At 48.7% G+C, this 114,163-nt stretch carries 113 protein-coding genes and 2 pseudogenes (1 of these 115 cut by a window edge); 48 read left to right on the top strand and 67 right to left on the bottom strand.

What is annotated here, in order from left to right; all coding sequences use genetic code 11:
• Positions 1-391 (top strand): DUF4879 domain-containing protein (locus tag Q3O60_RS17700; RefSeq protein ID WP_369812640.1); only part of this gene is annotated, 391 nt, incomplete at its 5' end.
• Positions 392-450: 59 nt separating this feature from the next.
• Here Q3O60_RS17700 and Q3O60_RS06030 read toward each other — a convergent pair.
• The gene (locus Q3O60_RS06030; RefSeq protein ID WP_305893006.1) at positions 451-867 is read right to left on the bottom strand and encodes a hypothetical protein; all 417 of its coding nucleotides are present in this window, start codon (positions 865-867) and stop codon (positions 451-453) included.
• Between the two features lie 211 nt (positions 868-1,078).
• Between Q3O60_RS06030 and Q3O60_RS06035 the strand changes: the two are divergent.
• Positions 1,079-1,150: pseudogene (locus Q3O60_RS06035) on the top strand (signal peptidase II); the annotation flags it as partial.
• Between the two features lie 21 nt (positions 1,151-1,171).
• Entirely contained in the window at positions 1,172-2,422 is a 1,251-nt protein-coding gene (locus tag Q3O60_RS06040; protein ID WP_305893007.1) for an ISL3 family transposase, read from the top strand.
• A 35-nt stretch (positions 2,423-2,457) separates the two neighbouring features.
• Here the strand turns inward: Q3O60_RS06040 and Q3O60_RS06045 are convergent, their stop codons facing one another.
• Positions 2,458-2,829 carry a hypothetical protein gene (locus Q3O60_RS06045; protein ID WP_305893008.1) on the bottom strand — a complete coding sequence of 124 codons (372 nt, stop codon included), beginning with the start codon at positions 2,827-2,829 and terminating at the stop codon, positions 2,458-2,460.
• A gap of 299 nt (positions 2,830-3,128) precedes the next feature.
• Positions 3,129-3,749: a DUF4136 domain-containing protein gene (locus Q3O60_RS06050; RefSeq protein ID WP_305893009.1), complete on the bottom strand. Its 621-nt coding sequence runs from the start codon at positions 3,747-3,749 to the stop codon at positions 3,129-3,131.
• 338 nt (positions 3,750-4,087) lie between these two features.
• Between Q3O60_RS06050 and Q3O60_RS06055 the strand changes: the two genes are divergently transcribed.
• Entirely contained in the window at positions 4,088-4,648 is a 561-nt protein-coding gene (locus Q3O60_RS06055; protein ID WP_305893010.1) for a TMEM165/GDT1 family protein, read from the top strand.
• 7 nt (positions 4,649-4,655) lie between these two features.
• Complete coding sequence (locus tag Q3O60_RS06060) at positions 4,656-5,135, top strand: GNAT family N-acetyltransferase (protein ID WP_305893011.1); 480 nt, start codon at positions 4,656-4,658, stop codon at positions 5,133-5,135.
• A 21-nt stretch (positions 5,136-5,156) separates the two neighbouring features.
• Here Q3O60_RS06060 and Q3O60_RS06065 read toward each other — a convergent pair whose 3' ends face one another.
• Positions 5,157-5,585, bottom strand: a complete 429-nt coding sequence (locus tag Q3O60_RS06065) for an Lrp/AsnC family transcriptional regulator (RefSeq protein WP_305893012.1) — start codon at positions 5,583-5,585, stop codon at positions 5,157-5,159.
• A gap of 139 nt (positions 5,586-5,724) precedes the next feature.
• Here Q3O60_RS06065 and Q3O60_RS06070 point away from each other — a divergent pair, with 139 nt between their 5' ends.
• From Q3O60_RS06070 to Q3O60_RS06090, 5 genes are all read left to right on the top strand, one after another.
• The gene (locus Q3O60_RS06070) at positions 5,725-6,933 is read left to right on the top strand and encodes an aspartate aminotransferase family protein (protein WP_305893013.1); all 1,209 of its coding nucleotides are present in this window, start codon (positions 5,725-5,727) and stop codon (positions 6,931-6,933) included.
• Between the two features lie 17 nt (positions 6,934-6,950).
• Complete coding sequence (astA, locus tag Q3O60_RS06075) at positions 6,951-7,988, top strand: arginine N-succinyltransferase (protein WP_305893014.1); 1,038 nt, start codon at positions 6,951-6,953, stop codon at positions 7,986-7,988.
• A gap of 166 nt (positions 7,989-8,154) precedes the next feature.
• Positions 8,155-8,958 carry a DUF1338 domain-containing protein gene (locus Q3O60_RS06080; RefSeq protein WP_305893015.1) on the top strand — a complete coding sequence of 268 codons (804 nt, stop codon included), beginning with the start codon at positions 8,155-8,157 and terminating at the stop codon, positions 8,956-8,958.
• Positions 8,959-9,103: 145 nt separating this feature from the next.
• Complete coding sequence (locus tag Q3O60_RS06085) at positions 9,104-10,558, top strand: VCBS repeat-containing protein (RefSeq protein ID WP_305893016.1); 1,455 nt, start codon at positions 9,104-9,106, stop codon at positions 10,556-10,558.
• 14 nt (positions 10,559-10,572) lie between these two features.
• The gene (locus tag Q3O60_RS06090) at positions 10,573-11,076 is read left to right on the top strand and encodes an LURP-one-related/scramblase family protein (RefSeq protein WP_305893017.1); all 504 of its coding nucleotides are present in this window, start codon (positions 10,573-10,575) and stop codon (positions 11,074-11,076) included.
• A gap of 32 nt (positions 11,077-11,108) precedes the next feature.
• Here the strand turns inward: Q3O60_RS06090 and Q3O60_RS06095 are convergent, their stop codons facing one another.
• From Q3O60_RS06095 to Q3O60_RS06125, 7 genes are all read right to left on the bottom strand, one after another.
• On the bottom strand, positions 11,109-11,972 hold the full coding sequence (locus Q3O60_RS06095) for an aminotransferase class IV (protein ID WP_305893018.1): 864 nt from the start codon (positions 11,970-11,972) through the stop codon (positions 11,109-11,111).
• A gap of 8 nt (positions 11,973-11,980) precedes the next feature.
• Positions 11,981-12,820 carry a DUF4392 domain-containing protein gene (locus Q3O60_RS06100; protein ID WP_305893019.1) on the bottom strand — a complete coding sequence of 280 codons (840 nt, stop codon included), beginning with the start codon at positions 12,818-12,820 and terminating at the stop codon, positions 11,981-11,983.
• A 13-nt stretch (positions 12,821-12,833) separates the two neighbouring features.
• Entirely contained in the window at positions 12,834-13,778 is a 945-nt protein-coding gene (locus Q3O60_RS06105) for a 5-oxoprolinase subunit C family protein (RefSeq protein WP_305893020.1), read from the bottom strand.
• Positions 13,775-14,467, bottom strand: coding sequence for a 5-oxoprolinase subunit PxpB (gene pxpB, locus Q3O60_RS06110; RefSeq protein ID WP_305893021.1), 693 nt, complete (start codon positions 14,465-14,467; stop codon positions 13,775-13,777). The genes Q3O60_RS06105 and pxpB overlap by 4 nt, the downstream gene beginning before the upstream one ends.
• The gene (locus Q3O60_RS06115; protein WP_305893022.1) at positions 14,464-15,195 is read right to left on the bottom strand and encodes a 5-oxoprolinase subunit PxpA; all 732 of its coding nucleotides are present in this window, start codon (positions 15,193-15,195) and stop codon (positions 14,464-14,466) included. Before Q3O60_RS06115 ends, pxpB begins: the two co-directional genes overlap by 4 nt.
• A gap of 33 nt (positions 15,196-15,228) precedes the next feature.
• Positions 15,229-16,020: a putative hydro-lyase gene (locus tag Q3O60_RS06120; protein WP_305893023.1), complete on the bottom strand. Its 792-nt coding sequence runs from the start codon at positions 16,018-16,020 to the stop codon at positions 15,229-15,231.
• A 125-nt stretch (positions 16,021-16,145) separates the two neighbouring features.
• Positions 16,146-17,030 carry a DMT family transporter gene (locus Q3O60_RS06125; RefSeq protein WP_369812641.1) on the bottom strand — a complete coding sequence of 295 codons (885 nt, stop codon included), beginning with the start codon at positions 17,028-17,030 and terminating at the stop codon, positions 16,146-16,148.
• A gap of 188 nt (positions 17,031-17,218) precedes the next feature.
• On the opposite strand from Q3O60_RS06125, the gene Q3O60_RS06130 reads away from it, so the two are divergent.
• The gene (locus tag Q3O60_RS06130; protein WP_305893024.1) at positions 17,219-18,742 is read left to right on the top strand and encodes an amidase family protein; all 1,524 of its coding nucleotides are present in this window, start codon (positions 17,219-17,221) and stop codon (positions 18,740-18,742) included.
• 19 nt (positions 18,743-18,761) lie between these two features.
• Here Q3O60_RS06130 and Q3O60_RS06135 read toward each other — a convergent pair whose 3' ends face one another.
• The 3 genes and pseudogenes from Q3O60_RS06135 to zntR form a co-directional block, all read right to left on the bottom strand.
• Positions 18,762-19,505 carry a substrate-binding periplasmic protein gene (locus tag Q3O60_RS06135; protein WP_305893025.1) on the bottom strand — a complete coding sequence of 248 codons (744 nt, stop codon included), beginning with the start codon at positions 19,503-19,505 and terminating at the stop codon, positions 18,762-18,764.
• Positions 19,506-19,622: 117 nt separating this feature from the next.
• Positions 19,623-20,712: pseudogene (locus Q3O60_RS06140) on the bottom strand (SO_0444 family Cu/Zn efflux transporter).
• A complete protein-coding gene (gene zntR, locus Q3O60_RS06145) occupies positions 20,706-21,149 on the bottom strand; it encodes a Zn(2+)-responsive transcriptional regulator (protein ID WP_305893026.1) in 444 nt (147 codons plus the stop codon). Before zntR ends, Q3O60_RS06140 begins: the two are co-directional and overlap by 7 nt.
• Before the next feature lie 186 nt (positions 21,150-21,335).
• Between zntR and Q3O60_RS06150 the strand changes: the two genes are divergently transcribed.
• Entirely contained in the window at positions 21,336-22,367 is a 1,032-nt protein-coding gene (locus Q3O60_RS06150) for a hypothetical protein (RefSeq protein ID WP_305893027.1), read from the top strand.
• Between the two features lie 70 nt (positions 22,368-22,437).
• Here the strand turns inward: Q3O60_RS06150 and Q3O60_RS06155 are convergent, their stop codons facing one another.
• The 3 genes from Q3O60_RS06155 to Q3O60_RS06165 form a co-directional block, all read right to left on the bottom strand.
• Positions 22,438-23,295, bottom strand: a complete 858-nt coding sequence (locus tag Q3O60_RS06155; protein ID WP_305893028.1) for a CopD family protein — start codon at positions 23,293-23,295, stop codon at positions 22,438-22,440.
• Positions 23,296-23,739 (bottom strand): copper resistance CopC family protein, encoded by a 444-nt coding sequence (locus tag Q3O60_RS06160; protein WP_305893029.1) that lies wholly within the window; start codon positions 23,737-23,739, stop codon positions 23,296-23,298.
• Positions 23,740-23,834: 95 nt separating this feature from the next.
• Positions 23,835-24,209, bottom strand: a complete 375-nt coding sequence (locus tag Q3O60_RS06165; protein ID WP_305893030.1) for a hypothetical protein — start codon at positions 24,207-24,209, stop codon at positions 23,835-23,837.
• 131 nt (positions 24,210-24,340) lie between these two features.
• Between Q3O60_RS06165 and Q3O60_RS06170 the strand changes: the two genes are divergently transcribed.
• The 3 genes from Q3O60_RS06170 to Q3O60_RS06180 all read left to right on the top strand — a co-directional run bounded on the left by Q3O60_RS06170 (position 24,341) and on the right by Q3O60_RS06180 (position 31,169).
• Entirely contained in the window at positions 24,341-24,727 is a 387-nt protein-coding gene (locus Q3O60_RS06170; RefSeq protein WP_305893031.1) for a hypothetical protein, read from the top strand.
• Positions 24,728-24,805: 78 nt separating this feature from the next.
• Entirely contained in the window at positions 24,806-27,136 is a 2,331-nt protein-coding gene (locus Q3O60_RS06175; protein ID WP_305893032.1) for an efflux RND transporter periplasmic adaptor subunit, read from the top strand.
• The gene (locus Q3O60_RS06180; RefSeq protein WP_369812642.1) at positions 27,126-31,169 is read left to right on the top strand and encodes an efflux RND transporter permease subunit; all 4,044 of its coding nucleotides are present in this window, start codon (positions 27,126-27,128) and stop codon (positions 31,167-31,169) included. Before Q3O60_RS06175 ends, Q3O60_RS06180 begins: the two co-directional genes overlap by 11 nt.
• 125 nt (positions 31,170-31,294) lie before the next feature.
• Here Q3O60_RS06180 and Q3O60_RS06185 read toward each other — a convergent pair whose 3' ends face one another.
• The gene (locus tag Q3O60_RS06185) at positions 31,295-32,194 is read right to left on the bottom strand and encodes a LytR/AlgR family response regulator transcription factor (protein WP_305893034.1); all 900 of its coding nucleotides are present in this window, start codon (positions 32,192-32,194) and stop codon (positions 31,295-31,297) included.
• A 121-nt stretch (positions 32,195-32,315) separates the two neighbouring features.
• Between Q3O60_RS06185 and Q3O60_RS06190 the strand changes: the two genes are divergently transcribed.
• Positions 32,316-33,572 carry an acyltransferase family protein gene (locus tag Q3O60_RS06190; RefSeq protein ID WP_305893035.1) on the top strand — a complete coding sequence of 419 codons (1,257 nt, stop codon included), beginning with the start codon at positions 32,316-32,318 and terminating at the stop codon, positions 33,570-33,572.
• A gap of 190 nt (positions 33,573-33,762) precedes the next feature.
• On the opposite strand, the gene Q3O60_RS06195 is transcribed toward Q3O60_RS06190, so the two are convergent.
• Together Q3O60_RS06195 and Q3O60_RS06200 are read right to left on the bottom strand one after the other, a co-directional pair.
• Entirely contained in the window at positions 33,763-34,059 is a 297-nt protein-coding gene (locus Q3O60_RS06195; protein ID WP_305893036.1) for a HigA family addiction module antitoxin, read from the bottom strand.
• 10 nt (positions 34,060-34,069) lie between these two features.
• Positions 34,070-34,348, bottom strand: a complete 279-nt coding sequence (locus tag Q3O60_RS06200; protein WP_305893037.1) for a type II toxin-antitoxin system RelE/ParE family toxin — start codon at positions 34,346-34,348, stop codon at positions 34,070-34,072.
• Between the two features lie 214 nt (positions 34,349-34,562).
• Between Q3O60_RS06200 and Q3O60_RS06205 the strand changes: the two genes are divergently transcribed.
• From Q3O60_RS06205 to Q3O60_RS06215, 3 genes are read left to right on the top strand one after another with little or no spacing between them, the layout of a single operon-like run.
• Complete coding sequence (locus Q3O60_RS06205; protein ID WP_305893038.1) at positions 34,563-35,099, top strand: hypothetical protein; 537 nt, start codon at positions 34,563-34,565, stop codon at positions 35,097-35,099.
• A gap of 8 nt (positions 35,100-35,107) precedes the next feature.
• A complete protein-coding gene (locus Q3O60_RS06210) occupies positions 35,108-35,323 on the top strand; it encodes a helix-turn-helix domain-containing protein (RefSeq protein WP_091341697.1) in 216 nt (71 codons plus the stop codon).
• 11 nt (positions 35,324-35,334) lie between these two features.
• Complete coding sequence (locus Q3O60_RS06215) at positions 35,335-36,066, top strand: DUF4386 domain-containing protein (RefSeq protein WP_305893039.1); 732 nt, start codon at positions 35,335-35,337, stop codon at positions 36,064-36,066.
• Between the two features lies 1 nt (position 36,067).
• Here the strand turns inward: Q3O60_RS06215 and Q3O60_RS06220 are convergent, their stop codons facing one another.
• The 5 genes from Q3O60_RS06220 to Q3O60_RS06240 form a co-directional block, all read right to left on the bottom strand.
• Positions 36,068-36,421 carry a VOC family protein gene (locus Q3O60_RS06220; protein ID WP_305893040.1) on the bottom strand — a complete coding sequence of 118 codons (354 nt, stop codon included), beginning with the start codon at positions 36,419-36,421 and terminating at the stop codon, positions 36,068-36,070.
• A 26-nt stretch (positions 36,422-36,447) separates the two neighbouring features.
• Positions 36,448-37,896 carry a S41 family peptidase gene (locus Q3O60_RS06225; RefSeq protein WP_305893041.1) on the bottom strand — a complete coding sequence of 483 codons (1,449 nt, stop codon included), beginning with the start codon at positions 37,894-37,896 and terminating at the stop codon, positions 36,448-36,450.
• 185 nt (positions 37,897-38,081) lie between these two features.
• Positions 38,082-38,690 carry a GGDEF domain-containing protein gene (locus Q3O60_RS06230; protein WP_305893042.1) on the bottom strand — a complete coding sequence of 203 codons (609 nt, stop codon included), beginning with the start codon at positions 38,688-38,690 and terminating at the stop codon, positions 38,082-38,084.
• Positions 38,691-38,725: 35 nt separating this feature from the next.
• Complete coding sequence (locus tag Q3O60_RS06235; RefSeq protein WP_305893043.1) at positions 38,726-38,872, bottom strand: lmo0937 family membrane protein; 147 nt, start codon at positions 38,870-38,872, stop codon at positions 38,726-38,728.
• Between the two features lie 140 nt (positions 38,873-39,012).
• Positions 39,013-39,417 (bottom strand): PRC-barrel domain-containing protein, encoded by a 405-nt coding sequence (locus tag Q3O60_RS06240; RefSeq protein WP_305893044.1) that lies wholly within the window; start codon positions 39,415-39,417, stop codon positions 39,013-39,015.
• Between the two features lie 195 nt (positions 39,418-39,612).
• On the opposite strand from Q3O60_RS06240, the gene Q3O60_RS06245 reads away from it, so the two are divergent.
• The 4 genes from Q3O60_RS06245 (at position 39,613) to Q3O60_RS06260 (ending at position 42,060) form a co-directional block, all read left to right on the top strand.
• Positions 39,613-39,972: a BON domain-containing protein gene (locus Q3O60_RS06245; protein ID WP_305893045.1), complete on the top strand. Its 360-nt coding sequence runs from the start codon at positions 39,613-39,615 to the stop codon at positions 39,970-39,972.
• Between the two features lie 27 nt (positions 39,973-39,999).
• Positions 40,000-40,311: a BON domain-containing protein gene (locus tag Q3O60_RS06250; protein WP_305893046.1), complete on the top strand. Its 312-nt coding sequence runs from the start codon at positions 40,000-40,002 to the stop codon at positions 40,309-40,311.
• A 95-nt stretch (positions 40,312-40,406) separates the two neighbouring features.
• Positions 40,407-41,162 carry a Crp/Fnr family transcriptional regulator gene (locus Q3O60_RS06255; RefSeq protein WP_305893047.1) on the top strand — a complete coding sequence of 252 codons (756 nt, stop codon included), beginning with the start codon at positions 40,407-40,409 and terminating at the stop codon, positions 41,160-41,162.
• A 139-nt stretch (positions 41,163-41,301) separates the two neighbouring features.
• Entirely contained in the window at positions 41,302-42,060 is a 759-nt protein-coding gene (locus Q3O60_RS06260) for a Crp/Fnr family transcriptional regulator (protein ID WP_305893048.1), read from the top strand.
• Here Q3O60_RS06260 and Q3O60_RS06265 read toward each other — a convergent pair.
• The 5 genes from Q3O60_RS06265 to Q3O60_RS06285 form a co-directional block, all read right to left on the bottom strand.
• Positions 42,037-42,336 (bottom strand): hypothetical protein, encoded by a 300-nt coding sequence (locus Q3O60_RS06265; RefSeq protein WP_305893049.1) that lies wholly within the window; start codon positions 42,334-42,336, stop codon positions 42,037-42,039. The genes Q3O60_RS06260 and Q3O60_RS06265 overlap by 24 nt on opposite strands.
• A gap of 1 nt (position 42,337) precedes the next feature.
• Positions 42,338-42,769, bottom strand: a complete 432-nt coding sequence (locus tag Q3O60_RS06270; protein WP_305893050.1) for a hypothetical protein — start codon at positions 42,767-42,769, stop codon at positions 42,338-42,340.
• The gene (locus tag Q3O60_RS06275; RefSeq protein ID WP_305893051.1) at positions 42,759-43,118 is read right to left on the bottom strand and encodes a hypothetical protein; all 360 of its coding nucleotides are present in this window, start codon (positions 43,116-43,118) and stop codon (positions 42,759-42,761) included. Before Q3O60_RS06275 ends, Q3O60_RS06270 begins: the two co-directional genes overlap by 11 nt.
• A 124-nt stretch (positions 43,119-43,242) precedes the next feature.
• Positions 43,243-43,968: a GGDEF domain-containing protein gene (locus Q3O60_RS06280; RefSeq protein ID WP_305893052.1), complete on the bottom strand. Its 726-nt coding sequence runs from the start codon at positions 43,966-43,968 to the stop codon at positions 43,243-43,245.
• A gap of 172 nt (positions 43,969-44,140) precedes the next feature.
• Complete coding sequence (locus Q3O60_RS06285) at positions 44,141-44,371, bottom strand: hypothetical protein (RefSeq protein WP_305893053.1); 231 nt, start codon at positions 44,369-44,371, stop codon at positions 44,141-44,143.
• 190 nt (positions 44,372-44,561) lie between these two features.
• Between Q3O60_RS06285 and hemN the strand changes: the two genes are divergently transcribed.
• Positions 44,562-45,920, top strand: a complete 1,359-nt coding sequence (gene hemN / locus Q3O60_RS06290) for an oxygen-independent coproporphyrinogen III oxidase (protein WP_305893054.1) — start codon at positions 44,562-44,564, stop codon at positions 45,918-45,920.
• Positions 45,921-45,982: 62 nt separating this feature from the next.
• Here the strand turns inward: hemN and Q3O60_RS06295 are convergent, their stop codons facing one another.
• The 4 genes from Q3O60_RS06295 to Q3O60_RS06310 all read right to left on the bottom strand — a co-directional run bounded on the left by Q3O60_RS06295 (position 45,983) and on the right by Q3O60_RS06310 (position 49,789).
• Complete coding sequence (locus Q3O60_RS06295; protein ID WP_305893055.1) at positions 45,983-47,080, bottom strand: DUF3083 family protein; 1,098 nt, start codon at positions 47,078-47,080, stop codon at positions 45,983-45,985.
• A 128-nt stretch (positions 47,081-47,208) separates the two neighbouring features.
• Positions 47,209-48,426, bottom strand: a complete 1,218-nt coding sequence (locus Q3O60_RS06300) for a methyl-accepting chemotaxis protein (protein ID WP_305893056.1) — start codon at positions 48,424-48,426, stop codon at positions 47,209-47,211.
• Positions 48,427-48,529: 103 nt separating this feature from the next.
• A complete protein-coding gene (locus tag Q3O60_RS06305) occupies positions 48,530-49,315 on the bottom strand; it encodes a transporter substrate-binding domain-containing protein (RefSeq protein ID WP_305893057.1) in 786 nt (261 codons plus the stop codon).
• Between the two features lie 30 nt (positions 49,316-49,345).
• Positions 49,346-49,789 (bottom strand): nucleoside deaminase, encoded by a 444-nt coding sequence (locus Q3O60_RS06310; RefSeq protein WP_305893058.1) that lies wholly within the window; start codon positions 49,787-49,789, stop codon positions 49,346-49,348.
• Positions 49,790-49,907: 118 nt separating this feature from the next.
• Here Q3O60_RS06310 and Q3O60_RS06315 point away from each other — a divergent pair, with 118 nt between their 5' ends.
• Positions 49,908-50,486, top strand: a complete 579-nt coding sequence (locus Q3O60_RS06315; RefSeq protein ID WP_305893059.1) for a hypothetical protein — start codon at positions 49,908-49,910, stop codon at positions 50,484-50,486.
• Positions 50,487-50,691: 205 nt separating this feature from the next.
• On the top strand, positions 50,692-51,492 hold the full coding sequence (locus Q3O60_RS06320; RefSeq protein ID WP_305893060.1) for an undecaprenyl-diphosphate phosphatase: 801 nt from the start codon (positions 50,692-50,694) through the stop codon (positions 51,490-51,492).
• A 6-nt stretch (positions 51,493-51,498) separates the two neighbouring features.
• Here the strand turns inward: Q3O60_RS06320 and Q3O60_RS06325 are convergent, their stop codons facing one another.
• From Q3O60_RS06325 to Q3O60_RS06365, 9 genes are all read right to left on the bottom strand, one after another.
• Positions 51,499-52,215 (bottom strand): MgtC/SapB family protein, encoded by a 717-nt coding sequence (locus tag Q3O60_RS06325; protein ID WP_305893061.1) that lies wholly within the window; start codon positions 52,213-52,215, stop codon positions 51,499-51,501.
• An 85-nt stretch (positions 52,216-52,300) separates the two neighbouring features.
• Positions 52,301-53,656 carry a magnesium transporter gene (gene mgtE, locus Q3O60_RS06330; RefSeq protein WP_305893062.1) on the bottom strand — a complete coding sequence of 452 codons (1,356 nt, stop codon included), beginning with the start codon at positions 53,654-53,656 and terminating at the stop codon, positions 52,301-52,303.
• A 15-nt stretch (positions 53,657-53,671) separates the two neighbouring features.
• The gene (locus tag Q3O60_RS06335) at positions 53,672-54,388 is read right to left on the bottom strand and encodes a PA4824 family protein (protein ID WP_305893063.1); all 717 of its coding nucleotides are present in this window, start codon (positions 54,386-54,388) and stop codon (positions 53,672-53,674) included.
• Positions 54,389-54,795: 407 nt separating this feature from the next.
• Complete coding sequence (locus Q3O60_RS06340; protein WP_305893064.1) at positions 54,796-55,830, bottom strand: porin; 1,035 nt, start codon at positions 55,828-55,830, stop codon at positions 54,796-54,798.
• Between the two features lie 70 nt (positions 55,831-55,900).
• A complete protein-coding gene (locus Q3O60_RS06345; protein WP_305893065.1) occupies positions 55,901-57,070 on the bottom strand; it encodes a cation diffusion facilitator family transporter in 1,170 nt (389 codons plus the stop codon).
• Positions 57,071-57,146: 76 nt separating this feature from the next.
• Positions 57,147-57,560 carry a DUF6691 family protein gene (locus tag Q3O60_RS06350; RefSeq protein ID WP_305893066.1) on the bottom strand — a complete coding sequence of 138 codons (414 nt, stop codon included), beginning with the start codon at positions 57,558-57,560 and terminating at the stop codon, positions 57,147-57,149.
• Positions 57,561-57,571: 11 nt separating this feature from the next.
• Positions 57,572-57,973, bottom strand: coding sequence for a YeeE/YedE family protein (locus Q3O60_RS06355; protein WP_305893067.1), 402 nt, complete (start codon positions 57,971-57,973; stop codon positions 57,572-57,574).
• 9 nt (positions 57,974-57,982) lie between these two features.
• The gene (locus tag Q3O60_RS06360; protein ID WP_305893068.1) at positions 57,983-58,384 is read right to left on the bottom strand and encodes a rhodanese-like domain-containing protein; all 402 of its coding nucleotides are present in this window, start codon (positions 58,382-58,384) and stop codon (positions 57,983-57,985) included.
• A gap of 13 nt (positions 58,385-58,397) precedes the next feature.
• Entirely contained in the window at positions 58,398-59,147 is a 750-nt protein-coding gene (locus Q3O60_RS06365) for a sulfite exporter TauE/SafE family protein (protein ID WP_305893069.1), read from the bottom strand.
• A 110-nt stretch (positions 59,148-59,257) separates the two neighbouring features.
• Here Q3O60_RS06365 and Q3O60_RS06370 point away from each other — a divergent pair, with 110 nt between their 5' ends.
• Positions 59,258-60,145 carry an MBL fold metallo-hydrolase gene (locus Q3O60_RS06370; RefSeq protein WP_305893070.1) on the top strand — a complete coding sequence of 296 codons (888 nt, stop codon included), beginning with the start codon at positions 59,258-59,260 and terminating at the stop codon, positions 60,143-60,145.
• A 434-nt stretch (positions 60,146-60,579) separates the two neighbouring features.
• Here Q3O60_RS06370 and Q3O60_RS06375 read toward each other — a convergent pair whose 3' ends face one another.
• The 3 genes from Q3O60_RS06375 to Q3O60_RS06385 all read right to left on the bottom strand — a co-directional run bounded on the left by Q3O60_RS06375 (position 60,580) and on the right by Q3O60_RS06385 (position 64,468).
• Positions 60,580-61,014 (bottom strand): hypothetical protein, encoded by a 435-nt coding sequence (locus tag Q3O60_RS06375; RefSeq protein WP_305893071.1) that lies wholly within the window; start codon positions 61,012-61,014, stop codon positions 60,580-60,582.
• Positions 61,015-61,148: 134 nt separating this feature from the next.
• Positions 61,149-61,472, bottom strand: coding sequence for a TraR/DksA family transcriptional regulator (locus Q3O60_RS06380; RefSeq protein ID WP_305893072.1), 324 nt, complete (start codon positions 61,470-61,472; stop codon positions 61,149-61,151).
• Between the two features lie 194 nt (positions 61,473-61,666).
• The gene (locus tag Q3O60_RS06385; RefSeq protein ID WP_305893073.1) at positions 61,667-64,468 is read right to left on the bottom strand and encodes a TonB-dependent receptor; all 2,802 of its coding nucleotides are present in this window, start codon (positions 64,466-64,468) and stop codon (positions 61,667-61,669) included.
• 330 nt (positions 64,469-64,798) lie between these two features.
• Between Q3O60_RS06385 and agaR the strand changes: the two genes are divergently transcribed.
• The 8 genes from agaR to Q3O60_RS06425 all read left to right on the top strand — a co-directional run bounded on the left by agaR (position 64,799) and on the right by Q3O60_RS06425 (position 76,125).
• Positions 64,799-65,581: a transcriptional repressor AgaR gene (gene agaR, locus Q3O60_RS06390; RefSeq protein ID WP_305893074.1), complete on the top strand. Its 783-nt coding sequence runs from the start codon at positions 64,799-64,801 to the stop codon at positions 65,579-65,581.
• 13 nt (positions 65,582-65,594) lie between these two features.
• On the top strand, positions 65,595-66,965 hold the full coding sequence (locus tag Q3O60_RS06395; RefSeq protein ID WP_305893075.1) for a Gfo/Idh/MocA family oxidoreductase: 1,371 nt from the start codon (positions 65,595-65,597) through the stop codon (positions 66,963-66,965).
• Between the two features lie 100 nt (positions 66,966-67,065).
• Complete coding sequence (locus Q3O60_RS06400) at positions 67,066-68,367, top strand: D-tagatose-bisphosphate aldolase, class II, non-catalytic subunit (RefSeq protein WP_305893076.1); 1,302 nt, start codon at positions 67,066-67,068, stop codon at positions 68,365-68,367.
• Position 68,368: 1 nt separating this feature from the next.
• On the top strand, positions 68,369-69,523 hold the full coding sequence (locus Q3O60_RS06405; RefSeq protein ID WP_305893077.1) for an SIS domain-containing protein: 1,155 nt from the start codon (positions 68,369-68,371) through the stop codon (positions 69,521-69,523).
• A 10-nt stretch (positions 69,524-69,533) separates the two neighbouring features.
• Positions 69,534-70,469, top strand: a complete 936-nt coding sequence (locus Q3O60_RS06410) for an ROK family protein (RefSeq protein WP_305893078.1) — start codon at positions 69,534-69,536, stop codon at positions 70,467-70,469.
• Positions 70,459-71,625 (top strand): N-acetylglucosamine-6-phosphate deacetylase, encoded by a 1,167-nt coding sequence (nagA, locus tag Q3O60_RS06415; RefSeq protein WP_305893079.1) that lies wholly within the window; start codon positions 70,459-70,461, stop codon positions 71,623-71,625. Before Q3O60_RS06410 ends, nagA begins: the two co-directional genes overlap by 11 nt.
• Positions 71,622-72,947: a sugar MFS transporter gene (locus tag Q3O60_RS06420; protein WP_305893080.1), complete on the top strand. Its 1,326-nt coding sequence runs from the start codon at positions 71,622-71,624 to the stop codon at positions 72,945-72,947. Before nagA ends, Q3O60_RS06420 begins: the two co-directional genes overlap by 4 nt.
• An 85-nt stretch (positions 72,948-73,032) precedes the next feature.
• Positions 73,033-76,125 (top strand): ATP-binding protein, encoded by a 3,093-nt coding sequence (locus Q3O60_RS06425; protein ID WP_305893081.1) that lies wholly within the window; start codon positions 73,033-73,035, stop codon positions 76,123-76,125.
• Positions 76,126-76,198: 73 nt separating this feature from the next.
• On the opposite strand, the gene Q3O60_RS06430 is transcribed toward Q3O60_RS06425, so the two are convergent.
• Positions 76,199-79,369 carry an ExeM/NucH family extracellular endonuclease gene (locus Q3O60_RS06430; RefSeq protein WP_305893082.1) on the bottom strand — a complete coding sequence of 1,057 codons (3,171 nt, stop codon included), beginning with the start codon at positions 79,367-79,369 and terminating at the stop codon, positions 76,199-76,201.
• A 331-nt stretch (positions 79,370-79,700) separates the two neighbouring features.
• On the bottom strand, positions 79,701-82,169 hold the full coding sequence (gene fadE, locus Q3O60_RS06435; RefSeq protein WP_305893083.1) for an acyl-CoA dehydrogenase FadE: 2,469 nt from the start codon (positions 82,167-82,169) through the stop codon (positions 79,701-79,703).
• Positions 82,170-82,372: 203 nt separating this feature from the next.
• Here fadE and Q3O60_RS06440 point away from each other — a divergent pair, with 203 nt between their 5' ends.
• Positions 82,373-83,137, top strand: coding sequence for a class II glutamine amidotransferase (locus tag Q3O60_RS06440; protein WP_305893084.1), 765 nt, complete (start codon positions 82,373-82,375; stop codon positions 83,135-83,137).
• Here Q3O60_RS06440 and Q3O60_RS06445 read toward each other — a convergent pair.
• The 12 genes from Q3O60_RS06445 to Q3O60_RS06500 all read right to left on the bottom strand — a co-directional run bounded on the left by Q3O60_RS06445 (position 83,134) and on the right by Q3O60_RS06500 (position 93,767).
• Positions 83,134-83,916: a DUF3108 domain-containing protein gene (locus Q3O60_RS06445; RefSeq protein WP_305893085.1), complete on the bottom strand. Its 783-nt coding sequence runs from the start codon at positions 83,914-83,916 to the stop codon at positions 83,134-83,136. The two genes, Q3O60_RS06440 and Q3O60_RS06445, sit on opposite strands and share 4 nt — an antisense overlap.
• Positions 83,891-84,547 (bottom strand): phosphoribosylglycinamide formyltransferase, encoded by a 657-nt coding sequence (gene purN / locus Q3O60_RS06450; protein WP_305893086.1) that lies wholly within the window; start codon positions 84,545-84,547, stop codon positions 83,891-83,893. Before purN ends, Q3O60_RS06445 begins: the two co-directional genes overlap by 26 nt.
• Before the next feature lie 8 nt (positions 84,548-84,555).
• The gene (gene purM, locus Q3O60_RS06455) at positions 84,556-85,596 is read right to left on the bottom strand and encodes a phosphoribosylformylglycinamidine cyclo-ligase (protein WP_305893087.1); all 1,041 of its coding nucleotides are present in this window, start codon (positions 85,594-85,596) and stop codon (positions 84,556-84,558) included.
• 69 nt (positions 85,597-85,665) lie between these two features.
• The gene (locus tag Q3O60_RS06460; protein ID WP_305893088.1) at positions 85,666-86,073 is read right to left on the bottom strand and encodes a hypothetical protein; all 408 of its coding nucleotides are present in this window, start codon (positions 86,071-86,073) and stop codon (positions 85,666-85,668) included.
• Positions 86,046-86,975, bottom strand: a complete 930-nt coding sequence (locus Q3O60_RS06465; protein WP_305893089.1) for a LysR family transcriptional regulator — start codon at positions 86,973-86,975, stop codon at positions 86,046-86,048. The genes Q3O60_RS06460 and Q3O60_RS06465 overlap by 28 nt, the downstream gene beginning before the upstream one ends.
• Before the next feature lie 34 nt (positions 86,976-87,009).
• Positions 87,010-87,978 carry a tRNA 5-methoxyuridine(34)/uridine 5-oxyacetic acid(34) synthase CmoB gene (gene cmoB / locus Q3O60_RS06470; protein WP_305893090.1) on the bottom strand — a complete coding sequence of 323 codons (969 nt, stop codon included), beginning with the start codon at positions 87,976-87,978 and terminating at the stop codon, positions 87,010-87,012.
• A complete protein-coding gene (gene cmoA, locus Q3O60_RS06475; protein WP_305893091.1) occupies positions 87,975-88,703 on the bottom strand; it encodes a carboxy-S-adenosyl-L-methionine synthase CmoA in 729 nt (242 codons plus the stop codon). Before cmoA ends, cmoB begins: the two co-directional genes overlap by 4 nt.
• Before the next feature lie 76 nt (positions 88,704-88,779).
• Complete coding sequence (locus tag Q3O60_RS06480) at positions 88,780-89,151, bottom strand: hypothetical protein (RefSeq protein ID WP_305893092.1); 372 nt, start codon at positions 89,149-89,151, stop codon at positions 88,780-88,782.
• Positions 89,148-90,692, bottom strand: a complete 1,545-nt coding sequence (locus tag Q3O60_RS06485; protein WP_305893093.1) for a GNAT family N-acetyltransferase — start codon at positions 90,690-90,692, stop codon at positions 89,148-89,150. Before Q3O60_RS06485 ends, Q3O60_RS06480 begins: the two co-directional genes overlap by 4 nt.
• Positions 90,693-90,810: 118 nt before the next feature.
• Positions 90,811-92,829, bottom strand: a complete 2,019-nt coding sequence (locus Q3O60_RS06490; protein WP_305893094.1) for a GGDEF domain-containing protein — start codon at positions 92,827-92,829, stop codon at positions 90,811-90,813.
• A 189-nt stretch (positions 92,830-93,018) separates the two neighbouring features.
• Positions 93,019-93,396 (bottom strand): hypothetical protein, encoded by a 378-nt coding sequence (locus Q3O60_RS06495; protein WP_305893095.1) that lies wholly within the window; start codon positions 93,394-93,396, stop codon positions 93,019-93,021.
• A complete protein-coding gene (locus tag Q3O60_RS06500) occupies positions 93,393-93,767 on the bottom strand; it encodes a thiol-disulfide oxidoreductase DCC family protein (RefSeq protein WP_305893096.1) in 375 nt (124 codons plus the stop codon). The genes Q3O60_RS06495 and Q3O60_RS06500 overlap by 4 nt, the downstream gene beginning before the upstream one ends.
• Before the next feature lie 152 nt (positions 93,768-93,919).
• On the opposite strand from Q3O60_RS06500, the gene Q3O60_RS06505 reads away from it, so the two are divergent.
• Positions 93,920-95,155, top strand: a complete 1,236-nt coding sequence (locus tag Q3O60_RS06505) for an Nramp family divalent metal transporter (RefSeq protein WP_305893177.1) — start codon at positions 93,920-93,922, stop codon at positions 95,153-95,155.
• Positions 95,156-95,180: 25 nt separating this feature from the next.
• Positions 95,181-95,459 carry a hypothetical protein gene (locus Q3O60_RS06510; protein WP_305893097.1) on the top strand — a complete coding sequence of 93 codons (279 nt, stop codon included), beginning with the start codon at positions 95,181-95,183 and terminating at the stop codon, positions 95,457-95,459.
• On the opposite strand, the gene Q3O60_RS06515 is transcribed toward Q3O60_RS06510, so the two are convergent.
• Complete coding sequence (locus Q3O60_RS06515; RefSeq protein ID WP_305893098.1) at positions 95,456-95,797, bottom strand: ribonuclease E inhibitor RraB; 342 nt, start codon at positions 95,795-95,797, stop codon at positions 95,456-95,458. The two genes, Q3O60_RS06510 and Q3O60_RS06515, sit on opposite strands and share 4 nt — an antisense overlap.
• A gap of 116 nt (positions 95,798-95,913) precedes the next feature.
• Between Q3O60_RS06515 and Q3O60_RS06520 the strand changes: the two genes are divergently transcribed.
• Entirely contained in the window at positions 95,914-96,318 is a 405-nt protein-coding gene (locus Q3O60_RS06520; RefSeq protein ID WP_305893099.1) for a cytochrome b562, read from the top strand.
• 35 nt (positions 96,319-96,353) lie between these two features.
• Here the strand turns inward: Q3O60_RS06520 and Q3O60_RS06525 are convergent, their stop codons facing one another.
• Positions 96,354-96,767, bottom strand: a complete 414-nt coding sequence (locus tag Q3O60_RS06525; RefSeq protein WP_305893100.1) for a YccF domain-containing protein — start codon at positions 96,765-96,767, stop codon at positions 96,354-96,356.
• 143 nt (positions 96,768-96,910) lie between these two features.
• Here Q3O60_RS06525 and Q3O60_RS06530 point away from each other — a divergent pair, with 143 nt between their 5' ends.
• Positions 96,911-97,516: an HAD family hydrolase gene (locus tag Q3O60_RS06530; protein WP_305893101.1), complete on the top strand. Its 606-nt coding sequence runs from the start codon at positions 96,911-96,913 to the stop codon at positions 97,514-97,516.
• A 64-nt stretch (positions 97,517-97,580) separates the two neighbouring features.
• A complete protein-coding gene (locus Q3O60_RS06535) occupies positions 97,581-98,630 on the top strand; it encodes a GGDEF domain-containing protein (protein WP_305893102.1) in 1,050 nt (349 codons plus the stop codon).
• On the opposite strand, the gene Q3O60_RS06540 is transcribed toward Q3O60_RS06535, so the two are convergent.
• Together Q3O60_RS06540 and hemH are read right to left on the bottom strand one after the other, a co-directional pair.
• Positions 98,560-101,619, bottom strand: a complete 3,060-nt coding sequence (locus tag Q3O60_RS06540) for a transglycosylase domain-containing protein (protein WP_305893103.1) — start codon at positions 101,617-101,619, stop codon at positions 98,560-98,562. The genes Q3O60_RS06535 and Q3O60_RS06540 overlap by 71 nt on opposite strands.
• A gap of 51 nt (positions 101,620-101,670) precedes the next feature.
• Positions 101,671-102,747 carry a ferrochelatase gene (gene hemH, locus Q3O60_RS06545; protein WP_305893104.1) on the bottom strand — a complete coding sequence of 359 codons (1,077 nt, stop codon included), beginning with the start codon at positions 102,745-102,747 and terminating at the stop codon, positions 101,671-101,673.
• Between the two features lie 453 nt (positions 102,748-103,200).
• Here hemH and Q3O60_RS06550 point away from each other — a divergent pair, with 453 nt between their 5' ends.
• Genes Q3O60_RS06550 through Q3O60_RS06560 form a run of 3 tightly spaced genes read left to right on the top strand, consistent with a single transcriptional unit; the run spans position 103,201 to position 107,270 of the window.
• Positions 103,201-103,611 (top strand): type 2 periplasmic-binding domain-containing protein, encoded by a 411-nt coding sequence (locus Q3O60_RS06550; RefSeq protein ID WP_305893105.1) that lies wholly within the window; start codon positions 103,201-103,203, stop codon positions 103,609-103,611.
• Complete coding sequence (locus tag Q3O60_RS06555) at positions 103,592-104,824, top strand: hypothetical protein (protein ID WP_305893106.1); 1,233 nt, start codon at positions 103,592-103,594, stop codon at positions 104,822-104,824. Before Q3O60_RS06550 ends, Q3O60_RS06555 begins: the two co-directional genes overlap by 20 nt.
• A 1-nt stretch (position 104,825) precedes the next feature.
• On the top strand, positions 104,826-107,270 hold the full coding sequence (locus Q3O60_RS06560) for a putative bifunctional diguanylate cyclase/phosphodiesterase (protein WP_305893107.1): 2,445 nt from the start codon (positions 104,826-104,828) through the stop codon (positions 107,268-107,270).
• On the opposite strand, the gene Q3O60_RS06565 is transcribed toward Q3O60_RS06560, so the two are convergent.
• Together Q3O60_RS06565 and Q3O60_RS06570 are read right to left on the bottom strand one after the other, a co-directional pair.
• On the bottom strand, positions 107,267-108,241 hold the full coding sequence (locus tag Q3O60_RS06565; RefSeq protein ID WP_305893108.1) for a glutathione S-transferase family protein: 975 nt from the start codon (positions 108,239-108,241) through the stop codon (positions 107,267-107,269). The two genes, Q3O60_RS06560 and Q3O60_RS06565, sit on opposite strands and share 4 nt — an antisense overlap.
• 96 nt (positions 108,242-108,337) lie before the next feature.
• Positions 108,338-108,937 carry a TetR/AcrR family transcriptional regulator gene (locus tag Q3O60_RS06570; RefSeq protein WP_305893109.1) on the bottom strand — a complete coding sequence of 200 codons (600 nt, stop codon included), beginning with the start codon at positions 108,935-108,937 and terminating at the stop codon, positions 108,338-108,340.
• Between the two features lie 300 nt (positions 108,938-109,237).
• Here Q3O60_RS06570 and Q3O60_RS06575 point away from each other — a divergent pair, with 300 nt between their 5' ends.
• Positions 109,238-110,080, top strand: coding sequence for a substrate-binding periplasmic protein (locus Q3O60_RS06575; RefSeq protein ID WP_305893110.1), 843 nt, complete (start codon positions 109,238-109,240; stop codon positions 110,078-110,080).
• Here Q3O60_RS06575 and mutH read toward each other — a convergent pair.
• Positions 110,077-110,745 carry a DNA mismatch repair endonuclease MutH gene (mutH, locus tag Q3O60_RS06580; RefSeq protein WP_305893111.1) on the bottom strand — a complete coding sequence of 223 codons (669 nt, stop codon included), beginning with the start codon at positions 110,743-110,745 and terminating at the stop codon, positions 110,077-110,079. The two genes, Q3O60_RS06575 and mutH, sit on opposite strands and share 4 nt — an antisense overlap.
• 379 nt (positions 110,746-111,124) lie before the next feature.
• Here mutH and rppH point away from each other — a divergent pair, with 379 nt between their 5' ends.
• From rppH to Q3O60_RS06595, 3 genes are all read left to right on the top strand, one after another.
• Positions 111,125-111,628 (top strand): RNA pyrophosphohydrolase, encoded by a 504-nt coding sequence (rppH, locus tag Q3O60_RS06585; protein WP_305893112.1) that lies wholly within the window; start codon positions 111,125-111,127, stop codon positions 111,626-111,628.
• Between the two features lie 23 nt (positions 111,629-111,651).
• Positions 111,652-113,910: a phosphoenolpyruvate--protein phosphotransferase gene (ptsP, locus tag Q3O60_RS06590; protein WP_305893178.1), complete on the top strand. Its 2,259-nt coding sequence runs from the start codon at positions 111,652-111,654 to the stop codon at positions 113,908-113,910.
• Positions 113,911-113,983: 73 nt separating this feature from the next.
• A protein-coding gene (locus Q3O60_RS06595; RefSeq protein WP_305893113.1) for a sulfite exporter TauE/SafE family protein crosses the window boundary here: on the top strand, positions 113,984-114,163 show its beginning. It continues 615 nt past the right edge of the window; the window shows 180 of its 795 coding nt (coding positions 1-180); the start codon lies at positions 113,984-113,986; its stop codon lies beyond the right edge, outside the window.

Consider the following 114,163-nt stretch of genomic DNA (forward strand, 5'->3'; position numbering starts at 1 on the left):
ACTCCAAACCGCTCCCCCGTTAACTGACATGTTCATATACGCAATTGGATCAAGTGATTGTGGTTGGGAGTATCCACCATCTGGTGCCACTAGTACCTCTTGTAATCATGGTGGCGCTGTCATGCAAGCGGCAGTGTTTGAACTAGGTTATGGGTCAAGTAGGATCGCCTGGATGGGTGGAGGAACACTTCCCAGTTCAGCGTATTTAGGTTCCTCGCCTGTATGCGAATCATTTGGTGAGCTCACGTTTGATTGCACCGCTGGATTAACCATTGTAGGTTGGGTAGTTGACTACGATCTCAGTGGGTGGCAGGGGGGCTTTTTCCGCTACCAGAATACCTCAACGAACTCTCCGTTTAATACTATGTCAGTTCAAATCAACATTCTGTAAACTTAAATGACCTCGAAAGGCCCAGCTTTCAGCGGGGCCTTTTTTGCTACTAATTATTCTCACACTGTTATACTCAGCGGGCCACGCTGCTCTTTCCGCATTATTTCCAAGGCTCGATCAAGTGCATCCGCGGAGTCGTTATTACCAATCGAACGATGAAACTCGGCTACGTTTTTCGCCATTTCCATGAAATTAACTGGTTCAGAACCTTTAGTTGGCTCTAGGGTTTGCGCATCCAAGTTAAGTGTCATGAGCATAAATGGCACGCTCTCTTCAAGTGTCATATTTCCTGCTTGAAGTTGATCGTTAATCCACTCTTTTAAATCGTCTCGACTCATGTTTCTGAAATCGACGTTACTTTCTTCATTACTACTTTGAGGCGCCTGTTTGACATGATCTACCGTTTTTTGAGATGGCTGATCCATTAAACTCTTGGTCAGAACGTTTGCACTCGGTGAAGTTGCATGAATTTCCATTAAAATTCCCTCTCTTTTATTTAACACTAACGTATTGTGCAAAAATTAAGCCATCGCGAGGGACATCAAAATCTGTGTCATTGTAAAAATGATAGTTAATGGTTGTGAGCTAAAAAATGGAAGTCTGTATCAAACCGCTCTACGGCTTGATACAGGTTTTAGTATGAAACTTTATTCCCAAGTATGATTCTTTATTGCATAGTGTGAAACTTTATTACTACACCACAGCAGCTTGTTGGGTAAAAAAGCAAACACCAATGCCGAGCCGGATGGATCTGACTGACACCTACGCCTATACAACACCATGACCGAACTTCCCGACAACATCCTTCACCTGCCGCAATACCAAGTACTGGGCTGCAAATCAACCGACGACGAAATGCACTTCCAGGTGGACGTGCCCGATCCCATCGCCTGCGAGGAATGCGGCGTGCAGGGTGAGTTCGTACGGTTCGGCAAGCGGGTCACTCTCTGGGTGGTCCGCCGCCGATACACCTGCCGGGCCTGCAAGACAACATTCAGGCCCCAGCTACCGGAGATGGTGGACGGATTCCGTATGACACTGCGGCTGCATGAGTACGTGGAGAAGGAATCCTTCAACCACCCCTACACCTTTGTGGCGGCACAGACCGGCCTGGACGAGAAGACGGTGCGCGACATCTTCAACGCCCGCGCCGAGTTCCTGGGGCGCTGGCACCGCTTCGAGACGCCCCGCATCCTGGGCATTGACGAGCTATACCTGAACAAGCGCTACCGCTGCATTCTGACCAACATTGAGGAGCGAACCCTGCTCGACCTGCTGGCTACCCGCCGCCAGGACGTGGTGACCAACTACTTGATGAAGCTGAAAGACCGGCAGAAGGTCGAGATCGTCAGCATGGACATGTGGAACCCCTACCGGGCAGCGGTCAAGGCTGTGCTGCCCCAGGCCCGTATCGTGGTCGATAAGTTCCATGTGGTGCGCATGGCCAACGATGCCCTAGAGAGAGTGCGCAAGGGCCTCAGAAAGGAGCTGAAACCGTCCCAGAGCCGGACTCTCAAGGGAGACCGGAAAATCCTGCTGAAACGCGCTCACGAAGTCTCAGACCGGGAGCGCCTCATCATGGAGACCTGGACAGGCGCGTTCCCGCAACTGCTGGCCGCCTACGAGCACAAGGAGCGCTTCTACGGCATCTGGGACGCCACCACACGGCTCCAGGCAGAAGCCGCCCTGGACGAGTGGATAGCCACCATCCCGAAGGGCCAAAAGGAAGTCTGGAGCGATCTGGTCAGGGCAGTGGGGAACTGGCGCGAAGAGACCATGACCTACTTCGAGACGGACATGCCCGTCACCAACGCTTACACGGAGTCCATCAACCGACTGGCCAAGGACAAGAACCGTGAAGGGCGCGGTTACTCCTTCGAGGTGATGCGGGCACGAATGCTCTACACCACGAAGCACAAGAAGAAGGCACCGACTGCGAAGGTCTCTCCTTTCTACAAGAAAACCATCGGTTACGGACTGCCGGACTTCGCAGAGGAACTCAACTACGGAGTCGATCTATCAACCATCTGAGGGTGGTATCAGATTGATGGGGTGAAGGTGCCCCATCAACCATTAAATCCGTATACCCTTTCTAAAATGACCAGGCTGAGCAGCGCATGCTCAGGATCCGGTGTCACACCGTATTGCTGAGCCATGCTTTTGTCGAGATCGTCAGTGCGAATCACATTGGCACGTAAGGTATAGCCATCAAACTCCATCACATGCCCCAGTGGCTGCTGATTTTCAGCCGAGGTATCGACTGGAGCACTCTGGCCGGCTTGATCGATGTTTTGATCTGGTTGTCCACAGCCAGCTAATGCCACAATCATGGCGAAGATGCCGGCAAAAAGCCTGATGGGGTGAGGGCCAGTGTCACTGATAAAATGACTCTGTCCGGCGGCTGGTCCACTTGAGGTCGTTTTATTGTCGGTGTTCATCGTCAAATCCTTTGGGTAAGAACATCAGGCAGGCGAGCCATTGAGGATAACGAGCGCCAGCTGCTCGGGATGTCTTTACCAGTAATGAGGTAAGGCTTGTATACCACCATAGGACGGCACCAACTGGTTGTCGGTGCGCTAGCTAACTTACCGGCATTATTGATTTGTCAGCAGATGAAACACTTGAAGAAAAGCGGTGACTGCAAAAGCGGGATTAGGCGTGCTATCAAGAAGTAAGGGGGGCGAGCTAAAGGCTGAACAGCAGTCTTTAGCTCGATGAATGATGATGAGTGTGGTACTTATTGACGGCCCGGAAACTGCTGGAATAGATGGGCCACTGTTTCTTCAACAGCTTGCTTCGGGTTTTTTAATGCTTCACGTGTCAGGCGGCCTTCCTGGATCCCTTGCCAGATCAATTTATTCTGAGCAGCGTCCACCAGATCTATCTGCACTGTACCTTGCTTGTAATGCACAGTTTCAATGTCTTGCTGATACAGCGGGAAGCCTAAGTGCCAAGCCGAACGGTAACCATAATGGCCAAAGCCAATATTAGCGCGAAATGGACTGCTGCGAATATCGGTTTTATCTTCTGTGTTGGAAGCAAAGTTCAGTAATAACTCGGCATCATCTTCTTGGTAACGATAACCAAGCGCCTCCATTTCTGCCCTAAGGGCCGATTTGAAGTGATCGGTTAAAAGGCTCTGATATTCTTCGGTATCCGTACCTGGTGCTTTGTAAAAACCAAAGGTTTGATACTGACTAAAATTTACATCGCGAGCATAGTCAACACGTGCATCTGGTTTTACTGAACAGCCGCTTATCACCAGCATGATAACCAGCATCATTAGCACAGTTACCAGACTAAATGATAACTTCGGATCGGAAGGGACCATGGTTGATTCTTGTTTAGGTGACAGCATAATTAAACTCCTGCAGGGTAATGACTGTTTCTCTATTATAAGAGACAAAACCATGAACGGATTAGTTCGTGTTATTTATTAAGTTAGCACCATACAACTGAATGCTACCTTAATCCATCTCTTTGTTCTGTTGCATCTTACTGAGCTGCAGGCTAAAATGTCGGCTTGCTTGAGGGAGTAATCGGCCAGATCAACCGGCGCTGTTGTCAACATCCTTGTACCTCATTGTACATGGCAGCAGCATCTGCATAGCAGACTGATGAGACTTGAGACATACCATGAACCCATAGCGGGAGTTTGTGGTTTGTCTTGTAGTTGTTTCCCGCAGAGTGAATTTGATGGATGCTTTTCTTGCTTCGTTTACTGCGGTGGCTATTGCTGAAATAGGTGATAAAACCCAGCTTCTTTCGTTATTTCTTGCTGCACGTTTTCGTTCCCGACTAGCGATTATTGCTGGTATTCTGGTGGCTACCTTATTAAATCATGCAGCCTCTGCCTGGCTCGGTGTCTGGGTTGCGCAGTTCATTCCACAAGGCTGGCAGGGCTGGTTGTTGGGTGGTTCTTTTATCGTGGTGGCATTATGGCTACTTATCCCGGATAAAGACGACAGTGATGACAGCAGTATGTTGAAGTTTGGTGCCTTTACTGCCAGTTGCGTGTTGTTTTTTCTAGCTGAAATTGGTGATAAAACGCAAATTGCTACCGTGATTCTGGCCGCTACCTTCGAAGATGCCATTTGGTGGGTGATTTGGGGGACTACGATTGGTATGTTGGCGGCCAATGTGCCGGTAGTCTATGCAGGCAGCTGGTTGATGGAGAAAATCTCTCTTGATTGGGCGCGCCGCGCTGCTTGTGGCATTTTTATGCTGCTGGGTGTGATTACCATTATTAATTATTAGGAACATTATGATCGACATAAAAGCTGTCAACTATCAGGATTCGGAGCAAGCGCAACAACTGGTGTATCTGCTTAATCAGTACGCGTTGGATCCAATGGGGGGCGGCGACGCCCTGGCTGAGCAAGTGCAACTGGAGCTGGCCGTTAAACTGGCCGATCGCAGCGATACCTTTAGTTTTATCGCCTATGATGATGACCAGCCCGTTGGTTTGGTTAATTGTGTCGAAGGGTTTTCAACCTTTGCTGCGAAACCAGTCATGAATATTCATGATGTTGTTGTGTTACCTACTCACAGAGGCAAAGGGATAAGTACGCTGCTGCTGAATGAAGTCGAGCAGTTAGCCAGGCAACGTGATTGTTGTAAATTGACTTTAGAAGTGTTGCAAGGCAATAAGGTGGCCAAAGCCAGTTATCTGAAGTTTGGCTTTGCCGGCTATGAGCTAGACCCAGAAATGGGGCAGGCCATGTTTTGGCAGAAAAAACTATAAGTAGAGCTCTGGGTTAACTAACTAGCGCTTAAATTTTGTTTCAAGGATCACCGATGAGTTGGTCCTTTCTACCCCTTCCAGATTACCTATATCATCCAAAATATGGCTGAGCTGCTCGGTATTGTGCGCTTGCACTACGGCGATTAAATCGTATTCGCCGCTGATGGCGTACAAAGCTGAGACTTGTGGAATATGCTTTAATTCGCTGTTGGTGCGAGCAGTGAGCTTTTGCCGTACCTTAATCGACACATGCGCCGAGACCTGCTCCGATAGATACTGACTGCCGAGTTCCACCGTAAACCCTTGTATCACCCCTTGCTGCTCTAATCGTTGCAATCGATTTTGAATGGTAGAGCGCGAAACCTGAAGTGCTCGGGCAAGGTCCGACACACTGGCCCGGCCATTGGTGCGAAGGATAGCCAGTAACTGCTCATCATCAGAACTTATCACTTTGAACTCCTTTCTTATCATATTGACCATATAACTTGGTATATTGTACAGAATGATACTGCAAATTGGCAGTGATAGTGACTAAACTGGTGGCACTTTATTTCGGTTCAGAGCCGACACGCTAAAAAAGAGGTATATCATGCAGCAAATCAACAGAGCAGTTTTCGATGAAGTGATGGTTCCTAACTATGCGCCAGCCAAGATGATCCCTGTAAAGGGACAAGGCTCTCGTGTCTGGGATCAGCAAGGTAAAGAGTACATCGATTTTGCTGGCGGTATTGCTGTGAACTGTTTAGGACATTGTCATCCTGCCTTGGTTTCTGCCCTTACAGATCAGGCTGAGAAACTGTGGCATTTATCCAATGTGATGACCAATGAACCCGCTTTGCAGTTAGCTCAAGTCTTGGTCAATGCAACCTTTGCTGAAAAAGTTTACTTTGCCAACTCTGGGGCAGAGGCCAATGAAGCTGCGTTGAAATTGGCGCGTCGAGTTGCCAAAGATAATGTCGGCGATGAGAAAGATCAAATTATTGCTTTTAAACAAGGCTTTCACGGCCGTACTTTTTTCACTGTGACGGTAGGCGGGCAGCCAGCCTATTCCGATGGTTTTGGTCCAAAACCTGCTGCTATTGAACACGCTGAGTTTAATAATATCGATAGCCTGAAAGCGCTCATCTCTGATCGCACCTGTGCAGTGATGGTAGAGCCTTTGCAAGGTGAAGGCGGCGTGGTTCCTGCTGATGTGGAGTTTATGAAAGCAGTGCGTCAGCTGTGTGATCAGCACAAGGCTCTGTTGATTTTTGATGAAGTACAAACAGGCGTTGGTCGTACCGGTGAGCTCTATGCGTATATGGGGCTTGGGGTGACACCTGATATCCTGACCACGGCGAAAGCACTTGGCGGTGGCTTCCCGATTGGCGCTATGCTAACCACCACGGCTCTCGCTAAGCACTTGGTACCCGGTACCCATGGTTCAACCTATGGCGGTAACCCTCTAGCCTGTGCTGTGGCTTTAGCGGCAGTGAACACCGTAAACACCCCTGAAGTGCTTGATGGCGTGAAAGCGAAAGAGCAGCTATTTCGCGACGGTTTGCGTCAAATCAATGAGCAATACAAGGTGTTTGATACCATTCGTGGTCAGGGCTTGTTGTTGGGGGCTGTGCTGAACGCAGATTATGCCGGGAAAGCGCGTGACTTTATGATGGCTGCCGCTGATGAAGGCTTGATGGCCTTGGTGGCTGGTGCCAATGTGGTGCGCTTTACTCCATCACTGGTGATACCAGATGCAGACATTCGTGAAGGTCTGGCTCGTTTTGAGCGTGCTGTTGCGAAGATTGTTAGCGCGTAATGCAGAGCGAGAAGCCGATGTTAGTCATCCGTCCAATCAACTCAGCTGATTTTCCGGCACTGAAAAAAATTGCCGAAGAGTCTGGCCATGGGTTTACCTCATTGCCGGTGAATGATCAGCGTTTGCAGCAAAAGATAGCGCATTCGGAAGCCAGTTTTGCCACTGCAGTAGAGCAGGCTGGGCAGCAAGGTTATTTGTTTGTATTAGAAGATACAGCGACCGGAGATATCGTCGGCACGACAGGGATTGAAGCCGCGGTAGGGTTAGAAACGCCTTTGTATCACTTTCAGCAAAATACCGTGATGCATCACTCGGTTGAGCTGAGTGTATTAAATCAGCTGAAAACCTTAACGCTGTGCAATGATTACACTGGCGCATCAGAGATCTGTACTTTGTTCTTGCGACAAAGTTATCGGCAGGGTTACACCGGCCGGTTTTTGTCCAAGGTGCGTTTTTTATTTATGGCAGAGCATCCGCAGCGTTTTTCTGACATTGTCATCGCTGAAATGCGTGGTGCTGCCGATGATAACGGCCAGCCGCCGTTTTGGTGTTGGTTACAGAAGCTGTTTTTAACCATTGATTTTCCGACGGCGGATCATCTGATAGGTGTTGGTAAAAAAGCCTTTATCGCTGAGTTGATGCCGCGGCATCCTATTTACGTTGGCTTACTGCCAGAAGAGGCGCAGCAGGTGATAGGGCAGGTGCATCAACAAACCAAGCCTGCATTAAAAATGTTGCAACAGGAAGGCTTTGTGCATCGCGGCTATGTTGACTTGTTCGATGCAGGACCGACCATCGAAGCGAGGCTAAGCCAGATCCATTCAGTGGCCAGCAGTGTGAAGGTCCCTGTGCGGGTGGTGGATAAGGTGGAACCTGGCCAGATGCTGGCCATTAGCAATACCGGCACGCAAGGATTTCGTGCCAGCTTTAGCGAGCAAGCGCGTTTTGATGAGCACGATGCTGTGCTGTTGGTTCAGCCTGAATTGGCGGATGCGCTTCAGCTTGAGGATGGCGATCTGGCTCGCTTTATTGTACTGGAAAAAGGCCGTCGGTAGTCTAATTAGCTCCATGCGAATTTGTCAGCCCGTCCGGGGCTCCAACGGTTCGCTTAGAGTAAGTCTTATCTCGCTTAACTGATTGGCCTGTGTCGTTAGCCGGTTAGTTTGTGTAAAATACGGCTCCTTTGGAGCACCCTGGAAGTTAAGAAGTAAGGTGAGCATCATGCATAGCAACGTCAATGAACTGTTTGAAAATTTGTGGCAGAACTATCTGGAGGTGACTCCATCTGCAAAGCGCGTCCATCAGTTGTTGGGCTCGTCTCAGCAGCAAGATATCTGTAATGATCATATTGCCTTACGTACCTTCAATATAGAAAAAATTGGTTTGGAAAAACTGGCTGCTCATTTTAAAGCCGTCGGTTATGAAGAATGTGGTGAGTATCATTTCGAAGCGAAGAAGCTCTATGCCAAGCATTTTGAACATCCGGATCGCAATGTGCCGAAAGTATTTATCTCTGAATTGTTGTTAGAGCAATGTTCCGAGCAGTTGCAACAAGTGGTGTACAAGCTGGTTGCACAAATCCCTGAAGAAGCGGTCACCGCCGATGACTTTTTGTACTCAGGCACGCATTGGGCAATGGATCATGCGACCTATGAAGCCTTACTGGCTGAAAGCGAGTATGCAGCCTGGATGGCTGCCTGGGGCTTTAGAGCGAATCACTTTACCGTCAATGTGAATCAGCTGGAGAGCTTTGATACCTTAGAGCAAGTCAATCAGGCGCTGAAAGATGCCGGGTTTTTGTTAAATGCATCCGGTGGTGAAATCAAAGGTTCAAAAGAGGTATTGCTGGAGCAGTCCTCGACCATGGCTGATTTAGTCACGGTCATGTTTGCAGATGGCGCAGCTACTATCCCTAGCTGTTTTTATGAGTTTGCGCGTCGTTATGAAGTGGCACCAGGTTTGCTGTACAGCGGCTTTGTTGCAGCATCAGCCGATAAAATCTTTGAAAGTACCAACGCGCGTTAAACCGCTTTCGACGTAATTGTTCTGCACGCCGGGTGATCCATCATCCGGCGTTTTTCGTTTTGTCATTCAGATACAATTCATTGTGTTTTTTTTAGGCTGCATGTTACTTTGTGGCTGATCACTTAACTAGCAGGATGCTAAATCGATGACATTCAAAAATTTATCTGCCGGGCTTTTGCTGCTGGTGTTTAGCAATGCGCTGGCAACTGAGCTTGATTTAGAGCGTGTTAGAGTGCAACTGGAGCATCCTGCCAATGGCAGTCTAATGGCACTGAAAGAGCAACCCTACTTGTTCGCATCCGGTTTTAATCAGTTTCAACGTTGGCTGAGTGTTATTAATACCAGTGATTACTCGGTACAACAGCTCTCTATTCCAGCTCAGGCACAGTTTTTTGATCAGGCTCGTCTCATGGGGGCAGATCAAACCCAATTAGTGTTCTGGGCAACCGATGGCTTGTATCGTGCAGATTTAAGTGATGGCAGTTATCAGCGTTTGTTTGAAGTCAGCTCAGTGCATCGTGTAGTTGATCCGGTTCGATTACGTCAGCGTGGATTTGTTTTGGATTTAGGCAATGGCCCCAGTGATTTTATACTGCCAGACTTTGATTCGGTAAAGCTGGTGCGCCAACAAAGTGATGGCAGTTTCCAGCAGTATGCGCTGCAGTTGCCAAGCTTGATCCAAACGTGGGCAGGACGGCGTGTCACCTATGAGCCCCGACGACACTTTGTGGTGGATACCAATGGTAACGGTTTAAAAGATGTACTCTTTGTTGATCAGGGGCAGTTTCTGGCTTTTGAACAAGCCGAAGATGGCAGCTTTGCTACCACCGGTAAAGTACTCGACTGGCAGGTGCCATTATCCAATGAACGTGATGCTGATCAGCGTAATGATGCCGGTCGCAGCTATCAAGAGCAGCAGATGGATCGTTTGTTTACGGTGCAGGATATGAACGGCAATGGTATTGCTGACTTGGTTATTGAGCGCGAAATGCTAGCCGATGCGTTGGATCGCAACAATCAATACCGTATTCATTATGGTCGCCAGACAGAGCATGGGTTGGAATTTTCGGCTGAACCGGACACGACCGTGATGACTGACAACGTACCGATTGACGTGGTGATTGGTGACTTTAATGGCAATGGGCGGCAAGACTTTTACATCCCCAACACCAACATTGGGGTCGGTACCATTATTCGGGTGTTACTGCGCGGCAATGCCAATCTGGATGTTGATTTTTTTCTGATGGATGCCGCAGGCAACTACCCATCCAGGGCGGATTTCCGTCAACAAGCGCGGGTTGATGTCAGTATTACCAACGTGCGCTTTGATTTACCATTATTTCAATTGGCAGACCTTTCGGGTTTAAACCAAAAGCATTTGTTGGTTGGTGAGAGCGGCAGACTGCGTGTGTATGCACCGGATGAGCGGCGTCTCTTTGCCCGCAGGGGCGACCGTTTGGAACTGGAGCTACCACGGGATAGCAGTGGTGTTTTGATCACAGATGTAACTGGCAATGGTAAAGATGATATCGTGTTACCATTTGATGCGCAGGATGATGAAGCACATCGCAATCAAGTTCACTTGATCTTCAGTCGTTAGCCAAGAGCTCCAACATGACAAAACAGCTGTTTATTCGCAACAAGTTAATATCGCTGAAAGGCAATATCATCATTTGTGATGAGCACGATGAGCCACGTTATCATGCCAAAGGTAGCTTTGCCGTGTTTTATCCGCGCTGGCGGCTTTTTAAAGGTGAGGCTGAAATAGCCAGTCTTCGACGCAAAATTTTTGTTTGGAGGCCAACCTGGCAGGTTCATAGTGAGTTGGGTGACTTTATCATTAAGAAGAAACTGCTGTCCTGGCACAGTCGTTATCAGGTGATTGGCGGCCCCTTCGACGGCGCCGAAATCAATGGCAACTTCTGGGATCGGCAGTTTGAAATTAGCCATCAGTTGCAGCTGCTGGCACAAGCCAGTGGCAAAATAATGTCGCTACGTAACCGTTATACCATCGAGCTGCTTCGCGAAGACGATTCCACTGAGTTATTCACCGCCATCGTTATGGTCACGATGCTGATGCACCGCCGCGATCGTCAGCAGAATCAACAAGGTCGCTAAAACAGCACAGTAGCCATACTGTGCTGTAAAGATTAGAACTCGTATTTATGCGCACTAAACAGCTGCTGCACTTCCAGCCAGATATCGCCAGGTTCTCCATCATTGACCCATTGATCATTAATTCGCACCACTGGTGCCACTTCTTTGCTGGAGCTGGTGAGCCAGACTTCATCGGCGGCGAGAACTTCCGCCCGGCTTATGACGCGTTCTTCAACCTGACGTTGGCTATACTGTTCGAGCACCTTCAGCAAAATATGCCGGGTAATGCCGGGCAGTAGCTCGGTACTGAGCGGTGGCGTGGCAATGACGCCATCTTTGACCACAAACACATTGCAGGCGGCCGCTTCGGTTAAGTTGCCTTCACGGTTAAACAGGATGGTTTCCTGCGCACCCTGGGCATAGCCTTGCTGGTAATGCAGTACATTGCCGAGTAGTGAAGTCGACTTAATATGGCAGCGCTGCCAGCGTAAATCATCAGCAGTGACCACACTGTATTTTGGTGCTTTGTCCTTATCGGCTACCGGAGCCGGGGGGATCTCAAACACAAAGGCAAATACGGTTGGGCGAATATGCGCCGGGAAGGCGTGGTTGCGTTTGGTGTCGGCACCGCGACTCACCTGAATATAGACCCCTAAATTCTCGCCCATGTCCTGATTGCGCTGCAGCAAGTTTTCAGCTAGTTGTTGCCAATCGCTCAGGCTTAATCCGGGCTCGATACTAAGTTGCGATAAACCGCTCAGCATCCGTTCGAGATGGGGCACTAAACCAACAAATCGGCTCTGATAAGAGGGCACCACTTCATAGATACCATCACCAAATAAAAAGCCACGATCCATCGGGGAAATTTTGGCTTGCTCGGCCGGTAAGAAGTCACCATTTAAATAGACAATACTCATATTCGTTCTCAACTAAAGCCACACAGGGCGCGAAAGGATTGGATCAGGGCGATGCCTTCACTGGCATCGAGGCTGTCTTCGGTCAGGGTATTGAGGCGGCTAACACCATCAACACTGCCACGATCCGATAAATACTGCAGGATATGCATAGGGTCCACTGTGGCCAGATAATCGTGTTGCCGCCACAGAGAAAGTAAAGCGATCAGGCCGTATGCGCCCCAGTTGGACACATCGGCCAGCAATAGTTCATCGCACTCGGTTTCTGCAGGGGTGATATTAAGCTGACTGACGGCTGCTTTAATATTGCCCATGCCAATTTCATTACCCCCATCACCAATGGCAATAGTGGGGCAGGCGGCGAGTTTCAGGAAATAATCAAAGCTAGCACAGCGCTCAGTAATATCTTCACCGCGCATGTTGTAGTAGCGATCTCCAGCCGCCAAACCTGGCCGCTCAATGGAGAGCACTGCTTGAGGTAAATACTGCTGCAGAGCTTCTGAAGCAATGGCTGGCAGATCCTGATCGCTAAATACAGGAATTGGATGGCAGCGGTAATCGGTTTTTAGCACCCTGTACAAAGGGTTGCCACAGACCAGCACCGGGTGAGCTCCCATCTGTTCAAGGCATTGATACAGCGCAATGGCACCCACCGGGCCATCGGTTTCGAAGGTATCGGCGACTGGAAAGCCTGTGCCAATCAATACTACGCCCTGACACTGATTTAAAATACGCGCGGCTCGCAGGTAATAGCCAGGGCGTAAGGCTTTCTGCAATTGCTGCATACCACGAAGGTTGCGGGCAACCAGTCGATTCTCGAGCTCTTGACTCAACGATTGTAAATCCTTCATCCGACGGACTCCTTCATACCACTGGCTGCAGGTGTTGTAAGCGACGCTGAAATTGTTGCTCAGCCAGATGCAGCGTATTGTGTGCCTGTTCGATACTGATTGCTTCAAAGTGTAGCTCAGTCCCGGCACTGCGTTGTGCCAGTTGCCAGCAGTCTAAGGATAATACTGAGCCTAACTTTGGGTAGCCCCCCAGAGTTTGTCTATCGCTGAGTAGCACAATGGGCTGGCCATCAGGGGGCACTTGCACCGCACCATAGCAGATCCCTTCGGATAGCATACTGCGGCGTTGGCTGGATAAAGCGAGACCCTCCAGCCGATACCCCATGCGGTCTGATTGCTGGCTGATGCGAAAGGTATGCTGATAAAAGCGCTGCTTACTGGCTATGCTAAAATCATCACTTTGGTAGCCTTCAATCAGCCGTAACTTCAGTGGCGCCTGATAATCAGGGCGGTAGCTTTTTGGCAATTGCCAGTTCGGCTTGTTTTGGTGGGTGCCGATAGCAAGTTGCTGACCCACTTTCAACTTGCCACCATCCAACCCACCAATCCCTTCACGTACTACTGTTGATAGGCTGCCAAACTGCGGCGTTAACTGAAAGCCGCCATCGACTGCTAAATAACTGCGTAATCCGGCTGTGGCCATGGCTAGTTCGATGATATCGCCTGCCTGCACCGGATGGCTTTGCCACAAAGGTTTTGGCTGCTGATTGATCCGCAATGGCATTTCAGCACCACAGACAGCAATACGACTGGGCTGCAACATGGTCAGCTCCAGTCCACCCATGCTTATTTCAATGCAACAGCTGCCCGGGGTATTGCCAAGCAGAGCATTCGCCCAGCGGAAAGCCTCGGCATCGGCTGGCCCACCGGTAGTTAATCCCAACTGACTTTGGCCAAAACGACCTTGATCCTGTAATAAGCTGAGGATGCCCGGCTGCTCAATACGGATACCTGTCATAGCACCCCTCCGAGCTTTAAAAACTCTGCTTTATCAATGGCTTTAAAGCGAACTTCATCACCTACAGCCACTGGCATGCTAGGCGTTTGGTCTGGTGTGAACATGCTTACCGGACAAAGGCCAATTAAGTTCCAGCCACCTGGCGAAACGGCAGGGTAGACTGCTGTTTGCCGATCGGCAATGGCGACTGCACCTTTGGGGACTTTTGCCCTTGGACTATCCAGTCTTGGGGTGGCTAGTTGTTCGTTCAATTCGCCAAGGTAAGCAAAACCGGGAGCAAAGCCTATGGCATACACCCGGTAGCTTTGTTGCTGATGTAATTCAATCACTTGCTCAATGCTCAGTTGATGCAGCTTGGCGACACGTGCTAAATCTGGGCCGCTTTCTTCGCTGTAATACACCGGTAGTTCTACCAGCTGACCACTTTGTTCACTCTGCTGTGACAAGGCTGACAGCGTATGGTGGATGCGCTGCCGAACCGCAAAATGATCGGTGAATAGCGGGTTGTAACAGACCAGCAAAGAGGCATAGGAAGGGGTTAAATCAACTAATACATCGGCAAGCGCACTGTGCAGCGCCTGAGTGGCCTGTAGCACTCGCTGGCTGATGTCGGCGGACATGTGCTCGGCAAAATACAGGATCAGTGCGCTCTCACCGGCAATTTCAATGCGATAACTCTGCTTGCTCATGATGCTTTAAGCACCTGTTGGATCTGTTGTACCTGAGCGATAGCCGCTTCGTTATCGCCGTGTACGCAGAGTGTATCGGCAATGAGTGACAGCCGTTGACCTGATTCAGTGATGACAACGCCTTCGCTGACCAGTAATTTAACTTGCTCTAACACGTCTTGCTTGTTCAATACGGCGCCAGATTTGCTGCGGGGCATCAACAGGCCTTCATCGGTGTAGCGTCGATCGGCAAAGGCTTCAAACAGCACATCGATACTTTCTGCCTGAGCCTGCTGCTTGTGCTGATGTTGTTTTGCGGTTGCAAGCATCATCAGTGCCAGCGGTTTATGGTAGCTGGCGATGGCCGTAAAGACAGTTTCCAAAATGGCGGGGTGGCGCATCATATCGTTGTATAAAGCACCATGTGGTTTGACATAGCTGAGTTGCAGACCATGAATTTGGGCCATACCATCCAGTGCTGCGATCTGGTAATGCAGTAAATTAACCAATTCTTCTGTAGAGCAGTTCATCGAGCGACGGCCAAAGCCTTGTCGATCCGGATAACTGGGGTGTGCACCAATCTGAACCTGATGGTGTTTAGCCAGGGCCAGCGTTTGTTGCATGACATCGGCATCGCCGGCATGAAAACCACAGGCGATATTGGCCATATCAATAAATGGCATCACTGCGCTGTCCATTCCCATGGTCCAGCTGCCGTAGCTCTCGCCCAGATCGCAATTTAATTTCATCGCCTGTTTCCTGTTCTATGGCATCGTACCGGATTAAAACAATGCCAGCTTTGAATTTGGTATATCGGTCACCAGCATGCAGCCGGGCGTGTGAGTTATGCAAAAATCAGGTTTTGCTTCTGCAATGGCCAGTTGCGGCGTGACGCCGCACGCCCAGAATACTGGCACTTCTCCAGGCTTAATGCTAACCGCATCACCAAAGTCAGGCTGATTTATATCGCTGATACCGATGGCCGAAGGGTCACCAAAATGTATCGGTGCGCCGTGCACTTGCGGGAAGCGGCTGCAGATTTGTATTGCCCGGATAGCATTCGCTGGTGTCATCGGTCGCATACTGACCACCATGGGACCACTGAATTTTCCTGCAGGTTGGCAGCGTATCGAGGTGCGATACATCGGCACATTAACCTGTTCGGTGATGTTACGGATTTCCAGGCCATCCGCGATCAGTGCTTCTTCAAATGAGAAAGAACAGCCTAACAGAAAGGTAACCAGGTCATCTTGCCAGAGTCCACGAATATCGGTTTGCTCAGCTACCAGCTCTCCATGGCGAAAAATCCGGTAGCTGGGTAGATCGGTGCGGATATCTAAATCGACTGCAGCACTGATTATGCCGGTATCGCCTGGCTGACTGGACATGGCTACCAGCGGGCAAGGCTTAGGGTTAAGCTGACAAAACTGCAGAAAATCAGCCGCATCGGTTTTTGGTAAAATCACCATATTGGCCTGGACATAGCCAGCTGCAAGGCCGGACGTATTGCCGGTATGGTTTTGCAGACGGCATTGCTGGCGAATTTCTGCTGGACTGGCTTGTTTAGTTAACATCAGCGACCTCTGGGCGTTCTGGATGGCTAGCTACAACACGACTACTCTATATTGAATATAATATTTGCTCAATAAGTGAATTGAAAAATAATTTATTCATTAGCTCTTTCGTATTAAGAATAGCATTATCCTAATAAGAGTCCGACCCCCAAAAGGGCAGTCAGTGTCCAGAGCAAACTGCCTTTTGGCAAGGTATCGCCAAGAGCTCTTGCCAGTAGCAATGACAAGATAACACTGGTCGCCAATAGTGTTTGTACAATGGCCGCTTTACTGTGACTAAACGCCAGCATTTGCAGATAAATCGCAGCGGTAGTCCCTATAAGGGTGGCAGCCAGCAAGATCAGCCAGGGTCGCAGCTGGTGATGTGGTCGGGGCAGCAGTCGTGTCCGACTAAACAGCAGCATCGGCACAATGATGGCCATACCACCGAGTAACCGCCAGCTGCTGGCGCTGGCGACATCAATACTACTGTGTAAAAACACATCCCGGCTGATGACTGCGCCGATCGCTTGGCATAAGGCAGCAAGGGCGGCAAAACTGTAGCCGCTCCAGAGTTGTTGCGGCTGTTGTCGACGCTGCAGCCGAAGCACCATGTCAACCGCTAGTAAAATACAGGCTATGCCAAGCCATTGCTGCCAGCTTAATAGCTCCATCAACCAAATAATGGCAAAGATAGCTGTTAGCAATGGTGCCAGAGTTTCTGCTACCAACAACGATAACCGGTCACCAATGCGATTCAGTGCTAAAAAAAAGCAGGTATCACCCAGGCCAATCCCTATCGCACCACTGAGCAGCAACATCATTAGCTGGCTGGTGCTGAGGGGACTTGCGCTAATCCACGCCGGACTGAATGGCAGGGCAGGGCTTAATGGCAAAAGAATAGCGAGACTGATCAAGCCTTTCCAAAAGTTTAGAGTCACAGGCGAGAAGCTGGCACCAAGTTGGCGATACAAACGGGCGGCGACGGCCCAGCAACAGGCGGTGGTTAGGGCCGCAATAGCTCCAATCATAAGGAGACCTTCCAAAGCAAAAAAGCAGCCTAATCAGTTCGCGTTCTCGCTGCAAGGGCAATAAGCCCAAAATAAGTGAAAGATACAAAAGATGCGGACAGACTGGCAAGATACGCGATTAATGGTAGTTGCATCACCCCTGTTTAGGATTACTATGGTCATAACCTTTTATCTCAGGAATATGCGTTATGTTTAAGTCCATGGTGGTTGGTCTGCTTACTGCAGTGAGTTTAAGCGCAACGGCAACGCCAAGCTGGATCGATGCGAAATCAGCGATACAAGCTATGCAGCAAGGTGAATTGACCAGTGAACAATTAGTTCGGTATTACCTCGACAGAATTGAGCAGCATAATCAACAGGGGCATAATCTGGCGGCGGTGATGGATATTAATCCTCAAGCTATTCAGCAAGCACAATTACGTGATCAAGAGCGGGCTAGTCACAACAGCCATTCTGCGCTACATGGCTTGCCAGTGATTTTGAAAGCCAATATTTCTACCGCGACCATGCCAACTACAGCTGGAGCGCTGGCGTTAAAAAATCATATCACCGGGCGTAATGCGGCCTTAGTCGACCAATTGGAACAAGCAGGTGCTATCATTTTAGGCACCGCGAACTTATCGGAGTGGGCTAATTTTCGTGGTACCGGTTCGGCCAGTGGTTGGTCTGCCTTGGGTGGGCAAGCACGAAACCCTCATTTATTAACGCACACCCCTTGTGGCTCCAGCTCTGGTTCTGCCGTCGCTGTTGCAGCGGATCTGGCTTTATTGGCGGTAGGTACGGAAACGGATGGCTCCATTATGTGTCCAGCCGCGATCAACGGTGTGGTAGGTATAAAACCAACACGAGGTGCGGTAGCGGGTGAGGGCATTATTCCGATTGCCAGTGCGCAGGATATCGCAGGGCCGATGGCCCGACATGTGTTTGATGCGGCCTTGTTATTGGATGCTATGCTCAGCGACGAGGCGCGTAAGCAGTTACCGGTGGCGTTAACGAAGGCAACAGAGCAAGCTCCTGAGCTCAGTAAAGTGATTTTAGTTCGGGCGTACGATGAACAAGATGAAGCCATTGGGCCGATGATGGATGGTATTGCTGAGTTTTTATTGCAGCAGGGGATAGCCGTTGTATCGGTGGATGAATGGCAACTGCCAGCAGAGTTGTATCAGGATGAGCTGAAAGTTCTGATGTATGAATATCGTCGCGAGCTGGACCAGTGGTTACAAGACTATGGTGTTGATGATAGTGTGAACTCAGTGGCCAAAGTGGTGGCATTTAATCAAGCCAAAGGTGAAGAAGCCTTGGCATTCTTTGGTCAGGAGTATCTGGAACAGGCTGCCAACCTGGATCTGGAACTTGAGAATGAGGATTACCAGCGCGCACTTGCTAATGGCCGTCAATTGGCGATGAATGCACTTGACCAGTACCTGAAAGAGCTTGAGGCTGATGCCATTATACTGCCTTCCTATGGCCCAGCCTGGCCGATCGACCATATCAACGGAGATGTGTTTAACTTCGGTACTTCAACTGCAGCAGCGGTTGCCGGTTACCCATCAATCACTCTGCCTGGTGGCTTTAGTGGTGTATTGCCCTTGGGCGTGAGTCTGGTAGGCCTGCCCTGGTCAGAGCCAACGCTGATTGGCTTAGCGGCTCTGATGGAGAAAGAGTTAAAGGCCTACCAACAGCCAACATTTTTATCGCAGGATAAAGAATAAGCCAGATAAACTAAATGGTTCATTCCAGTACGTTGAGGTCGGCTCTGAACTGCTTGACCTCACCACTTTCAACCATTTGCTGCACCACTTGCTGCAGTTTTGGTAGCAACTCTTGGTGAGGGCTGTAGCGAGACAGTGTCAGATTAACGGTGCGACCTTGCTGGAAGTTGAACTCATAACTGGCTTTTTTGAAGCGCTGATGAAAGCGGGGATTGTGTTGTATCACATTGATAGAGCTTTGTGCTGGTCCAATAACCGCATCGACCTCACCAAGTAACAGCAGGGCAAAAGCATCATCCAGTCGCTCGGCCTCGACCAGGTTGAGTTGATTTTCAGCCAACTTTTGATTGAGTTCCTGACTGTAGACATAATCTTTTACTACCGCAATACGATGTTCCGATAATGCATTCCAGCTTGCAATATCAGTCGATTCTTGTAGCAGATAAACTACTTCAGGTTTGGCTTCGTCATAGGGAATAAAATGCATATAACGAGCGCGCTCTTCACTGTGATTGAGGCTGCTCATTAAGTCGGTTTGGCCTTGCTCCATCTGCCGCAGGCAACGAGAGAAAGGAGTATTAGGGCTGAAGCGAAGTTTGATACCAGCACGTTCGGCGATGATTCGCATCAGATCAACGGTTGGGCCGTATGGCTCTGAGTCTTCAGGGTAAAAATGCCAGTATGGGTGATCATCCAGACACCACTCCAGTTCCGGATGCTCGTGCGCATTCAGTGTTAGCCCATACAACAGCGCTGGTATCATAACCACTAACCGTAACATAGCATTCCCTGTTCAATGACGGCACAACCCAAAGGTTGTGCCTCATCATACGCATTTTAATCGTTGCAGTGCAAGCGCTTCATGTGGCGAGTTCAGGGATCACGCTGTACGTTCTGTTCGATTTTGTTGTTGCTGCCACTGGCGCCAGATGATCCGCAGGATTAATCCGGCAAGCAGCAGTGCAGCCGATAGTTCGAGCCAGTAGGGGAGGACTGAATGCTGATGCTGCATAGCACTTTGCACTGAGATATCAAAATAATTCAGCCCAAAGTCGAGCAGCCAACCAAAGAACACCGACATCACAATGACACCAAATAAATAGGCAGCCAGCGCTCGTTTTCCCAGTTCTTTATAGACCACACTGATGGTGGCGATATTGGTAGCAGGCCCGGCCTGCATAAAGACCAGCGCAGCACCAGGGGATATACCCATCATCATCAGGGCGGCGACAATTGGTGTCGAGGCGGTAGCACAGACGTACATCGGTACTGAAATCAGTACCATCAATAACATGGTCCAGATACTGCTGCCATATTTAGCCAGTGCATCCATCGGCACCAGGGTTTGCACCAAAGCTGCGAAAAAAAGACCTATCATCAACCACAGATAAAAATCGCTTAGCAACTTGCCGGTGCTGTACTGCAAGCCATCTTTAGCTTGTTGCCACAAGCTTGGTTTGGTGGCAGTTGCTTTTTTAGCAGCGCAGCAGGATGCTTTTTCAGGCACTGAAGCTTGCTTCGACTCTTCAGCCTTAGCTGATTTGCTGGAGCAGCAGCTTTTTACCGGGGCCATTGCCTTGCTTTCGTGCCCGGTTGCCTTACCGACCAATAAACCTGAAGTAATAGCGCTTAAAATAGCGGCGATGGGGCGGACAATTGCCATCACCGGCCCCAGCAATACATAAGAAACTGAAATCGAATCGACCCCGGTTTCAGGCGTGGCACTTAAAAACGCCACGGTAGCGCCTTTACTGGCACCGCCGCGTCGCAGCTGCATCGCAGCAGGGATCACGCCGCAGCTGCACAGCGGTAATGGTGCTCCCAGCAAAGCGCCTTTCACCACCGAGTTGCTTTTGTAGCCAGTCCATTGGGATCCAGGCTTTCATGATTGCCGCTACCAGCAAACCGACTAATAGCCAGGGCGCGGATAGCACAAACAACTGCCAGAAGTTGTCGATAAAAGTTAGCATGAGGTGCGCTCCTGATGATGGTGTTCTGGTTTAACCGGCTGCCCTTTTTCCAAGGCTGCTAAAATAGAGCACTCAGTGGCACTTAATGGCCCGCCACAACAGGCGTCATCAAGCTGCTGCAGTGCTTGGTGAAAGCGCCGTAACTCAGCGATCTGCTGCTCAATGTCTTGCATTTTGTGCTGCACCTTGTCTTTGACATCGGCGCACTGCCACTCACTTTTATTGTCTTCAATCTGCAGGAGTTCGCGGATTTGCTGCAAGCTAAAACCAACGCTTTTGGCGCGCAGGATAAAGCCCAGCCGTTGGCTGTCGGCTTCATTGTACAAGCGATAGCCCGCTTCCGAACGGGCGCTTGGGCTTAATAACTTCTGCTTTTCATAAAAGCGGATGGTGTCGACACTAACACCATGCCGCTTGACCAATTCACCAATTTTCATGATTACCTCCTTAAGTAAGGATAGTATAAACCCTAGAGCTAACTCCAGAGTCAAGCGGTCGATCATTTCATCGTGAAGTGTGTATTTAAGAGGATAGGTGAGTAGATGGCATCCTTGACGCCAGTAAGCTGATGTGACAACGTCGCTATTCTGATCAGTGCAGCATGGTTTCAACTTGGGTTTATTTTGATACAACATAAGTTTTCTTACGTTATTGCTGCATCGATTGCCTGCGTTATTACCGGTTTGGTCTGGTATTTGAGTGGTGATAATACAACGCTTAATGATAAAAGTGGCCATACTGCTGAAGTGCCTCGAAGTGTCCGTGATAAATCTTCTATCGATTTGCATAAAAACACGTTGAAAAAGACATCAATTGAAGATGCAGAGCATTCAACGATAAATCTTTTCGCAGATGCACTGCTGTTGCATGAGAAAGCACAACAGGGGGAGAAGCTCAGTCAATACAGGTTGGCTCAACTTATGGAGACGTGTGCAAGCGTGGCTTTGTTTCGCGATCAAATGTTGGATGCCTTATCTATGTTGTATGGCTATGCAGATAGCTTGGATGAAAAGCATTTAGGGTTTATAGAACAAAATATTGATGATTGTGCCGATTTTAACTCTGGTAATTTGGCGATGTTTTTACCTTCAGACATGCAGAATGATTCAAACTACCAAAGCAGGATTCTGCATGATGCTGGGTTTATTTCTTTGGTTTGGTTGAGTACAGCAGCAAGTCATGGGCAAGAAGATGCATTGGCAGAAATTATGTTTCATGGGCCTGAGGCTTTAGCCAGGGCTGGAATGAGCTCCCCTAAACTACAACAGCAGTATCTGGGCCTATTGTCGAAAAGGTCTCCTGAGGCTTGGTTAGGAATTGGGGCCTGTACGAGTGCTAATGATCCTGGCTCTGTTGGCCTGGCAATACAGACACTTGCTTGCGAGCAAAGTCAGAACTGTCGTTCATTGAAAAACTACGATGCACTCACGATGCGCCAATTTTTGACGAACAGCCTGATCAAACCTCAAAGTCAGCTGCATCATGAAGAAGTGCTGTCCTGGTTTAAACCGGACTATGCGAGCGTGCTGTGGGAGCAGAGCGACGAGCTGGAAAACTTCTCAGAGATAAAAAGCCAAGTGATGATGGAGCAAATGGAACCAGCATTTCAAGCTGAACTATTAGAAGGTTGCCTTTGTTCCATTGGCCTTTGTTAGATAGTGGATAAATGGCCCCTACTGCTTTCATGCAGTGGGGGATCGTTGATAGTATTCCAGAGTTAAGCAGTCAATTGGACCAGCCTATGATGGTTGTTAATACGACAGTTGTGATGAATACAGACACCGCGAGCAGCATTTCCAGGGCAATGGTTTTTTTTAATCTAACCAAGCCTGCTGGTTGGTGCAACGCAGGAACCAGACGTAATTTATTGAAGGCACCAAGACCCAGCAGCACACTGACCAGGCCTAATTTAGGCAGCAGTATTCGGCCATAGGTTGTTTGCCAGAGTTGGCTTGGCTCCGAGAATAAAAGTAATAACATACCCAGTCCGCTGCCAATCAACAGCAACAGCACAACGACCATGAGTTGCCCGAACTGCTGCATCAGGGGTTGTAGCTTGCTGGCAGACTGCTGTTGGCATAGTCGCCATAAAACCGGTAAAGCGCCGATCCAGAGTCCGATGCAAAGCAGGTGCAAGCTAAGTGCTAACCGTCCAATGAGACCATGCTGAAGCAGATGCCCACTCAGGGTGAAGCTGAATAATAGCAGCAGCACCACAGTCAATTGCATGAGCGCTTGTAGCCGCTGGTAGTGCCTGATTAGCAGACTCAGAGCTAGTAGCGTAAAGGCCGCCCACTGCCATAGCATGGCTTGCCCTGTGCCATCGGGCAGCAGCATCCAGATTAGTTCGCGGTCAAACATGCCACTGACGCCAGTCATGGCAATACTGCCAATAAAGAGTAAAAAACTGGCAGTTGCACTCAATACGCCCAGACCAGCAACGGTCAGATAGCTTTGCCAGTGAACAGGCTGCTCTAATTTATGTTGGCGCGACAGCCAGCAGCAAAACAATGCTCCCACTGTCAGCGCCATACAAATGAACAGCGTTAGCCGGCTTAAAACCGTCCAAAGCTCCCACTGCATTTAGCTTTCCAACTCAGTGCTAGTCTCAGCCAGCATCGCATGGTGATGATGCTGGTGCGATTCTGACTCAGGTTCCGGGTTCGATGCTTCAGCGTCTGGATCTATTTGAAAGCTGATAGTACCGGATACCCGGTGACCGTCGGCGCCAAGAGCCGCCCATTCCAGCTGATAGTGACCTGGCGCTAATGTCGGTAGCGGAAATTCAATGTGATCTGTCGGCTGGCGATTGCGCTCAAAGCCAAACTCTATCGCTTGATCCTGATGTGTCAGGTCGAGTGACAGCATCCGCACCGGATCACCAAAATGCAGCATGACTACGGCGGTTGGTTCATTTAATACCGCACCATCAGCCGGGATCGAAAACTGCATAGGGGTATGGGCCAGCACTTTGGCTGGTGCAAAGCAAAGGATGACTAACGCAAAAAACATCATAAAACGATTCATGAAAACTACCTCAAAATTCTAGTGGATCAGTATAGGCACTCGGTATGGCCCGGCACAGGCTAACCAAAGTCATTAAAAAAACGAGTGAAAGGGAGTTAACTGAATGGTTTGGGTGGTTTAAATAACGCTAATTGATTGACACTTAAGTCACTGAATGCATGGACACTCAATGATTCTGAAGGTTCGAATGCAGGGAGGTTATCTGCTTGATCGGCTGCGGTAGATTGAACACAGCAGCTGGCGCAGATGGCACAGGCCTGAGCGTAACCATCTGATGGGGCGATATCGGTAATATCGTGCCGAGTAGTGTCCTCGTTGGCAGCGGGTTCACTGTACTCTATCTGAAGCTGTTGTTGCAGTGGGGCTGAATTTTCCATGGTGCCATGATCAGCATGACAACCAGCCATAGCCAAGCCTGCTATGCTTTTTAGCAACAGCGTAGCTATCAGGACAATGGCAGAAAAACGCATTCAGGCGCACCTTCTTCAGACGATGACGCAACCTTAGCGAAAATTGCAGTTAAAGGCAAACTCGTCTGTTGTATTTTGACAGTCATGGCATTTAGGTGTATCTTTAGCACATTCTCACTCAGGTATTAGCCATGCTTAGCACCTTTGTACAACGGCAAAAATTTTGGGTCATCCCGATGATGGTCAGCCTTGCCTTGTCCTGGTGTTTGCTATTTTGTGGCCAGTTACTTGCTGAACATCATCCGGCAGAGGCGCAGTCTGATGCACCGCCGTGCCATTCAGTGCTATCGACTACGGCTGAATTGATGTCAAACCATGATTTGTGTTCTGGTTGTGCATTGGATGCGGTTACGAGCAGTGGCTTAGAATTTCCCCCTGTTGTGTTGTGGCAAGAGCCTGTACTTGAACTGACACTGGATGAACTCCCCGTTGAGCAAGCTGGTTTATATCTGGCTCAGGGCCCGCCTTACCCCCGAACGACCCCTCTGTACTTAGAAAAATCTCTGTTGTTAATCTGAAATCTGCTGGTTTTCTGATCGTCGGTTGCATGCTGTTGCATGTGGTTGCTTTAGATTTTAACCTGGCAGGATTTTTTTATGTTGGCTTCAAAAAACGGACGCTCTGCGTTGTTAATCTGGTTCATGATGTTCAGTTATGGTGTATGGGCTACCCCGCATCAGCATGATCATGAGCATCATCATTCGGCGAATGCTTCTGCGGTGACGCAGGATGATCCACTGGCTTCACTGCGCGGTGAAGCGACCACCATCTATACCTGCTCAATGCATCCGCATGTACGTTCAGAAAACCCTGACGACCGCTGCCCGATTTGTGGCATGGCGTTAATTCCGGTAGAGCAGGATGATGATGAGCCGCTACCTGATGAAGAAGGCACCGTGCTGCGTTTAAGCCCGCGAGCTCACGCCTTGTTGCAACCTGAGCTGACGCCGGTGCGGTTGCAGCGCGCTGAGGCCAGTTTGTCGCTTGTGGGTAAACTAGCCGCCGATCAGAGCCAGCTTAAAACCATCAGTGCCTGGAGCTCCGGACGGATTGAGCAGTTGTATCTGAATAGTACCGGGGTGGATGTTACGGCTGGTCAACCGATGGTGGAGATTTTTAACCCTGATTTGATTGTGATCCAGCAAGAGCTGGTGCAGGCCGGGCAACTATCTTCAGCTCAGGGCAGTGCACGGGCTGGTAGTTTGCCAGCCCGTTCAACGCTTGATGCAGCCAGGCGGCGCTTGCGTTTACTGGGTGTGCCCAGCGAACAAATTGAAGCCATCCTGCAAAGTGAAACCTTGCAAGACACGGTGACCATAAGTGCGCCGGTGTCCGGCCGGGTGTTGGATAAGTTGGTCAATAGCGGTGCTTATGTCACGACCGGACAACCCCTTTTTACCGTGCTGGGTTTGGATACACTCTGGTTAGAGTTAGAAGCCTTTGAGCATCAACTAGCCTTGATCGTGCCTGGTCAAACCTTGACGGTCGAGCTGTTGGCTTTACCCGGTGAGCAGTTGCACGCCGAAGTGTTGCTGTTGGAGCCGGTCGTGGATGCAAGCCGCCGAACTGTGCGGGTGCGTGCTCAGCTGGATAACCCCGATGGCCGCTTAAAACCAGGCATGTTGGCCAGAGCGCAGCTGAAAAGCAGCCAGGATGATGTATTACTTATCCCTGTCTCGGCTGCGTTACTGACTGGCGAACGGGCTTTGGTGTATGTGCAGCTGGAGGATGAACGACCAACTTATGCAGGTCGTGAAGTCACGCTGGGCCGTCGTTTTGGCGATCACTATGAAGTTCTGGCCGGGTTGAATGAAAACGATCTGGTGGTCAGCAAAGGCGCTATGCGCCTTGATAGTGAACTGCAAATCCGCGGTTTATCCAGCATGATGGCTGCCACTGGCGAGGGTGGCGATCCGCACGCGCATCACCGGTCTGCGGACGCTGGGCAGACTGAAACCCAGCCTACCCAGTCAACGGGAAGCTCATCGGTAGAGATGACGAGTGATTTTCAGTTGGATACCAGCAAAGAAAAGGCATTACTTGAGGCATACACCCAGCTGTATCAGGCACTGACTGAAGACGATTTAGCCAGCTGGCAACAAGGCGCTGCAGATTTTCACCAGGTGGTAGCGGCCATCGACTGGCCAGATAGCTTCAAATCAGAAGTGAGTGCCATGCAGCAGGGCGCAGGCCATAGCCATCATGTCGGCTCGCTGGAGCAAGCTCGTGAACAGTATTATCCCCAGGTACAGGCATTGCTTACACTTGCAGAGCAGGGCGTGCTGGCCGCGGGCTGGTATCGGGCCTATTGCCCAATGGCCCGTGGTGGACGAGGCGCCGCCTGGTTGCAACCGCAGGATAGCGTGCTGAACCCTTACTATGGCGCCATGATGCTGCGCTGTGGGGATGTGGAAACACAGTTCCCTGCCCGCGAGGGACATCAATCCAATGGGCATCCAGCTGATGGAAGCGGGCACTCCTCTTTTACGCTTACGGATGAACAGCAAGCACCACTGTTGCAGGCTTATCAGCGTTTGTACCAGGCACTGACTGAAGATGATTTGGCAGCCTGGCAACAAGGTGCGGCAGATTTTCATCAGGTAATAGCGGCCATCGATTGGCCAGATAGCTTAAAGTCAGAAGTGAGTGCCATGCAGCAAGGCGCAGGCCATAGCCATCACGTGGGCTCGCTGGAGCAAGCTCGTGAACAGTATTATCCCCAGGTACAGGCATTACTGACTTTGGCAGAGCAGGGGGTGTTAGCTGCTGGCTGGTATCGGGCCTATTGTCCGATGGCCCGTGGTGGACGAGGCGCTGCCTGGCTGCAGCCGCAGGATAATGTATTGAACCCTTATTATGGTGCCATGATGTTGCGCTGTGGAGACATTGAGCAGCAGTATCCGCAGGGAGATGCTCATGACCACTGAGCGTGTTGAATCAGTTAGATCCGATCATTGGTTCGACCGGTTAATGGCCGTTTGCGTGCAGCAAAAACTGTTGGTGTTGCTGTTGGCTGCAGTGTTGTTAGTTGCCGGTGTAGCTTATGCACCTTTTGGCTGGAAAACCGGCATGCCGCTGCAGCCGGTAGCGGTAGATGCCATTCCAAATCTCGGCGAAAATCAGCAAATTGTTTTTACCGAGTGGCCGGGGAGGTCACCCCAGGATGTAGAAGATCAAATCAGTTATCCGCTTGGCGTGGCCCTGATGGGAGTGCCGGGTGTGAAAGATGTGCGCTCCTTGTCGATGTTTGGCTTTTCCAGTATCGCAGTGATATTTGATGACAATGTGGAGTTTTACTGGTCGCGCACCCGCTTGCTGGAAAAGCTGGCCAGCTTGCCACCTGCCGCTTTGCCTGATGGCGTGCAACCAACTTTAGGACCGGATGCAACCGCACTGGGTCAGGTCTACTGGTACACGTTAGAGGGGCGCGATCCTGGCGGTAACAGCACTGGCGGTTGGGATTTAGATGAGCTGCGGACGATACAGGACTGGTACCTGCGTAATGGCTTACTGGCCGCAGAGGGCATCAGTGAAGTGGCCTCGATTGGCGGTTATCAGCGTGAATACCAGATTGAAGTGGATCCGGATTTATTGCGTATCCATCAGGTCAGCTTGACTCAGGTGACGGACGCGGTGATGGCATCCAACCTGGATGTTAGTGCTGGTAGCCGGGAGATTAACGGCGTTGAGTACCTGATCCGCGGTGTTGGTTTTGTCAAACAACTGGCTGATATCGAACAAGCCGTGGTGCGGTTGGCGCCAGATCACACACCTATTCGGGTGTCGGATGTCGCCAGAGTGCAATTTGGCCCGGCTGAGCGGCGCGGCGCACTGGACGTTAATGGCGCCGAAGCGGTTGGTGGTGTGGTCACGGTACGTGAAGGCTATAACCCACGCCAGGCTATCGATAATGTGAAAGCTCGTTTGCAGGAAGTTAGCCGTGGTTTACCAGCTAAAGCCGTGATCGACTGGCAGCAGGTCAGCCCGGCAGAGGTGGATGCGTTCGCCCGTGACTGGCAATTGCCCGGCTGGCAAGGCCGGGATCAAGCGGTACAAAGCGAATGGCAGAGCTTCTTACGTGCTCAGTCGGCAGAGAACTGGCCAGAGTGGCTGACTATAAGCCAACTGACGGTAGTGCCGTTTTATGATCGCAGTGAACTGATTGATGAAACCCTTGGCACTTTGCAGGATGCACTAACACAGCAATTGCTGGTCACCGTGGTGGTGGTACTGGCCTTGTTGCTGCATATCCGGGCCGCTCTGGCAGTTAGCGTGATGCTGCCCATGGCCGTGTTGCTGAGTTTTATTGCCATGAAGTGGTTCTCGGTAGATGCCAATATTGTGGCGCTGGCAGGCATCGCCATCGCCATTGGTACCATTGTGGATATGGGCATTATTGTCAGTGAAAACCTGCTCCGGCAGCGACAACAGCAACCTGAACTGAAAGCCGTTGATGCAGTGATGCGAGCAGGCCGGGAAGTGGGGCCGGCTATTCTGACGGCCATCAGCACCACCGTGATCAGCTTTTTACCGGTCTTTACCATGACAGGTGCCGAGGGCAAGTTGTTTGGCCCGCTGGCTTACACCAAAACGTTTGTGCTGCTGGCGGCTGCTTTTCTGGCGCTCACCGTATTGCCGGTTCTGCTTTGCTTACTATTCCAATGGCGGAAATCTGATGCGGTTCGCAACTGGCAGCAATGGTTGCTAAGCAGCCGACGCTGGTGGTTGCTGGCCGCGCTGCTCTTACTCTGTGTCTGGTTAAACAATAGCTTGCTCTGGCTGGCCACTTTGCTTTATGGCGCGGTTTTGTTTTGGTCTGCATACCAGCAAAGGTTACTGGCTGCCATGCTGAAGCGCTGGCCAGCTCTTGCGAAACAGCAGCAGCGTTTGCAACAACTTCGGGCCGTTTTACCCTTTTCTGTCTGGCGGCTGGGGCATGTGTTTTTGATCATCGTGTTGCTACTGGCCGCGATCAGTCTGCTCAGTCAGGTCTGGCAACCACTCGGCCCTATGCCAGGAGCCTTGGTAAACTGGTGGTTTGTGGTACTGCTCATTGGTGGGGTGCTGGGGTTTTTCCTGCTGTTTTTGTGGGCTTATCCCAGGTTGCTGGCTGCGTGCCTACGTTTTAAGTGGGTGTTTTTATGTCTGCCACTGCTGGTGGTGGGCTATGGTGCCACGGTCTGGCTCGGCGCGCAGCAAACCCTTGGCTGGGTGCCCACGCTCTACAGTAAACTCGGCGGTGATGCTGAGCATGTCAGACACTCGGATAGCTGGGTTGGTTTAACCCATCGCTATCCGGGGCTTGGCCGTGAGTTTATGCCAGCATTGGATGAAGGCGCCTTTTTATTGATGCCAAGTTTAATGCCGCATGCTTCTATTGGTGAAGCCCTGGCGGTATTGCAGCAGCAGGACCAGGCCATTGCGGCCATCCCGGAAGTGCGTTCTGTGGTCGGTAAAATTGGCCGCGCTGAAACGGCATTGGACCCGGCGCCGTTGGGTATGATTGAAACGGTGATCCAGTATCACAGCGAGTTTAAAACTGATCAGCAAGGCCGTCGGCTGTATTTTCGCTATGACAACCGGGCGGGGGAGTTCGTCCGGGATGCGAACGATCAGCTGATTGAAGATCCGCGTGGCCGGCCGTACCGGCAATGGCGGCAGCATATTCAGTCACCGGATGATATCTGGCAGGAAATCGTACGGGCGGCGCAGCTACCAGGGGTGACTTCAGCGCCGAAACTGCAGCCGATAGAAACCCGTTTATTGATGCTGCAAACCGGCATGCGGGCGGCTATGGGACTTAAGTTGTCGGCACCTGATCTTGCGACTTTAGATGAGCTGGCAGTAGAGTTGGAACAAATGATGCGCCAGGCACCCGGGGTACAGCCTGCATCGGTCAGTGCCGAGCGTATTGTTGGCCAGCCTTACTTAGAAATTCATCCGGATCGTGCTGCTATTGCCCGCTATGGTCTGAGCATGCAACAGGTACAACAGGCCATTGCTACCGCCATTGGCGGCATGGATGCTGGCCGCACGGTGGAAGGGCGTGAGCGTTATGCTATTACCGTGCGCTATATGCGTGAACGACGTGATAGCCTGGAACAGCTGGCTGAGGTGTTAATTGATACGCCCACCGGTTACCCGGTACCGCTGTCGCAGCTGGCCGACATTCGCTATCAGCGTGGGCCGCAGATGATCCGCTCAGAGAATACCTTCTTAACTGCGTATGTAACTTTTGGCAGTGTTGCTGGCTGGGCCGAAGTGGATGTGGTGGATGCCGTGTCAGAGTATCTTGCCGCTGGACTGGATGCTGGTGATTGGCAATTGCCAGCCGGTGCCAGTTACAGCTTTGCCGGCAGTTTTGAGAACCAGCAGCGCGCTACCACCACTTTGCAGTGGGTGGTGCCATTGTCCTTGTTGCTGATTTTTATGCTGCTGTATTTGCAGTTCCAGCGCGTCAGTACGGCGTTGATGATATTCAGCAGCATCACCGTGGCCTGGTCGGGTGGCTTTATCATGCTGGATTTATTCGGCCAGCCCTGGTTTTTAAACCTCGACTGGTTCGATACCAATATGCGCCAGTTGTTCCAGTTACAAGGTTATCATTTAAGCATTGCGGTTTGGGTTGGATTTCTGGCGCTGTTTGGTATAGCAGTGGATGATGGTGTGGTAATGGCGACTTATCTGAAACAACAATTTGCCAGTGCTAAACCAGAAACCCGCGCCGATGTCAGAGCCATGGTGATGGAGGCAGCGCAAAAACGCATCCGGCCTTGTCTGATGACCTCAGCTACGACCATGCTGGCACTACTGCCGGTACTAACCGCCACTGGCCGCGGCGCCGATCTGATGATCCCGATGGCCATTCCCACACTAGGCGGCATGTTGTTTGTGTTGCTTAGTGTCTTTATGGTGCCCGTGCTGTATGGGATGGTAGAAGAACGACGGCTAAGCAGCTAAAAGTGGTTTGCTAAAACGACAAGGCCCATGCAGTCAGCGTGGGCCTGGTTCTCCTTTTCAGTTCGAAGCTTCCTTAACAATCAGTTGTGCACTGTGTTGCTCGGTGTGAAATAGCCTGAGTATCTTCAGGACGCGACGGCTGCTTTGAAATCCTCTTTGAAACGGCGGGAAAGTGGCAGCTGTTGACCGCAGCTGAGGCTGATGGAGCCATCGCCACTGCTTTGGTAGCTGATACTGTCAATATAGCTTAGGTTGACAGCCAGGCTGCGGTGTACCCGGCAAAAGCCCGATTGGTTGAGTTGCGCCATGGTAGCGGCCAGAGTGGCACGCATCGGATAGATCCTGCCCTTGCTATGCAGATTGACATAGTTGCCATTGGCTTCCAGCCAGGCGATATCTCCGACCCGGATCAGGTACTCCTTATCGAGCTTCTTCACCAGAAAGTAACCCGGCGCTTTGGTGGAGTCATCGGATGTTCCACTGTCTCCTGTACTACTATCTTCGCCAGCATCTGTATCAAGTTGGAAAGCCTCGCCTTGCAAGCGCGAGTAGACGAAACGAGCTAACTGATAACCACAAAGAAACACAACGTAAGCCCAGACGTCTTTGCGGTATTCGTACAGCAACTCACGACTGAGTGGGCCAAACTGGTAGTTGCTGCCGAGCCATTGATAGACCCAACTGCGCAGGGTAACCATAATGCCAACATGGCTTAGTGAAAAAAGCACAGAACCCGCGAGATGCAGTAGCAACTGCCGGATGGGCGCCTGAAATTGTAGCGGGTGTTGCTTGAACCACCAAAACAGCAATGGACTGCATAGCAGAGTGCTGACTACGCTGCTGTATTCCCAGAGCATAGGTTGCCAGAGTAGTAGTTCGCTGGCAGGATCGCGCTGATGCTCTGTCCAAGTGGAGCTGACATTAACCGCAGCATTGATGGCCAGAAACAAAAAAAATACCAAATAACCGGTTAGTACGGGGTAGCGCTGGACCCATTGCACCAAGAAAGAGTTACCGCTTGTCATCCGATCCCACCTGTTATCCCATTTTGCCACCCCTAAGCTGAGCGGCTGTATGACAGTTTGCTACCTCCATGCATACTAGCACGACATATAATTTAAAATCAGCTACATCCGGGGAGTCATTATGCCTGTTGCTGTAAAAACTATGCCTCAACCTTATCCCGCCAGACGTCACGATCTGGACTGGTTGCGTGTACTGGCCTTTGGTTTATTGATGTTGTATCACCTTGGCATGCTGTATGTAGAATCCTGGGGGTATCATTACAAAAGCCAGTACTTATCATCCTCGCTTGAGTACCTGATGTTATTGTCGTCCCCCTGGCGGATGTTTTTAATCTGGTTTATTTCCGGTTTTGCGCTTGCTGCTGTGTTGCAAAAGTATCTGGGCTGGAAATCGTGCCTGGTGTTCGGGCTAAAGCGGACGGTGGTTTTATTGCTGCCATTGCTGGTAGGGCTATGGCTGATTGTGCCTCCACAGCTGTATGCGGAAATGGTGCAAAAGGATGGGCTTGAACTGAGCTACTGGCAATTTTATCGCGCATTTTTTGATTTGCAGCATCCGCTGTTTAATGATTACCAGCGTGGTGTCTGGCCGCACGTTGATGTGAATCACCTGTGGTTTTTACGCTCACTCTGGACCTTTACTTTACTGGCGTTATTGCTCACGCCACTTTTGTATATACGGCATCTGAGAGCTTGGCTGGAAGGGCTGTTCGGTATGTCCCTGCATTGGCAATTGGTGCTCTGGAGTGGTCTGCTCCTGTTGATCCGTTACCAGTTTAGTGGTGATAGCGTCCGCGAGTTGCAAGGGTTACTATTTTTTCTGCTGGGGGTGTTGGTAGTGCAGCTGCCTGTCTTTTGGCAGCGACTATCAGAAGCCCGCCTCTGGCTGGGTTGGTTCTGCTGTCTGAACTACCTGCTATTGTGTGGCCTCTACTTCATCATTAACCAGACGGAGTTACCACCTGAGTTGATGCAGGGCAGGTTATTTGCATTACGCCTGAGCTTTTCGATGCAGGGCGTGGCAGTAACCTGCTGGTTGCTTGCGTTGGCTCAGCGTTATCTGAATCGACCACATCGCTATTTGTCAGTAGCGAACCGAGCCATATTTCCTTGTTACCTGCTGCATCAGACGCTGCTGATAGTGGTGGCACTCTGGCTGACGCCCTATGCGCTGGGAGCCTGGTTGGAAGCTACGCTTGTGTTGTTGTTGACGGTGCTTGGCTCTTTCTGTTTTGTCTGGATTTTTTGGCAGCTACCCTGGTGTTCGGCCCTGGTTGGATTAAAGACAGGCTATGTTTTTACTGATCGACAGCGCATCTTTGGTTACGTGCTAGGCTTACTGTTAGTCAGCCCTTTGGCGCTAAGATTACTGCTCTGATCGGTAGACTTCGCGAGCAACAAAATCCAGCATGGTGGTATTGAGGTCAGGGGGAACTGGTCATTGCCTTTCGTTGTTTATAATTTTATCGGTGATGTAATTTAAATAAGAGGTTCGATAATGTATAAGCTCTCAACGTTAACTACTCAATGGCGTCAGCAAGTGCCGTTGATTAGGCCCTGTGGCTGATTTATGCCACAGAGCTCCAGAGACGAATATTCTTTAACTCATCTTCCAGCAAATCTGCTGTAATCTCAGTGTCGTAGGCAGCCTGAGCTCGCAACCAATAGCCATTGGATAAACCAAAGAAGCGGCAGAGCCTGAGATCTGTGTCTGCTGTTATCGAACGTTTTCCAGCAATAATTTGGCCGATCCTCTGGGCTGGCACGCCAATTTCTTTAGCTAAGCGGTATTGAGAAATCCCCATCGGCTGCAGAAACTCTTCTTTCAAAAGTTCGCCTGGCGTTACGGCATCAATGTTGCGCATGAGTAACCTCCTAGTGGTAATCAACAATTTCGACATCTTCCGCACCAGCCTTGCTCCAGCGGAAGCAAACCCGGAATTGCTTGTTGATTCGAATGCTGTGCTGACCTTGGCGATCACCAAACAACGGCTCCAACATATTTCCGGGCGGTACTTTAAGATCATCCAACTGACTTGCAGCCTGAAGTTGCCGTATTTTCCTTAAGGCAACACGCTCAAAATTGACGAATCGCCTGACTCGACGACCACTTGCAAGCTTCTCGGTATCTTTGCACTTGAATGATATGATCATTAAACGATAGTAACGCCTTGCGTTATTAGTGTCAATGCGTTCGCGCAATTTTTCAAAAGTAGATAGAAGCGGAAACTTTCTTCCAGTATCAGCCTATTCACAGCTAAAATTGCCTATTAGGGATATATATTTATTGATAAACGGTAAAAATATATTGATATATGGGTCTTGTGCCGTTATGGTGATTCAAGTCAATACTGATCAGGAAATCGCTATGGATATACAAACTCATTCCCGTACCCGGCAAATCAAGCAGTTAAGCCGGTATTTATTTATCGCGCTCACCGGTCTTCGCTACCTACTTTTCCTTGGGTGGCCAGCCATTGTTGCCATTGCATTTATACCAAGCGGATCGCTTTACCTTGGTGAGGCTTTGATACCTATCGAGAGTATAAGCCTGCCGTTCAAGGGTTTTATTCTTGTCCTGTATGCCGTTGGATTAACCATCATGCTGAGGATCAATCATCATTTCCGACAGTTGATGAAACACTTTATGCAGGGACATATTTTTGATCCTGACGCCATTGGCAGTGTCAGGGGCGCGCTGCACAGTGGTATCGTGTTTTTTCTGTTGTCCTGGTTGTATGTGTTACTTGGCTTGATCTACGACTATTCAGTCAACTCAAGGCTGGACTTTTCATTTACCACTGAAATTGTCATTGCCTGCATCTACTTTGGTTTGATGTACACCTTGCTGTGGGCGTTGGAGATAGGCGCTGATCTTAACGAAGAATCAGAGATGACGATTTAGGAGCTGTCATGGCCATTATTGTAAACCTGGACGTTGTTCTGGCTCAGAACAAAATGCGTTTAAACACCCTGGCGGAAAAGGTCAATATCACACCGCAAAATCTCTCGGTATTGAAAACCGGAAAAGCGAAGGCAATACGCTTTGATACGTTAGAGAAAATATGCCGGGCTCTTAACTGTCAACCTGGGGATATTTTGGTCTACCAGGACGAAGATGAACTATAGGGAATTCATCAATGCCTTCATTTGCAGATTCACCAAACGTTTATGCCAGAATTGCCGGGTTGTCCTATCTCTTGATCATTTTTCTTGGTCTGGTGGGCTATCTATTTATCAGAGAACCGTTGTTTGTTTCTGGTGATGCAGCGACAACGGCCAGCAATATCCTGCAAGCTGAAACCAGCTGGCGGCTCAGCATTACCGGTGATGTGCTGATGCATGCGCTCGACATCCCTGTGATGATTATTCTATACCTCTTACTAAAGCAGGTGAGTAAACCTTTGGCTTTGCTCTCTGTCGCTTTTAATTTGGTACAAACCGCTGTGCTTGTGGCCAACAAATTGGTGCTGTTAGCACCGCTAATCATTATGAACAATGCTTACATTTTGTCTGCCTTTACGGCCGAACAAATTCATGCCCAGGTTATGGTTCTGGCAAGTCTGCATGATTATGGCTTTGGTCTTGGGCTTATCTTCTTTGGTTTTGCCTGTATTGGCTATGGAACACTTATTTTTCGCTCAGGCTATTTCCCGAAATTTCTTGGGGTTTTTCTGATGGTCGCTGGTATCAGTTATTTAACCAACAGCTTGATCTTGCTTATCGTTCCTTCTCTTTCCGGCGTGGTATTTCCTATTCTTGTACTGTCTTTTATCGCAGAACTCACTTTTGCGCTATGGCTGATTTTCAAAGGTGTTCATCAAGAACAGTGGCATCAGGCTGTTGCGAGAGGGAACCAAAGTGTGCCTTAGTTTAAACATCTGACCAAACAGCATATTCGTTACCGCTGGGATCAGTAAAGTGAAAGCGCCTACCACCGGGGAAGTTGAAAATATCTTGCAGGATCTGCCCACCAGCGTCTTTCACTGCGCTTAATGTTTTCTCCAACTCTGCGCTATAAAGTACCACCAAAGCGCTGCCATCTTTGGTCAGCGCCCTTTGTTCACTTTGGTAGTAACCGCCATCGATGCCAGCGTTTTCAAATGCCATATACTCTGGGCCATAGTCGATAAAACCCCAGCCAAATACCTGGCTAAAAAATGCCTTGGTTGCTGCCATATCACGGCAGGGCAGTTCGATGTAGTTGATTTTTCTGCTTTGTTTCATGGGCTGTTTCCTTGGGGAGTGCTTCGCTATTCAGCGCGCAATTTCTGCAGTAGCCAGCTGCGCACTGCCTCCGTATGGTTGATATCATCAGAGTATAGCCAGTCTGCGGCTGGTGTGTAGGGCTCATTATGGCCACGAGGCCGGTTGCGATACACCTTTTGTGGAATTGCCAGGCTGCCTAACTTACTCGGTAGTTCAACAAAGCGGATATCCATGTAAACGGTATCGGCAAAAGTAGGCTGACCAGCGTGAATAGTGCCAAGTGGCAACAGCATATCGGCAAAATCGAGGCAGGCACTGCCGCAAGCACCATCGGTCAGCAATACAACTTTCGCTGTGGTGAGCGAAGGACTTATCGCGGTAGCTGTGTCTTCTGTTGAAGAGGCAATGCTTTGTGGTACTAATTCGTTGGTGCCATGTTGCACCATTCGAACTGCCAGCTCACTAAATAACTGGGTGATGTCTGAATCTGCGCCAAATTGTTCGGTCACCTGCTGCACAATCTCAGCGACTACGGCGGTATTGTCGGCACTGGCCCGCCAGTAAGGCATGCCCTGGCTGAATAGAGGTGTGAGCACGCCATACACGTGCTCCTGGCCAAACAAAGCAAATGCCAGATCGGCACCCCATTGCGAGTTACCACCGCCATTGCCGCGGACATCAAACACGATAAGCTCAGCCTCTCTTAGTTCAGCCAACTGACTGGTCATTTGCTTTAACTGAGCTTGTTGTGGGGCTGAAGGCGTAAAGGTAGGCAGGCTGAGCCAATAGCTATTCGGAGCAAAGGATTGCAAGCTGAAATCGTTGCTGGCTGCTTGCGCTTCGTTGTGTTGCTGCCAGTTTTGTCTGGAGGTATTGCGCCAGTGCAAGGTGTGATGAACGGTTACTCCCTGCTGCTTGAACGTGCATTCGGTAAGCGCTTCGCCTTGCCAACTGCCATCCATCCGCAGAATCAGTGGCGTGTAGTTGGCCTGCACGGCTGCAAGTTCTGGCAGCTGAATGTGGAAGGGGAGTACTCGTTGTTCCAGCAACTGCTGTGGCGATAAACCATTGCAGTATTTAAGGATAGCGCCTGTTGCCGGCAAAGCTGTGGGCCAGTCCTCTGCGGTTTGGGTAACAACTGTATGCTGGCCTTGTTTGTGCACAATAATGCCAGGCCAGCGCACACGCGATCGTTGGTGGTGAAATGAGATGCCAACATGCCCATCGGCAAAGCCTGCTATGTATTGGCGTTGTAAATTCAACACTTCATCCAGGTTGTCTACAGCGGCAATACCACTGAGAGCTTGTTGATAACCTTGCTCCAGCCAGTGGTTGAAACCAGGGTTTAATTCGTCGATCACGCCGGGGTGGTTGTCTTTCAGGTTCTGATAAACAAAATCCAGATCGGTTTTGGCCAGTTGCTGCCATGGATTAGCAGTGGCACTCAGTTGAAAAGAGACCGTTGCGCAAAGGAATAGTAGTGTTTTATTCATTAAAAGATAAGAGTGAAGTTGTTAGGTTACATGAATATAACCTGATGATTTTATTCATGCCACCACTATTTACATCGAAGATGATGGGGCTGTAAAGTTGTATTTTAAAGTCAGTGTTTCTTCCTTGAACTGATTGATCATGGCATCAGCAGACATTCGGGCTCTGACATCAGGGGAAGCCGGTATCAGCGGAGTAGTGAAAACTGGTTACCGCCGCGATGTTGAGCATGCAGCATGGCCGCCGTAGCTCTTTCTATGAGTAGCAGGGCGTCATTGCCATCTTCAGGAAAGTGGCTGATGCCTATACTGATGGTAAGGTTAGGGATCTGCAGTGTGAAACGATGCAAGGTATCCAACTTCTGCAGTAATTTCTCGGCAACCAGCACCGTATCATAAATCCGTGATACATCGGTGACAAGGACCAAAAACTGATCATCGGCTAGCTGGCTAATGCTGTCGCATTGACGAACGGCCGCATTTAAATGCTGCAGTGTCAGTTCGATGATTTTCTTCGTGAACGCTGCGTCATGTTTATCGCGGATCGCTTTGAATTGATCGATTTGCACAAACATCAAGGCAAAGCCGCTGTTATGCCGCTGCGCATGCTTTAGCATAAATTGTAATTGATGCTGTATTTGCACAATACCCGGGGTGTCCGCGTATTGTTTGGGGAGCTGACTTTTCTGAAGTGCTACAAGTTCGCCCAAGGTACGCTCGGCCATGGTTTCAGCTTGCTTGAGCTGCTGTTGTAGTTCGGCATAGCTCGGTTCTGCTGGATTCATTTTCGGTTGCATAGAGGCTCCTTGCTGTCATCAGTTTTTCTCTGGGATCAAATGCCTCGGCCCCGAATTAATCGTACAGCGATTACCACTAAAGCAATGACCAGCAAGATGTGAATAAATCCACCCATGGTATAGGAGGATACTAAGCCAAGGGCCCAGAGAATAATCAGTAACACGATGATGGTTTCTAACATGAGAGATCGCCTGTTTAAGTGTTCATAGAGTCTACTATGCGATGGTTAGTTGTCGTTGTATGTGCGATAGATAACATAAGGGAGAAAAAACCCGTCCAGACAGACGGGTTAAAGGCGTGTTTTATTGAATACAACTTGATTTAAATGCGTGGTCTGGTGTTGGCATAATAAGTATCTACACTTTTTGTCCAGGTTTTATCTGCCATATTTGGCCAATGTTTTTTATCAAAACCGGGTGCATCACTTAAGGTGTCTTTATCAACATTTAAAACAAATCGCTTGTTTTCTGTATCCAGCGTCAGCGCGTCCCATGGCACCGCAAATAGCTTTTCACCCATGCCGAGAAATGAGCCAAATGACAGCACAGCATAGCTGACTTTGCCATTGGTGACATCCAACATAATTTCTTTAATGTCGCCGAGGCTTTCATCTTTCTGATTGTAAACATCATTCCCTATTAAGGTATCAGCACCCATTAAATGTGGGCCCGGGCCATCCAGAGATTCTTTATACATACCTAAGGTATCACGTGTTTCATAGTTCATATTCAGCTCCAACGTTACTAGTCTTGCTGTCGAACGAGAGTGTTGACGCAAGCTGTATGTAGCATAACGGAGCTTTCTGGTTTGCTCCGTGCGCTATCACACTCAACAAAAAACGGCTGCTAAAGTACGTTGGCGAACAGATGGTTGTCTTTAGCCGGTGTAGGCTAAAGGTTCACACCAAACGAGGATCTCATTATGAAATTACGCCACAACATCTACGCGGTACTGCTGACGTTACCTTTGTTCGCGCTGACGGCCTGCGACAGGAATACTGCTTCTGCACCGATGAATGCAACGCAAGACAGCGGCAACAGCCAAACGTCTCAGTTTGATGACAGCAGCTTAAACCGCTCTGTCTCCAATGCTTTGTTGCGTGATGCTGCATTTAGCGATAACAGCATTAGCGTTACTTCGGATAAAGGGCATATCACACTGAATGGCTCGGTAGCATCATTGCAGGATAAAAATCGTGCCACCGAAATAGTGAAAGAGGTTATCGGAGTGACCCGAGTGCAAAACAACCTTGAAATCATCATGACCACTAGCAGCTATTAAGCCATACCATTGAATGGAGACACCATCATGAAAGCACGAAATATTTATGCCGTTTTTTTTCTCAGCCTGTTTAGTTTGATATTAATTGGCTGTGGGGCAACTACCACCAGTGAAAGCACCGGTGAATACATTGATGACACCGTGATCACCACCAAAGTCAAAGCGGCGATTTTTAATCATGAGTTATTGAAAGTAAACGAGATCAGTGTCGAGACCTTCAAGGGTGAGGTGCAGTTAAGCGGTTTTGTCAGTTCGGCTTCGCATATGCCGATTGCAGTGCGTTTAGCCCGTGATGTGACTGGCGTGACCTCGGTCAAGAATGATATGCAGATAAAATAACCGACATTGTTTATTTTAATGTACGCTACCGAACAGAGTAAGCCTTGATATACACTATAATCATCGCTTACTTTATTCACAGGGAAGGATAGGCTATGCCTACAAAAAAACGAGCGGAACGTGTTTTAGAGATAGATCACCAACCTGGCCAGAATCATTTTTTAAATGCCTTGTCTGATGATATTCAGCAACGGCTGCTTCCGCACATGGAGCTGGTGCCGATGCCACTTGGCAAGGTGTTGTACGAATCTGGTGAAGTGATGCGGCATGTGTACTTTCCTACCAATTCTATCGTGTCTTTGTTGTATGTGATGGAAAACGGTGCTCAGGCAGAAATCGCCGTGGTTGGCCATGATGGCCTGATTGGTATGTCCTTGGTACTGGGCGGCGAAAGCACCACCAGTCGGGCTCTCGTGCAAAGTGCTGGCTTTGCCTATCGTTTACTGGGCCAGCGAATGAAAACCGAATTCAGCCGGCACGGCGATTTATTGCATTTGACCTTGCGTTATTCTCAGGCTTTGATCACACAAATGGCACAAACCGCGGTGTGCAATCGTCATCACAGCATTGAGCAGCAACTTTGCCGTTGGTTGTTGTTATCGCTGGACCGGTTAAAAGACAACCACCTGGTGATGACGCAAGAGTTGATTGCCAATATGCTGGGAGTACGCCGTGAGGGCGTGACCGAAGCGGCTGGCCGCTTGCATACCAAAGGTGTGATTGATTACAGCCGTGGCCACATTGTAGTGACCGACCGGCCCAAGATGGAAGCGCTTTGCTGTGAATGTTATGGCGTAGTGAAAGCGGAGACCGATCGTTTATTGCCTTGTCGTTATCAGCATAAAAAATAACTGCTGCAATGACTTCTTTGGCACCCTGCGTGCCATAGCGCACAGAGTCAGTGCACAGAACCTATTATACTTTCAGTTCAAGGCGGCATAGCACCTGTCTTGTGCCATGCTGGCATCGCCCGTGCTGAAGGTCATTGCTGTGCCGATACTCATAAAATCTGCTATCACCAATCATTTGGTTGAACTCTTACCTGCATCAGAGCGTCGCTTGTTGTTGCAGTACTGTGAGCTGGTTGAGTTGCAATTTGGAGCCGTGCTTTGTGAGCCAAACCAGGATTACCGCTATCTTTATTTTCCGATGAGTGGTTTTATCTCGCTGGTGAGTAAGCTAAAAGACCATAAACCACTGGAAATCGGCTTAATTGGCAATGAGGGCATGCTGGGTGGCACTTTGGTGCTTGGTGTGACGACTGCCCCTACAAAAGCGGTTGTACAGGGCAAAGGTACGGCCTGGCGAATTGAGTTGGTGATGCTGCAGCAACTGCTGCTCGATTGCCCTCAGTTGCGTTACATCATCCAGCAATACCTGTTTGTCTTGATGGCGCAGCTGTCGCAAAGTGCTGCTTGTGCGCATTTCCATGAATTGGATCAGCGCCTGGCACGCTGGTTGTTAATGAGCCATGATCGCGCGCACAGCAATGAATTTCATTTAACCCATCAGTTTCTGGCGGATATGCTGGGGGTTCGTCGCAGCGGTGTTACCGTGGCGGCGGGGCTGATGCAGCAAAAAAAACTAATTCAATACAGCCGCGGCCAAATCTGCATTATTGACCGGGCGGCATTGGAGCAGGCGAGTTGTGCCTGCTATCAGTGCAGTGTTGATCAGTACCATCGGTTGCTGGGAAAGCTGGCGCCAGATACAGCGCAGCAGCTGTTAACGGAGCAAGGAGCGCCATAACAGGTGTCGGATGTGATGACAAACCTCTTGCCAAATGAGCAGGCGGTTGCTGTGGTTGGTGCTACCAGAGGCCTCAGGTTTGGAACCATCCGCATGCAGCCAAAAGCCAAACAACATTCCGGTCAGGGTTGCCACGGCAAAAGTTTCTGGTGAGGTAAGTCTGTGGCGCAGTGCAGCGGCCACCACAGAGGTTTGCTCACTCAGTTGCCGCCGTTGCCAAGGCAATTGCTGTGTCAGCTGCTCAATACGTTGATCCAGTATAGACTTCGGTGGCACGTCAGGCCTCCTGTTTTGCAGCTGGGGGTGGTTGAGTGCCAATTGGACGAAGGCTTTGTACGGTAGCAGGAAAGCGCAGTAGTCTGCTGTAGTAAAGGCAGCGCCGCAACAAAAACCAGATAGCCAGCAGATTCACGATCATGGCCAGCCCGAGCGACTGCCACACTGCCAGTGCGCTCAGTTGTGCCAGCAGAACGATTTGCGTTAATACCGCAAACCACAGTGTGAGCACCAGTAAGCCAGCCAACAACGCAAACACCAGCAGGGCCACCATACTGCGGGCAACGCGCTCCCCCTCAAGGGTCAGCAGCTCCAGTTGACCATGTGCCAGGGTTTTTATTTGCAGCCACCAGTCGATTGCTTCCGCGGTGATATCGGGTTCAGCAGAAGCTGCGCCCGTAGTGGTTGCTGTGTCAGTAGCTTTAGCTGGCATCCTGCTCACCGGCCCGGCGGTTCAACCACATAGCGAACAGTGCTCCTCCTGCTAAGGCAATGCCAAGCGCTAACAGTGGATGATTGCGAACTTGTGCTCGGGTATTATCAGCCAGCTCGTGTTGCAGTTGCTGCAGTTGCGAGCTTTTGACTGCGACTGTTTCTGCTGCTTTGTGCGCACCATTGGCCATGGAGTTTACCGTGTTGTGTGCACTATCTGTGGCTTTTTGGATGGCTGGGCCAGCTGCATCTGAGGCGCTATCAATGGCTTTATGGATACCACTGGATGCTGAATCTACATGGCGGTCGAAGGCATTTTGGGTGCTGGTTGTTTCTGTTGGCTTACTCATAGTAACTCCGGTTAGGTTTAGCAGCGGCAGGTTTGCCAGTGACTGGTTCCTAGTCTATCAACCTGAGTTTCCCTACTCGGTGCGGCAGCACGCTTAGTCAGAATTAAAAAGTGTTGATTGGGTTTCAGCGAACCCTGCAACCGCCTTCTTGCTTCGCTCGGTACATGGCGGTATCGGCATAACGGATCAGGTCTGGTATGGAGCTGCCATGTTCTGGATAGATGGCCATGCCAATGCTGGCAGATAACGAAATTTCATGGCCATCAATCTGGTAAGGTTGGGTGATTGCTCTGCCGATTTTATGGGCCAGCTGAATCACATCCTCTTCGCTTTTGATGTGATTCAGCAAGAGCAGGAATTCATCCCCACCATGGCGGCTGACTGCATCGCTATCGCGCAATGCCGATGTCAGGCGGGCACTCACCAATTGCAAGATTGCATCGCCAGCGGCGTGGCCATGGTTATCATTGATGGGTTTAAAGTTATCCAGATCGACAAACAGCAAGGCAAACTGGCTTTGCTCACGTTTGGAGACACTGATTGCATGGCCAATTCGGTCCAGCATAATGCTGCGGTTCAGCGTTTGCGTCAGCGCATCGCACTGACTATCCTGGGTTAGTTTTTTTAACTTAGCCTGACTACTGATGTGCAGTGTTCCGGCGTGCAATAATGCTAACGCCAACAACAGTTTGTCTTGCTGTAGTTGCTGCTGCTCCTGGTACCATAATTTTTGTTGTACGACGATTTCACAGCGCATTTGCCGCATATCGCTATGCAAGGCATTCAGCTGCAGTTGCAGTACTGTGTTGTGCAGTACTGGTGAGTTGGTTACTTGTGGTTCACTCATCATAACGTTTGCCCTTTCGCTGCCAGGTGATTAAAAGAAACGGGGTAAACTATTTTTCTCAGCCTACCCCAAGGAGGGGGTCGATGAATGTGCGATACCGAACATTTACACAAATTTATCGTCAGTTATTTTTTTACAGCAATAAGTGGCTGCGAAGGCTCAAGGAGCCGTTCGATCACTTTTTAGCGGTGTCGTTTTTCTGAGCTTTGCCCATTTGGTTCTTATTGTGTTCGTTTTTCTCCTTGTTCCCTGTGTAAGGCGAAGCTTGGTCTTTTTTTACACTGCCAGGTTTAGGCTGAGCGGCATTCTTGTCAGAGTTACCGTTCTTTTCTGCTTGGTTGGCATTCATGCTTTGCTCGGTTTGCGCTGATTTGCCAACATTTTTTTGCTGATTGTTCTGGTTCATAATAACCTCGGTGATTGTCAGCCAGCACAGGATTGTGTCAACTGTAAGGCCACTATAGGTTGAGAGCGGTATGCAGTCGGTGCGTCAGCGCGCATAGCGGGGATCGGCCGCTTGATGTTTGCGTCAGATCAAGGCGGGCATGTACCAGTACGGTTACACTGCTTTGCAAAGTCAGCAAGGTACATAAGCTATGCAAAGCATTCAGTGGGATCCGGCTCTGATTGCCAAATACAATATCAATGGTCCAAGGTATACCTCCTACCCGACAGCGCTGGCACTGCAAGCACCTTTTGACAGCCAGATAGTGCGCCAGACCTTGCAGAGCTCCAGCGGAGAGCTGAGCCTGTACCTGCACCTGCCGTTTTGTCATCAGCTGTGTTACTACTGCGGCTGCAATAAGGTGATTACCCGTCATCAGCACAAAGCAGATCGTTATCTGGATGCATTGGCGCAGGAGATGGCGTTGTATCAGCCTTGGGTAGCACATCGGTCGATTGGCCAGATCCATTTGGGCGGCGGTACCCCGACTTTTTTAACCGAGCAGCAATTAAGCCGCTTAATGCGGCTATTTCAGCAGCACTTTGATTGTTCTCAGCTCGATGAATTAAGCATTGAAATTGACCCCCGCAGTTGCAGCCTGGAGAAACTGGCGCACTTGCGGAAGCTGGGTTTTAACCGGGTGAGTTTTGGCGTGCAGGATTTTGACCAGCAGGTGCAAATCACCATCAACCGGGTGCAGGATGCCGATTTAATTCGCCAACTGGTGGAGGGCTCCAAAACGCTGGGATTTCGCTCAGTGAATCTGGATTTAGTGTATGGTTTGCCGTATCAGCAAGCCGGATCTTTTGCCGAGACCTTAGCGCAAGTAGTGGCGCTGGACCCGGATCGGATTTCTTTGTTCAGTTATGCGCATTTGCCTGAGCGTTTTGCGGCCCAGCGTAAAATTCCGGATGCTGCTTTACCAGCTGCATCGACCAAACTGAAATTGCTGCAGCTTGGTATTGAAACCTTCAGCACCGCCGGTTACCAGTTTATCGGCATGGATCACTTTGCCAAGCCGGGGGATGGCCTGGCACAGGCGCAGCGGGATGGACGGCTGCAGCGCAATTTTCAGGGCTACACAACTCATGGTCAGAATGCCTTGCTTGGCCTTGGTGTTTCTTCCATTAGCCAGGTGGATGGGGTGTTGTGGCAGCACGAGAAAGACTTGCCGGACTATTATCAAGCCATTGACGCAGGCCATTTGCCGTTGGCCAAAGGGGTTGTGCTATCGAAAGATGATCGCATTCGCGCCGAGCTGATTGCTCAGCTAATTTGCCACTTTGAACTGGATATCGTTGCTTTCGCCAGTAAGTGGCAGCTTGATTTTGCCCGTTACTTTGCCGACAGCTTGCCGCAGTTGGCGCCGTTTATCGAAGATGGTTTGTTGGAGCTTACGTCTGGCCATATTCGGATCCGCGAGGCGGGGCGTTTGTGGGTGCGCAGCATCTGCAGCGCCTTTGATGTGTATTTACAGCAAGGCCAGCAGCGATACTCCAAAGTGGTGTAAGCTGCTGGCCAAAACAAAGCCACCGCGAGGGTGGCTTTGTTGTTCGTGCAAAGAAACCGTGCTTACAAGTGGTAGCTGATGTGCTGGTGGAAGCGTATCACCAAATCATCCCGTTCCGGATTCAGGTTTACGCCTTTGGCAAAACGGCGCAGGGCGGTTTCTACCTGGTTCATAAAGCGGCCATAGCCCATATCGGTGTAATCATCCTGCGTAGCAAAGATAATAAGCTGGACCGACTCTACCAGGTTGCTGTCGTCCCAGTCGGCAATCAATTGCCCTTCGCGGATGCTGGTATCAAAACCAATCATCTGCAACTCCTGGCCGGTGCTCATTTTGTCGAACTTACTGTTGCGTACCAGTGGCAATAAACCATTGGCCAGTACGGCTCGGTGCGTCAGCTTGTTCAGGCTGGTGGCTTCAACAAATTGATCCTGGATCAATTGGTACAGCTCGGTATAAGGCCGGTCGGACTTGGCATTAATGGTTACCTGCTCTTTGACGTAACGGCTCAGTGGCAGATTAATGATGGCGTAGGTCAGGGCACTGTGCTCTGAAGGCAGCTCGCACTGGCGGGCTTTGTAACGCGCATCCAGTGAACGCAGTTTGTAGCCATAACTTTCTTTAATACCTTTTTGCTTGGCAAAAAGATCGTACGTTAGATGCTGATGATCCCGGACTTTTATTTTCAGCTCCGGGCTATTGATTTCATCACTGAAGCGCTGCAATAAGGCCCGGACTTTGTTATGGAAGTCGGCGGCATTGGCGCGGATGTTGGCATCGGTGGCCAAAAACAGCAAAGAGACTTTGCGGGCTTTTTCTGCCGGGTTGAAAAAACTGTTTTGCGCTTCGTGGTAAGCCGGGTTGTAGAAAAACAGAATTTGTTCGGCAGTTTGCAAGGTGTAGGCCTCGGTGTGAAAACGCACTACCGGGGTTTTGCCATTGGCAATCAGATGGACGTTGCGCAGGCCCGCTTGATCGGCCAGCTCAAAGAAAATTTTACCAAGCTGCAGATAAAACTCTTTGTAGGGCTCGGCCTGATCGACCAAAGGCGCGCCAAAGCGGGCCAGAATAGAATCGGTCAGGGCAAATTCAGCAAGTAGATACTGATTATCCCTGGAACTGGTTGGAATATAAACTTTGTGTTGGCTGCTGACCGGCATAACTCCCCCGTTAAAGCTGTGCTTATTTGCTGGCTATTGTAGCAAAATTTAACCAGTTGGACTTCTCATTTTTGTTGGTTTTTCACAAAGATAGTAGCCGCTATACCGAATCGGTACAGCAGCTTGCCTTATGAACCGGAGCGAGCAAAGCGTCCCAGTTGCTGTTGTGTTCTGGCTGTGCCATCCAGCAAGGCTTTGGCGGCATCGTCGATGGACGTCATCTGCTCATTGGCTTCGTTGGTGACATGCTCAATGGCCGATAAATGCTGATGCGTTTGCTGGTAGCGCTTTTCCAGGGCATTGACGGTTTGGTTGATGCCCTGAATGCGATTTTTGGTATCGGCCAGCTGCTGCTGTAGCCCGACAAATTCGTTGCTGGTGACACTGGTTTGCTGCTGCGCATCTTTGGCTTGTTTGTTCAGGCTTTCCGATTCCGTTCGCGTTTCTTGCACCAGCCGCTCCATGTCGTTCAAAAAGCCGGAGATCTGCCGGGTGGCGTCGTTCACCTTGGCTGCCAGGGTTCGAACTTCATCTGCCACCACCGCAAAACCACGGCCAGCTTCACCAGCCCGGGCTGCTTCAATGGCGGCATTGAGCGCCAGTAAATTGGTTTGGTCGGAGAAGTTTTCTACCATCACCAGTATTTGCCGCACATTTTCCGCATTTTGGTGCAAGCCATTGATGGTCTGGCCAAAGGTATCCAGCAAGTTGACAATACCTGCCAGCTGACCAGACAATTGCTGCATCTGGCTGCTGGCGCCCTGAGCGCTGCTGACGGTGACGGTGGCCACGTCGCTCATTTGATCGCCGTGTTGCACGATGTCGGATAAATACTCCAGCACCTGATCGCTCTCGCCGCGGATTTGATGGCTGCGTTTTTCAGTATCTTGTAAATGGCAGCGGGTGGTTCGTACGGCTTTGGATACCTGCTCATTGGTTTCATGGGTACGCTTGGCTTCCTGATGGATCTCACCTAACAGCTGGCCCAATTGACTGACAAACTGGTTGTATTGCTCAGATAAGGTACGAAATTCATCGTGGGTAAAAGCAGGCAGCCGATGCTGTAAGTCAGTGCCCTTGCTGTTGGTTTCCTGCAAGGCCGATACCAGCGCCTGCACTGGGCGTACGATCAGATGGTGCAAATAAAAAATGGTGAAAATAAAGGCCGCCGAGCCCAACAACAGTAAAACCCACCAGCCGGTGCCGGCACCATCGGCCGGATAGGCCAGGAACAGAGCTGCCGCGAAGAAAAACGCCAGAAAGCCAATATTGCCGATAATTTTGCGGGTGAGGGTATAAAAGAAGGTTTGTTCTATAAAGTTATACACTTTGGCAAAACTCCCCATAGTTTATCCATGCATCAGTTTAGGTCAGAATAACAGCAGCATAGCATAACTGCCGGGGCTGACTATTGTTTCAGCGCAGGTTTTACTGCTTTTGGGCTGTCGTTTATTTGCTTGGTTGAGCAGGCATCAGCTCGAGTTTATAACGTTGAAACTCCTTACTCAGTGGCTCTTGTTGCAGCAGCTGCTGCACCCAGTGATACAAGGTATCGATGGCTAACGGGTGTTCAGGATGAATAAGCAATTGATGTTGGTAGCTTTGGTCGACGCGCTCTGAAATCAGCAGTTGAGCCGCTTTCTCCGGATAAGCATGCAGGAACTGGTATAAAAATGAGCGGGTGACAATCGCACTGTCCGTTCGTTCTTTTAGCACCAGTTCGACGCTGGCCTGATGATTACTGACCAGTGTCATCCGGTAGGTATCCGCCAGTATGTCAGGATCGGTTTCATAATTGGTTAGTTGGTAATGATAACCAAGAATTCCGGCGATGGTTTTCCCACTCAGATCATCAAACCACTGTTGTGAGCTGGCGTTGCTGCGCAGTGCAATAAAAACTTCATCATCTTTAGCAAAAGCCGGGGAGTTGTCGATGGCGATGTCACGTTGTCCCCAGCCCCAGGCGATGTCCTCGAAGAAGATCGCATCGAACAAGCCTTGCTGATAATCCTGATGGCGGCGGATCGGGGTGGTGAGGATCAGTTCAAACACATACTCTTGTTGCAATTGATTGAGCTGGCGGATCAGCTCAACCGTCAATCCTTTTGCCAGACCATGTTCCAGCTCAATGTAGGGAGGAAACTCATAGCCACCCACCCGCACCAGGTTTTTTGCAGACGCCTGATTGAAAAAAAATACCAATGCAATTAACGCAGCAATCACAACAGACTGCATAATCGATTCCTTTTAACAGCGAGTGCTAAGTTATTCCTTACCTATATCTTCGTACCATAGTTGCGGTGAGCTGGCAATAAAGTCTTCCATCAGCTGGATGCACTCTGCATCCTGCAAAATGGTCAGTTTGACACCCCGGCTACGGACATACTCCTCGGGTCCCTGAAAGGTTTGGTTTTCACCCACCACGATTTTAGGGATGCCATACAGCAAGGCGGTTCCACTGCACATATCGCATGGTGACAAGGTGGAATACAGTGTGGCTCTCTTGTAATCGGCTGGTTTTAACCGGCCTGCTTGTTCAAAACAGTCCATTTCGGCGTGCAAAATAGCACTGCCGTGCTGCACCCGCCGGTTATGACCCCGGCCAACAATGGTGCCATCAATGACCAATACGGAGCCAATGGGAATTCCTCCCTCCGCCAAGCCATTTCTGGCTTCATCAAGAGCGGCTTGCATAAAAGGATCGCGCATAGAAATACCCCATTTTCATTTCAGCATAGTAGTTTTATTGCTCAAGTGCTAGCTGGTTTTGCAGCCTTGCTGCTCTGTGGTAGATTGCAATTTCACAACGAACCAGAAGGTAACACCTATGCTCTCCATTCTTGCTTTACTGGCCAGTACAGCCAATCCGGCGGTAGCAACCGATAACGAAGCCGCAGCGCAGTTTTGGCTGAATATGGCGCAACATTGTGGCCAGGCCTATGAAGGTAAGCGGGTGATAGCCCGGGACGATCGGCCGGATTTGCTGGAAGGGAATGAACGACTGATTGTGCATTTTCGGGAGTGCTCCAGTGAGCTGTTGGCCCTGCCATTTCATATTGGCAATGCTGATGGCAGTTGGGATCGTTCGCGCACCTGGCGCTACAGCTGGCAGGATGGCAAGCTGGAGCTGCGGCATGACCATCGGTTAAACACCGGCGCACCGGATGAAAGCAACACCATGTACGGTGGTTTATCCATCGGGCAGGGCACACCAGAGCAGCAACAGTTTTTATTTACCGAACGCACCGCAGAAGATGGTTCCGCCCTGGGCTGGCGCATCGAAATTGTGCCGGGTGAGCGCTATACCTACGGTACTTTTAGTGGCGATAACTGGACCTGGCGGTTGGATTTTGACTTGAGTAAACCATTGGACAAACTACCCCCAGCACCCTGGGGGCATGAGTAAGCCGTTTAAGTGCTTAGCCAGCAGCATGAGAGCCGTTTCTGGTTGAAAGCTAGCTGCCGAAAAGTTGTAAATATCGCCAATTAACAATACTTATGTGGCCTTGACTGTCTTCATCCTGCTACACAGCGCAGGTATGCTTAACCGTGGCTGCATCATTGTGAGCCATATGAGCTATGTTTCTTTTCTTTAACTGGAGCGTACAAGTTTGACTACTGTAGAAGTGATTATCCTGGCAATAATTCAGGGCATTACCGAGTTTTTACCTATTTCTTCTTCTGCACACTTAATTTTGCCCTCGGCGGTGCTGGGCTGGCAAGATCAAGGCATTGCCTTTGATGTGGCCGTGCATGTCGGCACCTTATTCGCAGTAATGCTGTATTTCCGGCAAGATATAGGGCAATTAACGGTAGGCTGGTTAAACTCCTGCCGTGGCCGGCAGAGCACCTATGGCACTCTGGCCTGGATGGTGATTGCGGCCACTATTCCGGCAGGGCTGGCGGGGTTACTATTTGCGGAGCTGATTGAAACCTTGTTACGGTCGCCCTGGGTTATTGCTATTACCACGCTGATTTTTGGCAGCTTACTGTGGTTCGCCGACAGCACCGCGAAGCAGCATACGGTGATGGAGCAAGTTGGCTGGCGTCAGGTGCTGATTATTGGTGTGGCGCAGGCGATATCCTTGATCCCCGGCACCTCACGCTCTGGTATTACCATGACAGCCGGCTTAATGCTGGGGTTAGACAGAGCCAGCGCCGCCCGTTTCTCGTTTTTGCTGTCGATCCCCATTATTGTGTTAATTGGTGGCTATCAAGCAAATAAGCTACTTAAAAACCCAGAGATTTATGATTTTTACAGCCTAGGTTTAGGTTTGGTATTAGCCTTTATCAGTGCGTTGATATGCATTCATTTTTTCCTGAAAATCATCAGCCGCATGGGCATGTTACCCTTTGTGATTTACCGCTTGATATTGGGTGTCGCGCTATTAATCTTCCTGACTTTTTATTAGTGGAAATTAACCCTGCGTACTGGTACTCCAGTACGCTTGGGTTATAAAACCTTTTTGTAATAGTTTCTTACTGATCCGCTCCAGTTCGCTGCCGTCAATCGACATTGCAGATAAGGTGGCAGTTATTTCAATGTCATCATCGCCAAACGGGGTGATATCCAGTGATCGGCTTGGAAGTTCAGCCGCCTCCAGCACCAGCTCTACTACATCCATGGCGTGCTTTTGCTGAGGTTTTGGTGCTATCACGTAGAGGATATGGGTCATCTCCGTGCCCTCCACATCCAGTGGCTGACGGTTGATGCGATTGACTATTGGCCGCAGTAAGGTATTGGCTGCCAGCACAAAAACAGTGCCTAAGATTGCCTCCATAATTAAATCAGCACCCGCGCTGGCGCCAATGGCGGCGGAGCCCCACAAAGTGGCGGCAGTGTTAATGCCCCGCACATTGCCTTGCTCACGCATAATCACGCCGGCACCTAAAAAGCCGACACCAGACACCACATAGGCAATGACATGGGCAGCACTGCCTGCGCCATTCAGATTATATGCAATATCCACAAAGATGGCGGCGCCTACAGCAACTAAGGCATTTGTACGTAAGCCAGCGGTTCGTTGCCGGTATTGCCGCTCTAAGCCAATCAGCGAGCCAAGAATAAATGCCGCGGTAAGACTAACCAGCGTATCTAACAACGAAATAAGAGAAAAATTAGCAATAGCCTGCATGGTTAATTCCTTTAAGGCAGGGGCGATGGTGGCAAAGCGGTCAGGCTTGGTAGCCTGACCGCTACGTATTACTGCACTATGACACTTAAGCCGCTACAGGCAACTCGAGCAACCAGGTTGCCATGCCAAAGTAAATCAGTACGCCACAGGCATCGGCGATAGAGGTGATTAATGGTGCACTGGCTGCAGCCGGATCCAGTTTAAGCCGGCTTAGAACAAAGGGTAATGACATACCAATGACACTGCCCATAATCACCACCAATTGCATGGTTAAGGCCACTACCAACGCAATTTCTGGTCCGCCGCGCCATAAGCCGAGCAAAGACACCGCTGTGGCCATGGTCAGGCCTAGTAAGCCGGCAACTAAAAATTCCCGGCCCAGCATACCAGCCCAATCCTTTAGTACGATCTCACCAGTGGCCAGGGCGCGAACCATCAAGGTGGCTGACTGCGAACCGGCATTACCGCCACTGTCTACCAACAAGGGCAAGAAAAAGACCAAAGCGACATAGGCAGCAATCGTATCTTCAAAATAGGCGATGCCAGCACCAGAGAATATATTGCCAAACACCAGCAGTACCAGCCAGAACACCCGCTTTTGATAGAGTATTTTTACGCTGGCATCTTTAATGCTCCCTATAACTTGACCAACAGCACTGCTTTTATGAAAATCCAGATCGGCTTCTTCTGATGCCACGTCCATTGCATCATCATAGGTCACAATGCCCACCAGCTTGTTGCCACCGTTTATTACAGGTAATGCCAGTAAGTCATATTTGGCAATCAGTTGAGCTGCGATTTCCCGCGGGGCATCAGCACGAACAAAAATTGGGTCACGCTGCATAAAGTCACTGATTGACTGCTCTGGTTCTGCCATAATCAGTTGGCGTAACGATACTGTCCCCAGCAAACGTCTATCAGCATCAACAATATAAGCTTGATAAATGGTTTCTTTATCTGGTGCTACCTTACGTAAGCGGGCAATGCCCTGTGCCGCAGTCAACTGCTGATCCAGCAATGCATAATCAGACGTCATCACTGAACCGGTTTTGTCTTCATCATAGGATGCCAGCCGGCGAATATCTTCCCGCTCAGCCTGTGCCAGACCGGGTAGTACCCTGGCTTGATCTTCCTCAGATAACACATTAAATAAATCAGCTCGCTCATCCGGCGACATATGTAAAAACAGCTCTGATGCCGCTTGGGCATCCAGAGCCTGAACAATATCGGCTTCTTTTTCTTTATCTATATAACCAAAAAGCTCCGCCCGGGCTGCAGCGGGAGTCAGTGCCAACAACAAACACACCTGTTCCAGGTCAAAAGCGCCAAATACTGCGCCGATATCGGCCGGGTGACATTGCTGCAATAGCTGCTGCATCTCATGCTGATCTTTACTTAAGGCAATGGTCTTCAGCGTGAAAATTAAGTCTTGTCCATTCATATGCAAAGTCTCCTGTCAGAATAAGTTGAAATACAGCACGGCACCGGCCGAGACAAAATCTTCCCGGCCTTGGCGATGCAGGCGGTTGCCATAGCTTGCATCCAGTTGCAAACGGCCTGGCAACACCTCCTGTAAATAGCCAAGCTGATAGAGAGGACGGCCGGCCTGCTCACGGTGCAGCTCTACAAACAACCATTGATTGGCGGCAAGCTCGCGTTGCAGTGCGATACCGGCAGTCCAGTCATTGCTTTGCTGGTTGCGTTGCATACGTCCTGCATTCAGATGCAGTAACCAGGCATCGTCTTGCCAGCTTTGGGTTAGCGCCAGGTTAAGGTGCATGTCGCCGTACTGATGCTGGCCTGCCGCAAACTCATAAGCCAGCTGAGCGGTAATACCAAAGCTATTAGCCGATAATGATTTAAGTTCGGTTTTAGCGGCCACTTGATACTGTTGGGGTTCACCGCTGGCAGTACGCGCCACAGCAAAACCCCATTCAACGCCCGCCAACTGGCAGGCAGGCGCCAGCCATAAGCTATTGCCACTGCGTTCACTTTGCCACCAGCTCTCCAACTGGCACTGATCAGCCAGCGTGGCGTCATCAGTTAACATTGGTCGGCCAGCCTGGGTTTGCAGGCTAAAAACACTGAGACCAAGTATCAGCGCAGAGAATACTAACGATTTGGATGGGGCTAAGGTTGCATCACGCAAAGCAGCATGGTTTAAAATAAACATGTGCCTGTTCCTCTTCTGTTAGCGCGAAGTGGCCACCAGAGTGAATCAATATGTCAGGCAAGGACTTGTTGCAGCAAAAAATACAAGACAAAGCTCATTGCCATTGCAGGCGCAGGCCAGCAAAGCAGGTATAACTTTGTATTGGGTAAGGCAGAGAAAGGAAACTAACAACCATCACTACCCTGTCATCGACAGAGCAGTACACCAAAGTGACTACACTATCAGACGTTTATTTGTGCAACAGGCCTTGGCCTACTACCAGATTGTTCGCCCACAGTGGGTCCTCGCGGTGGTTGTAATTGCGTCGCATTGTAAAGCGAAAAGCCAGCTTGTCAAGCTGGCCAGGGATAACTTCACTAAATTGTCATGGTACCCGCTGCAGTGTTTTACCCTGCATGCTGGTTAGCTCACAGACCAAAATTGGCCGAGAAGTTGTAAATAACCCCAACCGACAAGGCCCATGGATCCTGGCCGGGTTCAATGGTTAACGATTTGCCATGACCGCCGCCGGCAGAGACGTTAAAGCTGGCATTTTGCTGGTTATTGGTCATGGCTGCTGCGCCATACAAGGTCAGGTTGCGGCCAAAGCGGCGATCCACGCCAAGCGACACCATGGTGGCACCGCTGTCATCGGCATCGGCAGAGCCGGCATGGTACAACTGGCCTTTAACGCTGTACGCATCGTTGATGCGGTAAGCCGCGCCCACACCGTAGGCGCTGCGATCACCGCCACTGAAGCTTTCACTTTGTTGCCAGAACGCCGTCAGACGCCATTGTTCGGTTAAACGATAACTGGCACCGGCCCGAATGCCGCTGAGAGCCGGGTTATCCAGGCGGTTGCGGCGCTCGTAGGCCAGCATCACCATCAGCGCTTTGTTGTCAAAAGTGACCGAGCCACTATACGCATCGTCTTTGTTATCGGTGGTGCTGCCGGTGCGATCATTGGATGAATAATGCAGATCCAGTGTGATGTTTTGCATGGCCGGGGTTTGATAGTGCAGGCCATTGCGAAAACGCCGGTCTAAATCGACACCACCACCGCGCACGATGTTGCGGGCATCCCCGACCTGATCGCCAAATAAGTCGGTGCGGCTGCGAACATTTTTCAGAGGGGTATCAAAAAAACCGGCCCGTACCAGGCCAAAATCGCCTTGCAAGCCTAAAAAGCTGTTGCGCGAGGCCCAGTCGCCACTGCCTTCATCCAGCCGAATAAGGCTTTCGATTTGCAACAAGACTTTTAGATTGTCCTGCACTTGGTGCGAGCCGCGGATACCAAAGCGGCTGGCATTGCTGGCCAGGTTCAGGCCGCTGTCATTGCCGTTATCCAGCTGATCGACGGACAGATGAGCCCGACCGTAAATGCCAAACTCAGTGGCATACAGCGGATTCAGCAGTAAGGCGCAACTGGCGGCCAGGTTGCAAAGCAGGAAGCGTTTCTTCATAAAAATTTCCGTCATATTTTTGCCATAATGGTAGTTGGCAGGCCAGCAAAATGAAAGAGAAAACAGATGGCTAGCTGGCCTTGAGTAAATAGAAGCGGATCTTCAAGGCCTGAGCTGCTGGCCAGAGCAGCTGCAATTGCTGTTCGAGCTGCTGCTGACTGACATCATGGAGTGCTTGTTGGGCCTTTGTGTTAAGTAAGATATCAACCAGAATAGGGTCTTGATAATAAAGGTTCATTTCAACATCATGGCTGTTAAGTTGGTAGGAGTGCAGCAGCTGTTTGATAGCATCGGTTAAAGCTGGCCGGATGTTCAAAGCTTGCAGCGATGATGGCACTTCTGAAGCCGGGCTATTGATGTGGACCAGGATATCGCCGATTTCGGAGAATTGCTGCTGCAGTTGCTGCTTGACCTGAGTACCCAGCCAGTGCGCTTCGGAGGCACTAAGTCGTGGCGCAACTTCCAGTTTTAGCTCTAGCAGAACTTTGCCACCACTGGTTCGGCTGCGCATGGCATTGATGGCATGGATCCCATCCATTTGCAAAATCAGCTGATGGTAGCTTTGCTGCTGTTGCTCGGGGATGGCGGTATCTATTAGCTCTGCCAGGCTGCGTTTTAGCAGTTGCACACTGATCAACGCAATCAGCACCGCGACCAGCAGGGCAGCCAGTGCATCGAGCCACCAGATCCCCAGCATGGCACCACCAGCCCCTATCAGCACTACAATGGAGGAAAAAGCATCGCTGCGGCTATGCCAGGCATTAGCGCTGAGTAAATCGGATCCTATAGCGCGGGCTGCTTTGATGGTGTACCAGTAGAGGCTTTCTTTAATCAGCCAGGAGAGTGCCGCCACTGCCAGTACAGGCCAAGCCGGAACAGTGCCGCTCTGGCCTTGAAGCAAGGTGACACTGTTTTGCCACAGCAGGCCCAGGGCGACTGCCAACAGCATCAGGCCAAGCAGGACAGTGCCTAAGGTTTCTATGCGCCGATGACCAAAAGGATGGTTTTTATCGGCGGCTTTACCACCCAGTCGTATACTGACCAAGACCACGGCATCGGTGGCCAGATCGGATAACGAGTGAATGCCATCGGCTACCAGGGCCGCAGAATGGCCGAGCACACCGGTGATGATTTTCAGCACTCCGAGCAGAGTATCAAACAGAGCACCTACCAGTGTGACTTTATTGGCATGAACAGCATCTTGCTTTGTGGTCGTTAATCCCGAGTGCGAATGCTTCATGACATGATGTCTTTAGGAGGAACAGATGGCTCAAGTATTAGCTGCCTAAACACCTGGCGTCAAATGTGCCGCAACCCTAGCGGGGTAGTGGCCACTTCCTCGCCAGATACCAGCCTGCTACCATCGCTACAACAAAACCAAGGGTACCTATGCTTCCTGCACTTAATGCGCTAATTGCAGGCCCCGGGCAGTAGCCCGCCAAGCCCCAACCCAAACCAAAGATAGTCGCACCAATCAACAGAGGTTTGTCTGGTTTCGATACAACTGGCAGGTGAAATTTCTCTGCCATGATTGGGGCAGGCTTGTGGCGTATCAGCCAGAAACCAGTGCTGTAGACAGCAAGGGCTGAAGCCATAACCAGTGCCAGGCTTGGATCCCAGTTACCGGTTACATCCAAAAAAGCCAGTACCTTAGCTGGGTCGATCATTTTGGACACCGCAATGCCAACAGACATTAAGAGGCCAGCTAAAAAAGCGAAAACTATGTGCATTTTCATCTCCATCAAAATAGGCTGGCGGTAAACACGCCAGCGGCCATAAATACCAAGGTAGCCACAAGTGAGCGGGCTGAGAATCGACTAATACCACAGACACCGTGGCCCGAAGTGCAGCCGCTGCCCCAGGCGGTGCCAAGACCAACCAGCATACCTGCCATCACGGTTCGTATAGACAACTCAGGCGTGCTGAAGCTGAAATCGCTGAGCAGTAGGCTCACGACGACAGGCCCAAGCAATAAACCAACGACAAAGGCCAGACGCCAGCTGCGACCTTCGCGCTGAAAAATAGCCAAGCTGGTAATACCGGAAATACCCGCAATTCTGCCAAGGGTTGCCATTAGCAATAAAGCACCCAAACCAATAAAAGTGCCGCCAATGAGCGCGGAGAGTGGAGTAAAGTTATCCATAATGTCCTCTTATTTCACAACAGGAAGCTGTGCGTCGAACCAACCCTGCATGCCAGGTGCCACGGAATACACATCGGAAAACCCCATGCGCTGCAGTGACTCAGCTGCCAGCGCAGAGCGGGCACCAGAGCGGCAAATTAAATAGAGTGGCTCGGCAGCTAGTTGCTCCAGCGCAACATCCGCCGCACAACCACTGGCGGCGACGGCTGGGTGGTTGGCCAACTGCATTTCCAGTACGCCTCGTGGGTAGTTCACGGCGCCGGCGATATGGCCTTGGGCAAATTCAGCCGGCTCGCGCACATCAATTAGTCTTGGTTCAGGGTGAGTTTTCAAGTAGCTTGAAAGTTGTTCAAGATCTACTTCTTTAATGGCAGCTTTTGCTTCTGCCACCAATTGCTGTGATGTTTTCATGTATGTCTCCTGGTTAGATAACGGACTGAGTGATAACGACGACTGCCATTATGGCTAAAAAGACGGCAAAACCCCGCTGTAACTTTTCTTTGGGTAAGCGCCGACCAATCCAGGCACCTAAATAACTGCCCGCGATACCTGCCACGACCATCAGGCCGATAGCTGCCCAGTCAAAGCTTAGACCCTGACTACTAAATACAGCATAGTAGGTGGCAAAGCCAACAAAGGACTTTAATGCAATAATCACCAGACTGGTGGCCACCCCCAGGACGATAGGTAAGCCACCCATCAGTACCAGAGCTGGCACGATGAGAAAGCCCCCACCCACACCAACAAAACCGGTGACAGCGCCGACAATCAAACCATCAGCCAACACTTTTAATTTGTTAAAGGCTAACTGGTTGGCCGTATCTTTTAATTGGCTGCGCCACATAAAAACCGCGGCAACCAGCATCAGCACTGCAAATGCCAATAACTGCCAACGGCTATGCACCAAGGTGCCACCCCAGGCACCAAGATAGGTCCCCAACATGCCAGGGATACCAAACCAAAAAACATGGCGCCAGCTTATGAGTCGTTTTAAGCCATTATGAAAAGAGCCAAAAGCACTGATGGCGGCAACAATAAATAGTGATGAGGCAATAGCCATTTCTGCCGGCATGCCTAACAGATACAATAGAACCGGAACGGTCAGGATAGAGCCGCCTGAACCAAACAAGCCTAAACTCAGGCCAATAATTATAGCGCCCAATAGTGCTAACATAACTTATATATTCCTAAAAAGAATATGCATATAACTGAATTGCATTTTAGGGCTTTGTTAGGTATTATGCAATCAATATTTAGTAAAATCTAATTTAAAGGGGTGCTCACATGGCTGTACTTAAGCAACCAATTCATATAGAAATGTTTTTTGATAATGACAGCAATACGTTTAGTTATTTAGTCGTTGATACGGCCACCCAACAGGCGGCCATAATCGATCCGGTATTGGACTATGATGCCGCCGCTGGCGCCGTCAGTACTGAGGGTGCTGATGCTATTCTGGCTTTTATTGATCAGCATCAGCTTAGCTTGGCATGGATCCTTGAAACCCATGCTCATGCCGATCATTTATCGGCCGCGCACTATATCAAGCTGAAAACCGGTGCTCCTATTGCGATTGGTGAAGGCATCCGTAAAGTGCAGCAAACCTTTAAAGTCATTTTCAATATTGCCGATCAGGAGTTGACTGCCAAAGGCGATTATTTTGATCATCTGTTTGCCAATAACGAGCACTTTCAGGTTGGGAGTTTAGCCGCTGAGGTGATCAACACTCCGGGGCATACCAATGATAGTGTCAGTTATCTGATTGCCGGACATCTATTTGTCGGCGACTCACTATTTATGCCGGATGCCGGCACCGCTCGTTGCGATTTCCCCGGTGGAGATGCAGCCTTGTTGTTTCAATCAATCCAGCGCTTGTATCAGCTACCGGATGAGACACCAATGTACATGTGCCATGATTATCAACCCAATGGCCGTGAGCTGCGTTATCTCACCTCGGTTGGCGAGCAGAAGCAGCAAAATATTCATGTGCGTGCCGATTCTGCCTCAGAAGATTTTGTGCAAAAGCGAACAGCACGCGATCAAACGCTGAGTGTACCTAAACTGATTTACCCGGCGGTACAGGTTAATATCCGAGGTGGCCAGCTGCCTGCCGCAGAAGACAATGGCAGCCGTTATATCAAAGTGCCATTAAAAAGCAGCTTCTGCTTGTGAGCGTTTGCTAAGTTGGTGCTGATTAAAAGTTATCAACTCAAACAACTGGCGCCTCAAGGATGGGGCGGTATGCCAAAAACATAATGACAAACATGATAATGGCAATAACAGTCAAATAAACTAAGTCGCTTAATTTTCTTGTGCCAGAAGTTATGTGCCGAGTACGGACGAACAAATAGATAAGTGTACTGCATAGAGCTACAACCGAAAACCATGGGCGTAATAGACTATCTAAAATAAATGAATTCATTAGTGGTGTTTCTGCACCAAATATATCGCTACTAAGTGTTTGTAAACTCCCCCTGGTAAACGGCAACACCAGCAGGACACAAGAGAGAAACACTGCACTGACCCTAGCAAGGAAGAGCATAACTCTTCCTAAAAACCGGGTTAAAGGAAAGGATTTTTTCATTTGCATTAACTTATGTCAGTGCTTAGTGAGCTATATATCTTGCTCTACCGCGGACTTTTGTTGAGGCGATTTGCCCACCAATCACAGGTATATTTTTTCTTTCAACTACAGTTTGTGCTCTACCTGCATCGTCAATTAATGAAATTGTTAAATCAGCTCTGCCAGAGCCCAGAACTGTACCACTAACTTCGATATCAATATGCTTACCTGTCATATTTGTTAATGAAAAGGCCTGAAACTCCTCAATGTTCAAATTGATAGGCTTTGTTTGGAGTGTCCCATAAATTATAGTTGCATTGTCGCCACCAATTGAAGGCAGGTTTGCAATACCATATGTTTTGAATGGCTTATTTGGCCCATATTTAACTTGAATGTATGAACCAGAAATCAAATTCACTCCAAATCCAGTTTTCGGAATGCCAAGGCCTAAGCTATCTAATTTAACAATCATTTCCATGAGATGTGATTTTCCTTTATTCAAGTTACTAAATGATTTCATATGTTGCATTTTGTGTCAACTAACATATGATGAATTTTGAATTCAAATAAATTGGGAACTATTGAGTTGGGAACAGCGGAAAAAAGTTAATGTTAACTTGTCCTATTGGCGCACTGAATGCACAGGCTGGTATATGGAATCGCTGTCAGCCGCTCCAGTGCAATGATGTCCTGGCAGACTGAGCAGGTTGCATAATCACCTTGCTCCATCCGCTGCAGCGCACGATTGATATGCATCAACTCTTGCTCTGCATTATGTTCGAGCGCATTTAACACGTCATCATTTTCCCTTTCCTGTGCTTGCTCGGACAGATCTGAACTATGCGCTTGACGAAGATCGTGTTGAATCGTTACGACTTGGCGTTCAAGATGTATTTTTCGTTGTAGTAACTCTTGCTTCAACTTTTGCAATGGCATTGGATCACTCCTGTGAATAAGCGCTGATGTAAGTACAAGTGTAGCGCTTTTTTTGTACCGTTGGTTTGATCTGGCACAATGCGGTTTATGATAGTGTGAAGAAGCGGAAAATGTCGGCATGAGAAGTATCGGATACGTCTCATGCCAGAGAGTTCGAGGGCTTTTTTCTCGCTAACCCTCTAAGTTATTGCAGTTTAGAAATAGGCCCGAACGCCCAATGAGATTTGCGTGCCAAACCGCTCCAGATAGGCTACTTGATCTTCCCGATCAATGTAGTGCCAGGCGCGGTTATTGGTGATGTTTGAAGCTTCGGCGAACACCGTGACCTTTTCGTTAATGTCGTAACTTAAGCTGGCATCAAGTTGGCCGTACGAAGCATGCCAGGCTGGTCCGCCCCATGCATCTGGGTTCAGCAGATACTTGCTACGCCAGTTGTAGGCCAGGCGTGCTTGTACACCATACTGCTCATAGTAGACTACGGCGTTGTAGGAGTTTTTCGACATGCCCTGAAAAGGCAGCCCTTGCGCTTTTAGCTCCGGATCATCATAAGTACTATCGACATAGGTGTAGTTAAACAAAAAGCCTAGACCACTAAAGGGCTCTGGCAGTAAGTCTTGCATCGATTGCTGGTAGGCAATTTCATACCCGGTTACGGTGGCGCCATATTCACCACTAACCGGTTCTTGAATGTAGTACTTGATGCCTTCGACCACGCCTGGGTTACCTTCATAGCTGATAAACGATAAAATATCTTTATGAAACACCCCTACATTGATGGCACTGGCTTCAGCGAAGTACCAGCCGATAACAACATCACCTTGTCTGGCTCGCTCTGGAGGCACACTCATGTTACCGCGCGATAATACGGGTAAACCTTGCTCCCGTGTGGTAAAGCTCGGTGCAGCCCAGGGGCGCAAGAAACCCAAGCTGGGTCGGCTAAGTACCTCTGCAGCAGAAGCTCGCAGCTGAATATCATCGGTGAGTTGCATCCTGAAGTTCATGCTGGGCAGTACATTGCTATAACTGCCGCTGTAACCCACATCCACGACCGTGTCTTGCCAGTCATTGTTGATCGGCTCTTCAGTGTCTGGATCCAGCTCTATTAAGCTGAAGTCATACCCGAATCCGTTTGAATCCACGTTAGTTCGGCTGGCGCGTACACCAAGGTTCAGGACATAAGGCATATTCAGCCATTCATGCTCTATATCAAGCTGAACATAGGCTGCGCTGACAGCTTCGGTCACACTGAAGCTATCTTGTTGCACCACACTGGCAACGATACTTTCATTGGCGGCATCTGCATTCAAGCTGCGGTAGTACTCCAGCAGATCATCGTAGTCAAAGCTTGGCCATGGGTTTGGAGTGATGCTGGGCTCGCCTTGCAAGAAGTTATCAAAATTAGCAGGGCGAAATACATTGGCTGGAATTTCAAACAATTCAAAATCACCGCGTTGAAAGACGGTGCTATCATCAAACTCATAGCCACTTTGGGTTAAGTAGTAACCACCGCGGCTAAACTGACCCGGATCGCGTGAGCGGAAACCATTTTGGCCTTTTGTTTGGCGAAGGTAAGTGATGCCGGCATCTACTTTGGTAATCAACCCACTCATCGGCTGGTAGTTGGTCATAAGTTTTAGGTCAGTCACAGTATCGGTGACACCGGTTCCTGAGTTTAAACTGTAGTGAGCCCCATATTGCTGCTCGGCACTAAGTCCCGGATCAATCACTACATCAGGCAACATATGGCCGGTGCTGTAATCAATATCGATGGCGTCGACAAAACCACGAGCAACTATAAAGCGATTATCACCGTTGTTTTTATTTCGGGCTTCTGAGTGGGCGGCATCAGCTGTAATGGTCCACTCATCGTTCAGATAGTAACGAACATTACTACCAATTTGCCAGGTATCGGTTTGGCGCGGAGTTGTTCGATTCAGTAGCTCAACCATCGTTTCTGGCCCGGTCTGACGAACTTTATTGACCCGGCCTAATTCATCAAAACCCGGATCGGTAAAGATGGGCGTGCTAGGAGTCCATGACTCATCGTAATTGACAAAACCAATCTCATAAAAGCTGCCGTCGGTGGTGTAGCGGGAGTACAATGCATCCAGATTGACATCCAGTTTATCGGTGGGTTGCCACTGCAAGGCGAGTGAAGAGCCTACCCGGGTCCGAACATCCTGAGCATTGGCAAAATACATGTACATCGGAATTTGTGAGACAAAGCGTTCATCATCACTAATCACGCCATCATTATTCATATCAATATTGATTAAAGCGTCATCTCCGTCCTCAAAACCGGATGCGCGGTAGGTATCGGCTCGAAGTGTTTTACGCGAATAAACCGCAGAGAAAAGCGCACCAAAACGGCCGTCATCTGAGGTGTCGCCAATGATAAAAGAAGCATGTGGATGAATGTCGCCAGAGCGTGATTCGTGGATCCCTTTCACAGATGCAGCAATGGTACGGCCATCCAGGGCCAATGGTTTGCGGGTTTCAATATTGACAATAGCGCCAATACCACCATCGATCAATCGTGCTTCAGGTGATTTATAGACACTTAATACACTCACCAATTCTGAGGCAATGGTATCGAAGTTAAAGTCTCGTCCAGCTGATTCGGAAGCCAGTTTACGGCCATTTAATGTGGTGGTGTTGTAGCCGCCACTTAAACCGCGTACTGAAATATTTTGTCCCTCGCCGCTGTTACGGGTAATGGTAATGCCTGGAATACGCTGTAGGGCTTCCGCTAGATTTTCATCCGGAAACTTACCAATATCATCGGCAACCACGACATCAATCACACTAGTGGCATGCTGTTTCAAAAATTGAGATTCCGTGATACTGCCCCGGATGCCGGAGACCTGGATTCGTTCTATATCCTCATCACTCGCTGCTGCGTTGTTGTCATTAGCTATGGCGAATGAACTACCAAAGCTGAGTGCACTGGCGATGGCAAGTGCCAGCGGAGTTTTTGTGTGCTTACGTTGTGCCATAAGTTCCCCTGTTATGTCGTTGTGTTTTTATGTCATCCATTGCCGGGGCAATGGAGCCGAACTGGTGCTCAAAACGCAATTTACGAAAGCAAGTGAAAGTAATTTATATTGCGTTAAGTTATTTATAGCTCTTTTTTTGCTCGTTATGCAATAGCGAAAGCTAAAAAAAATAGTGCTTGCTTTTTGTTTTTGGGGCTGGTATTTCTAATAGGCATTGGCTGGTCGCGGTGTTTTCAATGCGAAAGAAGCATTTCACTTTCGTAAGCATTTGAAAGTATCAACTGGAGTGTTATCGTAGCGATACCTTTAAACATTATGTATTTGGTTGATATGAGTGAATTAAATACCATTGAGCGGCAGCAAGAGATTGTTCGCTTAACGCAGTTGCAAGGCAAGGTGTCGGTGAAGGACTTATCCAGTCGTTTTGCGGTATCAGAGGTTACCATCCGCAATGACTTAAGTATTTTGGATAGAAAAAAACTGCTGGTCCGTTCTCGTGGTGGTGCCATGATCAATACGCAGTTAGGCCGGGAGTTGTCATTAAAAGAGAAAAGCCACCACCGGTTAGCGCTTAAGCAGCAACTAGGAAGAGAGGCCGCTAAGCTGATCGGTGATGATGAGCAAATTTTACTCGACTCAGGTACTACTACGCAGGAAGTGGCGGCTAATCTGGTCGATCGCAATAATCTGGTGGTGATGACCAATGGTCTGAATATTGCGCTGGAACTGGCTCAGGCTGAGCAGGTGCAGGTGATGTTAACTGGGGGAGTGTTACGGAAAAAGTCGATGTCTTTTTATGGTCATCTGGCTGAAAAGAGCTTGCAGGACTTTCACTTTAACAAACTCATTCTTGGCGTTGATGGCTTCGATTTAAAAACCGGGCTAGCAACTCATTTTGAAAAAGAGGCAATTTTAAATCGCATTATGTGTGAAATTGCCAGCGAAATTATTGTTGTGACGGATTCATCTAAATTTAATGCCAGGGCATTCCACCGTATTTGCCCGATGCAACGCATCCATACGTTAGTGACGGATGATGGTATTCCAGATGAGTATGTTCAGGCATTACAACGGCAAGGTGTGCGCTTACACCTGGTCAAACAGAGCAAATAACAGGAGCTTTACGATGTCCAAACTGAATCGGCGGTCTTTTTTAAAGGCGACTATGGCAACCGCAGCACTGGGCGCAGTGTCTGCATGCAGTACCAGTCAAGCTAGAGGCGCTTACACACCATCAGCCAAAGGTAAATCGGTGATGGGGTTGGTTGCCCCTAAAATGGAGACCGTTCGGGTTGGATTAATCGGCGTTGGTGAACGGGGCGTGGGCTTTGTCCGCCATTTTTGCCATATCGATGGAGCTGTGGTCACCGCAGTGTGCGATACCGACCCGAAGGTACTGGATCGTGCCGCCGATATCGTGACGTCTTTGGGGGGTGAAAAACCAGCCTTGTATGGCGAGCATCCTTACTCTTATCGCGACATGTTGACCCGTGATGATATTGATATCGTTATTATCTCAACACCCTGGGAATGGCATCACCCCATGGCTAAAGACACCATGCTGGCAGGCAAGCATGCCTTTGTTGAAGTGCCGCTGGCATTGACGGTTGCTGAAATGTGGGATTTGGTCGATACCTCAGAAAAAACTCAGCTGAACTGCATGATGATGGAAAATGTCAACTATGGTCGTGATGAGTTGATGGTGTTGAACATGGTTCGACAGGGTTTATTTGGCGAGCTGTTGCATGCAGAAGCTGCTTACATCCACGAGCTACGTTTTCAAATGAAGCAAATGGATCGCAAAACCGGCTCATGGCGCACCCATTACCATACCACCCACAATGGCAATATCTACCCGACCCATGGCTTGGGGCCAGTATCGCAATACATGAATATCAATCGTGGTGATCGCTTCGATTACCTGACCTCTATGAGCTCTCCGGCTCTGGGGCGTGCCGCCTACGCCAAACGTGAGTTTCCTGCAGATCACCCACGCAATCAGTTGAATTACACCCATGGCGATATGAATACCAGCATCATCAAAACGGTCAAGGGACGGACCATTATGGTGCAGCATGATACCACTACGCCTCGGCCATACAGCCGGCATAATTTAATCCAGGGGACCAACGGTGTCTTTGCTGGCTTCCCAAATCGAATTGCGCTTGAGCATGGCGGGAGTAAAGACTTCCATCATTGGGACTACGATATGGAAAACTGGTATCAAAAGTATGATCACCCACTCTGGGCGCGAATGGGCCGCGAAGCTGAGAAGCAGGGCGGGCATGGTGGTATGGATTTCCTGATGTGCTGGCGGATGATCTATTGTTTGCGTAATGGCGAGCCGTTGGATCAAGATGTCTATGATGGTGCCGCCTGGTCGGTCGTACTGCCATTATCCATCGCTTCGGTGGCCGATCGCGGTAACTCTCAAGATGTACCTGATTTCACCCGCGGTGCCTGGGAAACTGGCACTCCACTTGGCATCATTAGTTAGTTCTCTATGCCAGTAATATGAGCTATCCATTGTTTTAGCGCCCTTTGCCGGGGCCCGCTGCTCCGGCTTTTTTCTTTCCTTCGAGTATTAAGAGGATGTCATGCAACAGTTACGCTTGCGTCTTGCTGCCAATAAATCGGGTCAGCAGCAGGGGATTTATTCGGTCTGTTCGGCTCACCCATTGGTCATTAAAGCTGCACTGCGTCAGGCAAAACAAGACCAAAGCCAGCTATTGATTGAAGCAACCGCTAATCAGGTCAACCAATTCGGTGGATACACTGGTATGAAGCCAGCTGATTTTATCGCTTTTGTTACTGAGCTGGCTGCTGAGGAAGGGGTAGATTCTGACCAGTTGTTGTTTGGTGGTGATCATCTCGGACCTGTCTGCTGGCAAAGTGAATCAGCTGAGCAAGCCATGCAAAAATCGGAGGAGCTGATTGCTTCTTATGTTTCTGCTGGTTTTAGCAAGATCCATCTTGATACCAGTATGGGCTGTTCGGACGATCCAACCGTCTTGCCGGATGAGGTGGTTGCTAAGCGTGCGGCCCGTTTGTGTCAGGTTGCGGAGCGAACGGCTGCGCAGCATGGTTTTGCCGGTCAGTTGTTGTATGTGGTGGGTACCGAAGTGCCACCACCGGGTGGGGTGTCAGAGCTGGAAACCAGCTTGCAGGTGACCTCAGTGGACGATGTTGCCACAACGATTGCTGTGCATCGAGAAGCGTTTAGTCAACAGGGGTTATCGGACGATGTATGGTCTCGGGTGATTGCTGTGGTGGTTCAACCTGGTGTGGAATTTGATAATGATGCAGTACACCCCTTTCAACCTGAGCACGCCAGAGAGCTGAGCCACTTTATTCAGCAAGAGTATGGGCTGGTTTATGAAGCGCACTCGACCGACTACCAGACAGATTCCGCTTACATAGATTTAGTTCGGGGACACTTCGCTATCTTAAAAGTCGGGCCACAATTAACCTTTGCTCTGCGCGAAGCCTTGTTTGCGCTGGCTCATATTGAGCAACAGCTGGTTCCTGCTGAGCAATGCTCCGACTTGATCAATAGATGCCTTGAACAAATGAATAAGCACCCAGTGTACTGGCAACGTTTTTATGTGGCAACTGGGCAGGAGCTGCAGTACCTGCAGTTGTTTAGTTACAGCGATCGCATCCGGTATTACTGGCCACAGCCAGAATTGCAAAGCGCTGTGCAGCAATTATTCAGCAATTTGGCTAGCACCCGGATCCCGCAGCCCTTGTTGCATCAATACTTACCTCAGCAAGCATTGCCGGAACAAGCAGGTGAGTTGCAATGGTCAGCTGAAGATCGGGTGATCCAACATATACAACGGGTGCTCACACGCTATGCTCAAGCATGTGGGTATCAACATGAATTAAGGAGCAACTAACATGACGGCTGCGATAAACGCATGTGAGGCACAGTATCTTGGGGTGACCGAAGCTGAATTAAGCGCCGCTGGCGCTTTGGCAACTGCAAAAGAGATTTCACAACAACCAGCTTTATGGACAGGTTTGCTGGCAGAGTTTGAAGAAAAGGGGGCGGTGCTGCAAGGCTGGCTTTCCACCATTTTGCAACAGGCCAATGTACGAATCATTTTTACAGGGGCTGGAACCTCTGCCTATATTGGTCAGGCGCTGTCGGCTTATGTGCAATCGAGACTAGCGAGCGGTCAGCAGGCACAATCGATAGCAACCACAGATTTGGTCAGCCACCCTGAACTCTATTTGGCGGGTGATGCTCCTGTTCTGCTGATTTCTTATGCGCGCTCTGGCAATAGCCCGGAAAGCGTGGCTGCAGCCGATTTGGTGAAACAGCTGCACCCGCGCAGCCATCACTTGGTGATTAGTTGCAACGCAGATGGCGAGCTGGCACAAATGGCACAACAGGATAAGCAAGCACGACTTTGGCTGATGCCTGATGGTTCACATGATCAAAGCTTTGCCATGACCAGCAGTTACAGCTGCATGATGCTGGCGACTTTGTTGTTATTCGGTGCTCAATCAGAACCGGTTATTCGCATGATTGAACAAAGCACATTGTTACTGCAGCAAAAAGTTTCTGTATTGCGGCAGTGGGCGCAGCAACCCTGTCAGCGCATGGTTTTTCTTGGCTCAGGACCATTGCAAGCGGTAGCGAGGGAGTTGGCATTAAAATATCTTGAGCTGACTGCAGGTAAGCTCACCAGCTTTTATGAGACCTCACTTGGCTTTCGTCATGGGCCAAAATCTTTGGTTGATGCCCACACGCAGATTGTGGTGCTGGATGCGCAGCAGCCCTATAGCCGTCGCTACGATTTAGATTTACATCATGAGTTGTGCCAAGACCAACAGGCTTTATCGGTGCAGCTTTGCTCTGAGTTGTTGGCCGCTGAGAAGATGCCCGATGAGGATATCTGGTTATGTTTTCCGTATGCTATCTGTGGTCAGGCATTGGCTTTTTACAAAGCGATTGAATTGCAGGTATCACCGGATAACCCGTGTCCTTCTGGCATGGTCAACCGGGTGGTGCAGGGCGTTCATATTTACCCCCTACTGACGAAATAGGCCAGACACTATGCATTATGGTATCGATATCGGTGGCACCAAAATCGAGCTGGCTATGTTTGATGATGACTTTCAACTGCTGAAGCAATGGCGGGTGGCAACGCCGACCACGGACTACGGCATTTTTTTGCAAGTGCTTGGCCAACAGATTGCTCATGCAGACCAAGTCAGTGGACAGAAAGCAAGCCTTGGAATTGCCTTGCCGGGCATTATGACGGCTGCCGGTCAGGTGGTATCCAGTAATGTGCCTTGTTTAAATGGTAAGTTCGTTGGTGACGATTTGCAGCAGCGTCTGCAGCGACCAGTTGCTTTTGGTAATGATTGCCGTTGTTTTGTGTTATCGGAGGCGGTATTTGGCGCCGGGCGTCCATTTCAGCGGGTGCTTGGTGTGATTATCGGCACCGGCTGTGGTGGTGGGCTCTGTGTCGATGGTGAAATCAAGCAGGGTCGTCAGCAGCTTATTGGTGAGTTCGGTCATCAGAGTGTGGCTGCGCGGGTGCTGCAAAACCATCAGTTGCCGATGTTTCGTTGTGGCTGTGGTTTAGAAGGCTGCGCTGAAGCCTACGTTTCAGGTCGCGGTTTAGAGCGACTGTATCATCATTTTTGTCTACTAAACGATGACCCGTATCGCGGTCAACCGCAAAGCACTTATCAGTGGCTTGAGCAGTTTCGGGCGGGCGATACTGCAGCAAAACAGACCTTTTCTGCCTATATGGATGCATTGGGTGCGGTATTGGCGGCACAGATTCTGGCTTACGATCCAGACGCGATAGTCTTGGGTGGTGGTTTATCCGATATCGCTGAAATCGTTGAGGCGGTGCCCGCAGCCATTACGCCTCATTTGTTTCGTGGTATCGAGCTACCGGTTATCTGTGTGGCTGAATTAGGTGCAGCCAGTGGTAAGCGTGGTGCTGCTTTATTGGGAGCTCATATTCATGTTGGTTAACTTTTATCTTAGCGCCCCACGCGTACTGACTGACACGGGTTGGCAACGTCATGTTTTTGTTCGGATTGAACGGGGTCGTATTACCGCCATAGAGCAGCAGCCGCAAGCAGATCTGCCTGTGCACACCTTGTCGCATGGCAGCTTGATCCCCGGTTTAATTGATGTGCAAGTGAATGGCGGCGGCGGGGTGCTCTTTAATCAACAGCCTACCAGAGAAGCGCTGCGGACTATGTTGCAGGCTCATGCCCGCTTTGGTACCACCGCTATGTTGCCAACAGTGATCACCGATTCTATTGAGGTGATGCAGCAAGCCGCAGACACCATCGCCTCAGCGCTTGCAGAGCAAGAGGCGGGCGTTATCGGTATTCATTTTGAAGGGCCGCATCTATCACTGGCTAAAAAGGGCGTGCATCCCCCTGCGCATATCAGGCAACTTTCGGATGCCGAATGGCAGTTGTATCAGCGACACGATCTCGGTATCAAAGTCGTGACTTTGGCTCCTGAGATGGTGGCGCCTGAATTAATAGCAGAACTGGTGGCTGCAGGCGTACATGTTTGTTTAGGGCACTCTAATGCCGATAGTGCGACCGTCCAGGCGGCTTTAACCGCTGGAGCCACTGGCTTTACCCATTTATACAATGGCATGTCGCCTTTGCAATCACGTGAGCCCGGTATGGTGGGGACCGCCCTGGTCGATGCATCCAGCTGGTGTGGCATTATTTTGGATGGGCACCATGTACACCCATTAGCGGCTTTGTTGGCTTACCAAGCCAAAGCAAAGGGGAAGCTGATGCTGGTGACAGATGCCATGTCGCCGGTGGGTACTGACCAGCAAGAGTTTGCATTTTTTCAGGGCAAAGTAGTGCGGCAGGGAACTCGATTGACGGATCCATCCGGCTCTTTAGCAGGCTCAGTGCTGGATATGATGTCCGCTGTTCGTAATGCGCGGCAACAACTGGGGGTGGCGCTATCAGAAGCCATCGCCATGGCATCGGGGTATCCCGCTGATTTTCTGAACTGTGCCGGGCAACGTGGCAGTCTTGCGCTGGGTAAACAAGCTGATATCGTCTGGTTGGATGATGATGCTGAAGTGCAGGGCAGTTGGGTTCAAGGGCAACCCTTTTATGTTAATACGAACTATACAGGTGATGCATGACAGTACAAGCAGTAAGTACGCGCAGTAGTTTTTTTCCTATGCTACTGATTGGTATATTGTTCTTTGTATTTGGTTTTGTCACGTGGCTCAATGGTGCCTTGATCCCTTTTTTGCGGATCGTTTGCGAACTGAATGAATTTCAGGCCTTACTGGTTGCGTTTGCTTTCTACATTGCTTATGTCGTAACGGCACTCCCCATGTCGACCTTGCTAAATCGTGTTGGTTATCGCCACGGTATGGTGATTGGCTTAGGTATTATGGTGCTTGGATCCTTGATGTTCATACCTGCGGCCCAGAGCGCGCATTATGCGTTCTTTTTGCTCGCACTCTTTGTCTTAGGTACCGGTTTAACCATTTTACAAACTGCAGCGAACCCCTACATTGTCTGTATTGGGCCCCGCGAGAGCGCGGCTATGCGGATCAGTATCATGGGGATTGTAAATAAAGGGGCTGGTTTTATTGTGCCCCTGATTTTTGCCGCATGGATCCTAACTGGTATGGATCAATTTAGTGATGAGGCATTGGCACTTTTAAGCCCAGCAGAACGTGCAGTGCAGTTAAATGAACTGTCCAATCGTTTGGTGGTGCCTTATTTGTACATGGCAGGTGCATTGTTGGCTTTGATGGCGTTTGTGTATTTTTCTCGCTTGCCTGAGCCAGATTTGCACGAGGCTGGAGTGAGCGAGGTTGACTCCGGCAGCAACGATTGGAAAGCCATTTGGCAGCATCCTCAGTTGGTGTTGGGGGTTATTGCTTTGTTTGTCTATGTCGGCGTAGAAGTCATCGCTGGAGATAGCATTGGTCTGTATGGTCAGGGTGTGGGAGTGCCTCATTTTGGCATACTGACATCCTACACCATGGCGTTTATGGTACTTGGTTATGTATTGGGCGTTCTGTTGATTCCGCGTTATTTGTCTCAAGAGCATGCCCTGCAGGGATCCGCCTTAGTTGGGGTGGTGTTTACGCTCGGTATTCTGTTTTCATCGACGGATAGCACGTCGTTATCAGTCATCCTGTTGGGTTGGCTTGGGGTTCCGCCGGTGCCTGATTCAGTGTTGTTTTTGGCCTTACTCGGTTTTGCCAATGCGTTAGTCTGGCCTGCAGTATGGCCGCTTGCTTTGCATGGCCTTGGACGTTTGACTGCCACTGGCTCCGCATTATTGATCATGGGTATTGCCGGTGGGGCATTATTACCCTTAGTGTATGGCTATTTAGCCCACAGCAGTGGTAACAGTCAGTCTGCTTATTGGATGCTACTGCCTTGTTATGGTTTCATTTTCTTTTATGCCATCAAAGGACACAAGATTAAATCATGGAAGTAAGCTATTGAGAAATCAATGCTTTGATTTTCACCCATACGTATGATTGCGACTATACTAACGAGTAAATAACTCCTTGGATAGTCGCTTGATTGTAGCTTATACCTCACTTGCCCAGTATTGGTCGTTCAGTTGGCGTCAACTGTGGTTTTTCAGTTACATCTGCTCAGTTGGTCTTATTGCCAACCTTTTGGCTCTGGACTTGCCCTACGTAGCGCCACTGCTTTTAGGCAATACCGCGTTTCTGGTGATCCTGCTGCGATTAGGACCCTTCTGGGGAGTGGCCAGTTTGGCACTGGTCACGCTGCCTTGCTGGGGCTCAGGCTATATGTGGCTCAGCGTTGCTGAATTCAGCTTGATCATGCTTGGTTGGTGGCTGGGCTTTCGACACATCAAACTTCTATTTTTCATCTGCTGGGGTACTCTCGCTCCATTTTTATTGCTCTATTATGGCATTTGGTTGCAAATGAGCCCGGCTCAGGTCTTGCTGAATGTTTTGGTGCTCGTCAGTACGGGAGCCTTGACCTTGATTGGAGCGCAATTGATTTTGAATGTAGTGGTAAGTTCAAAGCAGCAACAGCGGCAGCATCTGGCAGAGCAACTTGCGGGCCGGATCACGGTCTTTTCTGCAGCTCCAACATTGGTATTGATCTCAGCCGCTTTGCATGTGTTTGTTGGCATGGACTTAGCCCGCCATCACAATCAACTCATTCGTTTCGAAGAGCGGTTTTCTGCTCATAGTTCTCAGCAATTATTGCGCTATCGAGATACGTTGCAGCAACTGGCCTGGAGTTATCAGCAGCAACCAGATGCTGAGTTGCTTCAGCATGTGCTCTGGTTACAGCCTCATTTTATTTCTGCTGCAGTCACGGACGCATCTGGCGATGTGCTGGATTATCGTTTGCGTGGGGAGTCGCGTCAGATCAGTGGCGTCAATGTAGCCGACCGGCCTTATTTTCAGCAGTTGCAACTGAAACCTGCAGGGACTTTTGTCAGTGATGTATTTCAGGGGCGGGGTATAGGCGAAAACTTATTGTTTGCTGTAAGTGCACCGCTGTTAAATGAACAGCAAGAGTTTGCAGGTATTGTACAGGCTTCTGTCATGTTGTCGTCCGTTGTTGATCTGCAACCAGAGATGATACCCGATCGTATTTGGGCGGTGTTGCTCGATAATCAGGACCATCAAGTCTGGGCTACACCACCATCGGATAGTTTTGGTCGATGGCTCGATATATCTGTGGCTGATTACATAGCCGGTGAAACGGTATTTAACCGCTCTTGGTTGACACCGATCGATGCGATTCCTCTGAATCAGCTCGGCTCTGCTATTTTGCGACACTATCAGACGGATGAAGGCTGGTTGATGATTTTGCGCTATCATCTCGACACTCATTTAATGATTTACAATGGTCTCACACTGCTCGTGATTGGACTGGCTATGTTGGCGTTGTGGTTGTTGAATCAGTCAGCCTATCGTTTTGTCCGCTTTTTCATTCAGCCACTGCAGCAACTCATTGAGTCGATGAAGCGGTTTGAACTGCAATCTGAAGCACCTTATTGCGATATTTCACAAAAAGCGACTGCCATTGAGTTTCAGCAACTGGTTGATGAATACAATGCTATGGCGTTACGTTTGCATCAGGCTGGCTATACCTTGGAGGAGCTCAATGCTAGTCTGGAAAGTCGAGTGAAAAGCCGCACCGAAGAGCTGGCTGCTGAGCGTGACAGGGCGACGGAGTTAGCTGGAGTCAAGTCTCGCTTTTTGGCCACCATGAGCCACGAACTTCGTACTCCATTGACGGCGATCATTGGATACAGCGAACAGTTGCTTCAGCAAGCAAGACTGAACGAAACAAAGTGGACGAACACAGAGCTTGAGCAAATCAATACAATCCTTCGTAATAGTATGTATTTATTGGATCTGGTGAACGACATTCTTGATGCAGCAAAATTGGATGAAGGTAAAATGGCCGTCGGGCTTGAGCCAGTCGCTATAACGGCTATGCTGCAGGAAGTTTGCCGTGATATGCAAAAGCAAGCCGAGCTCAAACAGCTCTCGCTTTCGTTGCAGTTGGATGATGCTTTACCCGATCGTGTACTCACCGATCCATTACGGTTACGTCAGATCATGCTTAACTTGCTTGGTAATGCCATCAAGTTTACCGAGCAAGGCGGTATTGAGGTGCTGGTGTCGTTAACCTCAACACATCGGATGCAAATTAGCGTGATAGATACTGGTATTGGTATGAGCCTGGAGCAGCTCGAAACCGTATTTAGCGCTTTTGAACAAGCCGATGGCAGCACCAGCCGGCAATATGGCGGCACGGGTCTTGGCTTGCATATTAGTTACCAGCTGGCGGAGTTGTTGCAAGGGGAGTTATCAGTCAGCAGTGTTATGGGTGAAGGCAGTCGCTTTATTTTAGAGTTGCCTGTCATTGAGCCTGACTCCGCCGAGCGGAGCCAGGTTCAGGATGTGCTTGATGCTGATGTTCTTCCGACATTGATAGGTAAGTTACTGGTGGTTGATGATGTTCCTGACATTCGACGCTTGGTGGTTGGGCTCATGGAACTGACTGGTCTGACTATTATTGAAGCTGAGAACGGCCAGCAGGCTTTAGAACAATGTCAGGCACATGAGGTTGATCTGGTGTTGATGGATATGAATATGCCGGTGATGGATGGTATGGAAGCAACGCGTCAGCTTCGTGCTAGCGGGTTTGATGCTCCTATTGTGGCATTAACGGCCGATGTACTACCGGAGGATAAAGCCGTTTTTTTACAGGCTGGCTGTAGTGAGGTGCTGACCAAGCCCATTCGTCGATCTCATCTATACCAAACGGTGCAGAGGTTATTAGCAGAGAGTCAACAGTCTGGCCCGGCTAGCACGGCTGAGGTGGCGGCAACCATGTCTTCGACAGCCATGATCACTCAACTACGGCAGCAGTATATTGCCCAACTGCCTGCACAATACCAGCAACTTACGGATTTTCTCAAAGCAGAAGAGCGAAGAGCAGCATTGGACTTACTGCACAAAATCAAAGGCACAGCGGGCAGCTTTGGTCTGGACTCCATTTCGCAGCAAGCAGCAAGTATAGAGCATAAGCTCAAAGCCGATGCCGAGATAGATCCTGAGATGCTGGCTGTGCTCGAAGAACAGATTGCTGCAGCTCAATCCACGTGATCATTTGAACCTGAATGCATACATAAATGCCGCTCAGTTTCCTGAGCGGCATGCTATCTATCTTTCATGGCAGTTAGAACGAAACTGTCAGTGGCTCTGTACACTGTCCTGTTGCATCTGCACAAAGCGTATAGGTGGCGCTTGATGCATTGGTTTTAAATTGATCATTGTACCGGCCTGGTCGACTTAACGTGGTGACTGGGCTTTCATCACGGTACAAGGTTAAGCCTGTCTGCTGACTGCTCCAGCGAAGTTGCACTAAGGTCGCTCCTGAACGCCCTTGGTTGACCCGGATCAGCTCCAGAGTAGCTTCCAGTGGTGGCTGAGCTGTTGTCAGCTGCAGAGCAATCAGCAAGGGATCGTGATCCGAGGTACGGAATGGATCTGCCTGGTAGAAGTTGTCTGGTTTTTCCAAACCACCAGGCAGTGGCCCCTCGCTGTAGTTAAAGGCAGGAATTTCATCCGAGTTGATGAACCAGGATGATGCTTGCAACACTTTTGCGGCTAAGCTTGGGCTGGCAAAGGCGTGGTCCAGGCTACCAGACTCGCCCATAAAGGTGTAGCTGTACACACGGTAATCATCATCGTTGCTCTGTACTGCCAGATTCACATAGCCAGCTGCTTCCATCGCTGCTAATGGATCTTCTTTGGCATAGGCGTTAAAGTCGCCCAGTATCATGATATCGCTGTTACCAGAGTTGGTTGGATCACTCTCTAACCAACGCAACATCGCCTCGGCTGATTTGGTGCGCCAGTCATTCCAACAGCCCTGGCCATCGCCTTGGTCGGCATTGACACCACTGGCATTGCCACACGACTTAGCTCGTAAATGCACTGCAATAGTCGTAAACACCGCGCCTTGTTCTGTTACAAAGCTTTGTGCCAGAGCTGGTCGCTGACGAGACGTATCAAAGTCAGGGTCAACACTGGAGTCCAGTACAGCAAAATCACCATGCAGGTTTACCTGACTGTTACGGTAAATGAAAGCTGGTTTAATGGCATCGGTTCCAAGCCATCCGGTGACTACATAGCTCCAATCGTTGGCATTGCCAGCATCGTTCAGTGCGGTCACCAGCTGCTGTAGCGTGGAGTCATCGGCATCGTTTTCAATTTCAATCAATGCCAGCACATCGGCATCCAGTGCCAAAATGGCCGGCACCAGTTTATCCAATTGACGTACCAACTCCTGCTCTGAACGGGCACCACGACAGCCGAGCTCATTAGGACCACAGCTATTGCCTGGTAGATCGAAAGTGGTAAACAAATTTTCGACATTAAAAGTAGCTACCTTGATATCACCATGCTCATCCAGATGTGGAGAGTCCGTTCTTGGGTTGCTGCTGGTGATAAATTGTGGTGTCTCTACATGGCGAATACGATAAGTGCCAAAGGCATAGCTCATCACGCCTCCCAAACCAGCTTGCAATACGTAGCCATTGCGGATTGGATTGGATGCTGAAATTTCGGAAACACCGTCTTCACCGATGATAAACGGCTGGCGATTGACGCCGGTCAGGCCGTTATCAATAATAATACGATTTAGTCGGTTGCTGGCCATCATCGCCTGTGCTTCAGCTCCTGGTGCCACCACCTGGGTTGGATTGTACAAGCGGCCATTGGAGACGGTAAACTCACCAAAGCGAACTGCATTAAAGACATCGGTTACGGTTAAATCATCGGCTGTCTGTAGCCACATACCAGCGATGGCTTCGAGCTCTGCGAAGTTGCCTGCTGGTAGCTCCAGAGTGGCCGGGCTGACCATATGCAGGCGATTGCTATCGCAGACTGCCAGTTCATTCACACTGGACAGTTGCGTTTCTTCAAAAAATTCGGCGACAGTGCCGCGTACCCGCACCAAATCACCCGGTTGCACTGGCACACCAAAGCCATTGTCGTAGACAAAAATACCCTCGGATGTGGCAGGGTTGTTGTCCTGATTTTGATCTTTCTCTTGCAGATAAAAGCCCCCTAAACCACCGTTGTCGGTTTGTTGGAATACCGCAGTGACGACGGCTTGCAATTGCACTTCTGCACCTTGAAGCGGGCTCTGGAAGCCGGAACCTTGTACCTGATGAATACGAGTGACTGGATTGTCACAAGCAAAAGGGGCTGATTCAATCGGATTTTCTGCGGTGAGTTGAAGCGCAGAAAGGCGCCAGGTACTGCAGTTGCCGCTGTCAAACTGATAGCGAAGTGCCAGATGCACCTGACCGTTCAAAGCCGCCAGTTGCTCAAAGCCATCAAAACGCACCGGTACATTGTTACTATTAAAATCATCAGGGCTGATGCTAGTTAACAACACCCAGTCAGCAGGATTTAAACCTGCACCATCAAATTGAGTGGAGTAGTAAATATCCAGATTGTTTACTCCGGCAAAGCCGCGTGCAATATCGACAGCCAGTCGCTCATCAGTTTGGTTATCGACATCAAAGGCTGGTGAGACCAGCCAGCTGTCATTGGCACTGCAGCTGCCATCGACAAAACCAGAAAAGCTGACGTTGTTAAAGCCACCATCCCATTCCCATTGCTGCTCACCCTGAAGGCTCCACTGCTGCCAACCTTTTTCAAATGGGTTGCTGGCAAAGTCGCGTTGGTACATCGTAATGCGATCGGCATCGGCACTGAGTACGCCAGTGATTAACAGATTATCAAAGCGGTTATTGCCAGTAGCATTGCTGGCGCCATCCAGCGTAATGCGAAAGTAAACCATATCTTGGTTATTAAGGTCTGATACGCCGGAAAAGTCGTAGCTACGTAGTTGGAAACTACTGCCTAGTGCACCTGAATCGACTGCAAACTCAGTGAAACTCTCGCCGTCGAGCGACCAACTTATGCGACGTTCATTAAAACCGGTAGCGGTGCCACGTTGCGCCCAGCTGAGTTGCAGGTCTTGGTAGCCGGAGCTACTTACGGACAACACGATGGCTGCACCATTATTGCTGGTGGCCGGGCCGCCTTGCACGGACAAGCTGCCACCCGCAGCATAGCCTGGTTGGGCATTGATGGTAGTGCCTGCAAATGACTGAATCGTCAGATAGCTACCAGTGGCAGTCGTATCTTCATTGAAGTCAGATAAGTAAATAACGCCATTTCCGACATCGGGTTGTTGTGGAAAAGAGTCCGGGCTAAAGCCGAAGCTGCCATCTGGCAACTCATTAAAGTTTTGTGACCAGTAGGCGATTGGAGTTTGCGCCCACAAGCCAAAGGTGCAGAGTAAAAGCACCAGTGCGAGTAGTTGTTTCATTATTCGGTATCCGTCTATTCATTATTATACATAAACCATTCATGTAGGGGCGCATGATTGCGCCCATGCCAACACATGAGCCTACAAAAGGACGCAATCATGCGTTCCTACGACCATACATCAATGTATCTATAGCCAAACCGCCTAACACTTTTTCGGTTAGCAAGGGAAAACTATAAGCTTGTTTTGTGTCATTTTCATTAATTTATTTAGCAAATGCTAAGAAAAGAAGGGATACAGGCTTCACCTGTTAACATTTGAAGGAGCTCTGTGCTGGTGACATAAAAAAAACCCGGCTTTTAAACCGGGTTTTCAGGGCGTCACCACGTAATCAAGCGGCGTTTACGTTGTCATTCTCTCGTTGTTCTGCTTCCAGCATGGATTTATCTGCAGCCAGATAATTGAAGTCAAAGTCATCGACATTGATGGTACGTAGACGAGTGACTTCGGCTTGCCGTAGTACACTGGCTTCTTGCTCTGAAATGACATTCAGTTCAAGACCAAGATCAGCCACTTCATTTAAACGGAAGAACGGCAGACGCTTTTTCGCCGCTTGGGTTACTTTATCAAAAATAGGCTCAGCCGCTAATATGTCGCGCAACGCTTGTTCGACCTGACCCAGCGGGTTGTTGTCTTTATCCGCCAGATACAGGTGGTGGCCCAGACGACTCCGTGCCTCGCAGGGGGTTTGCATAATACGGGCAACTTTGTGCTCGGTAATGTCGGATGGACGACGCAGCGTACGACCCCATGGAAACACAACGCGCTTCAATACTACGCCTACCAAACGATTAGGGAAGTTATCAAACAACTCATCCAGAGCATGTTGAGCTTTGGCTAAATTATCTTCACAAGCCCATTGAACCAAAGGTAAGTCCTGCGGTTGACGGCCTTCGTCCTGGTAGCGCTTGAGGACACTCGATGTCAGGTACAGCATACTAAGTATATCGCCCAAACGAGCCGAGATGCGCTCACGACGTTTTAAATCACCACCCAAGGTGCCCATAGCAACATCAGACATCAGCGCTAATGCAGCACTAAAGCGGTTCATTTGTTTGTAATAACGGGCAGTTGCATCACCATATGGTGCATGACTAAAAGCGCCACCAGTGACAGACAACCAGAATGAACGGAAGAAGTTGCTGATGGCAAAGCCAATATGACCAAATAAGGCGTTATCAAATGCTGTCACTGCTGCACGGGTGTCGCTTAGTTGAGCAGCTTGCAATTCAGCAAGGACATAAGGATGGCAGCGAATAGCCCCTTGACCATAGATGATCATGTTGCGAGTTAAAATATTTGCACCTTCTACGGTAATCGCAACGGGAGCACCTTGGTAACCTCGAGCCAAATAATTGCTGGGGCCCATACAGATCCCTTTACCACCGTGCACATCCATCGCATCAATCATCGCCAGACGCATGCGCTCTGTAATATGATACTTGGTAATGGCAGAAATAACCGATGGCTTTTCACCTAAATCAATCGAACCAACCGACATGGTAGTAGACGCGCAGGCCATGTAAGCATAACCGCCGATACGAGCCATAGCTTCTTCAACCCCTTCCATTTTTCCAATCGGGATCTTGAACTGGCGACGAATTCGAGCGTAAGCACCGGTCGACATCGCGGCTGCTTTGATGCCTGCGGTACTATTGGATGGCAAGGTAATGGCACGGCCAACCGACAGACATTCAACCAGCATACGCCAACCTTGTCCTGCCATTTTGGCGCCACCAATGATGTAATCCAATGGCACAAATACATCGGTACCCTGAGTTGGACCATTTTGAAATGGTACATTCAATGGGAAATGGCGACGACCAATCTTCACACCGGGTGTATCGGCTGGGATCAAGGCGCAGGTAATGCCTAAGTCTTCGACATCACCCAATAAATGCTCTGGATCCTGCATTTTAAAGGCTAGGCCAAGGACTGTAGCGATGGGCGCCAGTGTAATGTAGCGTTTATTCCATGTCAGACGCATGCCTAACACTTCTTTGCCTTGCCATTCCCCTTTACAGACGATACCAACATCAGGAATAGAACCAGCATCTGAACCTGCTTCAGGGCTGGTTAGGGCGAAACAAGGCACATCAATACCTTTCGCTAAACGCGGTAGATAGTGTTTCTTTTGCTCATCGGTGCCGTAATGCTGCAATAGCTCCCCCGGACCTAACGAATTAGGCACCCCAACAATGCTGGAAAGTACCATGCTTTTACTGGTGAGTTTTTGCAGTACACACGATTGGGCGTAGGCTGAAAATTCCAGGCCGCCATATTCTTTTTTGATGATCATGGCAAAGAAACCATGGTCTTTTAAGTACTGATACACTTCTGGTGATAAATCAGCACGATCATGGGTGATTTCCCAATCATCAACCATATCCAGTAATGTTTCTACCGGGCCATCCAGGAAGGCTTGTTCTTCCGGGCTCAGTCGGGGGGTTGGGTAATTGTGCAGTTTGTGCCAATCTGGATTGCCGCGAAATAAGTCAGCTTCCCACCATGTAGTACCGGCATCAATGGCCTCTTTTTCGGTGGTGGACATTTCAGGCATGATCTTGCGATACAAACCAAGTAACGGCTGGGTGATCAATTTTTGACGAATAAAAGCAATATTCAGCGGCAGTGCAATGAGCGCAAACAGCACCCAGCTTACCATGCCAACTGGCCCGGCATAACTGCCGGCAAGCAATACCACAGCGATGGCTGCAGTGAATAATGTCAGGCTGGCGCGATGGTATGCCAACACGCCAATCACCAACAACAGTATGAGGCTAAATACAAACCCTTCCATAATTATCTCCTAAGAGGTCTGACCACTATTGGTGTTAGATTATAATCTTCTGTCGTAAGTTGCAAGTGTTTCACTCAATAGCTGTGGACGACAGTTATAAAGCGCTTTACATTTATTTATACGAATGAGTATAGTCGTTTGGCTCAGTTCTGGTGCATGATGGCACCTGAAACCGCCCGATTCAGTGAGGAGAAGTCAACGGAATGTGTGAGTTATTGGGGATGTCAGCCAATGTACCAACCGATATTTGTTTCAGTTTTAAAGGATTAAAAGAGAGAGGAGGTCGAACAGGTCCACATCGAGATGGTTGGGGAGTGGCCTTTTACGAAGGTAAGGGCGTCTGTACCTTTAAAGATGCACTGCCTAGTTATGAATCTGAAATAGCCCGCCTGGTGAGTGATTACCCGATCAAGAGCTGTGCTGTGATTGCGCATATTCGTCAGGCTAATCGGGGGCGAGTTAGCTTGCAAAACACCCATCCGTTTACCCGAGAGTTATGGGGCCGTTATTGGACCTATGCGCACAATGGTCAGTTGCATGACTACAAAGACTTGCCGGTCGATCGTTTTCAGCCAGTGGGCACCACCGATAGTGAACGGGCTTTTTGTTATTTAATGAGCGAGCTGGATAAACGCTACCCAACCAAACCTCGTTCCCGTCGCTTGGCATTTCGCTTCTTGCAAAAGCAAGCTCAAACTCTGCAAAAGTTAGGCGTCTTTAATATGATGCTGACGGATGGCGAGTACTTACTGACGTATTGCACCACCAAACTACATTGGATCACACGTCGGGCACCTTTTGGTATTGCGCGATTATCCGATGTCGACGTCGATATCGATTTCTCCCGCGAAACCACACAAAAGGATGTAGTTACTATTATTGCGACTGAGCCACTGACTCTTAATGAGCAGTGGCACAAAATGGAAGCCGGTGAAAGCCAGCTGTTTCGCGATGGTGAGCCGATTTAGTGAGCGGTAGCTTGATCCGCTTTTTCAGTTGCTTGGTGCCAGTTTACTTTGTGCAATTGCACATCGAACTGTTCGACATTATTTTCACCACGCCATAACCGAACCAATAAGTAATCGAGCTCAGGAGCAACCCAGGCATAAATTTGACGATCAGAGTCGTCTTCTACCCGCTCGATGCGGAGTGCTCGTACGTTGGCATAGGGGAGGGGGAGTAACTCCTCTGTGACCACTCTGAAGTGATAGGTTTTTGCATCGCCGCTACGATTAAGCACTTCATAACTGAACTCTCGTTGGCCAGCCGCTAAATCGATGGCGAGTTGTTGGTGATAGCTTAGTTGATCAAGCCAGTCATCATGCCACGGCTCCGTCTTCAACGTTTTGTCTTTCCCTTCCCGAAGCTCTTGCTTTTCCGGATCTAAAGTCAGCAGATAATCGCGGTTACGACCGGTGCCGCTTCGTGTCATGCTGTATTGAATAGGTTGAACCTGACTGCCATTTAACAAGAATTTGGATTGTTCTTCACGTCGATCGCTAAAAATCATCCAACTGACATCACTTTGATAGCGAAGTAAGTAGTGCTCTTGTTCTTGCCGAAGTTCGCGCTGAGCTTTGCCATGGCTTTTGCCATTGCGGTAAACAATATAATCAGCTGTGTAAGGGGTGAGTTGCAATGTGGGTAAGTCAGGTGCGTCGGCTGCTGCGAGAAAAGGCAGAGTTAGGGCACAGAGAAAAAAAGGCGCCTTCAGGCGCCAGTTAGAGATCATACTCATCATCGTCATTGGCATATCCATGTTCCGGTAAAGGTTCATTGTCCAAAAAGGCCAAATTGCCTTCTTGATGTAACCGTCCCTGACAAAACCAGCGAATGACCAAAGGATAAATACTATATTCCTGTTCATGTACTCGTTCTGTCACTGCTGTGAGCTCATCTTCTGGAAAGATTGGGACACGAGCCTGCAGCACCACAGGCCCACCATCCAACTCTTCAGTGACAAAGTGTACACTGCAGCCATGGATGCTATCTCCCGCTTCCATAGCTCGTTGATGAGTATGCAGGCCTTGATACTTCGGCAACAGAGAAGGGTGAATGTTCAATAATTTACCGGAATAATGCTGTACAAACTCAGGCGTCAGAATTCGCATAAAGCCAGCCAGCACCACCAGATCGGGTTTATGGCTATCGATCAGTTGCTGCAAAGCCTGATCATAGCTGTGCCGAGTTGGGTAATCTTGATGAGGTAAACAATGCGCGATACTACCGGCTTCTTTGGCTCTATCCAGACCAAGCACATTGGCTTTATTGGAGATGACTGCGCAAACTTCACCGTCAATAAAGCCTGAAGCACAGGCATCTAAAATGGCTTGCAGATTACTGCCATTGCCTGAAATAAGGACAACAATTGATTTCATGCCAACCCTTACTGGATGATGACGCGTTCATCACCGGCTGCGGCGCTCTGAATTTCACCCAGATGCCAGGCATGCTCACCCGCGGCCTGCAAATGGGCCAGGGCTGCATCTACTTCAGCAGCTGGAACCACGACGATCATGCCTACACCGCAGTTAAAGGTACGGTACATTTCATGCTCTGTAACATTGCCTTGCTGCTGTAGCCAATTAAAAATAGCAGGCCATTGCCAGCTGTCGTCTTTGATCACGGCTTTTGTATGGTCGGGTAAAACACGGGGAATATTCTCCCAGAAACCACCGCCAGTAATATGGCATAAGGCGTGGACTGGTTGCTGTTTGATAAGATTCAGCAGGTTTTTCACATAAATACGGGTTGGTGCCAACAAATGATCGGCAATACTTTTCCCTTCCAGCATTTGCTCAGCAGATTGGCCGCTGACCTCCAGAATTTTACGGATTAATGAGAAGCCGTTCGAGTGAGGGCCTGAAGAGGCTAAGGCAATCAACTGATCTCCTGCCTGCACTTTGCTGCCATCAATCAGTTCTGATTTTTCGACCACGCCGACGCAAAAACCGGCAATATCATAATCGTCACCATGGTACATACCTGGCATTTCAGCAGTTTCACCACCAACCAAAGCACAACCAGATTGCTCACAACCAACGGCAATTCCTTCAACCACCGCGGCAGCTGTATCGACATTCAGTTTGCCTGTAGCGTAATAATCTAAAAAGAACAGTGGCTCAGCACCTTGTACAATCAAATCATTGACGCACATGGCGACCAGATCAATACCGACACTATCATGGCGTTGTAAGTCCATCGCCAGACGCAATTTAGTCCCCACACCATCAGTGCCTGACACCAATACAGGCTCTTTGTATCCTGCCGGAATTTGGCATAAAGCGCCAAAACCACCCAATCCACCCATCACTTCTGGGCGATGCGTCCGTTTCACCGCACCTTTAATACGGTCGACCAGGGCATTACCAGCATCGATATCGACGCCAGCATCTTTATAACTTAGGGATTGATTTTGGTTGCTCACAACATTCCTCAATTGATGAAGGGGTGGAAATGGCGCTATTTTACCTGCTTAATGGCAAGGACAAAAGCTTTACTGAGTGGCATTTGACATTGCTTGTTCAACATAGCCGGCAATACTGATGCTACCATCTGTGATTATTTTATGGTAAACTATTGATGAGAAAGGGAATTCTTTGTCGAGGTAGGTAAGGCAAACATAGGGCGCTTCTGTGTTGCTTTTGTCATGAAACCACTCACCACCGAGATGGCGGCGGAACACTTCACCGGTGTAGGCGCCGAAGATAGTACAAAGCGTAAACAATAAATCAGTAGCATGGGCTTGTTTTTTTTGCCGTTCATGCAAGGCTGATACTAATACATCCAGTTTCAGTAAACTCTCGGTACTATAATCCAATGTGAGTTGAAATTCTTCTTCTGCGTACTTGACCGCATCGTCTGCGGATTGAGTCATCAATTGCTCAAGCTGTTGATCTTGCATGGTATATCCTTAGTTTCTTTTTGATGAACAGACAATAACAACTGACGGAGTAATTTACTACCCGGACCAAGCTGTTCTTCGTAAGGGCTGAGTAGCGATAAGGGAGCGAGTTTCTCGCTGCCGCTACTGAAGTTCAGTACTTGTAAACTACCATCCGCCAGACCAGCTTGAACCGTAAAGTCAGGCAGCCAGCAAAAACCAAGCCCTAGCTGGAGTATTTCGATGGCTTCATAAAAATTATCGACTGTCCAGCGTTGCTCCGACTTCAACCAACCGCCTTGTTCCTGAGGTTTTTGTGCGGTGTCACGAATGACTATTTGCAGTTGTTGGCTTAGTTCGGTTAATTCAAGCTGTGTAGCTTGTGCCAGAGCATGTTGCTTGCCAACCACCGGTATAAAGCGGGTGACATAGAGGGGTTCACCGAGATAGCCTTTTGGAACCGAGCCGGTAATCACTAAGTCGGCTCTTTTTTCATGAATGATTTCTTGTGTGCCTGTCAGAACAGCATCAATAATCTGAACCCGGCTACCACGGCTTTCTGGATAAAAGGCTTGCAGTGCCTGATAGAGGTATTGCTTTGGATAAGCCAGCTCAACAGCAATACGAATTTCTGGTTCCCACCCTTTATCAATGGTATCGGCCAGCCGCTCCAGATCTTCCACCTGCTGAGTGACCATCCGTGAACGACGCAGCATGACTTCGCCAGCTTGTGTTAAAAAGGCTTTTCGGCCTTTAACTTCTAACAGTTCAATACCGAGCATATTTTGCAATTTCGAAACGGCATGATTCAATGAGGATTGGCTTTTATTCAGCAGAGCAGCTGCTTGGGCATAGCCACCAGCATCGACCACAGCTTGTAAAATCCGCCATTGTTCGACGGTTGTTTTGGGGCGGTACGGCATGATGCAGATGCTCTCCTGTTGTCAACACAAGCGTTTAGCGCCGTGCCACAATGACGGCCCGAAGTGGCGCCGGATACCCTTCTATGGTTTTACTATGGTCATTTGGGTCAAGAAAATCAATCAAACTTTCATTTTCCATCCAGTGAGTGCTTCGTTGCTCATGCATGCTGGTATGGTTTTGATCGACAACTTTGACGTTTTGAAAGCCCAGCCGGGTCAGCCAATGACACAGGGCTGCTGTACTTGGGATAAACCAGACATTACGCATTTTTGCGTAGCGATCTTTAGGGATAAGCACGGTATTTTCATCGCCTGGTACCACCAACGTTTCTAATACCAGCTCTCCACCTACACGCAGTTGTTGCTTTAATTGTTGTAAAAAATCGAGTGGCGAACGGCGGTGGTACAACACCCCCATAGAGAAGACAGTATCAAAGGCTTGTAAATTGGGCAGCTCATCGCAGCCAATCGGCAACAAATGCACTGCTGGGTCGGGATTAAAGTGCTTGATGGCTTGAAACTGGCTGTAGAATAGTTGCGATGGATCAATGCCGACCACAAACTCAGCCTGTTCGCCGCGCATACGCCATAGATGGTAGCCACTGCCACAGCCAACATCCAGCACATAGCGGCCTTTTAACGGCTGAATGAAGGGCAGTAAGCGTTGCCACTTCCAGTCTGATCGCCATTCGGTATCAATCTCGATACCATGAATATCAAAGGGGCCTTTGCGCCAAGGCATCAGCTGCTGCAGCAAATGTTGGATGCGCTGTTGTTGGCCGCTGTTGATATCGCTAGCCACACCAAAGCGAACCTCCGTTTTACACTCGATTTCAGAGACATTGGTTTCAGGCAGGTTCGCCAGCACTTTTTGCCAACGATTAAAGTCTCCATGCAGTGCCTCGCGTTGCCAGCTCGCCAGCTGTGCTGGCAAGGTTTCAAGCCAATGGCTCAGACGGTTGCTGGCAATCTGTTGATAAAAATCATTAAACAAAGCACTCATGATTTGAAAGCAACCATAGAGCAAAAATTAAAGCATTGAAACCAGAGGGTGCTCTCAGCAAAACCGGCTTGTTGGAGACGAACTTGGTGTTCAGCAATGCTGTCGGGTTGCATTACTTTTTCCAGAGCGGTGCGCTTTTGGCTAATTTCCAGTTCGCTGTAACCATTGGCACGTTTAAAGTTATGGTGCAGCTCAATGAGCAGATCATTGCTTTGTACGTTTTCGCTGACGATTTTTTCGGACAACACCAGAAGACCACCGGGTTTGAGTGCCTGATAGACTCGCTCAATCAGATCATTACGCTGTGGTTTAGCCAGAAACTGCAATGTGAAATTAATCACCACCATGGCTGCATTCTCAAGTGGTAACTCACAAATGTCGGCTTCCAGCACTTCGACCGGTACTTCAGAGCGAAAGGCACTCAGGTGACGCTGACAACGTTGAACCATGGCTGCGCTGTTATCAACAGCAATAATTTTACTGCCTGAAGCGCTAATATGTCTGCGCATAGCCAGGCTCGCCGCCCCCAATGAGCAGCCCAGGTCGTAGTAATGACTATTGGTTTGTTGATAACGCTCGGCCAGTTGGCCGATGGTTTGAATGATGCTTTGATAACCAGGTACTGAGCGCTGGATCATATCAGGGAATACATCCGCGACCTGATCGTCAAAACGAAAATCCTGAATATGAGCCAATGGCTCAGCGTAAATATGGTCTTTTTGCATAGGGCTTGTTCATAGCACAAAACATCGATGACTAATTGTATCTGATTTTGCTGTGGAACACGAAGCTGATGTCTGCTTAGTTTATCATGTGCTTCCTTGCTTCACGGCGTCGCACATAATCGGTTAACCCAACCACTAATAATGCAATCCCTTGATACAATGGCACCATAGCAAGGATCAAAATAGCACGTTCACCTTGCGACTCAGCTGACTGCATACCGAAATAAGGTAGCAGGGCAAATGCATTAATAATGACGGCGGCGATGGGGAAAAGGCGTTTTAATTTGCCCTTGCGTTGCAGGACGAGAATGACCGCTACGGAGACGAAGAGAGGAGTCAGTAACCATAATTGCAGACTATGCCATGGAGACAGTAGTTGACTACTGATGCTCAGTACTGCGATGGCGATGATAGCTAACAACACAAGCGAAGTAATCAGCGTTTTCATTTCATATCCTTGGTTTCATCGGCGATCCAGCTGACTTTGTACAAATCGTGCCGCCTATCTTTTAAATTCATCACTGAGCCTTCATTGCGAATTTGTTTCAGGCGATCTAAATCAAGATCGGAAAACATCAGCATTTCTGTATTGGGAGTGGTTTCTGCCATCACTGCATCGTGAGGGAATGCAAAGTCCGAGGGCGAGAATACTGCAGACTGAGCGTACTGTACGTCCAGATTGTCGACAGAAGGTAGATTGCCACAACTGCCACAAATGACGACGTAACACTCATCTTCAATTGCTCTGGCTTGTGCACAATGCCGAACGCGTAAATAACCATTCTTGGTATCGGTCCAAAAGGGCACGAATAAAATATCCATGTCTTGATCGGCCAGTAAGCGGCTTAACTCAGGGAATTCAACATCGTAACAAATCAAAATACCAATTCGCCCCGCATCGGTATCAAACACCCGCAGTTTATCACCGCCCTGAATCACCCAGTCACGGCGTTCATGGGGTGTGATATGAATTTTGCTTTGCATCTCAACCGTACCATCACGACGGCATAGGTAGCTGACATTAAATAAGTCTTCATCAATTAATAAAGGCATTGAGCCAGTAATAATATTGATGTTGTAGCTCACTGCCATGGTAGACATTTCTTGGCGAAACCGTTCGGTGTAACCAGCTAAAAAACGTATAGCTTCCGTTTGATTGGATCGATCTTCACATAACCCCATCAAGGGTGCATTAAAAAACTCTGGAAACAGCGCAAAATCGCTTTTGTAGTTTGATAGCGCATCGACAAAGTACTCGACTTGTTGCAAAACTTCATCGACTGAATTTGCTTGCCGCATTTGCCACTGAACTGCGCCTATACGCACCTGCGTTTTACGGCTTTCCAACACGCGCCCCGGAGGCTCATAAAAAATATTGTTCCATTCCAATAAAGTAGCGTAGCCCTCTGACTGTTCATCTTCCGGCAGATATTTTTTCAGCAAGCGCTTCAACTGAAAATCGTTCGATAGTTGAAAGGTTAGAATCGGATCATACAACTCACGACGTTTGACAGCTTCAATATAGTCAGCGGCATTCATCTCAGAGGAGTGCTTATGAAAGAAAGGAATACGCCCTCCAGCCAAGATAGCGCGTAAGTTATGTTGCCGGCATAGTTCCTTACGAGCCTCATACAAGCGCCGGCCCAGGCGATAACCGCGATACTCAGGATGTATCACTACATCAAGCCCATAGATAGCATCGCCTTTTGGGTTATTTAAGATGGTCTCGCGTTGACTGATCAATTCGTCGTAGGTATGAGGGTTGCTGAAACGGTCATAATCGACTTGTACCGACAGTGCGAGACCAATAATTTCATCATGATCAATCACACAAATCTGACCTTCAGGAAAGTCTTTAATCAGCTTTTCAATGGTGTGAAGTGGCCAGGCCCCCCCCAAGTCTTTGTAGACAACGTCCATCAGGTGTTTTAGCTGGGGATAGTCGGATGTTTCTAAGTTCCGAATTTTAATATGCAGTTCATCTTGCACGTGATAGGACTCCAAAATGGAAGGGCTTAGCCGGTGACTACGTCTTGTAAATGAAGGTAGATTGAAAGAGCACTCCGGACTATTTGTCTCATTCGCCTCATGGTTTCACTCGTCTCAATTAGCTTATGCGCTCAACCTGAGGGCCAACGATAGTCACTAACTCAATATGTTCTTGTGCTATCGCTTGAGACAAATCGTTCTCGAAGCCTTCCGGCAGTTCTGTATAAGGTACCTTGAGCCCTTGAATTCCGCAAGCTCGGTTACGGCCATTGGCTTTACCTAAGTACAATGCCATATCCGCCAGCTGCAGCGCTTTTTCCCAATTGACCTTTTCTTCATCAATGCCAGCAAAGGGTAAGGTGATAAAGCCAGCGGTAGCGGTGACGACTAAGCTTTCTGTACCACTGATATAAGGACGTTCAGACAGCTGATACAGTGTTCTTTCTACCAGAGATACGAGATCGGTGGCATTGATTCGGTGTAAAAATAGTAAAAACTCCTCACCGCCCCAACGAATGGCTTGATCGTGCTGACGTAAAGAGTCGGTGAGTCGTTGTGCAACCTCAATAAGGATATCATCTCCCATAGCATGACCGTATTGATCATTAATCTGCTTAAAAAAGTCGAGATCAATCAATACTAACGCATCAATTTCATCACTATGATAACGGCGGCTATGTAGGTGAAGATCTCTTTTTGCCATACGTTGTTGAAAAGAGCGTCGATTGTATAAGCCAGTTAATGGATCTCGTAAGGAGTGGTATTCCAACTGTTTGTTGGCTTCTTTCAGGCGGCGGTTGGCATGCCGGACTTTACGGTACAGCAACCACATCAGCAGACTGGTCAAGGCAACGATGATGGCAATCAACATAGTTAAGCGGTTTTGCAGCCGATTGTTTTCCAGTAAACGCTCTTGCAATTCATTGTCTTGCTCAAGGCGATTGATTCGATGAGCCTGATCGCGAGCTTGAAATCGCTGCTGTAGTTCCGCGAGTGTCCGATCTCGTTCGGTTTGAAAAAGCTCTTGATTCAGTGCTCGTTGCTCACGGAGTATTTGCGCTTCTTTAATATGGTAACCTGCGTGTTGGAGTGCTTTGGCATACTCGGTTAAAAAACGTTCTAAATCGGATTTTCTACCGTGCTCACGAAAGTACTGAATAGCAGACTCCATGATGTGAAGACCTTGTTCATGCTGATCTTGCATCACATCGATATAACCAAGATTTAACTGCACCAGCGCGTGTGTGTACTCATCATTCAGTTCCACGGCCAATTCATTGGCTTGCTGGAGCGGATGCTTAGCTTGTTCGTACTGCTCCATTAAAATGTATGAAGCACCAATATTATTTAAACTAAGCAGCACGGTATCAGGCCGCTCTAATTTTTCTGCCCACTCGATGGCTTTGTAGTGTGTGGCGATGGATGCTTCATGCTGACCCGATTCCCCTTCAATGTAGCCCTTAAGTAGATAAAGATCCGGCATGAAACCTTGCAGGGTAAGTTGGCTGGCTGATTCCAGAGCTTGCTCTGCCAACTCAAGTGCCGTAGGCCAGCTTTTTAAATCAGCTTGAAGTTGAGCGAGCTGACTTTGCAAAAAAGTTCTGCGTAACAGCGTTCGATCATTATCCGTTTCATTGACGGCTTCATAGGCTTTATAAAGATGTGTACTTGCCATCTCAAACTGATTATCTCGCATATAAAGCCGTCCAATCAGGTTGTGAGCATAATAACGAATACGGGGTTGTACTGTGTGCTCAAGATACGGTTCTATATCGACGACTACCTGATAGGCTTCATTCAACTTATTTTGATAAAACAGAGTATCTATTTTAATTGCCAGAGCTTCAGCCATGACATCAGCATTATCTTGTCTATTGGCAAACTGAAGTAAATCCGTCAAGCGTTGTTCTGCTTGTTCAATTTCTCCGGTATATACGTAATGCAGAACTTCAGAGCCATAAATACGGGTAGCTGTGGAGGCTGGTGTCTGTGAATGAACCTGAGCCAACAAAGCTTGCAGCGAAGACATTGCTTGTTCAGGATCTTCAGCAAGCACTAATAAGTATGTATCGACCTGCTGTTCGAGTTGAGGATCGGTCACGGCATAAGCTGGTTGCCACCATAATGCGCTAATCAATAGGCAGAAGCTGATGCCCGTATAGCTATAGCCATGCATTACATGGAGTATAGTACGGTACAATCCGCAGACGCATCGTTTGAGCAAATCATAAGTATTCGTGGGCAAAGCAGGTGTCCCTTTATTGTAGTGACTCGCTAAGGGTAGCAACTATTGATTAGAATACCAATTCGTTCAATTATCAATACCTTATTCATGAAAATCTGATTTATGATGAGGTTTCGCGTTAGATGCCATGAGTTGCTGACGCTCATGCTCAGTAAGAATACCGCTGCATGGGGTTTTCCGTCGGTATTTACTTGCCTTGGGGCCTGAGTCGGTTATGGCTGCAATAAATGCTTCTTCTTCAGGGTACAATCGTAAAACACTATCCCAATAGACATATGCACCATGACGGATTTGCTTGGTGTGGTACAACTGAACCAGTTGCTCTTCACATTGCTTTATTAGTTCAGGTTGTGACAATAACTTTATAGCAATCGCATGATGCAACTGAAGAATATATGCATCAAGTGCTCGTTGCTGGTGGTTCGATCGTCGTTGCCGTGGGGATCTTACGAACATCATTCAACTTTGCATTGAGTCGGCTTTGCTCGAAAACGAGCCCAGAGTCTATAGCCTAATGTGGCGGCTTGATAAATACCCGGTAAGCGCAAAAACCGCACCAGTGCTTTCATTTCTGCAAGTGACCAATAATATAAACTAGCATCCAAGCCGGTAATAAACTGATTGCCATCCCATAGATGCAAGGTTGACATCATCTCAGTGGCGTTCACCCCTTGGTAAGACGAAAAGCTTTCATCGCTGATATCTTGCAACTGTATTTTGCCGTCCAGTCGCTGCCGCAGCAGCGAAATTTCTTTGCGACACAGGCCACAGCTGCCATCGTAAAATAAGATAGCATCATCATGGTGTATATGATGGGTGGGTCTTGGCATGGCTATATCTCTATCTAGAGGTTCAGTTTGGTGTATTTACGCCGCTTCTTACAAAATTGATCAACTGACGTTTAATTTTAAGTTGCAAAGGCTTATGCCATTGGCATACTAACCCGTTGATGGCTTTAGTGAAGGAACTGCGAATGCGCTTGATGAAGGGATGGTTTCAGCTGGGGCCTGCTACCTTGGTGGCTGCAGCGTTTATTGGGCCCGGAACCGTGGTGACGGCCTCTTTGGCGGGGGCTCATTATGGCTATGCACTGGTTTGGGCATTGGTGTTTTCTGTCATTGCTACGCTTATCTTACAAGAAATGGCTTCACGGCTGGGTATTGTGACTGGCAAAGGCCTGGGTGAAAATCTGCGTGATTTGGTGCAGCAACCGGTGCTGAAGTACAGCTTGTATTTGTTGGTCATTGCCGCCGTTGTGATTGGAAACAGTGCCTATCAGGGCGGTAATATTACCGGAGCCAGCCTTGGTGCCGATGCGCTCTGGGGAGAGCTCAGTCTCATTCAAGCCATTCGAGATAGCACCGGTTTGAACCCCTGGGCACTCATGATAGGTGTGGTCGCCATCCTTGTGTTATGGCAGGGTAATTACCGCTTGATTGAACGCAGCTTGGTAGCACTGGTTTTATTGATGAGTATGGCTTTTTTACTCACCATGGTGTTAACCCAGCCTGATCTGTCGGCATTGGTAACCGGGTTAGTGTTCCCGAGTATTCCTGATGGCGCGACCTTAACCGTTATTGCTCTGATTGGCACCACTGTGGTGCCATATTCACTTTTTTTACATGCGGCAAGTTCAGCTCGTAAATGGCAAGATAAAACTCATGGGGTAGCTGCGGCCTTAAAAGAATCAAATGCAGATTTACGCACCTCGATCCCATTGGGTGGCTTAATTTCAATTGCGGTGCTATCTACTGCCGCATCGGCCTATTTTGGTACTAATTTACCAATAGAAGGAGCAGCTGATCTGGCGGTGTCTTTGGAGCCTTTATTTGGCCGAGCCGCAACCTATCTTATGGCTGTGGGATTACTGGCGGCTGGATTATCGTCAGCAATTACAGCACCTTTAGCCGCCGCTTATGCGCTAAAGGGGATATTGCAGTTAAGCAATGGTGCGTTTCGCGCGACCTGGTTGCTGATCATTGTGGTTGGAGTGGTCGTGTCATCGCTGGGGCTTAGGCCGGTTTCGGTCATTTGGTTTGCTCAGGTTGCTAACGGTATCTTATTGCCTGTGATTACGGTCAGTGTATTGTTTGCCGTCAATTCTGAACGGCTAGGCGTTTATAAAAATAGCTGGAAGCAGAATATATTAGGCGGACTGGTATTTCTGGCCACTTTGCTGCTCAGTGGTCGAAGTTTGCTGCTGGCATTCACTGCATAGTAGGTTTTGGATCATGGAGTGTAATATGGATTGGATTAGTTTTGTTGGCATTGTGCCAGCGGTTATTTTCCCGACGGCAACGATGTTGCAAGTTGTGCATTTGCATCGAGTGAAAAACGCCACCGGTGTGTCTGCATTAAGTTGGTCAGCTTTTGCGATGGGCAACTTGGCTTTGTATATTTATACAGAAAAATACTTGGAGTGGCAGGCCATGCTTGGCATGCTCGGAACCGCCATGTTGCAAGTGTATTTGATCGCATTGATTTTGCACTACCAGAAAAAAAGCAGACTCACATCGACTTAGTCAACAGGCTCTGGTTCCATGACGCCCCAGCCATCATTATGGCCGGCAAATTTGCGCGCGAACTCGTCCAACTCTTTTTCTAGCAGGTTAATGGCTTCATAGCTTGGGATCATGTCGATGGTGATTTTAATTTCCCATTGATTGGCTGGGTTGCAGTACAAGCTCACTGACTCTTTGGGGTATTTACTGATCAGTGCTTGCTCAGCACGCTCTGCTTTTTCTTGACGCTTAAATATCAAGTAAAAATCCAGCGTCATCGTTTGTGACAAATCTAGGCCAGCTTCGGTCAGAGCCTGCAGCATATCGCCATTCGCATCATCTGGAAATTGTATCATCATTGGATCTCAGCAAAGCGTTTTAAAGTCCGCAAGCGTGCTCTCTGGAGGTAGCATCGTTGGCGGTATGGTGACGCTATGATACCATAGACGCTGAGAAAATTGATGCGAGTCTTGCCATGAAGTGGTTTATTGTTTTACTTGCCAGCGGTCAGTTGCTAATTGCTGGTTTTAGCCATGCTTACACCTCACAATCTGAAAGTCTCGAAGTGATTATGAAAAGCTTTTCTTTTGAGTATCGGCAGGCGGTAGAAAGTGAATCCTCCGAAAACCGACTGCAGCATGTTCATCAGATGCAAAAGAAAATTAATGCCGCGATGCAGGCTCCACTAAGAGATGATAAAGCTGAGCAGTTTTTGCAAGGTTTTCATAAGGTTGCTGCGGTATTGGAGCAGGTTGAGCAAGCGGTAATGGCCGGCAATCATCAACTTGCAGATGAAAAGCTGGTCAAAATCGACCAGCTCCGTATTGAATACCATCGTTTACGTAAGCGCAGTATTTGGCAATTGTTGTTTGGCCGATAAAGGGTAAAACAGGCATTTTTACCGCGCGACTTATTTTATCGTGCTACTTTGGAAACAATGGTTTTACCGATAGGCGCTGGAGTCAGCATCGCTAGTTTCAGATGCTGTAAACCAAACGGGATACCAATGATAGTGATAAAGTAAGCCAGTGCTAAGAATAGGTGCCCGATAGCCAACCAAATACCGAACAATACAAACCAGATGATATTGCCCAAGGTGCCGAGACCTCCGGTACCAATATCGTCCTGACCATTAAGAAGTCTCCGATGCGCAACATCTTGGCCAAAGGGCCAGATAGCCAGTTCACCAATAACAAAGCAGCTGCGAGCAAAGGGGATGCCGATAATGCTGACACAGCATACTATACCCACCAACCACCAGAGCAGCCCCATAATTAAGCCACCACATAGCAGCCAGATCAGATTAAATATCAGTCGAAGTACGCTCATGCTAAAGTCCTTGAAAGTTTTTATAATAGTTATGAAATAAGCAAAAAACACTCCAGATTTGTAAGTTTATGATTTTAAAGTGATCCAATAAATATGCAACGCTGTTTAATGATAAAATACACTGAAAGTTGGCGAAAATCACCATGATGGAAGTAACGACTCAGCTTCGGGAGCAAATCCGAGCGATAGCCTTTGACTTGGATGGTACCTTGGTCCATAGCGCTTTGGATTTCACCGCTATTCGGCACGAGCTTAATTGGCCCGCCGACACGGATTTACTGCAACGATTGCAAGCGATAGACAGTGAGCATGAACGTGCAATGGCAGATGCAGTGATCCGTCGGCATGAAATGGAAGCTGCACACAAGTCATATATACTGCCTGGTGTACTGCGTTGTTTGGCACAACTGCAACAACAGCAGATCCCAACCGCTATTTTGACACGCAATATGCGTCAGGCAACGATGCATATGCTTGAGCGGCTGCAGATCCCAATTCAATTGGTTCTGACAAGAGAAGACTGTGCTGCCAAGCCAGATCCAGCAGGGTTGTTTAAAATCGCTGAACATTTTTCAGTGGCTCCTTCAGAGCTTTTGTACATAGGTGATTATCACTTCGATTTAACCACAGCGGCTAATGCAGGTGCTGTTTCCTGTCTTTTACTAAATGAGCAGAATCATCAATTCGCCAGTATGGCCGATTGGGTCATGACGGACTATGACTCTCTGGCCAGAGCTCTGATAAGTTAAGCTTGCAATCGCCTTGCGTCAGCCTCTATATTAGAGGCTAAAAAATTAGACAGCGGGGCGATAAGTGCTACAACGATTAAAGCAAGATTTTCATCTGGCTATGTTGACTTTAGTGGGCTTGATTGTACTGGTTTGTGTCACCCCCTTCGCAATTTATCGTTATTTTGATGGAAGTTATCTCATCGCCATAGTGGATGGTATTTTGGTCGTCTCGACCAGCAGTGCTGTCGCTTATGCTTGGTATACCAAACAAACTAAGGGTGCTGGCTTTTTTGTGGCCTGCCTTTTTTGTGCTGGCTTTGTGTTGGTGGCGACCGGATTAGGACCCGCTGGTCTATTCTGGATTTTCCCCTTTATAGTGTTTATTTTCTTTTTAGTGCCACCTTTGCGAGCATTGTTGCTGTTACTGCTGGTGCTGGTTAGCATGTTGACCATCACCGGTTTTTTTCCCGAACTTATTTTTGCTGATCGTTTTCAAATGATATCTTTTATTGTCACCAGTGCCGTTACCAGCTTCTTTTCTTATGTCTTTGCCTACCGTACGTTGCTGCAGCGACGTTTGCTCGAGCAGATGGCTGCTGTTGATGCATTAACCGGAGCAGCAAATCGTAGACAATTAGATCATGCGCTGCAATTTGCTGCACGTCATCTACCCGCAAAGCAGCCCAATCCAGCAGCATTGCTCTTGCTTGATTTGGATCATTTCAAGCTAATAAATGACACTGAAGGCCATCAAGCAGGCGACCTCATTTTAATTGAACTGGTGACGTTACTAGAACAACATACTCGGCCTGCAGATCAGGTGTTTCGATTTGGTGGTGAGGAGTTTGTTGTGTTATTGGAAGGGGTCACCGCAGAAGAGGCTCGGAGTGTTGCAGACAAGTTACGTCAACTTATTGCTGATAACTTAAGTTCTACAGAGCGAAAAGTAACGGCATCCGTTGGTGTAGCGTCATTATTGGTGGATGAGAATTGGGAGCAATGGTTATCCAGAGCCGACATGGCCTTGTATCAGGCTAAATCTCAAGGCCGCAATTGTGTGGTTATGGCGGCAGGGTCGGACACTCCTGCTGCAGCAAATGAGGTTGAAGTAACGGTTCCATACTCTTCATGACTTGAACCGGTAGGGCTGAGGTAAAACTAAATTGTTCGGAGTCTGCCCCGGCGACATAGGCTGTTATGGTGCCATAGTAATTTTCACCAAGGAAAAAAACAAAGGTAGCGGTTCTGTTGATAGCTTGGTGATTGACGCGTTGCCCACGCTGATCCACGGTTGTAATGCGATTATCACCAGTGCCTGTTTTTCCTCCTGTTATCCCTAACTGTTGATAGGCGCCTTGTAATCGTCTGGCGGTACCATCGCGAACCACTTCGCTAAGCACCCATTGCAACTTACGTGCGACTTCGGGTTCCATCACCCGAACCCCTTGAGGTGCAGCATAGTGCCAATGTGTTTCGTACGGGGTTTGCTCTGCAAACCGAAGTTGCTCCAGTCGCTGTGGAGGAAAACGAACGCCATCGTTGATGATTACCGACATGAGATCAGTGAGTGCTGCGGGTCGATCTCCTGAACTGCCTAGTGCAGTGGCCAATGAAGGAACCAGATAATCAAACGGATAACCTAATTGTTGCCAACGATAGTGCAGGTCCCAAAAGGCCTCAATTTCCAACATAATACCAATGCGGTTATCTCGTGCACTACGGTGGCGAGTTCGAAAAAGCCATTGATAAACATCTTGGCGCTGCTGTTTGCTATGAGTCAATATATCGACCCAACTGCTGTTCGGATGTTTATTCAAATAACCGACTAACCAGAGCTCTAATGGATGCACTCGGGCAGCATACGCTTGATCTGGCAAGCTTAGTTGTCGGCCAGACAGGTTTTGATGCAAGCGTCGTAGCTCAGCATCTGACACTGCTGTGCTGGTGTACTGCTCAATAAATCGGTAAAGCTGTTGCTCAGTTGCATTCGGTTCCATCCACAGATACACCGCAGCGACTCGGGCGGGGCGTTGGTGTTGTGATTGCAATAAAAGTTGCAGTCGTTGCTCTGGCTGCAGTGAGCGATGCTTGCGCCAAAACTGTTGCAGGTAATCGGCTCCTTCACGATCTGCAAAATTAGCCAGATACAGTGCCCGTCGATTGTCATCGTCATTTTCCATGAGGTGATGCCCCTGAGTATCTTTGTGGTAAATACTGTAATTGATGATATCTGCCAGTAAACGCACAAAGGGCAAGTTGATAGACTCTTGTGTGGCTTCGAGTATGGTCGGTTCACGTTGGTTATCTGCCGCCATGAAGTTGCTAAAACTATGCAAGCCGCCACCGGTAAAAAAGCTTTCAGAAGGGTTGGCGCTATAACGCCGTTGCAGTGCTTGATCCAGCAGAGTATCGAGATCAACACCCGGTTGCACCAGTAATTGATCGATCAGCCAACGACTTAGCTTATCCTGAGCCGCAATATCCAATAACTGCAGTTGCTCAGTCGGCTCATCGCCGTAGCGCTGATAAAGCTCGGCGATGATTTCAAGATAGGTGGCTAATACTCTGAGTTTGGCAGTGGAGCCTAGCTCCAACTTACTTTGATCATTCAAGTCAAAAGCACGCTCAGAGGTGTCGGTTTGCACCCGAAGCTGAGGACCTTGTTCTGTTCGTTGATACAAGACGAGTGAATAATGAACCTGCTCAGCCTGAGATTTTGATAGTAAACGGTGACCCACCAAGTGATGTGTGCTTGCATGTTCAGGTTGACGCAACGTTTGCAAAAATTGGCTGACTTGTCGCTGTAAGCGGATATCAAGGGTGCTTTGTGCGGTTAGATCCAGTCGCTCTAATTCATAAGGGGCTAAGCCGAGCAATGGAGTTAACTGCTGACGGACCAGAGTGGTTGCTTTTTGATCTTGATTAAAAGGAGTACCTTGCCAGCCTGGGGTGATGAATTGCAGGGAGGTGTTTGTAGCCGCGTTGTACAAGGATGCATTGATCACACCATCCGATGCGAGTAGTTGCAGGTAGGCATCAATAAACTGCTCCAAGGATTCACGCCCTTGCAGTAAGTAATACGATGGGCGTCTTTGCGCAATAATCAATGCAAGGACTTGTCGCAGTGCCAGACCTGTTTCCTCATTGATGTGATCTGGTGATTGCATCAGCAACTGGCTTACGTGTTGATAATCGGCACCAAACCAAGCCCAGAGTCCATCGGCCATGCCATGGACTTCGCCAAAGCCCGGGGCCGCGGCCAGTGGTACTGTATTGATGTAATGATGCAATAGCTGTTGTCGCTGCTTTATGGTAACAGGGCTTTGCTGATAAGCTCTGACGCTAGCAGAGACCATTTGATGAAACTTGTCTTTCAGGCTGTTGGTGCGACCTGCTGGTGAGTGACGATATTTTTCCAGCTGTGTAGCCAGAGTGCTGCCGCCTCCACTGGCTGAATCGCCACCAACTTGTTGTTTTAGTTGGTTGAACAAAGCAACACCAAGCCGGGGCCACTCAATAGCTGGGTTGTGGTAGGGGGATTGTGCATCAAGCAACGATTTATTTTCGATATACGCCAGCAGCTGTTGCATTAACGGCGCAATATCATCAATGGTTTGGTAGTGTCGTTGCGGGTATTGAAACTGAAATAATATCTCGTTGCGGCAATCCTCCAGCACCAAGCCGGTTTGCTGCTTTTCAGGGTAGGGGGGGTAAAAGCCCAATGCACTGAATCGTTGTAAAGCGTCGGAAAACTGTGTTTGCCGGGCCAGAACAAAACCTTGTTCAGTCAGTTGAGGCTGCCAAGTACCGATTTTACTGTATCCTCGTTGCAGGTTATAAGGACCATTCCGGGGATAAATTACGTTGTCGGATGGTGTGCTCTGCAACGTATAGGTTAATCGTTGTCCGTAGGCATGCAGGATTGTCGCTTGATAAAAGCTGGTTTTTATTTCCTGCCATATCAAGACGCCGGTTAACAGCAGCGCAACCATCATTAGCCACGGCCACCAACGGCGACTTGGTTTGGCTCTGGTCACGGAACGTTCATCGGCATGACCAGAAAAATCCTTGCGCTTAAGCAAAGGAGCCGAACCAAACTTAGGCTCAATCCTGGGACTCATAACAACAAGCTCACTAGTAAAAGGTGTTTCAATGCATAAAACGCGATGATTTTACTTGAGCGCACCAACTGTAGTAGCTCGCTCATCACGGTGCGGATCTGCATGGCAATGCCAGTGCTGTAGATTTTGTTCAATGAGAGTGCTCAAGGCCTCAATATGGTGGTTGCTGTCATTTAATGCTGGAATATAATGATAGTTTTGACCACCGGCTTCCAGAAAGTACTCTTTATTTTCTTCGGCAATTTCTTCAATAGTTTCTAAACAATCAGCAGAAAAACCTGGGCAAAAAACATGCACATCGTCAATGCCTTGATCTGGCATTGATTTTAAGGTTTCATCAGTATAGGGCTTTAGCCACTCCTCTCGGCCAAATCTGGATTGAAAGCAGGTTAGATACTCATCTTTTTCCAGCCCAAGTTGCTCAGCGATTAAGCGGGATGTTTTGTAGCACTCACAATGGTAGGGATCACCATTCATCAAATAACGCTTGGGAATACCATGGTATGAGAATAAAAGTTTTTTTGGCTTACCGTGTTGTTGCCAATACTGTTTGATTTGTTCGGCTGCTGCTGTGATGTAAAGAGGGAAGTCGTGATAGTGACTAATAAAGCGAAAGTCGGGCAACCAGCGTCTTGTGGTAAAGTCCTTGGCAATGGCATCAAAGGTGGAAGCGCTGGTTGATGCTGAATATTGAGGATACAACGGAAGCACCACTAGTTTTCGAACACCTTGAGCAAACAGCTTATCCAGTACACTGTGAATACTTGGGTTGCCATAGCGCATGGCAAAATCGACCTCAACATTCTGATAACCTTTGCTTGCTAATTGCTGACGGATGGCAATGCATTGTTTTTTGGTATGAAACAACAGCGGTGAGCCTTCCTCTGTGAAAACGGTTGCATATGCTTTAGCTGAGCGGCGGGGACGAATGCGTAAGATGACACCATGCAGAATGAGAAACCATAACAGCCGGGGAACTTCAACCACACGAGGATCAGCGAGAAATTCGGCCAAATAGCGGCGCAGCGCTTTTGGTGTTGGTGCATCTGGTGTACCTAAATTGGTGATAAGTACACCTATTTTGTCTTGTTGTTGATGGGTGAAAAAAGAACTGTTTTTATAGCGCATGAAGTTCGCTCTACTTCTAATTAATGGTTAGTCAGTGGCTGTAATTACGATAAGATGAACGCTTCAGATCCACGGATTCAAATGAATGGGGGAATCACCATCAACGCTAATCTTGTTTGGTGATCGGTAGACCATAAACCGGGTGCATACTATAAAGTATACGCAGGCCAATCAGAAATTGCCAAGTGATTCTGAGGTATGTGCTTAAACTTCCAGCAAAAAAATAGCAGCTGGTACAAATTCGTAAGCAGGGATCTTATAATAAACAAATAAAATAATGATCTAGCTTGATATATACCTGAATTTACTATGGAATATGTTGTATGAGTACGAAGCGGTTTGCCTGCAGGATGAAGGCAAGCTATTTGTATAGAAATGAGTTCCATATGTATTCGATACCTCCGATAGCTAATGATGGAGTATAGCTGCTGTAAGGGTTGATACCGGTGACGCATGATAAAACTTCTACCATTCATTCTTTCCATGTTGATCAGCCCTTTGGGGCTGGCAACTCAGGTGATTGCACATCCTTCGGTTAAGCTTGAACAACTAACACACTCCCAGTTACGAGCTGTATTTAGCATGCGACAAACGCAATGGCCAGATGGCAATACCGTGCGAGTTTTCGTGTTAGCTAGTGAGCATCCAACGCATCAAGAGTTCTGTAGGGAGCAATTACGTATGTTCCCTTATCAGTTGGATAGTATTTGGAATCGATTGAGTTTTTCCGGTATTGGTACCCGACCACAGCAAGTAACTTCTGAACAGGAAATGCAACAAATGATTGAGACGACTCCTGGTAGTATCGGTTACCGAGTGAGCAGTGATGAGCCGACAGGAGTCAATGTCATTGAAATCATTTAATAAAATTTTTGCGACCATCATGCGTGTTAAGCTGCAATCTACCCTTGCCACCCTGCTGTGCTGGTCATGCTTGCTGATGGGTATGTCTGTCAGTTGTGCAACCGAGGTGCAATGGCATGGTTTTGTTGCACAGGGTGCTATTCAGGCTGAAAAAAGCAACTTTATTAACCAAACGGGTGATCCTTCTTTGGCGCTAACCGAGGTTGGGGTCAATGCGCTGATCCAGCTCAACCCCAGATGGCGGGTTGCTGGGCAGGTTGTATATCTGGATGGGGGGAATCGCTACCCGGATGGATTGAAACTGGATTATTTATTTGTTGACTGGACTCTGGTCAATCAGCTGGACTGGCAGCTTAACCTTTACATCGGCAGGTATAAAAACCAGCATTGGATCTATTCCAGTACGCGGGATGTTCCGCTGACTCGTCCCAGCATTGTATTACCTCAGTCGGTCTATTTTGATGCGTTTCGGGATATTGCTGTCAGCAGTGATGGTTTGGCGTTAAAAACCCGCCTGGATAATCGCCTTGGTCATTTCGAACTGAATTGGAGTCTGGGGTCGACCCCTTTATCTCGGACTCAGACTAAACTACTGCTTGGAGAGCAGGTGCAAGGCCAGTCTAAGCAAAAGTACGTGCATCAGGCCAGTGCGTTCTGGCAGCCAACTGAAACAAACTGGACTGTGGGTCTATCGCTACTTGACTCTGAGTTTAGTTATTACACTTCCGCCATGGACATTATGTTCGATGGTGATTTTGTCGTGCAACGGCTAATGTTGAATGCGCATTATGTTCAGGCGAGGTGGCAGTTGATCAGTGAGGTATTCCAAGAGCGGATGGATACAGTAGGATTCTTCGAACCTCAGTTTTCCCTGCAACAATTTGGCCAGGGTGGTTATGTTCAGGGATTGTATCAATTGAATACCAGAACTAAGTTGCAAGCCACGCTGGATTATTACGTGGTCAACAAAGATGATCGGCGTGGTCAGCAGCTCATGGCATCGACTGGGGGGATGGTTCCCGCTTACTTTGGTTATCAACACAGCGCTTCGGTTGGCATCAGTTTTGAGTTAGCAGATCGGCTGAGGTTGCAAGCAGAGCATCATTGGGTCGAGGGTACTGGTCGTTTGGCTCCGACCGTGTTACCAGACTTGCAAACCAATACACATCAATATTGGCAGTTGTGGGCATTGCAACTGATGTATTGGTTCTGAGATGAATCGTTTTATTAGTTTGCCCTGGAAGCTGCTTATCGTCATGCTTCTGGTGTTGCTGGTAATGACGGTAGGCTTGACCAGCTTTTCGTTGGTACGGATCAATGATGACTTCAGCGAGCAACAACAGCATAAGCGGACTTTGGGACAACAGCAGTTTTCACAATACAACCAGTTACTGGAGAATCAGCTCCGGGTGTGGGTCGAATCCTTCGCCGAGCTTAGTTTCTCAAACCAAGATGCTGAAACCAGTATCCGTGCATTGCAGCAGGCTTTTAGCCGTCAGATAGAAACCTTGCATCTTCATTTAAATGTGGATCATGTTTGGTTGTACACAGAACCAACAGAAATTACGTATCAAAGTACAGCTCTTATCCCCGCCGCTGTTGAACGACAAGTTCAGCTGGCATTCCAGCAACAAGCGCCGCAAAGCGACATTCTGTGCGACCACTACTGTGTTAAGTCATTAGCAGTGCCTTTGTTAGCACCAGAAGGACAGATGGCAGTGGTTGCGATGACAACCACCTTGGTGGATATTTTGTTTTATTTGAGTCGCTCGTTGCAGGTCGATGTGGCCATCGTGAGTCACAACAGCAGTCAGGACCCAGCTCGCCCAGAAGACATTCGGCTGCTTTCAAGCTCGAATGCGGCTTTGCTGAATGCACTGTATTATGAGCTACCAGATTTACTGAATGTAAGCGAAATATACACTGAAGGTCTTCGATTGCAGCAAGACCAACAGTACTATTTTGCACATATGCAAGTGTTGGATGTAAGTCATCAACGTCAGTATCATCTGATCATCATTGAAGATATCACCGATTATGTTTTAGCAAATCAACGATATCAGCGGCAAATCATCTATGTTGCGGTGTTGGCATTCCTGATGTTGGCCCTGCTGACTTATATGATTACCAAACGTTTAAGTGGCCGATTGATGATGTTGGCAGCGCGATTGCCCATGCTGGCAAATCGTGAGTTTACCAAGTTTCGACAGCAGAGTGATCGAAAAACGACGTTATTCAGCGATGAAGTTGATAACTTGAATGAAGCAACGCTGACATTAAGCTGGCAATTGGAAACGTTAAATGAGCAAGTGCAACAACATACTCAAGAGCTAGAAAATATTGCCATGTATGACTTGCTGACTGGTCTGCCTAACCGCAACATGCTGCAATACCAGTTAAAAAAAGCACTGGCTGGTCTTGATGACACTCCCGGCCATGTTGGCTTACTCTTTTTGGATCTGGATCAGTTTAAAAAGGTCAATGACAGCCGTGGACACGCCTTTGGCGATCAGTTACTGATAGAAGCTGCCATCCGTTTACGAGCTTGTATTCATACTGCAGATACTGTCTGTCGTTTTGGTGGTGATGAGTTTGTTATTATTCTTACAAAAATGGCGCAGCCTGAAGAAACTGCAAAAGTTGCAGCTGCTATTTTGCATGCCTTTAAACAGCCCATTGAGCTGGCTGGCGATAGTTTTCAAATCGGCACTAGCATAGGGATTAGCGTTACATCGGATAGTACCACCCAGACAGAAGATATGATCCGTCAGGCCGATTTAGCCATGTATCAAGCCAAAGCGAAAGGGGGCAATGACTGGCATCATTACACGGCAGAAATGTATCAGGAGTTCGCTTATCGCTTGCAGCTTGAAACAGAAGTGAGAACGGCTTTGCAGCAAGAAGAGTTTAGTCTGAGCTTGCAACCACAAATCGAAGTAGCAACCGGCAAACTCTATGGGTTTGAAGCTTTATTGCGATGGTGTCATCCTCAGCGAGGTATGGTGCCGCCAGATGACTTTATTGGTGTGATTGAAAACTCTCACCTCATGGTTCCACTAGGTTATTGGGTGATTGAGCGTTGCTTTAAAATTGCCAGGCAGCTGATGCAGCATGGGCATCATGATTTAAAAATTGCCATCAATTTATCAGCAGATCAGTTTGTTGATCCGAATCTAACCCAATTCCTAAAGCAGCAGTTGCTGGCGCATCAGGTTTCAGCTGATTACTTTGAGTTGGAATTAACCGAAAGTACGCTGGTAAAAAATGTATCGGATACTCTGGTGAGTATGCATGCTATTAAAAAGATGGGCTTTGGTTTTGCAATTGACGACTTTGGTACTGGCTACTCATCGTTAAGTTACTTAAAGCAAATGCCGGTAGATACCATTAAAATTGATAAAAGCTTTCTATTTGGCATGCTCGATAATCATGCGGATTTTCAAATTATTGCGTCAACCATTGCTATGGTACATAAGCTTGAATTGAAAGTGGTTGCCGAGGGTGTCGAAAGCAGCGCACAACTCCGTATGCTTCGCCAACATCGTTGTGATCTGGCTCAGGGCTTCTATTTTTCTAAAGCAGTGCCTGAGCCAGATTTGTTGCAATTTATCCATGACAAATTTAAAGACGGCCACTGGATTGGTGGTGTAAAAAACTAGTCGGTTGTAAGGACGACATCATCCAAAGTCCATTCACCTCTGTCGTGAGCCGCTGTGAAGTCTAAAGCTGGCCCTGCCGGTACAATTTGTGTTGGATTGATCATTGGGTGGCTAATGTAATAATGTTGTTTGATATGATCCATATGAATGGTTTCTGCAATGCCAGGTAATTGATATAAAGATCTCAAATAATGGCTGAGTGCAGGGTAATCAGCGATTCGTTGTTGGTTGCATTTAAAGTGACCAACATAGACGGCATCGAAACGGATCAGCGTTGTGAATAAGCGCCAATCAGCCTCGGTCAGGTAATCACCAGTAAGAAATCGTTGTTCTGACAGTATCGCCTCAGCTTTGTCCAAAGCACGAAATAGTGCCTGAAATGCATCTTGGTAGGCCTCTTGTTTCGTGGCAAAACCACATTTGTACACCCCATTGTTGATATCGTTGTATATCCAGTCATTTACCGCATCTATAGCTGCCTGCAGACGTTTAGGGTATAAGTTGTATCGGTTGTTGGTTAACTCGTTAAAATCACTGTTGAAAATTCGGATAATATCGGCTGACTCGTTGTTGATCATGTTATGGTTTTGCTTATCCCACAACACAGGAACAGTCACCCTGCCACTGTAATCGGATTGAGCTTTTGTGTAGAGCTGATGCATAAAATCATGTTGGTACAATGGATCTGCATCCCCCAGTTGCCCATTAAATTCCCAGCCATTTTCAAGCATAATGGGCGACACAACGGTTACGTCAATATGAGCTACCAGAGATTTTAATTGACGAAAGATCAGTGTACGGTGGGCCCAGGGGCAAGCATGAGATACGAACAGGTGGTAGCGACCGGATTGCACTGCGTCACCCGATGAAATGTTTTGCCTGAAACTGGCATCCTGACGTTGAAAGCGTCCTTCCGTTTTACTGGTATCGTACCACTTATCTTGCCATTTACCATCGACCAATAATCCCATTGCATACTCCCGTTAAGCGACTAGACGTCGACCTTAGCAAAGATAAATGAGAACATTAAGTGGCAAATATGGTGCAAACCTTTCGATAAAGTTGTTTCAATGCCAGAGCTGGCGCCACCGACCTAGCTTTAAACCGCTCTCCAGCCATTTGGTTGCCGCTTGTTGAGCCGGATCTTTTGCCTGCAACCAGCAGATAAAAGTACTACTAAAAAGAGAGGATAAGAATAGCTCTTGTTCTATCCGCTTTAGATTCTTGGCTTTTAAGTCTGCCAGCTCTCGTAACCATTGAACCGTTCGGCTTAGTCGAAGTAACGCGGCTGCTTGAAGATGAATATGACCGGGCTCCAGTTTGTAATAGAGCATCTGCTTGGTTAGTTTTCGATGCGCCGCCATGGCGTTTAACCAATGCAAAATTGCTATTTTAAGCTTCTCTTGGGCTGAACTGTGTTCAAAGTCTGGCCGCTGCTGACAGGCCAACATGGCGTGATCGGCCAGGTCAAACCAAGCATCAACCACATCATCTTTTTGTTGAAAGTACAGTTTGATTTCACTCAATGGGATATTTAACCTATCTGAGATATCTCTTAATCGAACGGCTTCCCAGCCAACTTCCTCTCCCTGTTGCATAGCTTGCAGTAAAATACGTAATGCTTGATCCGAGTGCTCAGTGGTCACTGCATTCGATTTGTTCATCATAAATACTATTCCCTCCAAGTGGGTTTGCTCTTTGCTATTCGTTTCTTGCTATAAGTATGGCAGATAACGGCAATCATCTGGTTTGCTTATGAAGATAGCTGTATCGAAAAAAAGACAGGTGGCGGCCTGTGCTGCTAATAAGAAACAGATTTGGAGTGCTGAAAAGCCTATCGGACTTGCAGCCACGCCTTTTTGGGGACTTTGTCGTCAGCATATTTAGACAAAAGTCGTTGAGACTGGAGGAAATTTTTTCATATTACACTAAGCTTGAAGTAGTTAAGCAATAGACAGAGGTGTTTTATGAAACGTTTCTCGTTTGTCTTTATTTTACCTATTGTCCTGATGTTACTTGGATGTGGGCCTCAGGTTGAACCGCCTGTAACAGAGTCAGTCGATACCGATGTTGACGTTGCCGAAGTGATCGCTGATAGCCAACAACCTGCTGAACCATGTCAATTAACCATGGGATTCGATGCATGGGAGCCTTATCAATACATTGGCGTGGGTAATGTTGTTACTGGGCTTGATGTTGAAATTGTGCATGCGGTAGCCGAAGAAATGGGGTGTACCATTGCCATGCATCAAGCGACTTGGGTTGAACTGTTAAATGCGCTTCGCTCTGGCGAAGTTGACTTTGTTTTAGGTGCATCCCTGACTAAAGATCGTAAGCAATTCGCTTATTTCTCAGATCCTTATCGGGAAGAGCGCTTTATCCTTTATGTTCGTCGCTACGAAGGCAGTATGTCGTACCAAAATATCACTGAATTTGTTAAAGCAGGACATAAACTGGGTATCGTCAACGAGTACTACTATGGTGATGAAATTACCCGGTTGTATAACAATGATGAGTACCATGCTCAGTTCGTCGGCGCCATCATCAGTGAAATGAATATGGCTCGATTGATTGATGAAGAAATCGATGGATTTTTAGAAGATAGTTTTGTCGGCGCTTCTATACTGAGACGAAAGGGGTTGGATCAATTTATCGAGCCGCATGGTATTAATTTAGGGAGCTCTGAAGTCTATGTCATGTTCAGCCAGCACTCGGTCAGCGAAGAGATGGTCAGTGCTTTTAACAAAGGCTTGCAACAGATTAAAGCGGACGGATCCTATCAACAAATTATTCAGAAGTATGATCACTAGTTTGAGTTAAAGGCTTTAGCAAGAAGTCGTTGAGTAAAGCTGGTTTTCAGATAAAAGCCTCGGGGTAGTGTTTGAATGGGTTCTCCATGGGTGCCAACAGCTGAGGTTAATGCGTGGCTGTTGGCTGCTTTAGGCCTGAGTTGTAACACATGCCCATGTGCACCGCGGATGCGATCGATACCGCCTAAAGCAATGAGCTCCATCAGCTCTTCCCAGTCTTGTTGCAACAGTTGCTGTTCTTCGTGGTTAGGTTGCCATAAAAAACCAGTCCCGATGACTCGCTCAGCTATCGGGATGTCACGTTCGGCCAGAATGGGTAACCAAAGCACGTGACTTAGTTTTTGACAGACCCACGATTCATTCCAGCTTTGGTGCGTGATGCCAATCAGCGGGGCGATGCACACATAAGTACTCTCAAGTGGCTTGCCGAGTCGACTGATGGGAAGGGTTTTCAGTTCGATGCCGAGTTCAGGAAAGTCTGGTTCAGCTTTTGAACCTGCACTTGCACCTAATGCTTGCTCAATGAGTTGGCCAGTCCAACCTTTTTCTCGTTTGAGATTTGCGGGTACTTTGCAGCCAATTTGTGCGGCAAGCTGGCCTAAGGTAAAGCCAGCCAGAGCATGGCAACGTCGCATAAGTTGTTCTTGGTTCGATGGTGATGTCATATTATTTTTGAGGTAAACGATGGCAAAGCAAGCATATCATGAACCTACTTTAACCGCTGGATGAAAAGGCATCAATCTGTGTTATGCACAGGCATGCTGAGTTGGTTTAGAATTTATTTTTTTGTACTAGTCTGTTTATAAAAGACTTTATCCTGATCTATCTATTCTCTAGTCGTATAATAAAAAGTTATTTCCGGTATAAAGTTGCCTTATCTACAGTTTTATCCACAGAGCCTGTGAAAAAGTTCACATGGCTAGCGCTAGGGTATGTTTTTTGTGGATAAGTATTGGGGGTTGTACAAAAAATACCGTTTGCCGTTCTCAACACTTTGTGAAAGAATCTTTGATATAGCTAAAGTAATACAAGCTCGAGGTTTATGTGATTGATGCCGAAGGTTTTCGGGCCAATGTCGGCATAGTGATTTGTAATCACCAGGGACAGGTGTTTTGGGCAAGACGTTATGGACAGCATTCGTGGCAATATCCACAAGGTGGCATTGATCAGGGTGAAACTCCTGAGCAGGCAATGTATCGGGAGCTCAATGAAGAAGTAGGGCTGCGGCCAGAGGATGTGGAAGTTCTCGCCGTAACCAAGCATTGGCTGCGTTACCGGTTACCAAAGCGTCTGATCAGACGCGATAGCAACCCTGTGTGTATTGGACAAAAGCAAAAGTGGTTTTTACTGCGTTTAACTTGTCGGGATGACGAGGTGGATCTGGCGAAGACTGCTCACCCGGAGTTTGATGGTTGGCGTTGGGTAAGTTATTGGTACCCCGTACGCCAGGTGGTTGCTTTTAAACGCGATGTGTATCGTAAAGTCATGAAGGAATTTGCTCCGGTCGCTTTGCCATTTCCCCGTAAGACAACAAAAAATAAAGGGTAATTCTTAGTGGAAAAACCATGGCCATGCTCAGTCAGCTAAGACGCATTGTACAGGATGTTGCCCAAGAGCCTGTGCTGAATCAAGCTCTGGCTGGCTTGGTGACGAATGTAAAACAGGCATTGCAGACAGAGTGTTGTTCTGTTTATCTGGCGGATTACGATCAACAGCACTTTATGTTGATGGCAACAGATGGTCTGAACCCAGATGCAATTGGTGTGGTGGCTATTGGTTTTTCTGAGGGGTTAATTGGTTGGGTCGGGCAAAGAGAAGAGCCAATTAACCTCGCTGCAGCGCACAAACATCCCCGTTTTAAAGTATCTCCTGAAGTCAGTGAAGATCGCTTTTCAGCCTTTTTAGGTTGTCCTATTATTCATCATCGTAAAGTGCTTGGCGTACTTACTATCCAGCAAGGCACTCAGCGAGTATTCAGTGAAGATGAAGAATCTTTTCTGGTCACTCTCGGGGCGCAACTCGCCTCTGTCCTTGCTAACGCGGAGCTTCGACAAGCTGCCAGTCAAGGCACTGGCCCCAACCGACGCTCCAGCCAGCTTAATGGTTTACCCGGTGCACCTGGCATCGCCATTGGCGAAGCCTATGTGCAGCATCCTGCCAGTGATTTTAACGCCGTATCCTTGCAGCGCTCGGAAGAGCCAGAAAAAGAACTATCGCGTTTTTATCGAGCCGTAAAAATTACCAAGGCTGAATTTAAGCGTTTATCGGAGCGAATGGCCGATCATTTGTCTGCTGATGCATTGGCTATTTTTGATGTCTATCAGCAATTGCTCGACGCGGCTAGTTTAGGGCAAGAAATCGAGCAGCAAATAGCGGATGGCTGGTGTGCTAAAAGTGCTTTAAAACGAGTGGTTGAAAAGTTTGCTCGTCAGTTTGATGATATGGATGACCCTTATCTGCGCGAGCGAGGCGCGGATATTCGTGATTTAGGTGAACGTGTCCTAACACATCTGCTCGATACCGAAAAGCGGCTGCATAAGTTGCCAGAGCACGTGGTATTGGTCGCTGAAAATGTCACCGCTACGATGTTAGCGGAAGTGCCGCGCCAGCAGTTGGTTGCCATTGTGTCGTTAAAAGGCTCTGTCAACTCGCATGCGGCCATTATGGCTCGCGCTTTAGGTGTACCCGCTGTGATGGGGGTGGAAGGCTTATCGTTGATGCAGTGGCAAGGGCAGCGGTTGATTGTTGATGGCTATCAAGGCCATATTTTGATAGCACCTGCTGAAGCTATTTATACAGAGTACCAACAGCTGATTAGTGAAGATGCCGCTTTGTCTGCTCACTATCAAAAAGAGATAGATTTACCAGCGGAAACATCATGCGGGCATCGTTATTCACTGATGATTAATGCCGGTCTGGCGATTGATCCAGAACACAGCAATAAAAACTCATGCGATGGAGTCGGGCTGTACCGAACCGAGTTTCCGTTCATTATTCGTAATCAATTTCCTACCGAGCAAGAGCAGGTCGATTTATACCGGGTCATGTTGGAAGCTTATCCGGACAAACCAGTGGTGATGAGGACTCTGGATGTTGGCGGTGATAAACCGCTGCCCTATTTTGCTATTGTGGAAGAGAACCCATTCTTGGGTTGGCGCGGTATTCGTTTGACTTTGGATCACCCGGAGATATTTTTGGTGCAGATCCGAGCCATGCTAAAAGCCAATATGAATACCGGCAATCTGCATATTTTATTGCCGATGATTTCCGAGTTGCCTGAGGTTGACGAGTCACTGCGCTTGATTAAACAGGCATGCTTTGAAGTGGGTGATGAACTGGGTACCGCATTGCAGCGACCTAAAGTTGGTGTGATGATCGAAGTGCCTTCTATCATGTATCAATTGAATGAGCTGGCTAGCCGGGTCGATTTTTGTTCTGTGGGAACCAACGATCTGACGCAGTACCTGCTCGCGGTGGATAGGAATAACCCTCGGGTTGCTTCATTGTATGACGCTATGCATCCTTCGGTATTGCGAGCGCTGCATCAAATGGGGCAGCAGGTTCAAGCCTTGCAATTTCCTACCAGTATTTGTGGTGAGTTAGCAGGCGAGCCTGCTGGCGTTTTATTGTTAGCTGCCATGGGGTTTGACTCGTTCAGTATGAACAGTAGCCAGTTAGCCAAAATAAAATGGCTGATACGTCGGGTTGAGCGTGAAGAATTACAATCGGTCTTGATGGATGCACTTCAATGTGACTCACCAAAAGCAGTTCGTGTCAGAGTCCATCGTTTTTTGGAACAAAAATCATTAACTGCCCAGTTGCGTTCTTAATCGCGGTTCAGGCTACTTGAGACTGCAGATAATCTGATACACTATCAATTCATGTCACGAAGGAATTTCTTTTTTGCTCACTATAATTTTCATTTCCATTCTGATGGGTGCTGTAGTTGGCTTATTGGCCGGTTTACTCGGGATTGGTGGTGGCCTGATTGTGGTACCTATATTGGTGATACTGTTGCCTGCTTACGGTATTGTCGCTCCTGAGCATGCCATGCTGGTGGCGATAGCGACGTCGCTTGGTTCC

This window comes from Alkalimonas collagenimarina, from assembly GCF_030717845.1.
Taxonomy (GTDB): domain Bacteria; phylum Pseudomonadota; class Gammaproteobacteria; order Enterobacterales; family Alteromonadaceae; genus Alkalimonas; species Alkalimonas collagenimarina.

Coding starts and splice junctions, on each gene's coding strand:
- Q3O60_RS06565 (WP_305893108.1), bottom strand. CDS start 108,241: ATGGGATTATTGGTCGATGGTAAATGGCAAGATAAGTGGTACGATACC.
- Q3O60_RS06285 (WP_305893053.1), bottom strand. CDS start 44,371: ATGAACCAGAACAATCAGCAAAAAAATGTTGGCAAATCAGCGCAAACC.
- Q3O60_RS06120 (WP_305893023.1), bottom strand. CDS start 16,020: ATGTTAACTAAACAAGCCAGTCCAGCAGAAATTCGCCAGCAATGCCGT.
- pxpB (WP_305893021.1), bottom strand. CDS start 14,467: ATGAGCAAGCAGAGTTATCGCATTGAAATTGCCGGTGAGAGCGCACTG.
- Q3O60_RS06530 (WP_305893101.1), top strand. CDS start 96,911: ATGATGGAAGTAACGACTCAGCTTCGGGAGCAAATCCGAGCGATAGCC.
- Q3O60_RS06465 (WP_305893089.1), bottom strand. CDS start 86,975: ATGCCGTACCGCCCCAAAACAACCGTCGAACAATGGCGGATTTTACAA.
- Q3O60_RS06180 (WP_369812642.1), top strand. CDS start 27,126: ATGACCACTGAGCGTGTTGAATCAGTTAGATCCGATCATTGGTTCGAC.
- Q3O60_RS06370 (WP_305893070.1), top strand. CDS start 59,258: ATGGCTGTACTTAAGCAACCAATTCATATAGAAATGTTTTTTGATAAT.
- Q3O60_RS06395 (WP_305893075.1), top strand. CDS start 65,595: ATGTCCAAACTGAATCGGCGGTCTTTTTTAAAGGCGACTATGGCAACC.
- Q3O60_RS06210 (WP_091341697.1), top strand. CDS start 35,108: ATGGCCATTATTGTAAACCTGGACGTTGTTCTGGCTCAGAACAAAATG.
- Q3O60_RS06560 (WP_305893107.1), top strand. CDS start 104,826: ATGAATCGTTTTATTAGTTTGCCCTGGAAGCTGCTTATCGTCATGCTT.
- Q3O60_RS06335 (WP_305893063.1), bottom strand. CDS start 54,388: ATGTTTATTTTAAACCATGCTGCTTTGCGTGATGCAACCTTAGCCCCA.
- Q3O60_RS06270 (WP_305893050.1), bottom strand. CDS start 42,769: ATGCCAGCTAAAGCTACTGACACAGCAACCACTACGGGCGCAGCTTCT.
- Q3O60_RS06325 (WP_305893061.1), bottom strand. CDS start 52,215: ATGCAGGCTATTGCTAATTTTTCTCTTATTTCGTTGTTAGATACGCTG.
- Q3O60_RS06310 (WP_305893058.1), bottom strand. CDS start 49,789: ATGCGCGATCCTTTTATGCAAGCCGCTCTTGATGAAGCCAGAAATGGC.
- Q3O60_RS06215 (WP_305893039.1), top strand. CDS start 35,335: ATGCCTTCATTTGCAGATTCACCAAACGTTTATGCCAGAATTGCCGGG.
- hemN (WP_305893054.1), top strand. CDS start 44,562: ATGCAAAGCATTCAGTGGGATCCGGCTCTGATTGCCAAATACAATATC.
- Q3O60_RS06130 (WP_305893024.1), top strand. CDS start 17,219: ATGTTTAAGTCCATGGTGGTTGGTCTGCTTACTGCAGTGAGTTTAAGC.
- Q3O60_RS06430 (WP_305893082.1), bottom strand. CDS start 79,369: ATGAAACAACTACTCGCACTGGTGCTTTTACTCTGCACCTTTGGCTTG.
- mgtE (WP_305893062.1), bottom strand. CDS start 53,656: ATGAATGGACAAGACTTAATTTTCACGCTGAAGACCATTGCCTTAAGT.
- Q3O60_RS06300 (WP_305893056.1), bottom strand. CDS start 48,426: ATGGGGAGTTTTGCCAAAGTGTATAACTTTATAGAACAAACCTTCTTT.
- Q3O60_RS06230 (WP_305893042.1), bottom strand. CDS start 38,690: ATGCAACCGAAAATGAATCCAGCAGAACCGAGCTATGCCGAACTACAA.
- Q3O60_RS06295 (WP_305893055.1), bottom strand. CDS start 47,080: ATGCCGGTCAGCAGCCAACACAAAGTTTATATTCCAACCAGTTCCAGG.
- Q3O60_RS06420 (WP_305893080.1), top strand. CDS start 71,622: ATGACAGTACAAGCAGTAAGTACGCGCAGTAGTTTTTTTCCTATGCTA.
- Q3O60_RS06495 (WP_305893095.1), bottom strand. CDS start 93,396: ATGATGTTCGTAAGATCCCCACGGCAACGACGATCGAACCACCAGCAA.
- Q3O60_RS06190 (WP_305893035.1), top strand. CDS start 32,316: ATGCCTGTTGCTGTAAAAACTATGCCTCAACCTTATCCCGCCAGACGT.
- ptsP (WP_305893178.1), top strand. CDS start 111,652: ATGCTCAGTCAGCTAAGACGCATTGTACAGGATGTTGCCCAAGAGCCT.
- Q3O60_RS06505 (WP_305893177.1), top strand. CDS start 93,920: ATGAAGGGATGGTTTCAGCTGGGGCCTGCTACCTTGGTGGCTGCAGCG.
- Q3O60_RS06540 (WP_305893103.1), bottom strand. CDS start 101,619: ATGAGTCCCAGGATTGAGCCTAAGTTTGGTTCGGCTCCTTTGCTTAAG.
- Q3O60_RS06515 (WP_305893098.1), bottom strand. CDS start 95,797: ATGATGATACAATTTCCAGATGATGCGAATGGCGATATGCTGCAGGCT.
- Q3O60_RS06280 (WP_305893052.1), bottom strand. CDS start 43,968: ATGATGAGTGAACCACAAGTAACCAACTCACCAGTACTGCACAACACA.
- zntR (WP_305893026.1), bottom strand. CDS start 21,149: ATGAAAATTGGTGAATTGGTCAAGCGGCATGGTGTTAGTGTCGACACC.
- Q3O60_RS06205 (WP_305893038.1), top strand. CDS start 34,563: ATGGATATACAAACTCATTCCCGTACCCGGCAAATCAAGCAGTTAAGC.
- Q3O60_RS06510 (WP_305893097.1), top strand. CDS start 95,181: ATGGATTGGATTAGTTTTGTTGGCATTGTGCCAGCGGTTATTTTCCCG.
- fadE (WP_305893083.1), bottom strand. CDS start 82,169: ATGGAAGGGTTTGTATTTAGCCTCATACTGTTGTTGGTGATTGGCGTG.
- Q3O60_RS06235 (WP_305893043.1), bottom strand. CDS start 38,872: ATGTTAGAAACCATCATCGTGTTACTGATTATTCTCTGGGCCCTTGGC.
- Q3O60_RS06240 (WP_305893044.1), bottom strand. CDS start 39,417: ATGAACTATGAAACACGTGATACCTTAGGTATGTATAAAGAATCTCTG.
- Q3O60_RS06100 (WP_305893019.1), bottom strand. CDS start 12,820: ATGAAGGATTTACAATCGTTGAGTCAAGAGCTCGAGAATCGACTGGTT.
- Q3O60_RS06555 (WP_305893106.1), top strand. CDS start 103,592: ATGTCATTGAAATCATTTAATAAAATTTTTGCGACCATCATGCGTGTT.
- Q3O60_RS06500 (WP_305893096.1), bottom strand. CDS start 93,767: ATGCCAAGACCCACCCATCATATACACCATGATGATGCTATCTTATTT.
- Q3O60_RS06165 (WP_305893030.1), bottom strand. CDS start 24,209: ATGCGTTTTTCTGCCATTGTCCTGATAGCTACGCTGTTGCTAAAAAGC.
- Q3O60_RS06220 (WP_305893040.1), bottom strand. CDS start 36,421: ATGAAACAAAGCAGAAAAATCAACTACATCGAACTGCCCTGCCGTGAT.
- Q3O60_RS06575 (WP_305893110.1), top strand. CDS start 109,238: ATGAAACGTTTCTCGTTTGTCTTTATTTTACCTATTGTCCTGATGTTA.
- Q3O60_RS06520 (WP_305893099.1), top strand. CDS start 95,914: ATGAAGTGGTTTATTGTTTTACTTGCCAGCGGTCAGTTGCTAATTGCT.
- Q3O60_RS06135 (WP_305893025.1), bottom strand. CDS start 19,505: ATGATACCAGCGCTGTTGTATGGGCTAACACTGAATGCGCACGAGCAT.
- purN (WP_305893086.1), bottom strand. CDS start 84,547: ATGAAATCAATTGTTGTCCTTATTTCAGGCAATGGCAGTAATCTGCAA.
- Q3O60_RS06410 (WP_305893078.1), top strand. CDS start 69,534: ATGCATTATGGTATCGATATCGGTGGCACCAAAATCGAGCTGGCTATG.
- Q3O60_RS06055 (WP_305893010.1), top strand. CDS start 4,088: ATGGATGCTTTTCTTGCTTCGTTTACTGCGGTGGCTATTGCTGAAATA.
- Q3O60_RS06550 (WP_305893105.1), top strand. CDS start 103,201: ATGATAAAACTTCTACCATTCATTCTTTCCATGTTGATCAGCCCTTTG.
- Q3O60_RS06375 (WP_305893071.1), bottom strand. CDS start 61,014: ATGGAAATGATTGTTAAATTAGATAGCTTAGGCCTTGGCATTCCGAAA.
- Q3O60_RS06155 (WP_305893028.1), bottom strand. CDS start 23,295: ATGCAGTGGGAGCTTTGGACGGTTTTAAGCCGGCTAACGCTGTTCATT.
- Q3O60_RS06250 (WP_305893046.1), top strand. CDS start 40,000: ATGAAAGCACGAAATATTTATGCCGTTTTTTTTCTCAGCCTGTTTAGT.
- cmoA (WP_305893091.1), bottom strand. CDS start 88,703: ATGCAAAAAGACCATATTTACGCTGAGCCATTGGCTCATATTCAGGAT.
- mutH (WP_305893111.1), bottom strand. CDS start 110,745: ATGACATCACCATCGAACCAAGAACAACTTATGCGACGTTGCCATGCT.
- Q3O60_RS06400 (WP_305893076.1), top strand. CDS start 67,066: ATGCAACAGTTACGCTTGCGTCTTGCTGCCAATAAATCGGGTCAGCAG.
- Q3O60_RS06345 (WP_305893065.1), bottom strand. CDS start 57,070: ATGAAGCATTCGCACTCGGGATTAACGACCACAAAGCAAGATGCTGTT.
- Q3O60_RS06480 (WP_305893092.1), bottom strand. CDS start 89,151: ATGAAAACGCTGATTACTTCGCTTGTGTTGTTAGCTATCATCGCCATC.
- nagA (WP_305893079.1), top strand. CDS start 70,459: ATGTTGGTTAACTTTTATCTTAGCGCCCCACGCGTACTGACTGACACG.
- Q3O60_RS06040 (WP_305893007.1), top strand. CDS start 1,172: ATGACCGAACTTCCCGACAACATCCTTCACCTGCCGCAATACCAAGTA.
- Q3O60_RS06200 (WP_305893037.1), bottom strand. CDS start 34,348: ATGATCATATCATTCAAGTGCAAAGATACCGAGAAGCTTGCAAGTGGT.
- Q3O60_RS06380 (WP_305893072.1), bottom strand. CDS start 61,472: ATGCCATTGCAAAAGTTGAAGCAAGAGTTACTACAACGAAAAATACAT.
- astA (WP_305893014.1), top strand. CDS start 6,951: ATGTTAGTCATCCGTCCAATCAACTCAGCTGATTTTCCGGCACTGAAA.
- Q3O60_RS06170 (WP_305893031.1), top strand. CDS start 24,341: ATGCTTAGCACCTTTGTACAACGGCAAAAATTTTGGGTCATCCCGATG.
- Q3O60_RS06315 (WP_305893059.1), top strand. CDS start 49,908: ATGCTCTCCATTCTTGCTTTACTGGCCAGTACAGCCAATCCGGCGGTA.
- Q3O60_RS06095 (WP_305893018.1), bottom strand. CDS start 11,972: ATGAGTATTGTCTATTTAAATGGTGACTTCTTACCGGCCGAGCAAGCC.
- Q3O60_RS06060 (WP_305893011.1), top strand. CDS start 4,656: ATGATCGACATAAAAGCTGTCAACTATCAGGATTCGGAGCAAGCGCAA.
- Q3O60_RS06445 (WP_305893085.1), bottom strand. CDS start 83,916: ATGACGATGATGAGTATGATCTCTAACTGGCGCCTGAAGGCGCCTTTT.
- hemH (WP_305893104.1), bottom strand. CDS start 102,747: ATGCGCTATAAAAACAGTTCTTTTTTCACCCATCAACAACAAGACAAA.
- Q3O60_RS06360 (WP_305893068.1), bottom strand. CDS start 58,384: ATGAAAACATCACAGCAATTGGTGGCAGAAGCAAAAGCTGCCATTAAA.
- Q3O60_RS06080 (WP_305893015.1), top strand. CDS start 8,155: ATGCATAGCAACGTCAATGAACTGTTTGAAAATTTGTGGCAGAACTAT.
- Q3O60_RS06070 (WP_305893013.1), top strand. CDS start 5,725: ATGCAGCAAATCAACAGAGCAGTTTTCGATGAAGTGATGGTTCCTAAC.
- Q3O60_RS06255 (WP_305893047.1), top strand. CDS start 40,407: ATGCCTACAAAAAAACGAGCGGAACGTGTTTTAGAGATAGATCACCAA.
- Q3O60_RS06350 (WP_305893066.1), bottom strand. CDS start 57,560: ATGCACATAGTTTTCGCTTTTTTAGCTGGCCTCTTAATGTCTGTTGGC.
- Q3O60_RS06440 (WP_305893084.1), top strand. CDS start 82,373: ATGTGTGAGTTATTGGGGATGTCAGCCAATGTACCAACCGATATTTGT.
- Q3O60_RS06355 (WP_305893067.1), bottom strand. CDS start 57,973: ATGGATAACTTTACTCCACTCTCCGCGCTCATTGGCGGCACTTTTATT.
- Q3O60_RS06090 (WP_305893017.1), top strand. CDS start 10,573: ATGACAAAACAGCTGTTTATTCGCAACAAGTTAATATCGCTGAAAGGC.
- cmoB (WP_305893090.1), bottom strand. CDS start 87,978: ATGAGTGCTTTGTTTAATGATTTTTATCAACAGATTGCCAGCAACCGT.
- Q3O60_RS06185 (WP_305893034.1), bottom strand. CDS start 32,194: ATGACAAGCGGTAACTCTTTCTTGGTGCAATGGGTCCAGCGCTACCCC.
- Q3O60_RS06365 (WP_305893069.1), bottom strand. CDS start 59,147: ATGTTAGCACTATTGGGCGCTATAATTATTGGCCTGAGTTTAGGCTTG.
- Q3O60_RS06125 (WP_369812641.1), bottom strand. CDS start 17,030: ATGATTGGAGCTATTGCGGCCCTAACCACCGCCTGTTGCTGGGCCGTC.
- Q3O60_RS06460 (WP_305893088.1), bottom strand. CDS start 86,073: ATGCAAGATCAACAGCTTGAGCAATTGATGACTCAATCCGCAGACGAT.
- Q3O60_RS06385 (WP_305893073.1), bottom strand. CDS start 64,468: ATGGCACAACGTAAGCACACAAAAACTCCGCTGGCACTTGCCATCGCC.
- Q3O60_RS06525 (WP_305893100.1), bottom strand. CDS start 96,767: ATGAGCGTACTTCGACTGATATTTAATCTGATCTGGCTGCTATGTGGT.
- Q3O60_RS06085 (WP_305893016.1), top strand. CDS start 9,104: ATGACATTCAAAAATTTATCTGCCGGGCTTTTGCTGCTGGTGTTTAGC.
- Q3O60_RS06105 (WP_305893020.1), bottom strand. CDS start 13,778: ATGACAGGTATCCGTATTGAGCAGCCGGGCATCCTCAGCTTATTACAG.
- Q3O60_RS06405 (WP_305893077.1), top strand. CDS start 68,369: ATGACGGCTGCGATAAACGCATGTGAGGCACAGTATCTTGGGGTGACC.
- Q3O60_RS06045 (WP_305893008.1), bottom strand. CDS start 2,829: ATGAACACCGACAATAAAACGACCTCAAGTGGACCAGCCGCCGGACAG.
- Q3O60_RS06570 (WP_305893109.1), bottom strand. CDS start 108,937: ATGATGAACAAATCGAATGCAGTGACCACTGAGCACTCGGATCAAGCA.
- Q3O60_RS06030 (WP_305893006.1), bottom strand. CDS start 867: ATGGAAATTCATGCAACTTCACCGAGTGCAAACGTTCTGACCAAGAGT.
- Q3O60_RS06115 (WP_305893022.1), bottom strand. CDS start 15,195: ATGAAATTAAATTGCGATCTGGGCGAGAGCTACGGCAGCTGGACCATG.
- Q3O60_RS06305 (WP_305893057.1), bottom strand. CDS start 49,315: ATGCAGTCTGTTGTGATTGCTGCGTTAATTGCATTGGTATTTTTTTTC.
- Q3O60_RS06225 (WP_305893041.1), bottom strand. CDS start 37,896: ATGAATAAAACACTACTATTCCTTTGCGCAACGGTCTCTTTTCAACTG.
- Q3O60_RS06340 (WP_305893064.1), bottom strand. CDS start 55,830: ATGAAGAAACGCTTCCTGCTTTGCAACCTGGCCGCCAGTTGCGCCTTA.
- Q3O60_RS06175 (WP_305893032.1), top strand. CDS start 24,806: ATGTTGGCTTCAAAAAACGGACGCTCTGCGTTGTTAATCTGGTTCATG.
- agaR (WP_305893074.1), top strand. CDS start 64,799: ATGAGTGAATTAAATACCATTGAGCGGCAGCAAGAGATTGTTCGCTTA.
- Q3O60_RS06160 (WP_305893029.1), bottom strand. CDS start 23,739: ATGAATCGTTTTATGATGTTTTTTGCGTTAGTCATCCTTTGCTTTGCA.
- Q3O60_RS06275 (WP_305893051.1), bottom strand. CDS start 43,118: ATGAGTAAGCCAACAGAAACAACCAGCACCCAAAATGCCTTCGACCGC.
- Q3O60_RS06245 (WP_305893045.1), top strand. CDS start 39,613: ATGAAATTACGCCACAACATCTACGCGGTACTGCTGACGTTACCTTTG.
- Q3O60_RS06195 (WP_305893036.1), bottom strand. CDS start 34,059: ATGCGCAACATTGATGCCGTAACGCCAGGCGAACTTTTGAAAGAAGAG.
- Q3O60_RS06050 (WP_305893009.1), bottom strand. CDS start 3,749: ATGCTGTCACCTAAACAAGAATCAACCATGGTCCCTTCCGATCCGAAG.